General features: G+C 70.6%; 104 protein-coding genes, 2 tRNA genes and 2 pseudogenes (2 of these 108 running past the window's edge). 46 read left to right on the forward strand and 62 right to left on the reverse strand.

Translation table 11 applies throughout. The annotated features are described in order from the left end of the window. Positions 1 to 203, reverse strand: partial view of a metallophosphoesterase family protein gene (locus AC0VYD_RS24515; protein WP_475480362.1) — the 5' portion only. The gene continues 1,348 nt to the left of window position 1, outside the view; 203 of the gene's 1,551 nt are visible here — the first part of the coding sequence; it begins with the start codon at positions 201 to 203; the stop codon falls past the left edge of the window. Between the two features lie 96 nt (positions 204 to 299). Between AC0VYD_RS24515 and AC0VYD_RS24520 the strand changes: the two genes are divergently transcribed. Together AC0VYD_RS24520 and AC0VYD_RS24525 are read left to right on the forward strand one after the other, a co-directional pair. Next, positions 300 to 650, forward strand: coding sequence for a metallopeptidase family protein (locus AC0VYD_RS24520; RefSeq protein ID WP_191267484.1), 351 nt, complete (start codon positions 300 to 302; stop codon positions 648 to 650). Between the two features lie 450 nt (positions 651 to 1,100). Next, positions 1,101 to 2,417, forward strand: coding sequence for an MFS transporter (locus AC0VYD_RS24525; RefSeq protein ID WP_475477674.1), 1,317 nt, complete (start codon positions 1,101 to 1,103; stop codon positions 2,415 to 2,417). 228 nt (positions 2,418 to 2,645) lie between these two features. On the opposite strand, the gene AC0VYD_RS24530 is transcribed toward AC0VYD_RS24525, so the two are convergent. From AC0VYD_RS24530 to AC0VYD_RS24555, 6 genes are all read right to left on the reverse strand, one after another. Then, entirely contained in the window at positions 2,646 to 2,906 is a 261-nt protein-coding gene (locus AC0VYD_RS24530; RefSeq protein WP_191267488.1) for a PspC domain-containing protein, read from the reverse strand. Between the two features lie 229 nt (positions 2,907 to 3,135). Continuing rightward, positions 3,136 to 3,747 (reverse strand): TetR/AcrR family transcriptional regulator, encoded by a 612-nt coding sequence (locus AC0VYD_RS24535; RefSeq protein WP_475477675.1) that lies wholly within the window; start codon positions 3,745 to 3,747, stop codon positions 3,136 to 3,138. Positions 3,748 to 4,002: 255 nt separating this feature from the next. Beyond that, positions 4,003 to 4,644: a response regulator gene (locus AC0VYD_RS24540; protein ID WP_475477676.1), complete on the reverse strand. Its 642-nt coding sequence runs from the start codon at positions 4,642 to 4,644 to the stop codon at positions 4,003 to 4,005. Continuing rightward, positions 4,607 to 6,004: a sensor histidine kinase gene (locus AC0VYD_RS24545; RefSeq protein ID WP_475477677.1), complete on the reverse strand. Its 1,398-nt coding sequence runs from the start codon at positions 6,002 to 6,004 to the stop codon at positions 4,607 to 4,609. Before AC0VYD_RS24545 ends, AC0VYD_RS24540 begins: the two co-directional genes overlap by 38 nt. A gap of 2 nt (positions 6,005 to 6,006) precedes the next feature. Beyond that, positions 6,007 to 6,708 carry an ABC transporter permease gene (locus AC0VYD_RS24550; protein ID WP_475477678.1) on the reverse strand — a complete coding sequence of 234 codons (702 nt, stop codon included), beginning with the start codon at positions 6,706 to 6,708 and terminating at the stop codon, positions 6,007 to 6,009. A 47-nt stretch (positions 6,709 to 6,755) separates the two neighbouring features. Next, positions 6,756 to 7,673 (reverse strand): ABC transporter ATP-binding protein, encoded by a 918-nt coding sequence (locus tag AC0VYD_RS24555; RefSeq protein ID WP_475477679.1) that lies wholly within the window; start codon positions 7,671 to 7,673, stop codon positions 6,756 to 6,758. 176 nt (positions 7,674 to 7,849) lie between these two features. On the opposite strand from AC0VYD_RS24555, the gene AC0VYD_RS24560 reads away from it, so the two are divergent. Further along, positions 7,850 to 7,922: transfer RNA gene (locus AC0VYD_RS24560), tRNA-Lys, on the forward strand. Between the two features lie 156 nt (positions 7,923 to 8,078). On the opposite strand, the gene AC0VYD_RS24565 is transcribed toward AC0VYD_RS24560, so the two are convergent. The 5 genes from AC0VYD_RS24565 to AC0VYD_RS24585 all read right to left on the reverse strand — a co-directional run bounded on the left by AC0VYD_RS24565 (position 8,079) and on the right by AC0VYD_RS24585 (position 11,148). Further along, the gene (locus tag AC0VYD_RS24565; protein ID WP_475477680.1) at positions 8,079 to 8,705 is read right to left on the reverse strand and encodes a transposase; all 627 of its coding nucleotides are present in this window, start codon (positions 8,703 to 8,705) and stop codon (positions 8,079 to 8,081) included. Further along, positions 8,626 to 8,967 (reverse strand): helix-turn-helix domain-containing protein, encoded by a 342-nt coding sequence (locus tag AC0VYD_RS24570; RefSeq protein WP_475480363.1) that lies wholly within the window; start codon positions 8,965 to 8,967, stop codon positions 8,626 to 8,628. The genes AC0VYD_RS24565 and AC0VYD_RS24570 overlap by 80 nt, the downstream gene beginning before the upstream one ends. Before the next feature lie 184 nt (positions 8,968 to 9,151). Next, on the reverse strand, positions 9,152 to 9,625 hold the full coding sequence (locus tag AC0VYD_RS24575) for a hypothetical protein (protein WP_475477681.1): 474 nt from the start codon (positions 9,623 to 9,625) through the stop codon (positions 9,152 to 9,154). An 11-nt stretch (positions 9,626 to 9,636) separates the two neighbouring features. After that, a complete protein-coding gene (locus tag AC0VYD_RS24580) occupies positions 9,637 to 9,867 on the reverse strand; it encodes a hypothetical protein (protein ID WP_475477682.1) in 231 nt (76 codons plus the stop codon). A gap of 960 nt (positions 9,868 to 10,827) precedes the next feature. Then, positions 10,828 to 11,148, reverse strand: a complete 321-nt coding sequence (locus AC0VYD_RS24585; protein WP_475477683.1) for a MerR family transcriptional regulator — start codon at positions 11,146 to 11,148, stop codon at positions 10,828 to 10,830. 887 nt (positions 11,149 to 12,035) lie between these two features. Between AC0VYD_RS24585 and AC0VYD_RS24590 the strand changes: the two genes are divergently transcribed. Further along, a complete protein-coding gene (locus AC0VYD_RS24590; RefSeq protein ID WP_475477684.1) occupies positions 12,036 to 12,326 on the forward strand; it encodes a LapA family protein in 291 nt (96 codons plus the stop codon). Between the two features lie 206 nt (positions 12,327 to 12,532). Continuing rightward, a complete protein-coding gene (locus AC0VYD_RS24595; protein ID WP_475477685.1) occupies positions 12,533 to 14,431 on the forward strand; it encodes an alkyl/aryl-sulfatase in 1,899 nt (632 codons plus the stop codon). Between the two features lie 88 nt (positions 14,432 to 14,519). Here AC0VYD_RS24595 and AC0VYD_RS24600 read toward each other — a convergent pair whose 3' ends face one another. Then, a complete protein-coding gene (locus AC0VYD_RS24600) occupies positions 14,520 to 15,521 on the reverse strand; it encodes a DUF389 domain-containing protein (protein WP_475477686.1) in 1,002 nt (333 codons plus the stop codon). Between the two features lie 136 nt (positions 15,522 to 15,657). Between AC0VYD_RS24600 and AC0VYD_RS24605 the strand changes: the two genes are divergently transcribed. Continuing rightward, the gene (locus AC0VYD_RS24605) at positions 15,658 to 15,906 is read left to right on the forward strand and encodes a hypothetical protein (protein WP_475477687.1); all 249 of its coding nucleotides are present in this window, start codon (positions 15,658 to 15,660) and stop codon (positions 15,904 to 15,906) included. On the opposite strand, the gene AC0VYD_RS24610 is transcribed toward AC0VYD_RS24605, so the two are convergent. Together AC0VYD_RS24610 and AC0VYD_RS24615 are read right to left on the reverse strand one after the other, a co-directional pair. After that, a complete protein-coding gene (locus tag AC0VYD_RS24610) occupies positions 15,890 to 17,083 on the reverse strand; it encodes an AlbA family DNA-binding domain-containing protein (protein WP_475477688.1) in 1,194 nt (397 codons plus the stop codon). The two genes, AC0VYD_RS24605 and AC0VYD_RS24610, sit on opposite strands and share 17 nt — an antisense overlap. Positions 17,084 to 17,181: 98 nt before the next feature. Then, a complete protein-coding gene (locus AC0VYD_RS24615; protein WP_475477689.1) occupies positions 17,182 to 18,180 on the reverse strand; it encodes a GlxA family transcriptional regulator in 999 nt (332 codons plus the stop codon). A gap of 70 nt (positions 18,181 to 18,250) precedes the next feature. On the opposite strand from AC0VYD_RS24615, the gene AC0VYD_RS24620 reads away from it, so the two are divergent. The 4 genes from AC0VYD_RS24620 (at position 18,251) to AC0VYD_RS24635 (ending at position 22,666) form a co-directional block, all read left to right on the forward strand. Beyond that, positions 18,251 to 19,666 (forward strand): MFS transporter, encoded by a 1,416-nt coding sequence (locus AC0VYD_RS24620; protein WP_475477690.1) that lies wholly within the window; start codon positions 18,251 to 18,253, stop codon positions 19,664 to 19,666. Positions 19,667 to 19,671: 5 nt separating this feature from the next. Continuing rightward, on the forward strand, positions 19,672 to 20,223 hold the full coding sequence (locus tag AC0VYD_RS24625) for a hypothetical protein (RefSeq protein ID WP_475477691.1): 552 nt from the start codon (positions 19,672 to 19,674) through the stop codon (positions 20,221 to 20,223). A 69-nt stretch (positions 20,224 to 20,292) separates the two neighbouring features. Beyond that, complete coding sequence (locus AC0VYD_RS24630) at positions 20,293 to 21,396, forward strand: sugar diacid recognition domain-containing protein (protein ID WP_475477692.1); 1,104 nt, start codon at positions 20,293 to 20,295, stop codon at positions 21,394 to 21,396. A gap of 64 nt (positions 21,397 to 21,460) precedes the next feature. Continuing rightward, positions 21,461 to 22,666: a glycerate kinase gene (locus AC0VYD_RS24635; RefSeq protein ID WP_475477693.1), complete on the forward strand. Its 1,206-nt coding sequence runs from the start codon at positions 21,461 to 21,463 to the stop codon at positions 22,664 to 22,666. Positions 22,667 to 22,742: 76 nt separating this feature from the next. On the opposite strand, the gene AC0VYD_RS24640 is transcribed toward AC0VYD_RS24635, so the two are convergent. The 5 genes from AC0VYD_RS24640 to AC0VYD_RS24660 form a co-directional block, all read right to left on the reverse strand. Next, the gene (locus tag AC0VYD_RS24640; protein ID WP_475477694.1) at positions 22,743 to 23,723 is read right to left on the reverse strand and encodes a permease prefix domain 1-containing protein; all 981 of its coding nucleotides are present in this window, start codon (positions 23,721 to 23,723) and stop codon (positions 22,743 to 22,745) included. Beyond that, positions 23,716 to 24,060: a PadR family transcriptional regulator gene (locus AC0VYD_RS24645; protein ID WP_191267587.1), complete on the reverse strand. Its 345-nt coding sequence runs from the start codon at positions 24,058 to 24,060 to the stop codon at positions 23,716 to 23,718. The genes AC0VYD_RS24640 and AC0VYD_RS24645 overlap by 8 nt, the downstream gene beginning before the upstream one ends. Positions 24,061 to 24,219: 159 nt before the next feature. Further along, the gene (locus AC0VYD_RS24650) at positions 24,220 to 24,750 is read right to left on the reverse strand and encodes an SRPBCC domain-containing protein (RefSeq protein WP_475477695.1); all 531 of its coding nucleotides are present in this window, start codon (positions 24,748 to 24,750) and stop codon (positions 24,220 to 24,222) included. After that, positions 24,747 to 25,043 carry an ArsR/SmtB family transcription factor gene (locus AC0VYD_RS24655; protein WP_475477696.1) on the reverse strand — a complete coding sequence of 99 codons (297 nt, stop codon included), beginning with the start codon at positions 25,041 to 25,043 and terminating at the stop codon, positions 24,747 to 24,749. Before AC0VYD_RS24655 ends, AC0VYD_RS24650 begins: the two co-directional genes overlap by 4 nt. 41 nt (positions 25,044 to 25,084) lie before the next feature. Continuing rightward, a complete protein-coding gene (locus tag AC0VYD_RS24660; protein WP_475477697.1) occupies positions 25,085 to 26,725 on the reverse strand; it encodes an MFS transporter in 1,641 nt (546 codons plus the stop codon). Positions 26,726 to 26,951: 226 nt separating this feature from the next. Between AC0VYD_RS24660 and AC0VYD_RS24665 the strand changes: the two genes are divergently transcribed. The 3 genes from AC0VYD_RS24665 (at position 26,952) to AC0VYD_RS24675 (ending at position 29,128) form a co-directional block, all read left to right on the forward strand. Continuing rightward, positions 26,952 to 27,392 (forward strand): hypothetical protein, encoded by a 441-nt coding sequence (locus AC0VYD_RS24665; protein ID WP_475477698.1) that lies wholly within the window; start codon positions 26,952 to 26,954, stop codon positions 27,390 to 27,392. Between the two features lie 230 nt (positions 27,393 to 27,622). Then, positions 27,623 to 28,729, forward strand: coding sequence for an ABC transporter substrate-binding protein (locus tag AC0VYD_RS24670; protein ID WP_475477699.1), 1,107 nt, complete (start codon positions 27,623 to 27,625; stop codon positions 28,727 to 28,729). Between the two features lie 150 nt (positions 28,730 to 28,879). Beyond that, entirely contained in the window at positions 28,880 to 29,128 is a 249-nt protein-coding gene (locus tag AC0VYD_RS24675; protein ID WP_475477700.1) for a DUF2795 domain-containing protein, read from the forward strand. Positions 29,129 to 29,182: 54 nt separating this feature from the next. Here AC0VYD_RS24675 and AC0VYD_RS24680 read toward each other — a convergent pair whose 3' ends face one another. The 5 genes from AC0VYD_RS24680 to AC0VYD_RS24700 all read right to left on the reverse strand — a co-directional run bounded on the left by AC0VYD_RS24680 (position 29,183) and on the right by AC0VYD_RS24700 (position 34,203). Next, positions 29,183 to 30,133, reverse strand: coding sequence for a fatty acid desaturase family protein (locus AC0VYD_RS24680; RefSeq protein WP_475480364.1), 951 nt, complete (start codon positions 30,131 to 30,133; stop codon positions 29,183 to 29,185). Between the two features lie 323 nt (positions 30,134 to 30,456). Continuing rightward, entirely contained in the window at positions 30,457 to 31,215 is a 759-nt protein-coding gene (locus AC0VYD_RS24685; protein WP_475477701.1) for an iron ABC transporter ATP-binding protein, read from the reverse strand. Beyond that, positions 31,212 to 32,237, reverse strand: a complete 1,026-nt coding sequence (locus tag AC0VYD_RS24690) for an iron chelate uptake ABC transporter family permease subunit (RefSeq protein WP_475477702.1) — start codon at positions 32,235 to 32,237, stop codon at positions 31,212 to 31,214. The genes AC0VYD_RS24685 and AC0VYD_RS24690 overlap by 4 nt, the downstream gene beginning before the upstream one ends. Further along, positions 32,227 to 33,246, reverse strand: a complete 1,020-nt coding sequence (locus AC0VYD_RS24695; RefSeq protein ID WP_475477703.1) for an ABC transporter permease — start codon at positions 33,244 to 33,246, stop codon at positions 32,227 to 32,229. The genes AC0VYD_RS24690 and AC0VYD_RS24695 overlap by 11 nt, the downstream gene beginning before the upstream one ends. A 3-nt stretch (positions 33,247 to 33,249) precedes the next feature. Further along, positions 33,250 to 34,203, reverse strand: a complete 954-nt coding sequence (locus AC0VYD_RS24700; protein WP_475477704.1) for a siderophore ABC transporter substrate-binding protein — start codon at positions 34,201 to 34,203, stop codon at positions 33,250 to 33,252. Positions 34,204 to 34,434: 231 nt separating this feature from the next. On the opposite strand from AC0VYD_RS24700, the gene AC0VYD_RS24705 reads away from it, so the two are divergent. Then, a complete protein-coding gene (locus AC0VYD_RS24705) occupies positions 34,435 to 35,334 on the forward strand; it encodes an aminoglycoside phosphotransferase family protein (protein WP_475477705.1) in 900 nt (299 codons plus the stop codon). Between the two features lie 188 nt (positions 35,335 to 35,522). After that, on the forward strand, positions 35,523 to 35,789 hold the full coding sequence (locus AC0VYD_RS24710) for a DUF397 domain-containing protein (protein WP_475477706.1): 267 nt from the start codon (positions 35,523 to 35,525) through the stop codon (positions 35,787 to 35,789). A 109-nt stretch (positions 35,790 to 35,898) separates the two neighbouring features. On the opposite strand, the gene AC0VYD_RS24715 is transcribed toward AC0VYD_RS24710, so the two are convergent. Together AC0VYD_RS24715 and AC0VYD_RS24720 are read right to left on the reverse strand one after the other, a co-directional pair. After that, positions 35,899 to 36,156 carry a type II toxin-antitoxin system RelE family toxin gene (locus AC0VYD_RS24715; protein ID WP_475477707.1) on the reverse strand — a complete coding sequence of 86 codons (258 nt, stop codon included), beginning with the start codon at positions 36,154 to 36,156 and terminating at the stop codon, positions 35,899 to 35,901. Then, complete coding sequence (locus tag AC0VYD_RS24720; RefSeq protein WP_475477708.1) at positions 36,153 to 36,419, reverse strand: type II toxin-antitoxin system Phd/YefM family antitoxin; 267 nt, start codon at positions 36,417 to 36,419, stop codon at positions 36,153 to 36,155. The genes AC0VYD_RS24715 and AC0VYD_RS24720 overlap by 4 nt, the downstream gene beginning before the upstream one ends. Before the next feature lie 86 nt (positions 36,420 to 36,505). Between AC0VYD_RS24720 and AC0VYD_RS24725 the strand changes: the two genes are divergently transcribed. Continuing rightward, the gene (locus tag AC0VYD_RS24725; protein WP_475477709.1) at positions 36,506 to 36,913 is read left to right on the forward strand and encodes an NUDIX hydrolase; all 408 of its coding nucleotides are present in this window, start codon (positions 36,506 to 36,508) and stop codon (positions 36,911 to 36,913) included. Positions 36,914 to 36,982: 69 nt separating this feature from the next. Then, positions 36,983 to 37,279 carry a DUF4287 domain-containing protein gene (locus tag AC0VYD_RS24730; protein ID WP_475477710.1) on the forward strand — a complete coding sequence of 99 codons (297 nt, stop codon included), beginning with the start codon at positions 36,983 to 36,985 and terminating at the stop codon, positions 37,277 to 37,279. A gap of 6 nt (positions 37,280 to 37,285) precedes the next feature. Here the strand turns inward: AC0VYD_RS24730 and AC0VYD_RS24735 are convergent, their stop codons facing one another. Beyond that, the gene (locus AC0VYD_RS24735) at positions 37,286 to 38,164 is read right to left on the reverse strand and encodes an alpha/beta fold hydrolase (protein WP_475477711.1); all 879 of its coding nucleotides are present in this window, start codon (positions 38,162 to 38,164) and stop codon (positions 37,286 to 37,288) included. 680 nt (positions 38,165 to 38,844) lie between these two features. On the opposite strand from AC0VYD_RS24735, the gene AC0VYD_RS24740 reads away from it, so the two are divergent. The 8 genes from AC0VYD_RS24740 (at position 38,845) to AC0VYD_RS24775 (ending at position 46,797) form a co-directional block, all read left to right on the forward strand. After that, complete coding sequence (locus AC0VYD_RS24740) at positions 38,845 to 41,718, forward strand: DUF4040 family protein (protein ID WP_475477712.1); 2,874 nt, start codon at positions 38,845 to 38,847, stop codon at positions 41,716 to 41,718. Then, entirely contained in the window at positions 41,715 to 42,023 is a 309-nt protein-coding gene (locus AC0VYD_RS24745; RefSeq protein ID WP_475477713.1) for a sodium:proton antiporter, read from the forward strand. Before AC0VYD_RS24740 ends, AC0VYD_RS24745 begins: the two co-directional genes overlap by 4 nt. Continuing rightward, complete coding sequence (locus AC0VYD_RS24750; RefSeq protein WP_475477714.1) at positions 42,020 to 43,540, forward strand: monovalent cation/H+ antiporter subunit D family protein; 1,521 nt, start codon at positions 42,020 to 42,022, stop codon at positions 43,538 to 43,540. The genes AC0VYD_RS24745 and AC0VYD_RS24750 overlap by 4 nt, the downstream gene beginning before the upstream one ends. Further along, on the forward strand, positions 43,537 to 43,914 hold the full coding sequence (locus tag AC0VYD_RS24755; RefSeq protein ID WP_475477715.1) for a Na+/H+ antiporter subunit E: 378 nt from the start codon (positions 43,537 to 43,539) through the stop codon (positions 43,912 to 43,914). Before AC0VYD_RS24750 ends, AC0VYD_RS24755 begins: the two co-directional genes overlap by 4 nt. Continuing rightward, a complete protein-coding gene (locus AC0VYD_RS24760; RefSeq protein WP_473037727.1) occupies positions 43,914 to 44,171 on the forward strand; it encodes a monovalent cation/H+ antiporter complex subunit F in 258 nt (85 codons plus the stop codon). The genes AC0VYD_RS24755 and AC0VYD_RS24760 overlap by 1 nt, the downstream gene beginning before the upstream one ends. Beyond that, positions 44,168 to 44,506: a monovalent cation/H(+) antiporter subunit G gene (mnhG, locus tag AC0VYD_RS24765; RefSeq protein WP_475477716.1), complete on the forward strand. Its 339-nt coding sequence runs from the start codon at positions 44,168 to 44,170 to the stop codon at positions 44,504 to 44,506. Before AC0VYD_RS24760 ends, mnhG begins: the two co-directional genes overlap by 4 nt. 310 nt (positions 44,507 to 44,816) lie before the next feature. Continuing rightward, entirely contained in the window at positions 44,817 to 45,020 is a 204-nt protein-coding gene (locus tag AC0VYD_RS24770) for a cold-shock protein (protein WP_191267677.1), read from the forward strand. A 253-nt stretch (positions 45,021 to 45,273) separates the two neighbouring features. Beyond that, positions 45,274 to 46,797, forward strand: coding sequence for a DEAD/DEAH box helicase (locus tag AC0VYD_RS24775; protein WP_475477717.1), 1,524 nt, complete (start codon positions 45,274 to 45,276; stop codon positions 46,795 to 46,797). A 74-nt stretch (positions 46,798 to 46,871) separates the two neighbouring features. On the opposite strand, the gene AC0VYD_RS24780 is transcribed toward AC0VYD_RS24775, so the two are convergent. From AC0VYD_RS24780 to AC0VYD_RS24795, 4 genes are all read right to left on the reverse strand, one after another. Further along, positions 46,872 to 48,053: a M20/M25/M40 family metallo-hydrolase gene (locus AC0VYD_RS24780; RefSeq protein ID WP_475477718.1), complete on the reverse strand. Its 1,182-nt coding sequence runs from the start codon at positions 48,051 to 48,053 to the stop codon at positions 46,872 to 46,874. A gap of 49 nt (positions 48,054 to 48,102) precedes the next feature. Then, on the reverse strand, positions 48,103 to 49,047 hold the full coding sequence (locus tag AC0VYD_RS24785; RefSeq protein ID WP_475477719.1) for a DMT family transporter: 945 nt from the start codon (positions 49,045 to 49,047) through the stop codon (positions 48,103 to 48,105). A gap of 102 nt (positions 49,048 to 49,149) precedes the next feature. After that, positions 49,150 to 49,320 (reverse strand): hypothetical protein, encoded by a 171-nt coding sequence (locus AC0VYD_RS24790; RefSeq protein ID WP_475477720.1) that lies wholly within the window; start codon positions 49,318 to 49,320, stop codon positions 49,150 to 49,152. A gap of 132 nt (positions 49,321 to 49,452) precedes the next feature. Beyond that, a complete protein-coding gene (locus tag AC0VYD_RS24795) occupies positions 49,453 to 50,454 on the reverse strand; it encodes a helix-turn-helix transcriptional regulator (RefSeq protein WP_475477721.1) in 1,002 nt (333 codons plus the stop codon). Positions 50,455 to 50,588: 134 nt separating this feature from the next. Here AC0VYD_RS24795 and AC0VYD_RS24800 point away from each other — a divergent pair, with 134 nt between their 5' ends. Next, positions 50,589 to 50,843 carry a hypothetical protein gene (locus AC0VYD_RS24800; RefSeq protein WP_475477722.1) on the forward strand — a complete coding sequence of 85 codons (255 nt, stop codon included), beginning with the start codon at positions 50,589 to 50,591 and terminating at the stop codon, positions 50,841 to 50,843. Positions 50,844 to 50,848: 5 nt separating this feature from the next. Here AC0VYD_RS24800 and atzF read toward each other — a convergent pair whose 3' ends face one another. The 3 genes from atzF to AC0VYD_RS24815 form a co-directional block, all read right to left on the reverse strand. After that, positions 50,849 to 52,552: an allophanate hydrolase gene (gene atzF / locus AC0VYD_RS24805; RefSeq protein WP_475477723.1), complete on the reverse strand. Its 1,704-nt coding sequence runs from the start codon at positions 52,550 to 52,552 to the stop codon at positions 50,849 to 50,851. After that, complete coding sequence (gene uca, locus AC0VYD_RS24810) at positions 52,552 to 56,208, reverse strand: urea carboxylase (protein ID WP_475477724.1); 3,657 nt, start codon at positions 56,206 to 56,208, stop codon at positions 52,552 to 52,554. The genes atzF and uca overlap by 1 nt, the downstream gene beginning before the upstream one ends. 64 nt (positions 56,209 to 56,272) lie before the next feature. Continuing rightward, positions 56,273 to 57,001, reverse strand: coding sequence for a GntR family transcriptional regulator (locus AC0VYD_RS24815; protein ID WP_475477725.1), 729 nt, complete (start codon positions 56,999 to 57,001; stop codon positions 56,273 to 56,275). Positions 57,002 to 57,366: 365 nt separating this feature from the next. On the opposite strand from AC0VYD_RS24815, the gene AC0VYD_RS24820 reads away from it, so the two are divergent. Beyond that, positions 57,367 to 57,996: a hypothetical protein gene (locus tag AC0VYD_RS24820; RefSeq protein WP_475477726.1), complete on the forward strand. Its 630-nt coding sequence runs from the start codon at positions 57,367 to 57,369 to the stop codon at positions 57,994 to 57,996. A 308-nt stretch (positions 57,997 to 58,304) separates the two neighbouring features. On the opposite strand, the gene AC0VYD_RS24825 is transcribed toward AC0VYD_RS24820, so the two are convergent. Further along, positions 58,305 to 59,867 (reverse strand): SLC13 family permease, encoded by a 1,563-nt coding sequence (locus AC0VYD_RS24825; RefSeq protein ID WP_475477727.1) that lies wholly within the window; start codon positions 59,865 to 59,867, stop codon positions 58,305 to 58,307. A 256-nt stretch (positions 59,868 to 60,123) separates the two neighbouring features. Here AC0VYD_RS24825 and AC0VYD_RS24830 point away from each other — a divergent pair, with 256 nt between their 5' ends. Beyond that, complete coding sequence (locus AC0VYD_RS24830; protein ID WP_475477728.1) at positions 60,124 to 61,122, forward strand: TAXI family TRAP transporter solute-binding subunit; 999 nt, start codon at positions 60,124 to 60,126, stop codon at positions 61,120 to 61,122. Positions 61,123 to 61,125: 3 nt separating this feature from the next. Here AC0VYD_RS24830 and AC0VYD_RS24835 read toward each other — a convergent pair whose 3' ends face one another. The 4 genes from AC0VYD_RS24835 to AC0VYD_RS24850 form a co-directional block, all read right to left on the reverse strand. Further along, positions 61,126 to 62,601 (reverse strand): sensor histidine kinase, encoded by a 1,476-nt coding sequence (locus AC0VYD_RS24835; protein ID WP_475477729.1) that lies wholly within the window; start codon positions 62,599 to 62,601, stop codon positions 61,126 to 61,128. 2 nt (positions 62,602 to 62,603) lie between these two features. Continuing rightward, a complete protein-coding gene (locus AC0VYD_RS24840) occupies positions 62,604 to 63,272 on the reverse strand; it encodes a response regulator transcription factor (RefSeq protein WP_475477730.1) in 669 nt (222 codons plus the stop codon). A 63-nt stretch (positions 63,273 to 63,335) separates the two neighbouring features. Further along, positions 63,336 to 67,079: an HD domain-containing protein gene (locus AC0VYD_RS24845; RefSeq protein WP_475477731.1), complete on the reverse strand. Its 3,744-nt coding sequence runs from the start codon at positions 67,077 to 67,079 to the stop codon at positions 63,336 to 63,338. 122 nt (positions 67,080 to 67,201) lie between these two features. Beyond that, positions 67,202 to 67,516, reverse strand: coding sequence for a CU044_2847 family protein (locus AC0VYD_RS24850; protein ID WP_475477732.1), 315 nt, complete (start codon positions 67,514 to 67,516; stop codon positions 67,202 to 67,204). A 228-nt stretch (positions 67,517 to 67,744) separates the two neighbouring features. Here AC0VYD_RS24850 and AC0VYD_RS24855 point away from each other — a divergent pair, with 228 nt between their 5' ends. Beyond that, positions 67,745 to 67,948 (forward strand): DUF397 domain-containing protein, encoded by a 204-nt coding sequence (locus tag AC0VYD_RS24855; RefSeq protein WP_475477733.1) that lies wholly within the window; start codon positions 67,745 to 67,747, stop codon positions 67,946 to 67,948. Positions 67,949 to 68,008: 60 nt separating this feature from the next. Here AC0VYD_RS24855 and fxsT read toward each other — a convergent pair whose 3' ends face one another. The 6 genes from fxsT to AC0VYD_RS24885 form a co-directional block, all read right to left on the reverse strand. Further along, positions 68,009 to 72,565, reverse strand: coding sequence for an FxSxx-COOH system tetratricopeptide repeat protein (gene fxsT, locus AC0VYD_RS24860; RefSeq protein WP_475477734.1), 4,557 nt, complete (start codon positions 72,563 to 72,565; stop codon positions 68,009 to 68,011). Then, positions 72,562 to 73,722, reverse strand: coding sequence for an AAA family ATPase (locus AC0VYD_RS24865; RefSeq protein ID WP_475477735.1), 1,161 nt, complete (start codon positions 73,720 to 73,722; stop codon positions 72,562 to 72,564). Before AC0VYD_RS24865 ends, fxsT begins: the two co-directional genes overlap by 4 nt. A 31-nt stretch (positions 73,723 to 73,753) precedes the next feature. Then, complete coding sequence (locus AC0VYD_RS24870) at positions 73,754 to 75,259, reverse strand: hypothetical protein (RefSeq protein ID WP_475477736.1); 1,506 nt, start codon at positions 75,257 to 75,259, stop codon at positions 73,754 to 73,756. Further along, complete coding sequence (locus tag AC0VYD_RS24875) at positions 75,256 to 76,200, reverse strand: trypsin-like peptidase domain-containing protein (protein ID WP_475477737.1); 945 nt, start codon at positions 76,198 to 76,200, stop codon at positions 75,256 to 75,258. The genes AC0VYD_RS24870 and AC0VYD_RS24875 overlap by 4 nt, the downstream gene beginning before the upstream one ends. Before the next feature lie 325 nt (positions 76,201 to 76,525). Continuing rightward, positions 76,526 to 76,969, reverse strand: a complete 444-nt coding sequence (locus tag AC0VYD_RS24880) for a DoxX family protein (RefSeq protein ID WP_475477738.1) — start codon at positions 76,967 to 76,969, stop codon at positions 76,526 to 76,528. 190 nt (positions 76,970 to 77,159) lie between these two features. Further along, positions 77,160 to 77,666 (reverse strand): MarR family winged helix-turn-helix transcriptional regulator, encoded by a 507-nt coding sequence (locus tag AC0VYD_RS24885; RefSeq protein WP_475477739.1) that lies wholly within the window; start codon positions 77,664 to 77,666, stop codon positions 77,160 to 77,162. Positions 77,667 to 77,750: 84 nt separating this feature from the next. On the opposite strand from AC0VYD_RS24885, the gene AC0VYD_RS24890 reads away from it, so the two are divergent. From AC0VYD_RS24890 to AC0VYD_RS24910, 5 genes are all read left to right on the forward strand, one after another. Next, positions 77,751 to 78,530 carry a dioxygenase family protein gene (locus AC0VYD_RS24890; protein WP_475477740.1) on the forward strand — a complete coding sequence of 260 codons (780 nt, stop codon included), beginning with the start codon at positions 77,751 to 77,753 and terminating at the stop codon, positions 78,528 to 78,530. Positions 78,531 to 78,572: 42 nt separating this feature from the next. Next, a complete protein-coding gene (locus tag AC0VYD_RS24895; protein ID WP_475477741.1) occupies positions 78,573 to 79,160 on the forward strand; it encodes an NADAR family protein in 588 nt (195 codons plus the stop codon). A 349-nt stretch (positions 79,161 to 79,509) separates the two neighbouring features. Next, on the forward strand, positions 79,510 to 79,752 hold the full coding sequence (locus AC0VYD_RS24900; protein WP_475477742.1) for a hypothetical protein: 243 nt from the start codon (positions 79,510 to 79,512) through the stop codon (positions 79,750 to 79,752). 160 nt (positions 79,753 to 79,912) lie between these two features. Beyond that, positions 79,913 to 80,626 carry an MmyB family transcriptional regulator gene (locus tag AC0VYD_RS24905; protein ID WP_475477743.1) on the forward strand — a complete coding sequence of 238 codons (714 nt, stop codon included), beginning with the start codon at positions 79,913 to 79,915 and terminating at the stop codon, positions 80,624 to 80,626. Between the two features lie 236 nt (positions 80,627 to 80,862). Continuing rightward, positions 80,863 to 81,546: a TetR/AcrR family transcriptional regulator gene (locus AC0VYD_RS24910; protein ID WP_475477744.1), complete on the forward strand. Its 684-nt coding sequence runs from the start codon at positions 80,863 to 80,865 to the stop codon at positions 81,544 to 81,546. 99 nt (positions 81,547 to 81,645) lie between these two features. On the opposite strand, the gene AC0VYD_RS24915 is transcribed toward AC0VYD_RS24910, so the two are convergent. Beyond that, positions 81,646 to 82,953, reverse strand: a complete 1,308-nt coding sequence (locus AC0VYD_RS24915; protein ID WP_475477745.1) for a L,D-transpeptidase — start codon at positions 82,951 to 82,953, stop codon at positions 81,646 to 81,648. Positions 82,954 to 83,270: 317 nt separating this feature from the next. Between AC0VYD_RS24915 and AC0VYD_RS24920 the strand changes: the two genes are divergently transcribed. After that, positions 83,271 to 83,594 (forward strand): DMT family transporter, encoded by a 324-nt coding sequence (locus AC0VYD_RS24920; protein ID WP_475477746.1) that lies wholly within the window; start codon positions 83,271 to 83,273, stop codon positions 83,592 to 83,594. A 128-nt stretch (positions 83,595 to 83,722) separates the two neighbouring features. After that, positions 83,723 to 84,220, forward strand: coding sequence for a TetR/AcrR family transcriptional regulator (locus AC0VYD_RS24925; RefSeq protein ID WP_475480365.1), 498 nt, complete (start codon positions 83,723 to 83,725; stop codon positions 84,218 to 84,220). A gap of 20 nt (positions 84,221 to 84,240) precedes the next feature. Here the strand turns inward: AC0VYD_RS24925 and AC0VYD_RS24930 are convergent, their stop codons facing one another. The 6 genes from AC0VYD_RS24930 to AC0VYD_RS24955 form a co-directional block, all read right to left on the reverse strand. Then, complete coding sequence (locus AC0VYD_RS24930) at positions 84,241 to 86,262, reverse strand: ABC1 kinase family protein (RefSeq protein ID WP_475477747.1); 2,022 nt, start codon at positions 86,260 to 86,262, stop codon at positions 84,241 to 84,243. Positions 86,263 to 86,484: 222 nt separating this feature from the next. Continuing rightward, positions 86,485 to 88,143 (reverse strand): D-alanyl-D-alanine carboxypeptidase/D-alanyl-D-alanine endopeptidase, encoded by a 1,659-nt coding sequence (gene dacB, locus AC0VYD_RS24935; protein WP_475477748.1) that lies wholly within the window; start codon positions 88,141 to 88,143, stop codon positions 86,485 to 86,487. Positions 88,144 to 88,305: 162 nt separating this feature from the next. Beyond that, positions 88,306 to 90,504: an ABC transporter ATP-binding protein gene (locus tag AC0VYD_RS24940; protein ID WP_475477749.1), complete on the reverse strand. Its 2,199-nt coding sequence runs from the start codon at positions 90,502 to 90,504 to the stop codon at positions 88,306 to 88,308. A 2-nt stretch (positions 90,505 to 90,506) separates the two neighbouring features. Next, entirely contained in the window at positions 90,507 to 91,433 is a 927-nt protein-coding gene (locus AC0VYD_RS24945; protein ID WP_475477750.1) for an ABC transporter permease, read from the reverse strand. After that, the gene (locus AC0VYD_RS24950) at positions 91,426 to 92,436 is read right to left on the reverse strand and encodes an ABC transporter permease (protein WP_475477751.1); all 1,011 of its coding nucleotides are present in this window, start codon (positions 92,434 to 92,436) and stop codon (positions 91,426 to 91,428) included. The genes AC0VYD_RS24945 and AC0VYD_RS24950 overlap by 8 nt, the downstream gene beginning before the upstream one ends. A gap of 213 nt (positions 92,437 to 92,649) precedes the next feature. After that, entirely contained in the window at positions 92,650 to 94,341 is a 1,692-nt protein-coding gene (locus AC0VYD_RS24955; RefSeq protein WP_475477752.1) for an ABC transporter family substrate-binding protein, read from the reverse strand. A gap of 662 nt (positions 94,342 to 95,003) precedes the next feature. Between AC0VYD_RS24955 and AC0VYD_RS24960 the strand changes: the two genes are divergently transcribed. Together AC0VYD_RS24960 and AC0VYD_RS24965 are read left to right on the forward strand one after the other, a co-directional pair. Next, complete coding sequence (locus AC0VYD_RS24960) at positions 95,004 to 95,477, forward strand: hypothetical protein (protein WP_475477753.1); 474 nt, start codon at positions 95,004 to 95,006, stop codon at positions 95,475 to 95,477. A gap of 186 nt (positions 95,478 to 95,663) precedes the next feature. Further along, positions 95,664 to 96,275 carry a rhomboid family intramembrane serine protease gene (locus AC0VYD_RS24965; protein ID WP_475477754.1) on the forward strand — a complete coding sequence of 204 codons (612 nt, stop codon included), beginning with the start codon at positions 95,664 to 95,666 and terminating at the stop codon, positions 96,273 to 96,275. A 99-nt stretch (positions 96,276 to 96,374) separates the two neighbouring features. Here AC0VYD_RS24965 and AC0VYD_RS24970 read toward each other — a convergent pair whose 3' ends face one another. The 5 genes from AC0VYD_RS24970 to dcd form a co-directional block, all read right to left on the reverse strand. Further along, entirely contained in the window at positions 96,375 to 97,304 is a 930-nt protein-coding gene (locus AC0VYD_RS24970) for a glycine betaine ABC transporter substrate-binding protein (protein ID WP_475480366.1), read from the reverse strand. Positions 97,305 to 97,496: 192 nt separating this feature from the next. After that, entirely contained in the window at positions 97,497 to 98,426 is a 930-nt protein-coding gene (locus tag AC0VYD_RS24975; RefSeq protein ID WP_475477755.1) for a glycine betaine ABC transporter substrate-binding protein, read from the reverse strand. Between the two features lie 42 nt (positions 98,427 to 98,468). Next, the gene (locus tag AC0VYD_RS24980; RefSeq protein WP_475477756.1) at positions 98,469 to 99,695 is read right to left on the reverse strand and encodes an ABC transporter permease; all 1,227 of its coding nucleotides are present in this window, start codon (positions 99,693 to 99,695) and stop codon (positions 98,469 to 98,471) included. Further along, positions 99,692 to 100,723 carry a quaternary amine ABC transporter ATP-binding protein gene (locus tag AC0VYD_RS24985; RefSeq protein WP_475477757.1) on the reverse strand — a complete coding sequence of 344 codons (1,032 nt, stop codon included), beginning with the start codon at positions 100,721 to 100,723 and terminating at the stop codon, positions 99,692 to 99,694. Before AC0VYD_RS24985 ends, AC0VYD_RS24980 begins: the two co-directional genes overlap by 4 nt. Before the next feature lie 405 nt (positions 100,724 to 101,128). Next, complete coding sequence (dcd, locus tag AC0VYD_RS24990) at positions 101,129 to 101,719, reverse strand: dCTP deaminase (protein ID WP_473037681.1); 591 nt, start codon at positions 101,717 to 101,719, stop codon at positions 101,129 to 101,131. Positions 101,720 to 101,852: 133 nt separating this feature from the next. Between dcd and AC0VYD_RS24995 the strand changes: the two genes are divergently transcribed. Next, a tRNA-Gly gene (locus AC0VYD_RS24995) sits at positions 101,853 to 101,926 on the forward strand. 98 nt (positions 101,927 to 102,024) lie between these two features. Here AC0VYD_RS24995 and AC0VYD_RS25000 read toward each other — a convergent pair. Continuing rightward, positions 102,025 to 102,645: pseudogene (locus tag AC0VYD_RS25000) on the reverse strand (tyrosine-type recombinase/integrase); the annotation flags it as partial. A 730-nt stretch (positions 102,646 to 103,375) separates the two neighbouring features. Continuing rightward, positions 103,376 to 104,289 (reverse strand): annotated as a pseudogene (locus AC0VYD_RS25005) (type IV secretory system conjugative DNA transfer family protein); the annotation flags it as partial. Positions 104,290 to 105,062: 773 nt separating this feature from the next. Here AC0VYD_RS25005 and AC0VYD_RS25010 point away from each other — a divergent pair. The 7 genes from AC0VYD_RS25010 (at position 105,063) to AC0VYD_RS25040 (ending at position 110,953) form a co-directional block, all read left to right on the forward strand. Next, positions 105,063 to 105,356: a lactococcin 972 family bacteriocin gene (locus AC0VYD_RS25010; RefSeq protein WP_475477758.1), complete on the forward strand. Its 294-nt coding sequence runs from the start codon at positions 105,063 to 105,065 to the stop codon at positions 105,354 to 105,356. 12 nt (positions 105,357 to 105,368) lie between these two features. After that, positions 105,369 to 105,671 carry a lactococcin 972 family bacteriocin gene (locus AC0VYD_RS25015; RefSeq protein ID WP_475477759.1) on the forward strand — a complete coding sequence of 101 codons (303 nt, stop codon included), beginning with the start codon at positions 105,369 to 105,371 and terminating at the stop codon, positions 105,669 to 105,671. 15 nt (positions 105,672 to 105,686) lie between these two features. Continuing rightward, positions 105,687 to 105,989 (forward strand): lactococcin 972 family bacteriocin, encoded by a 303-nt coding sequence (locus tag AC0VYD_RS25020; protein ID WP_475477760.1) that lies wholly within the window; start codon positions 105,687 to 105,689, stop codon positions 105,987 to 105,989. A gap of 75 nt (positions 105,990 to 106,064) precedes the next feature. Next, positions 106,065 to 108,134: a bacteriocin-associated integral membrane family protein gene (locus AC0VYD_RS25025; RefSeq protein ID WP_475477761.1), complete on the forward strand. Its 2,070-nt coding sequence runs from the start codon at positions 106,065 to 106,067 to the stop codon at positions 108,132 to 108,134. A 47-nt stretch (positions 108,135 to 108,181) separates the two neighbouring features. Next, positions 108,182 to 108,835 carry an ATP-binding cassette domain-containing protein gene (locus tag AC0VYD_RS25030; protein ID WP_475477763.1) on the forward strand — a complete coding sequence of 218 codons (654 nt, stop codon included), beginning with the start codon at positions 108,182 to 108,184 and terminating at the stop codon, positions 108,833 to 108,835. Between the two features lie 22 nt (positions 108,836 to 108,857). After that, positions 108,858 to 110,111, forward strand: a complete 1,254-nt coding sequence (locus AC0VYD_RS25035; protein ID WP_475477764.1) for an amidase — start codon at positions 108,858 to 108,860, stop codon at positions 110,109 to 110,111. A 92-nt stretch (positions 110,112 to 110,203) separates the two neighbouring features. Continuing rightward, entirely contained in the window at positions 110,204 to 110,953 is a 750-nt protein-coding gene (locus AC0VYD_RS25040; protein WP_475477765.1) for a hypothetical protein, read from the forward strand. Positions 110,954 to 111,086: 133 nt separating this feature from the next. Here AC0VYD_RS25040 and AC0VYD_RS25045 read toward each other — a convergent pair whose 3' ends face one another. Then, positions 111,087 to 112,043: a DUF11 domain-containing protein gene (locus AC0VYD_RS25045; RefSeq protein WP_475477766.1), complete on the reverse strand. Its 957-nt coding sequence runs from the start codon at positions 112,041 to 112,043 to the stop codon at positions 111,087 to 111,089. 190 nt (positions 112,044 to 112,233) lie between these two features. Continuing rightward, a protein-coding gene (locus tag AC0VYD_RS25050) for a PQQ-dependent sugar dehydrogenase (RefSeq protein WP_475477767.1) crosses the window boundary here: on the reverse strand, positions 112,234 to 112,544 show its 3' end. 829 nt of this gene lie beyond the right edge of the window; only the last 311 of its 1,140 coding nucleotides appear in the window; the start codon falls outside the window, past its right edge; the stop codon is at positions 112,234 to 112,236.

Genomic DNA, 112,544 nt, shown 5'->3' on the forward strand with positions numbered 1-112,544 from the left:
CTCAGGGCGAAGGTGACGTCGGCGGGGCCGATCGGCGTGACCACCTGGCCGCCGAGGGCCAGCCCGAGCCAGCCCCCGACCAGACCCGCGAAGAGGACGCAGCTCCAACGCCAGACACGCCCGGCACGCCATCGGCGGAGGACCCCCCGGAACCGGCCGAAGGCTCCACGGTAGTCGTAGGCACGAATCTCTCCCCAAGACAACACAACCCCATCATGCCGTTGACTGAAGCTGTTCCCAATGTTTCCTCCCATCCAGAGTGTTATGTCTCTTCCTCGACGCTCCGAGGAGGCAGCACAATGGCAGGTGTGGTTGAACTGACACGCGGGGACTTCGAGGAACTGGTGGCCGACGCCCTGGACCAGATCCCACCGGAACTGGCCCAGCTCATGGACAACGTGGTGATCACGGTCGAGGACGAGTCCCAGGAGGGCCTGCTCGGCCTGTACGAGGGGATCCCCCTGACCGAGCGGGGCGACTCCTACTTCGGGGTGCTCCCGGACCAGATCTTCATCTACCGTCGCAACATCTGCGCGATCTGCCGGTCCCCGGAGCAGGTGGTCGACGAGGTGCTCGTGACCGTCGTGCACGAGATCGCCCACCACTTCGGGATCGACGACTCCCGGCTCACCGAACTCGGCTGGGGCTGAGCCGACGGCGCCCCGAACCACCGGCCCCGGGTTCCGTTCGGTTCCGCCTCGCACCCGGCTAACGAACCGGTACGGGCGCGCCCGCTGACCCCTCCGTGTTCACCCAGGGCGACATTCGCCCACAATTCATCCGCTGATCCCATAAAAATGGCCCCCTGGGACTGGGTTCCGCTTTGGCGACACCGTGTCTGCGTGTAACGACGCATCTCAACCGCCCGGCACACCAGGCGCCCGAAAAATTCCCCCCTCCGCCCGGAACCACCTGGGAAAACAATCCGAATGCCGAAACCCGCGGGCCCGGGGAAGCATGAAGGGAAGCATTACTGGGAGCAACGAATCAGACACGAATTAGCCCAACCGGCTTGTCATCGAAGCCCACTTCCGGAACCGTTGGTCATGGGAACACGACACAGCGTGATTCCACCCCCTGTGAAAGTAAGGGAGTGCCGGGTGGGCAATCCGAGCCTCGACAAAGCCCCTGACAACGGAGACCACGAATCTTCCGCGGCGCAGGACAACAAATGGCGCAGTAGCTACCGCGACGTCATGGCGATCGGTGAGTTCCGCTCCATGTGGCTGGCCCACGCCCTGTCGATGATCGGCACCAACCTGCTGAACATCACGGCCAGTGTCCTGGTCTACCAGCTGACGGATTCGGCCTTCGCCGCGGGAATCACGCTGGCCGTGACGTTCCTGCCCCCGATACTCGCCGGCCCCCTGTTCTCGGGGCTCGCCGACATCCTGCCCCGGCGCCGGGTCATGGTCGCCTGCGACGTGATCCGGGCGGTCGTCATCGCCAGCGTGGGGATCCCCGGCATACCGGTCTGGCTGGTGTGGATCCTGCTGTTCCTGTCGATCCTGCCGTCGATCCCGTTCGCCTCCGCCAGGGCGGCCCTGCTGAGTCAGATCGTCCAGGGCGAGCGCTACGTGGCGAGCACCGCGATCCTCCACCTGACCACACAGGTCGGGATGCTCCTCGGGCTGATCGCGGGCGGGGTGATCGTCACGTTCGTCGGCCCCAACACCACCCTGATGTCGACGGGCATGCTCTTCGTCCTGTCCGCGCTGATCCTGCGGTTCGGGGTCAGGGCCCGGCCCACCCCGCTCAGGGAGCAGACCGGAGAGAAACGGCCCGGGCTCGTGGCGATGACCACCGGCGGCGCCAAGCTCGTCTTCGGTGATCCCAGGCTGCGCACCCTCGCCCTGCTCGCCTGGCTCGCGGGCCTGTACTCGGTTCCCTACGGGCTGGCCAACCCCATGGCCGCCGAAGCGGGTGCCGGTCCCGCGGCGGCCGGGTTCATCATGGCCGGTCAGGCGATCGGTGCACTCGTCGGCGGGCTGACGCTGACCCGGCTGGTCCCACCGCCGACCAGGATCAGGCTGCTCGGCCCGCTCGCGGTCCTGACCTGTGTGCCGCTGCTGCTCTGGGTCTTCCAGATGCCGTTGTGGATGATGATCACCGCGCTGGCCCTGTGCGGGGCCGCGGGCTCCTACCAGTTCGTGGCCAACGCGGCCTTCGTCCTGTGTGTCCCCAAGGAGGGCCGCGGTCTGGCCTTCGGCCTGGTCGCCTCGGGGCTCCAGGCCGCGCAGGGCGTCGGCATCCTGCTGTCCAGCTACTTCGTGGAGATCACTGACACGAGCACGGTCATCGTCGGGGCGGGCCTGCTCGCCCTGCTCTCCGCGATCGCCCTCGCCGTCCCGTGGTCCCGGATGTCCGGGGAGGTCTCCGCGCGCATGGAGGAGACCGAGTCGGAGTCGGCCTCCTAGGCGGCCGGACCGATCCTGCAGTTCCTGCAGTCGGCGGGCCGGGCCCGTCCAGCCCTCGTCCGGGCCCGGCCCCCGCCGCTGCCCGTCGCGCCCTGCCGGACCTCTCGTCCGGTCAGCACTCGACGCCGTGTTCCACGTGCTGCTCGCGAGGCTCCTCGGCCTCGTGTTCCTCCCGCTGGGCGCGCAGCTCGCGCCGCTCCCAGTCCGGGTGTGCTCGCAGGCTCCACATCAGTTCTCGCTCCCCTTTCCCTGGAAGTTGCGGATGATCTGCTCCAGCAGCGAACGCCGCTCGCTCTCGGCGGGCATCAGCAGCCAGGCCAGGATGTAGATCGGGATCCCGGAGAAGCCCAGCAGGGTCAGGACGACGAAGACGATCCGGATGATGGTGGAGTCCAGGCCCGTGTAGGCGGCGATACCCCCGCAGACACCGGTCAGGAAGCGGTCGGATTCACTGCGCTGGAGTCGCTTGCTTCCGAATTTCTCGTTCATACCTCCACCTTGCCCGCAGCCGACGACGATTCCCATCGGGGACAGCCCTGGGCGGCCCCTGACTTCCTTCCCCGATTCCCCGGGGAGGCCGGGCACGGGGTCGCGGAACCCCGTAGGGGGTCTGACGGTTCACGGGCCGACGGCGTTCCTGAGGCGTGCGGCACACCTTGTGGCGGGTGCGGATCGGGAGGTTCGGCCTCCCGCCGTTCCCGCGGGTGAGGGGTCGGGGTCAGGCGTCCGTCTCGGGCGCGAAGACCTCGCCCAGCATCCGCAGCGACGCACTGAGCTGACCGTGCAGCTCGTCGATCCCAGCACCGCTCCCGTAGGGGACTCGCTTGATGGCGTGGCGTACGGCGGACATCGCGGCCGCCGCGGCCAGCTCGGAACGCGCGTCGTCGGCGGGGGCGCCCGAACGTTCGGCGATCGCCCCGGCCAGGCCCTGTTCCAGGTTGTGGAAGCGGGCGAGCAGGCCGGGCAGGAGCTGGGGTTCGCGGTCCATGAGCTGTTTGCGCAACGCGGTGTCGGCACGCTGGGTGGCGAGGTCGCCTGAGGTGACCAGGGAGGCCACCAGCAGGATGACGAGGTCCTCCGCGAACACACCGGTGGGACCGTCAGCCACGAACTCCCCGCGCGCCTCCTCGTGCGGGGCGTCCGGGACGTCCCCGAGGAGTGCGTCCTCCTTGGTCGCGAAGTAGTTGAAGAAGGTCCTGGCGGAGACGTCGGCAGCGGCCGCGATCGCCTCCACCGTCACGTTCTCCAGGCCGTGATCCAGAGTCAGCCGTACCGCCGCGCCCTGCAGTGCGCGGCGCGTGGCCAGTTTCTTGCGTTCCCTCAGCCCCATGGGTCCTCCCGTTACACGAACAATAATTTCATGCTGTGCAATATTTCTCAACGTGTATTTTTTCATGGCGCAGCGGAAGGAACCCGCTTCACCGGGACGGGCCGTCATCCCGGGCGTGTCGTCCAACCGGCCGGGACCTCCGGTCGGGTCTCCTCCCGGAGATGGAGAGCGGGTGATCGGGGAAAGGGAGAACAGGACACAGATGACCCGGCTCAGCAGGGCGCCCTGTTGGCCCCGGCGGCCGAGCACTGTGGGTCACTCCTCGCCCGACCGCAACAGTCCCCGCCGGAACCCCGCCGCGACCGCGGCCGCCCGGTCGTTGACGTCCAGCTTGCCGTAGATGTGCAGGACGTGGGTCTTGACCGTGGCCTCGCTGATGAACAGGCGGGCCGCCGCCTCCCGGTTGGTGGACCCTTCCGCGATGAGCCGGAGGATCTCCAACTCACGTTCGCTGAGGGCAGCCACCGGCTCGCGGACCCGGCCGACCAGACGGGTCGCCACTGCGGGGGAGAGCACGGTCTCGCCGCGCGCGGCCAGGCGGACGGCACGGACCAGCTCATCGGGGTGCGCGTCCTTGAGCAGGTACCCCGTCGCACCGGCCTCGATGGCCGGGCCGACGTCGCTGTCGGTGGTGTAGGTGGTCAGTACCAGGACCCGAAGCGGGAGGCCCGATCCCGTGAGCTCCCGGATGGCCGCCACCCCTGCCGTCCCCGGCATACGCAGGTCCATGAGGACCACGTCGGGCTCCAGGGCCCGCGCGAGTTCCACGGCACGGGCACCGTCGGCGGCCTCCCCCACCACCTCGAACCCCGGCTCCGACTCGAGCATGCCGCGGATACCGTCACGGACCACGGGGTGGTCATCGGTGACCAGGACGCGGACGGGGACTTCGCTCACCGGGGTCCTCCTTCAGGAAGGCGGGGACGGTCACGGAGACCGCGGTTCCGGCACCGGGCTCGGACTCGATCTCCAGTGTGCCCGCCAGGCGGGACACACGCTGCCGCATCGATGTCAGGCCGAACCCGCCGTTCGGTCCGTCGACGCAGGCAGAGGCCGTGGATTCGGGTTCGCCAGCGGGTTCGCCGGGCGGCTCGGAGACCGACGCCCCCCATCCGGGCCCCGTCTCGAACCCCGCGCCGTCGTCACGCACGTCCAGGGCCACCAGATCCTCCATGTAGGACAGCGTCACCCCAACCCGGGCGGCCCGGGCGTGCCTCGACACGTTGGTCAGGGACTCCTGGAGGGTCCGGAGCAGAGCCGCCTCGACCTCGCCGTGCAGGGGGCGGGCCGGACCGGTCGCGGTGAACTCGGCGCGTACCCCGTGGAGCCGCGACCACTCGGCCGTGAGGTCGGCCAGGGCGTCGGGCAGCGGAGCCGCCGCCAGGGGCGCCGGGCCCAGGGCGTGCACGGACCTGCGCGCCTCGGCCAGGTTCTCCCGGGCCAGGCGGGTGGCGTTGGCGACCCTCAGCCGCCACTCGGCACGGTCCCCGTCGACGGCTTCCCCGGCCCCGGCTCGGCTCTCCTCACCAGGCCGGGCCTCAGCCCGCTGGGCCGCCTGGAGCTGGGTGATGATGCCGACGAACCCCTGGGCCAGGGTGTCGTGGATCTCCCGGGCCAAGCGCTCGCGTTCGTCGTGTACCCCGGCCTCCCGGGCCTGGACCAGCAGCTGGGCGTGCAGGCCCTCGTTCTCCCGAATGGTCTCCCGCAGCCGCTCCACCATCCGCCTGCGCTCGTCACTGCGCTCCTCGGTGATCTCGCCGAGCTGGCTGAAAACCACGACCAGGACGACCACGGCGGCGGCGAAGAACAGGTGGAGGAGGACCGAGGAGGGGGTGGGGTCGGGGGGCCCACCCATATAGGCGGTGATGGTGACGGCAGCTGTCGCGGTCACCCCCAGGAGCCGCCACGGGCCCCGGAGGAACTGCCAGGAGTAGATGTAGCCGGTGAAACCGAAGAATCCCGCGAACCAGACGCTCCGGGTACTGAGTACGGCGATCATCACCACCAGGGCGGCCACGAAGGCGGGCATCAGCCCCGGCCGGGAGGCCCACCTCGGCTTCAGGCCGGTCATCGTCCACATGAGAGCCGCCGCGACGACGGCGAGGCCGAGGGTCTCCGCGTGCCGCGGCCAGAGAGGGCCGTGGGTGGCCAGGGTCAGACCGGTGGAGACCGCCAGGAGGGCGTAGGGAACGGAGGCGGTGAGACGGCGCAGCCGTTCCTCCCGCAGGCCCAGGTCGTGCTCCGGCACCGTCCCCATACTCACTCCCAGCGGAAGAACCTGGCTGCGACGAGGCTGATGACCACTGCGTACACGGCCATGGTGAGCAGGGGCAGCGGTGTGGGGCCCGCGCCGCTCCAGACGTTGTGGAGGCTCTGCCGGAGGGCGCCCATCGGCGTGTACCCACCGGCGAGCGCAAGGATATCGGGCATGTGCTCGACGGGCTGCATGAGTCCGCCCAGGTAGGCCAACGGGAAGAAGAGGAGTGCACCGAAGCCGTTGGCGGACCGCCCGTTGGGGGCGAGCGCCGCGATGAGAAGGCCGACGGAGAACATCGCGGCGGTGCCGAACAGACAGGTCATCAGGAAGTGCGGAGCCCGGGGCGTGTGGGCGCCGAGGAAACCGACCCCGACCGCGAGCAGCACGGAGACCGCGGTGACGGTGAGGACCAGTTGGAGCAGGAGTTGCACGGTGAGCAGGTTGCCCGGGCTTACCGGAGTCACCGAGAGCCTGCGCAGGATGCCCCGTTCCCGATAGGTCGCCAGGGTGGTGGGGAGTAGGTAGAGGCCGACCATACTGACCGCCAGCGTCACCGCGATCGGTAGGAGGACGGTGTCGCCCTCCGTTATCGAACCGCCGAAGACGACGAGGATGAAGAGGGGAATGAGAAGGGAGAACACGGCTCCGGGTTCGCGAACGAGCAGCTTGGTCTCGACGGTGGTGAGTTTGGTGAGCGTCTTCACGGCGGTTCCTCATGATTCTCGGATCGGCAGTCGCGACCGTTGCGGGGTCAGGCCTGAAGGGAGCGTCCGGTCAGGGCGATGAAGGCGTCGTCCAGGGTGCGCTTGTCGATGCGCAGATCGGAAACGAGAACACGCTCGCGGGCCAGGCAGGCGGTGACGGCGGTCGCGAAGTCACCCCGCCCGGACACGACGACCAGATCGCCGGTGCGGGACACCGAGGCCACCTCGTCGAGGTTCCCCAGAAGGTCGCCCGGATCGGACCCGTTCGCGTCCATGAGCCGGAAGGTCATCCGGTACTCGGTGTCGACACCGTCGATCAGTCCGGCCGGACTGTCGACGGCGACGATGCGGCCCCGGTCGAGGACCGCGACCCGGTCGCACAGTTCCTCGGCCTCGTCCATGAAGTGACTGACCAGGACCACGGTCACACCCTCGGCGCGGATCCGCTTGACCAGTTCCCAGGTGGCACGGCGGGCCTGGGGGTCGAGCCCGGCGGTGAGCTCGTCGAGAAACGTGACCTTCGGGTTCCCGACCAGGGCCAGCGCGATGAACAGGCGCTGTTTCTGCCCCCCGGAGAGTTTCGCGAACCGCGTGTTCCGCTTGTCCGCGAGGTCCCACTGCTCCAGCAACGCCCGCCAGTCGCGGGGGCTGTCGTAGAACGAGGCGTAGAGGTCGAGAGCCTCCCAGACCTTGATGGTCTCGGGGAGCTGGGTGTGCTGGAGCTGGACGCCGATGTGCTCGCGCAGTTCCGTCCCCTGTCGGAACGGGTCGAGCCCGAGCACCCGGACCGTCCCAGAGTCGGGCCTGCGCAGACCCTCCACGCACTCGACGGCGGTGGTCTTGCCCGCCCCGTTGGGGCCGAGGATCCCGAAAACCTCGCCCTCCGCCACGGAGAAGGAGATCCGGTCCAGGACCGTGTGGCCGTCGTATCCCTTGCCGAGCTCGTGCACCTCGATGATCGCCATGCCCACAAGCCTGGTCGTCCGACCTGTGGAGCGAATCGCCCGTCAGGCCCCGATTCGCCAAGGATCCGGCCGATCCCGGCATCCACCGAACAGTGGACCCCTCCCGGCCCGTCCAGCCGACCAGAGCCCGTACGGCTGCGGTAGAGTTGTCCCGGCGACGAGCCCAGAGCCGTCGTGGGGCCTTAGCTCAACTGGCAGAGCAGCGGACTTTTAATCCGCGGGTTCGGGGTTCGATCCCCCGGGGCCCTACCGGGGAGAACCCCAGGTCAGAGCGTGTTTCCATCCGCTCTGACCTGGGGTTTTTGTGTGTCCGGAGGCCGGGTTTCGCTCCATGTGCGCTCCCCGGTCTCGCCTATGCCTCCACCTCGCCGAGGATCTGGCTCCGCAAGCCTCATTGAGGTTCGATTATTGGGTTCGGAGTTGGAGCCCGGTATGGGTCAGGAAGGCGGACAGCGGGTCCGGGCGGCGCTGGATCCGCCGGAGCCCGCCCCGCACCGCAGCGGCCAACTCGCTGAAGGACGGAGCCGCCACATCGGCCAGAGCAGTGGCACGCAGGTGCGCCCACGCGCCCTCGGTCGGGTTCGGCTCGGGCGCGTAAGCGGGCAGGTACCCCACCTCCAACCAGGTGCGGGAGGCGATGGCCCTGCGCATCCGCCGACTGCGGTGCCCGGACAGGTTGTCCCGGACCAGGATGATCGGGGCCGCCAGTTGCTGGTGGACCTGGTCCAGCAGCGCGATCAGCTCGTGGTCGTGGTACCAGCCCGGTCGGGTCCTGTAGAGCATCCGCGGCCGGACCCCTGCCCGGTAGCAGCACAGTGCGGCTACCGACAGCTTGGCCTGGGTCCCTTTGACCACGGGCAGGACCGGGGTCTGCCCGGCCGGGGCCCAGGTGCGCTCCACCGCGCCGGTCAGCGAGGTCCCCGATTCGTCCTCGAAACAGATCCACGCCCCCTCACGGTCCCCCTTTTTCGATCTCGGGCCAGGTGCGTGCGACCCACTCGGCGATGGCGTCCTCGTCGCGTTCCAGAGCACGGCGGACGGGCAGCTGGTTGGTCCAGCCCATCCGGTGCAGCAGGCGCCACACCCCTGACAGGTCGGCGTAGAGCACACCGAAGGTTTCGTGGAGCGCCCGTCGGATGCGGGCCAGGGGCCAGCCGTGGGCGGTGAACCCGTAGTCCTTGGCTCCACGGCGCAGGATCTGGCGTAGTTCGTGCTGTTGATCCTGGGTGAGCAGGCGGTGGGGTCCTTGCTGATCAGCGCGACCGTGCCTTCCTGGTGCCAGGCGTGGTGCCAGTGGTTGACCGCGCGGGTGCTCGCGCCGAGCATCTGGGCGATCTGGCTGCGCGGAGTCGGCTCTGCTCGAGCAGGGCGGCGGCGGTCATCCGGCGGTGCTGTTTGTCGGTGGCGTCCATGGTGGCCTCCCGAAACCCCTGGTCACAGGATTCCTAACCACCTCGAAGAGAACCATCAAAACTCAATCAGTACTGGTTCAGCCGACGCAGCTTCGGACGCGTGCGCAAGACGATGTATACAGCGGTCCACACCACGGCCACGATCAACCCGATAAGGGCGCCCTGCCCGAATGCATGGAACGACGCCGCCTGCGCCTCCTCATTGGCCATGGTCGAGTAGTCGACGCTCACGAACTTCCTGGTAGAGACGAAGAAGAACACCACGAAAAACGCCATGGGGAAGTGGAGCACCGCCTGCATGATGTAGCGGAACCGCCGATCGCGTACCATTCTAACCCCGAAACCGACACCACCGGCAGCAATGCCTCCGGTGGTTCGTACAGCACCTGCAAGGGCGTCGCCTGGGGCGTCGATCATACGTCCAGTGATGCGGCTCATATCTTGGTCGAACTGGGCGTTCGCTCTTGCTTTGGCAATGTCGTCCTCCAGCCCAGTAACCCGGTACCCGCCGTGGAAGTTATCTCTGCTGATACGTGCCATGATCGGTCTTCCTATTCCTTCGAGTAGATCTCGCCATTCCAGCGGTGCTGGTCGGGGATGGAGATGCTTCCGTCGTCGCCGACGGACACGGTGCGGGAGCCGTGGCGGCTGGCACCGATGCGGGTCAGCTCGGCACCGGACAGCGACCACGAGCAGTATCCGTCGATCTCGAGTTGCACACCCTCGCCCTCGTCGTAGTCCTCGGTGTAAGCGCATTCGCCGCCGGGCTCAAAGATGAGCACGGTATTTCCGGCAGTGCCGAAGTAGGTGCCCTCGATGGAATTGCCGCCAGAGCACCCAGCCAGCGTAAGGGCGATGATGGCAGCAGCAACCGCGGCTGCGGGTCTGTTCAGTGGTTTCGTATGTGCTCGCGTATGACGACGGCAGCGCGTTCCTCTCCGGGTCGCGGTTGTCCTGGTACACGAGTCAAATCTACAGGAAGTTATCAGGTTCTTGTAGAAGCGATCGGCACCCGGCACTCCCTGTATCCACTCCCCAGCATTGAAAGGCCCGCGTTCCGCGTAATTCATCTGCCCAGAGTGCGGAATCTTGGCCCTGATCTGGGAGAACACAGGGTTTTCGCCCGGAGGATGTTTCTCCAGGTGGTGGCACCTTTGCTGGTCAGCGGGGTATGGGCTGAAGGGCGAGGGCCTACTTGGGGCGGGGGACGCCGAGCTTGGCCAGCAAGTCGATCTGCGCCTTGGTCAGACCGGTGAACGGCAAGAACGCGCCGACAGGGCCAATGAGCCTTTTTCATCTTGAAGGTGCATGTCACAGCCCCGTGCCGGTCTCCCCTGAACCCCTTCCGGACAGCAAGAAGCCCCTGGTGGACGGTTTTTCGACCAAGAACCCCCGCCCCACCAAGGGCTCCGCATGCTGTTGCTGGTCCACCCGTACAAGGGCGAGCCGTTCGCTCAGGTCGCAGCCGGATTCGAGGTCGGCACCGCAACCGCTTGGCGCTACGTGCGCGAGACCACCGTCCTGTTGGCCGAACAAGCGCCCACCCTGGAACAGGGACTGCGCCACACCCGCCGCAGGGGGTGGGGGTACGTGCCTGACCGGGGCGGTTTTTCACACCGGCCACGGAGCCCAGGACGGGTTCAACTGGGCGTTGCAACACCCCATCTCTGAAGGGGTGACGGGGCGACTGGTAAGACTCAGAACAAGGCTCGGGCGGGCGCCCGGTTCCGGGTGGTGCGCTCTCAGTCGGGCGGGTCGGCGGCGCGCAGTTCCTCGTTCATGCGCTTGGCCTCCTCCAGCTGGTCCTCCAGGATGATGATCCTGCACGCGGCCTCGATCTGGGTGCCCTCGTCCACGAGTTCACGCGCCCGGGCGGCGATCCTGAGCTGGTAGCGGGAGTAACGGCGGTGTCCGCCCTCCGAGCGCAGCGGCTCGATCAGCCGGGCCTGGCCCAGGGCGCGCAGGAACGCCGGCGTGGTGCCGAGCATCTCCGCGGCGTTGCCCACCGTGTAGGCGGGGTAGTCGTCATCGTCGAACCGGTCACCGATATCGGCACGGGACAAATGCGTGTCTTCCTTCTCCTGACCGCACGTCGAGGGCCCCAGCGCCAAACGGCGCTGGGGCCCGAGAGTTCATTACCACCTACCGGCCGCTGCCGGTCTTCCGCTTCCCGAGGTCAAGCTGGGACGGGATAGCGGGGATCGCGGTTGTGTGACCGTGGACCACCTTCTTCCGAACCGGGGCCTGCGGTACCCGAGCGGAACAACCCACGCTCAGGCGATCCTGATGGCAACTACTCCTCTCGATCTCAATTCGTGCAGTGCTGTCTGCTGTCCTACCGGCCCCCGGCGCCTTGAAGCACGTGCGCGCCGTCGAGCCGTCCTGCTTCCTGCTTCCTGCTACGGCATCCCCTGTACGAGCGGGACGCCGGTACTGCGTTACTGCTTTACCTCAGTACTGCTGTCCTACCGGCCCCCAGCGTCTTGAAGCACGTGCACGCCGGTCGAGCCGTCCTGCTCTCTTCCTTGTTGCACGGCCTTCCCCGTGCGGGCGGAAAGCCGCTTCCTGCGGTACTGCGGTCCTGCTCTCCACCGGTGTATCCGGTGGCCCATCCGTGTAGCTCTGTGGCTACGACAGGAAATTTAGCAGCACGATCATCGAATGTCTACTCCAGCCACTACAGATTTCCATGTGTGGCGCAATCAGGTTCCTGAGGCCCACGGCGGGCGGCACCTGTCCCATCCGGGGGAAGAGTTGGTACTCCCCTGGCCTCGGCGGGCCGCGTCCCGGGAATGCCGTACACGCAGGAGGTCCGGCATGGATCCATGAAGGACGGGGATCCGTCGCCGGACCGGGCATTCCCACCGAGCGGGTTCCGCGTCCCCGGTCCGGGCCGGTTCTCCCAGCCCCGGCGACGACGGCACCGCTCCAGAACACAGGGGGCGATTCGATGACCGCTTCTACACCCTCGGACGGCGCGGCGAGCGGGGACGGCTCCTCCGGGAGGGGACTCTCCGCGGGTTCGGTCCCGACCCGGGTATGGGTCGCCCTGGCCCTGCTCGTCATCACGCTCGTCTTCATGCTGCAGAACCGGGACTCCACCGAGATCCAGGTCCTGTTCTTCTCCCTGGTGGCCCCGCTGTGGGCCACCCTCGCCGTCGCCGTGGGCGTCGGCGTGCTCATCGGCCTCCTCCTGCGCCCCTCCGAACGCAGGAAACGGAAGGCGGCGAAGAGGGGGTGACCGCAGGCGCTCCGACAGGGGTTCCGCGCAACCGCACGGACCGCTTGCCCGGGCCGCCCACCCGGCCCCGGAGCGGTGCGTACCTGGCAAGGGGGAGGTTGACCGCCCCTTTGCCCTAACCCGGGCGTGCCCCGGGTAGGACCGGGCCGCGACTTCCAGGGCCGCCGGAGAGCGTCCGGACCGACAACACACCCCAGGAGGGGTTCATGGCGCGTGCCACCGAGACCGGAGGCAGGACCGCGGGCGTCCCCCGGCCGAGCAGGCCGGGGGACGCCCGTGCGGGGGCGGGCGGGCCCTCCCCGGACGACACGACCGACTTCGACAACGCCAACCGGGGCCTCATCGCCACCGCCCCGCAGCATGTCACCGACGAACAGGGCAAGTCCGTCTGGGACCTGCGCGACTTCTCCTTCCTCCTCGACGGCACCGAAACCGCCCCCGGGACCGTCCACCCCCACCTGTGGCGGCAGGGCAGGCTGACCGCGATCAACGGTCTGTTCGAGGTCGTCGAGGGCGTCTACCAGATCCGCGGCATGGACCTGTCCAACATGACCCTCGTCGAGGGGCGCGAGGGCGTCATCGTCGTCGACCCGCTGGTGTCCGAGGAGGTCGCCGCCGCCGGCCTGGCGCTGTACCGCGAGCACCGCTCCGACCGGCCGGTCACCGCCGTCATCTACACCCACCCGCACCTGGACCACTTCGGCGGAGTGCTCGGGGTCGTGGACGAGGCCGACGTCACCTCCGGCAGGGTCCCGGTCGTGGCGCCGGAGGACTTCATGGAACACGCGGTGTCGGAGAACGTCTACGCCGGTACCGCGATGATCCGCCGGGGCATGTACTTCGCCGCGTTCGGCCTCGGAGCCGGACCGGAGGGCCGAGTGGGCATGGGGCTGGGCATCGGCACCTCCCAGGGCAGGGTGGGGCTCGTCCCCCCGACACTGGAGATCACCCGCACCGGCCAGGAGGAGGTGCTCGACGGGGTCCGGTTCGTCTTCCAGATGACCCCCGGGACCGAGGCCCCGGCGGAGATGAACTTCCACCTCCCCGAGAGCCGGGCGCTGTGCACCGCCGAGAACGCCTGCCACACCCTGCACAACCTGCTCACCCTGCGCGGCGCACAGGTCCGTGACGCCCGCATGTGGTCGCGCTACGTCAACGAGACCATCGAACTGTTCGCCGACGACTCCGACGTCGTCTTCGCCTCCCACCACTGGCCCGTCTGGGGGCGTGAGGAGATCCGGGGGTTCCTCTCCGAGCAGCGCGACATCTACGCCTACCTGCACGACCAGACGCTCCGGATGATGAACAAGGGGTCGACCGGCATCGAGATCGCCGAGGAGCTGCCGATGCCGCCCGGCCTGGAACAGGCCTGGAGCACCCGCGGCTACTACGGTTCGATCTCGCACAACATCAAGGCCGTCTACCAGCGTTACATGGGCTGGTTCGACGGCAACCCCGCACACCTGTGGCAGCACCCGCCGCAGGCCCAGGGGGAGCGTTACGCCCGCGCCATGGGCGGCGTGGACGCCCTCATGGCCCGGGCCCGCTCCTTCGCCGACGAGGGCGACCTGCGCTTCGCCGCCGAACTGGCCTCGCACGCGGTCTTCGCCGCCCCCGACCGGGACGACGCCAAGGGGCTACTGGCGGAGGTCCTCACCCGGCTCGGCCACGGGGCGGAGTGCGCCACGTGGCGGAACTTCTTCCTGGTCGGGGCCATGGAGTTGCGGGAGGGTGTGCCTCCCACGGCCATCGCCCTGGCCGAGAGCCTGGCCTCCGCGCTCAGCGTCACCCAGATCCTCGACTCGGTGGCCATCCGGGTGGACGGCCCTCGCGCCTGGCAGGAGGAGCTGTCCCTGGACCTGAGCATGGCCGACAGCGGTGAGCGGTACCGGGCGATGCTCTCCAACGGTGTGCTCATCCACTACCCCGACCCGAAGAACGGGGACGCGGACCTGGCCCTGACCCTGACCAAGGAGCAGTTGCTCGGGCTCCTGACCACGGGCGACCTGGACGGGGTGGAGCACCGAGGGGACGCGGGGGCGCTCCGGCGGCTGATGTCCGTCCTGGACGAACCCCGCCCCGACTTCCCGATCGTCACCCCCTGAACCGGGCCGTCCGCGGACCGTCGGCCGGGAGCGGCGGATGCGCTCCCGGCCGATACCGCCCGGTTACGGGGCGGCCAGTCGGAGGCACTCACCCGCCCACGGAACCGGCCTCGACGCGTTCACCGCGGGTCGTCTCCACCACGACCCTGAACTGGTCGGGCACCCGGCCGCGCAGATCCGCGAGCAGGGCGTCGACCGGCGGCGGCTCCTCCTGCACGCGGACCTCCACGTGCAGCGTCCGCGAGGCCGTGTACACGCTCGTCACCGAGGCGTTCGGCTGCTCCGACACCCAGCGTTCGGCGGCCTGCCCGGCCCGGTGCGTCCACACCTCGACCAGGAGGGTGGCGGTCGTGTTGGCGGCCAGGAGGACGAACACGAAGGAGAACAGCAGCCCCAGCACCAGGCGTGCCCGGCTCCCCGACCGGGTGTCGCGGGCCTCGCGCGGGAGGCCGTGGCCGGAGGCCGCGAAGACGACCATGCCCGCGAAGACCAGTGCGAGCAGGTTGGACAGGAACAGCACGGCCGCCCCCGCCGCCAGCCACAGCGCTCCCTTGCCCAGGCACACGCCCACCACCACCAGGGGCGGGACCAGGGAGATGGCGATGGCCACGCCCGGCAGGACGGCGGCGACGTCGCGTCGGGAGAGGCCGACCGCCCCGGCCGCGCCGGTCGCCAGGGCGGCGACCAGGTCCAGCAGGCCCGGTGAGGTCCGCCCGGCGATCTGATCGTTCTTCATCAGGTCGTACCCCGCCGGGACGACCACCGAGAACACCACGCCGACACCGATCACCAGCAGGCAGCCCAGGACGACCGTCCGGACCGCCCCGGTCTGGTTCTGCCGGACGATCCCGAGGGCGATCCCCATGATGGGCGTGGACAGCGGCGCGATGATCATCGCGCCGATCACCGTGGCAGTCGAGTCGGTCAACACACCGCCCGCGGCGATGACCGCCGACAGGGTCAGCATGCTCCAGAACGCCGATCTCTTGGCCCGGCTGTCGCCCGCCGACAGGTCCAGGTCCTGTACCAGGTTGTCCGAGGTGCGCAGTTGCGAGGCGGGCAGGACGCGTTCGAGGATTCCGCTGAGCATGGGTCGAGTATCGCGACGTCACCTCGGAAAACTCCGAAGGCGCGACCTGGTCGGCACGGGGCCGGCCGGAGGCCGCGGGGCCCGGCCGGGGAAAAGGAGTACCCCCGGGCGTCCGCGGCCGGTACTGCCCGCGGTCATGAGCACACCGACACCCCCGGACTGGCGTGAGGCGAACCGGGCCCTCTGGGACGAGCGGGTCCCGCTGCACGTGGCGGGCGACTTCTACGACCTGGACGGCTTCCGGGCCGGTGGCGAGGCGCTGCGCGACTCCGAGCGCACCGAGGTCGGTGACGTCACCGGGAGGTCACTGCTGCACCTACAGTGCCACATCGGGCTGGACACCCTGTCCTGGGCGCGGCTCGCCCCGCTCACTCGGGGTCGGTGAGCAGGTCGGAGTGGGCGGAGGCGTTGCCCAGGGAACGCAGCAGCTCGCCGACGAGGCGGTCGGTGGCGCCGCCCGGCCGCTCCAGCTCCGTCTGGGGTACCCGGGTGGCCTGCTCGTAGCGTTCGGCGTCGTACTCCGCGCCCGGGGCGGACCGGCGGTCCCCGCTCCAGGAGGAAACCCCGTGCGTGTTGGTGACCGCCACGCCCACGTCCCAGCTGCCCCCGTACCCGGCGTCCTCGGACAGGCCGGCGAGCAGGTCGAGGAAGGCCCGTACCCGGAAGGCCAGGGCTCCGTCGAAGAACAGGTAGCGGTCGGCGTACCGCGCGGCGGCCCGGCCGCAGTACAGGGACACCTCCCCGCGTTCCCGGACGACGAAGCGCAGGTCCCCCTCCTCCCGCGCGTCCGCCGAGGACTGGCTGGCGATGCCCACCCCGCCCGCGGTGCGGAACCCGGACACGAGGTCGCCGAGGACCGGCGACACCCGGGCGGCCTCGCCGCCGAGTTCCCGGGTCCGCTGCGAGACCCCGTCGCGGACCAGGTCGAACAGCAGCGGTTGCGCGTTCTCCGCGGCCGTCCAGGCCTTGAACATCCCGGGGATGCGCCGAGAGGGCAGCGCGAGCAGGTGCAGGTGCGCCAGCTCCCCGGCGGGGAAGGGGTCCTTGTCCACCTGTGCGCGCAGTGCGGTGCGCACCACGTCCAGCGAGGCGTCCCTGGCCCGGATGAGCCGCTCCACCTCGGCGTCGGACAGGCGCCGCTTCTCCCGGTCGCCGCGCCCGTAGTACGCGCCGCCCGCCATGTGCGGGGCCAGCGGTGAGGCGGGCACCTCGATGAGCAGGTAGCCGCGTCCAGGAACCTCGCTGTCGAGCCAGTCCACCGAGACCTGGAGCGGCGGATCGCAGGAGGAGGCCGCGATCCTGGCGGGGCTCTCCAGGATCTGGTCGGCCCACTCGACCGGGGCCAGCTCGAACCGGCCCTCGGCCTTGACCTCCCGTACCCCGACCACGATCAGGCCGCCGTCGATCGCGAACGACGCCATGTCCTTGGCCTGGTCCTTCGAGCTGCGGAGCTGCTGTTTGGCCTCGCGTTTGGGGGTTTCGGTGAACGCACCCTCGTTCAGGGCGGCTTCGAGTTCGGTTTCGCTGGAGGGACGCCATGTCGGAGGGAGGACTCGATCCATGTCCGCATCATGCCCACTCTCACCGGGAACCCCGCAGGGCTGACCGAATCCGGGCGGACGGGGTTTCCGGGGGGCCGGAGTCTCCGTGCGGCCGGGGTTCAGGATCCGGCGTCCGGGGTCCCCCGGAAGGTGCGGCGGTAGGCGCTGGGGGACACCCCGAGTTCGGCGTGCACGTGCTGGCGCAGCGACACCGCGGTGCCGAAGCCCGCCTCGTACGCGATCCGGTCCACCGACAGGTCCGACTCCTCCAGCAACTGCCGGGCCCGGTCCAGTTTCTGCTCGTTGATCCACCGGCCCGGCGACATCCCGGTCTCCTCCCGGAACCGGCGGGTGAAGGTGCGCACGCTCATCGCCTCCCGCTCCGCCATGTCGGCCAGGCCCGGCCGGAGGTGGAGGTGGTCCAGTGCCCAGGAGCGGGCGCGGGCGGTGGCGGAGCGCTCCGGGGCGGGCACGGGGCGGCGGATGTACTGGGCCTGGCCGCCGTCCCGGTGCGGCGGCACCACGGTGTTGCGGGCCACCTCGTTGGCGACGGAGGCGCCGTGGTCGGTCCGGATCATGTGCAGGCTGAGGTCGATCCCGGAGGCGACCCCGGCGGCGGTCAGCACCCGCCCGTTGTCGGTGTAGAGCACGTCCGGGTCCAGGTCGATGTGCGGGTACATCGCACGGAAGTACCCGGCGGACAGCCAGTGCGTGGTCACGCGGCAGCCGTCGAGGAACCCGGCGGCGGCGAGCACGAACGCCCCCGTGCAGATGGAGGCCACCCGTGCGTGTGAGGGGATCCGGTCGAGGGCGGCGGCCAGTTCGGGGGCGAGCGGGTCGTGCGGCCGCTCGACGTAGTCCTCCTCGGCGGCGGGCAGGACGACCGTCTGCGCCTCCGCCAGGGCCTCGGGGCCGTGCCGGACGTTCAGGGTGAGGTCGGTGTCGGTGGTGACCACCCCCGGTTCCAGGGCGCAGGTGAGGACCTCGTAGAGCGGTTGGTCGTCGGCGTCGCGGACCCGGCCGAACATGCGGTGGACGATCCCGGTCTCGATGGGCAGGACGCCGTGCCGGACGAACACGGCCACCCGGTGGAGTCCGGGCCCGGTGAAAGCACTCATGGCCGGATTCTTTCGTATGTTGGCTTTCGAGTCACTGTCGGCGGTGGGTCCCGAACGCGAGTCTGGACCCATGTCTTCCAGGACCGTTCCCCAGAACCCCGACCCCGGCGCCGCCGGAGGCGCCTGCCCGGACACCGCCGGGGCTGCTCCACCGGCCTCGGACCGGGGCCGTCGCCCCGCCGCGGGGATCCACCGCGCGTGGGCCGTCGCCCTGGTCGCGGGCATGACCATCGTGGCCGCGGCGGCCTTCGCCGCGATGCCCGGGCTGCTCGTCGACCCCCTGCACACCGAGTACCGGTGGACACGCGGCTCGATCGGTGCGGCCGCCTCGGTCAACATGGTCGTCTACGGCCTGGTCGCCCCGTTCGCGGCGGCGCTGATGGACCGGTTCGGCATCCGCCGGATCGCCCTGGCGGCGCTGACGGCCATCGTCGTCGGGGCCGCCCTGACCACGGTGATGACCGCCTCCTGGCAGCTGACCCTGTACTGGGGGCTGCTCATCGGCGCCGGCACCGGATCGCTGGCGATGACCTTCGCCGCGACCGTCGCGAACAACTGGTTCGTGGAGCGCCGCGGGCTGGTCATCGGCGCGCTGACCGGGGCGAGCGCCTTCGGGCAGATGGTCTTCCTGCCCGCCCTGGCGTGGATCATCGACCACCAGGGGTGGCGTCCGGCCATCGTGACGCTGGCCCTGACCGCCGCCACGATGGCCGTCCTGGTCGCCCTCGTGCTGCGCGACCACCCCGCCGACGCGGGGCTGCGCCCCTACGGCGCGAGGACGGACGTGCCCAGGCCGAGTGTGGAGCCGGGCGCGGCGCGGCGCACGGTCAGGGTGCTGGTCGCCTCGGTGCGCGACCGCCGGTTCTGGGTGATCGGCGGGACCTTCGCGGTGTGCGGGGCGACCACCAACGGGATCATCTGGACCCACTTCGTGCCCGCCGCCCAGGACCAGGGGATGGCCGTGACCACCGCGGCCGCGCTGGTGTCGGTGATCGGGGTGTTCTCCCTGGCCGGGACCGTCCTGTCGGGCTGGCTCACCGACCGCTTCGATCCGCGCCGCCTGCTGGTCGCCTACTACGTGGGCAGGGCCCTGCTGCTGGCCGCGCTGCCCGCCCTGCTCGGCCCGGACGCCGGGGTCGCGATGGTGGTCTTCGTGGTGGTGTTCGGCCTGCTGGACGTGGCGACCGTGCCGCCCACGGTCCTGCTGTGCCGCCGGGTCTTCGGCGCGGACGGCGCCATCGTCTTCGGGTGGGTCAACGCCCTGCACCAGGTGGGCGCGGGCGCCATGGCGGTCTTCGGCGGTTTCACCCGCGACATGGCCGGGGGTTACGGCCCGGTGTGGCTGATCGCGGCGGTGCTGTGCGGGTTCGCGGCGGCGCTGGCCCTGCGGATCGCCCGTCCCGACGAGGTCCCGGACGGCCCGGAGGGCTCCGGGAGCCCGGACCCGCAGGCGGATTCCGCGGACGACCGGACGGCGGAGGCCTGATCACCGTGACCGGAAACGACACCGGGCGCACCGCGGGCGCGGCCGCCGAGGGCGCCACGCGCCGGGAGAGGAACGGCGCCCGTGCGGGGAAGGCGCCCGGCCGCCCCTCCCTCCCCTTCTCCGCGGTGCTGCTGCTCCTGGCCGCGGCCGTGGCCCACGTCGGGCTGTCCGGGTTCGACCAGAGCCTGCGCGCGGCCCGAGGCGAGGGGGAGCCGGGGGTGTTCACCGCTGTCAGCCTCAGCTGCGTACAGCACCCCGGGCACGAGTCGTGCACCTGCAACGGCACCTTCCTCCCGGAGGCCTCCGGGGACCCGGGTGAGGGTGGACAGGCGCGGAGCGTCTACCTGCACGCCGCCGGCCGGGACACCTGCCGGGAGGGCGGGACGGTCCCCGCGGTCGACGCGGGCGCGGCGAACCGGGTCTACGGGCCGGACGGCTCCAGGGAGTGGCTGTTCTCCCTGTTCCTGGTCGCGGGGCCGCTGGCCGTCGCCGGGGGCGTCGCCCTGGTGTGGGCGCGGTGGGCCCTGTACCGGACCCGGCACGGGTCGGCCCGGTGAGGGAACTCAGGGAGGGAAACGAAGACGGAGCAGCCAGGACGCCGGGGTAAGCGTCACTATCCTGGCAGCATGCCCGAAGACCGTCGACGGACCCCGCTGAGCAGCGAGACCGCCCAGCGGGTGGTCGACCTCATCGCCCCGACGATCAGCCACAACATCAACGTGATGGACGAGCACGGCACGATCATCGCCTGCCTGGACCCCGCCCGGGTCGGCACCCTGCACCACGGGGCCCAGCGGGTCATCGCCGAACGCCGCGCCGTGCTCGTGACCGAGCCCGGGCCGGGCACCTCGGACCGGCCCGGCGCCAACGAGCCGCTGCTGATCGACGGTGAACTGCGCGGGGTCGTCGGGGTCACCGGCGAGCCCCGGCAGGTCGAGGACCTCGCCAGGGTCGTCGCGCTGACCGTCCAACTCCTCATCACCCAGGAACACGAACAGGACGCGGTCAGCAGGCGGCACACCGAGGCCCGAGACCTGATCGCCGCACTGGGCGCGGGGACCACGCGGCCCGGCGACGCTCGGGCCCGGCTGGCCGCCGCGGGTCTGCGGCCCCCGTGGTCCCTGGCCCTGTGGACGGCGCGGGCGCCCCGGCCCGGCGGCTCGGCGGCCCCTCCCCCCGCGGCGGAGTCCGCCGCCGCCAGGGTGAACGGCGACGGCGGGCGGCGGGCGGCGGTCCTGCACGGCGCCCTCTGGCTCCTCGGTTCCGGCCGGGTCCCCGGTACGGAGGCCCTGGGCCTGCCTGCGGGGTGCCGGCACACCAGCACCCCGGGGACCGAGGACGTGGAAACACTGATGGCCCACGCGGAGGAGTCGCGGGCCCTGTGCCGTTACCCGGGGCTGCTCCCCGGTGCCGGGGACCCGGGGCCGTGGTCCCGGGAGGTCGCCGTGGCCGTGGCCCACCTCCCGCGCCGGACCCTCGACCGGATGGCGGCCCGGACCGCACCGCTCAGTACGGCCCAACGGCGGACCGTGACCGCGATGGCCTCGGCCGGTTCCATGCGCGAGGCCGCCGACACCGTCTTCGTGCACCGCAACACCCTGCTCCAGCGCGTGGACCGGATCCGGGTCGTGACCGGGCTGGACATCCGGCGCCCGGACCACCTGACCACGGTGCACATGTGTCTGTACGCCGAAGCCGCCCTGGGCTTTTCGCACATATCCCCGGAGTGAAACCGCAGGAAGACTGGGCAGCACACCGTCGAAACGCACCGGTCCGGGTTCTATGCTCTCGCCCATGTCCAACGTTTCGCAGGAACACACCGGGGCCCCCGGCGGCCCTCCGCCCGTCCGTGTCGCGGTGATCCCGGACTCGTTCAAGGGGAGCGCGTCCGCGGTCGAGGTCGCGGAGGCGATGGCCCGCGGTGTCCGTGAGGCCTACGGCGAGCGGGGGGTCCCCGTGTCCGTCCGCACCCTGCCGTTCGCCGACGGCGGCGAGGGCACCCTGGACGCCCTGCTCGGCGCCTGGGGGACGGAACCGCTCACGGTGGAGACCACCGACGCCCTCGGCCGCCCTACCCGAGCCCGGTTCGGGGTGTCCCCCGACGGCCGCACCGGTGTCATCGAGGCCGCCGAGGCCAACGGGCTGCCCGCCGTCGCCGACGTCCCGCTCCAGCCGCGCGCCGCGAGCAGCCGGGGTGTGGGCCCTCTCGTGACCGAACTCCTCGACGCGGGGGTCGAGGAGATCCTGCTCTGCATCGGGGGGTCCGCCTCCACCGACGGCGGCACCGGCGTGCTGAGCGCGCTCGGTGCGCGCTTCCTCGACGCCGACGGGACCGAACTCCCCGACGGGGGCGGGCGCCTGCGCGAGCTGGCCGCCCTCGACCTGGAAGCCCTCGACCCGCGTGCCCGTGCCGTCCGCTGGCGGGTGGCCTGCGACGTCACCAACCCGCTGGTCGGCCCCGAGGGCGCCGCCGCCGTCTTCGGCCCGCAGAAGGGCGCGGACCCCGAGGACGTGCGCGTCCTGGACCAGGGGCTGGACAGGCTGGCCGACGTCCTGGCCGAGACCACCGGCGACGACCTGCGGAGCGTTCCCGGTATGGGTGCGGCCGGCGGCATGCCCGTCACCCTGACCGCCCTCCTCGGCGCGGAGGTGCTCCCCGGGTCGCGCATGGTGGCCGACGTCCTGGGCGCCGGGGAGCTCCTGACCGGATCCGACCTCGTCCTCACCGGCGAGGGCAGCTTCGACAGCCAGTCCCTGGGCGGGAAGGTCGTCGACGCGGTGCGCCGCCTCACCCCCGCGCACGTGCCCGTCGTCGTGATCGCCGGAAGCGTGTCGGTGGGCTCCGAGGACCTCCGCCGCTCGGGGGTCACCGCGGCGTTCTCGATCGCCCGGGGCCCCCGGACCCTGGAGCAGATGCAGGAGGAGGCCGTCCCCGCCATCACCTGGACCGCGGCCAACTGCTGCCGCCTCCTCGCGCAGCGGGGGACCCCGGCGGGCTGAGGCGCCCCGGACGGGGGACCGGCGTCGGTGCCGTGCCCGGCGGACGGGGGCGACACCGACGGATACGGGCCCCGGGTCAGGGCCTGCGTGCGGCCTGGCGGGTCCGGCGGAGGCAGTCGACGGCGTCCCACACGGCCACGGCGATCACCACCGCCGCGAGCGGGGCGGCGGGCGCCGACCAGTCGGCGGGGACGCCGAACACCGCACCGAGCCGTTCGGGGAGGTCGGGGGCGAGCAGTTCGTCCCCGAGCAGCAGCCACACGGCGGCGGTCGCCCACGTGGCGCTGGCGAGCACGTTGACCGCCGCGAGCCGCGGGGTCCAGCGGCCGGCGCGCCAGACCGCGACCAGTACGGCGATCTCGGCCGCGAGCACACCGACGAGGAGCGCCTTCCAGGACGGGGCGAGGCCGGGGTCGAGGACCTGGACCTGGGTGGCGGGGTCGGTGACCCCGGCGAACTGCCAGACCAGCACGGCGATCACCAGGGCGATGAGGAACACCTGGACGAGGGTCCCCGCAAGGTTGACCTGGCGCCACGGGGCCTCGGCGGGCAGCTGGTCGGTGCGCCAGGCGGTCAGCGGCCGGTCCCGTTCGGCGGCGGGTCGGGTGCGTTCGACGATCGCGAACACCAGAGTCACCCAGAAGGCGACGTGCACCGTGACCCCGAGCAGGACGCCCACCGCCTCCAGCGCGATGTCGCCGAAGCCCTCGGCCCCGGACACGAGGCCCTCCGCCAGCACCAGGCCGAGGGCGACCGGAACCAGGACAGCCAGGAGGGTCCTGAGCATGCGGACGTACTCGGGGTACAGGGCCGGACCGACCAGGTGGCCGGGGCGCTCCCCGTACTGGCGGGCGAGGACCTCGGGGTCGCCGAGCTCGGTCAGCGCCTCCTCCTCGGCCCGGGCCGGGTCCGCCCCGGCCTCCACCTTGGCGTCGACCGTGTCCTGGATGGAGCCACGCAGTTCACGGGCGATGTCGGGGCCCGTGTCCGCGCCCAGGTGTCGGGTGACGGACCAGACGTACCGGTCGATCAGCGTGGAATCTTTTCTCTCAGCCATCGGCTTCGCCTTCCGTGAGGGCGCGGATCGAGCCGTCGAGGGCGCGCCACTCCCCCGTGAGTCCGTCGAGTAGTTCCGTACCGGCGGCGCTGACCCTGTAGAACTTGCGCGGTCTCGCCTCCTCGGTGTTCCACTCGCTGGTCAGCAGGCCCTGTTTCTCCAGGCGCCGCAGGAGTGGGTAGAGCGTGTTTCCGTCGACCGAGAACCCGGCGCCGTCCAGCGTCTGGAGCAGCGCGTAGCCGTAGTGGGGGCGCCGCAGGATGGCCAGGCAGGCCAGCACGACGGTGCCGCGCCTCAGTTCCTGGAGGTGTCCGGCCAGGAGCCCGTCTTCCTTCATGACTCACACGTTAGTGTGTCTCACACACTATAGTCAAAGACACACCCTGACCTGCCGCGCGTTCTGGAGACCGCCCCGGAGCGGCCGGAGACAGGGCGCGGCCCGGGCCCCCGAGTCGGAGCCCGGGCCGAAACCCTCCGGGGGTCGCCGTCAGCACCCTCAGCCGCCGGAGGGAGCCCCCTCGGCGTCCGCGGAGGGTGCGTAGAGTCCCGCGACCTCTCCCACGGCGCCCCAGGCGTCCTCGGGAGACCCGCCGTCCGCGGCCAGGGCCAGGGCGTCGAGCATCACGTGCCAGCCGGTGGCGAACTCGGCGGCGAGTTCGGGGAGGAGTTCGCCGTGCACGAGCACGAGCCGGGTGCCCCCGGGCACCCCCTCCAGCGTCCAGCGGACGGCCGAGTCGGGCACACCCGGCCAACGCCAGCTGTGCACGAGGACCCCTTCCGCCCCCGGCGGAACGACCTCGCCGACCACCCCGGTGGCGGTGCCCTCGTCACCGAAGTCGAATCTGACCGGACCCCCGACCCGGGGATCGATCGCACAGCCGGGGAGCCACCGCTCCAGCTTCTCGCGCTCCGTGATCCACGCCCACACGCGTTGGGGGGAGTGCGCGAGGACACGCTCGAAGCGGATCCGGAACTCCCCGTCCGAGCCGACGCCGAGCGTGCCGCGCAGGGGGTGCGGGTTCGTCATGACTCTCCTTCGTCCATCGCCTGTTCCAGTGCGTCGAGCGCACTGCTCCACCGCCCGCGCTGGGCTTCGAGCCAGTCGCCCACCTCGTCCAACGCGGCCGGGTCGACCGAGTAGAGCCGCTGGCGGCCCTCGCTGCGCACCCGCAGCACCCCGGCCTCGACGAGGACCCGCAGGTGCTGCGAGACCGCGGGGCGGCTGATGTCGAACCCGGCCGCGATCCCGCCGGCGGAGAGCTCCCCCGCCGCGAGGACCTCGACCACGCGCCGACGGTTCGGCTCTCCGATCGCCTCCATGACATCCACGAAAATATGTAAGCATTCACTTACACATTAGGTCAAGGGGCGCCCGCGCACCGGGGTTGCCGACGGGGCTCCGACCGATGGGGACCGGCCTCTTCGGCGGGGCCCTCCCCTGCGCTCTCCTCTACGGGACCCTCGTCCGTGGCGTCCAGACGGGTGCGGCGCAGCAGCCAGATCACGGCCAGGCCCACCGGGGCCAGCACGGCCGCACCGAAGCCGTACCCGGCCTGCACCGCCGTGGTGAAGGCCGCGAAGGCGGCGTCCACAAGCTGCTCGCCCTGGGCGGCGGGGAGACCTTCGGCCACCCCGACCGCTCCGCCGACGCTCTCCCCCGCCGCCTCCAGAGCGGGTTCGGAAAGGCCCTCGGTCCCGGCTCCGCCGAGACCCCTCCGGTAGACGACCGCGGTCATGCTGCCCAGGAAGGCCATGCTCAGCGCGGCCCCGAAGCCCCCCGCCACGTCGGACATCGCCGCGGCGGCCCCGGCCCTGCGGACCGGGGCGCTGACCACGATGAGGTTGACGCCGAGGGTGAAGAGCGGCCCCAGCGCCGCGGCCATCACCGTCGCCGCCGCGATCAGGGCCGGGGCGCCGACCTTCCCCAGCATGAGGGCGAGGGCGGCGGCCCCCGCCGAGGCCACGAGCATCCCGCCGCCCATGGTGACGGAGGGCCGGACCCAGCGGGTCAGCACGGGCGCGGCCATCCCGCCGACGATGGAGGCGAGCGCGGGGACGATCATCAGCATGCCCGTCTCGGCGGGCGAGAGCCCGAGGTCGGTCTGGAGGTACTGGACGAGCAGCATGTCCGCGGCACCGTAGGCCAGGAGCATCAGCAGCATGGCGGTGAGGGACACGGAGAAGGCCGGGAGGGCGAACAACCGCATGTCCATGAGGGGGTCGGCCAGCCGGAGCTGCCTGCGGACGAACGCCGCGCCGAGCAGCAGGCCGACGGCGACCGGGGCCAGGTAGGGCCACATCGGACCGCCGGAGGCGGTGGCCCCGCGGTCGGCGATCTCCTGGAGGCCGAAGATCACGGTGATGATCGCCGCCATGGACAGCAGGACGCTGGGCAGGTCCACGCTCCCGTCGGTCTCCTCGCGGTGTCCCGGCAGGAGCGGCGCACTGAACAGGAGGAGCGCGGCGACGGGGACGTTGATCAGGAAGACGCCGCCCCACCAGAAGTGCTCCAGGACGAACCCGCCCAGGGGCGGCCCCAGGGCCATCCCCGCGGAAAAGGCGCTCATGACCACCGCGACGGCCAGGGAGAACTGGCGGGAGTCGGCGAAGACGACCCGGAGCAGCCCCAGGATGCTCGGGGTCATCGAGGCGGCGGCCATCCCCATGAGGGCCCGCATGGCGATGAGGAACTCGGGGGCGGTGGCGAAGGCGGCGGCCAGCGAGGCGAGCCCGTAGACGGCCACCCCGGCCATGAGCAGGCGGCGGCGCCCGATCCTGGAGCCCAGCCAACCCATGGTGAGCACCAGGCTGACCGCGAGGAACTCCCCCACGTGCAGGATCCACAGCATCTGGGTGCTGCCCGGGGCGAGGTCCGCGGTGATCGTGGGCAGGGCCATGAACAGTACGGTCATGTCCGTGGCGGTCATCAACAGGGGCAGTGTCATGACGGCGAGGGCCAACCACTCCCGCCAGGTGGCGCGTCGGGGAGCTCGGGTGCTCACGGCTTCCTCCAGGGTCGGTGTCGTCCGGACGACCGTAAGACCTAAACCAATGTTGAGATCAACCCCGGAGGCTCCGACTCACACCGCGCCGCCCCCTCACGGGCCCGGCCGACCGCCCCTCCGACTGGGGCGCGGAGCCCGCCCGGGAGCGGGCGGGACCGAAGGCGGCTCCGGAAGCCGCAATCCCCGCGCCACAAGGGGTTCCCGGTGCGTTATCGTCCCCGTCATGGGACACTCAGCGACCGCCCCACCCACCCCGGTCACCCCGGCGGGATCATCCCAGGTGGAGACCGCCCTGCTCGTCAGAACCCTCTCCGCACACCTGGCGGTGCCGCTCGCACCGCACGCCTTCAACCTCCCCGACGGGATCAGGGTGGGCGTGGACGGGGCCGACGGGGAACCGCCCCGCATCCTCGTGCAGTGCTCGCCGCTCCAGGGAAGGCTTCGCTCCTCCCACCGGAACAAGCTCATCGCCGACGCCTTCAAACTCTCCTGGCTGCGCGACGCGCACTTCCCGGAGGCGCACACGCTCCTGGCGCTCAGCCCCGGCTTCTCCCCGCTGCTGAACAGGGGCGCCTGGCTGCCCGCCGCGCTGGAGCAGTGCCGTATCTCCGTCGCGCTCGTCCCGGAGGACGGCGCGACGAGCGTGCTCGACACCCCTACGTAGCCCCCGGTTCACCTCCGGGCAACCGCCCCTCCCTAGGCTTGACGGGTCATCGACCCCGCGGGCCGTCAAGGCTCCCCCGCTTCCGCCCGCTCTACGCCGACGTCCCTGGTGTCCCCTACCCCGGAACCGGTGGCCGGAGAGCGCGTGGACCGCGGACCAGCCCCCTCCCCTCACCTCCTACTGAAGCGCTCTTCGTAACGGTGGCCCCACCCTTCACCGGAAGAGCTCTCATGCCCCATGCACACAGATCCCCGCGCCGCCTCCTCGGCGCCTGCGCCTCCCTCACCGCCCTGGCACTGGCGATGAGTGCCTGCGGAACCCGGCAGGAGGAGGACGCGGCCGCAGCGCCCGCGGAGGTGATCGACGCGGAGCGCTGCGCCGCCAACCGGGCGGCCGGAACACTCACCTACATCACCGGCTACGAGTACCAGGCGTCGGTGAGCATCCTGGAGGCGATCGCCGCCGACGCGCTCGGCTACTTCGACGAGGTCTGCCTGGACGTGGAGATCCAGCCCGGGACCGGCGAGACCATGGCCAACTCCGCCCTCGTCTCCTCGGGCCAGGCCCAGTTCACCTCCCTGGGCAACGAGGCGGAGGTGCTCCAGGCCGGGGCGCGCGGCCACGACATCCTGGGCCTGGCCACCTACGGGCACGTGCCCATCGCCACCCTGCTCACCGCCCCCGAGGTGGAGGATCTGAGTGACCTGGAGGGCGCGGTCCTGGGGCACAAGGGCATGCTGCCCGCCCCGCTGGAGGCGATGCTGGTCGCCGAAGGCGTGGACGTCTCGACCCTCCAGCAGGTACAGGTCGGCTACGACCCGAGCGTCCTGCCCGACGGGGAGGTGGACGCCCTGACCGGGTTCCGGTCCAACGAGCCGTACCAACTCGACGGCATGGGGGCTCCGTTCAACCAGTGGCTGCCCGAGGAGTACGGGGTGACCGGTTCCTTCGGGGTGATGGCCACCAGCCCCGGGTTCGCCGAGGAGCACCCCACTGTCGTCGAGGACTACCTCCGGGCCCTCTCGCACGCCTTCGACCACTGCCGGGAGAACGGCGCCGAGTGCGTCGGCTACGCGGCCGAACTGGCAGGCGAGGGGTACGACACCGACCACAACCTGAGGGTGTGGAACACGGAACGGCAACTGGTCACCTCGTTCACCCCTGAGGGCGCGCCCCCGGGCTACATCGACCTGGGCATGACCGAGGCGGAGGGAACGACCCTGGTGGACAACGGGGAGCTCGACTCCCTGCCCGAACTGGAGCCCCTCTTCGACCCGGCCTACCTGGACGCGGTCCACCTCGCCGGCGAGGTGGCGTGGCTCCCGGTGGAGGAGTAGGGGTGCGGAACCGGCCGGGGGCGTTGCCCGGGCAGCGGTTGAGCCCGCCCCCGGCCGGGTAGTGCCAGGTGTGTCCGCGCAGGTCCGGGCGGGTGTTTGCCCCTCGGGGGCCGCCGACGGCCGGGCATGCCACTACCGGGAGGACGAGCGATGGGCGTCAAACGTGGCCGTAGCGGGCTCCGACAGGTCCTGGCCGGGATGGATTTCCCCCAGCCCCGGGACGCGGTCGTGACCGCGGCCCTGGAGGCGGGCGCCGACGAGGAGATCGTGAGCGCCCTGCGGTCAATTCCTGACGCGGAGTACAACGAGGCCAACGAGATCCTGGGCTCGGTGCCGCTGCCCGAGTACGAACCGGGTTCGCACACGGAGTCGGCACAGGCCCGGGAACGGGACCAGTAGGTCCGGAAGAGCCGGCAGCCCGGAGGAGGGCCTCCGGGGCCGGCACGGACCGGGTCAGGCGGGTGTCCTCGCGCGCAGCGGGGCACCCGTCCGGTGCATGTGGGTGAGGGCCTCGGCGTGCGAGCGGACGAAACCCGTCTCGTGGTACGGGACCCCGATCTCCGCGCAGTAGTCGCGCACGATCGGTTGGGCCAGCGCCAGGTGGGGGCTGGGCATGCTCGGGAACAGGTGGTGCTCGATCTGGTAGTTGAGCCCGCCGAGCGCCAGGTCGGTGAAACCGCCGCCGCGGACGTTGCGCGAGGTCAGCACCTGTTTGCGGAGGAAGTCGAGCTTCTCGCCCTTCTTCAGCGTCGGCATGCCCTTGTGGTTGGGCGCGAAGATGCAGCCCAGGTAGACCCCGAACAGGCCCTGTTGGACCGCGATGAACACGACGGCCAGCAGCGGGTCGAGGACGGTGAGGACCGCCCCGAGGTAGAGCACGAAGTGGGCGGCCAGAAGCGCGCCCTCCAGGACCCGGTGCTTGGTGGTGGGCTTGAAGAGTGCCCGCACGCTCCCGTAGTGCAGGTTCAAACCCTCCAACAGGAGGACCGGGTAGAAGAGGAAGGCCTGGTACTTGCCGAAGAACGCCGGTATCCCCCGTGCGGTCCCGGCCTGGCCCTCGGACCACACGAACAGGTCGGCGTTGACGTCCGGGTCGTGCTCCTCGTGGTTGGGGTTGGCGTGGTGGCGGGTGTGCTTGTCCTGCCACCAGCCGTAGCCCAGACCGATACCAAGGTTGCCGACCCCTCGGCCGATGGCCTCGCTGATTCTGCGGCCGTCGAAGATCTGCCGGTGTGCGAGCTCGTGGGAGACCAGCCCCACCTGACCGAAGACGGCGGCCATGAAGACGGCGGTGACGATCTGCCACCACGAGTTCCCGATGAGGAAGAACGCCGCCCACGAACCGGCGAAGGCCAGAGCGATGAGGCTCAGGCGTACGGCGAAGTAGGCGGGAGTGCGTTCCATGAGTCCTGCTGCCTGGATCCGCTGGGACAGCCGGGCGAAGTCGCTGCCCCTTCTGGTTCCCAGGGTCTCGGTGGTGTTGTCGGGCATTACTGCTGCCCCTCCCCGAAGTTGGTGGGGCCCCGAGTCCGGTGGCACCCGTCTCAAGGCTAGGTCCGTCCCGAGGCGGGGACCATGGCGTCCGCACGCCGTGGAACAGGGGTGCCTGCACCCGTGCTTATCGGCGCTCCATGCTTTGCTACCTGCCGGTACCCGGCCCCGCCGCCCGCGAAACGCCGACCCCCGGCAGCCCGCCCCGGCCTGTCCGAGCCCCGGGCCCGGTCGGATCAGCGGTAGTAGACGCCGATCCGGGCACCGCCGACCTCCTCGACCCGTACCTCCAGGTCGAACACGTCCAGGAGCACCTCGGAGGTCATGATCTCCGCGGGTGTGCCCGAGTGCGCGACCCTGCCGTCGCGCATGGCGATGATCCGGTCCGAGTAGGCCGAGGCGAAGTTGATGTCGTGGATGACGACCACCACCGTCTTGCCGAGGCTGTCCGCGGCCAGGCGGATCTGCCGCATCATCGACACCGCGTGCTTCATGTCCAGGTTGTTCAGCGGTTCGTCGAGCAGCACGTAGTCGGTGTCCTGGCACAGCACCATCGCCACGTACGCCCGCTGGCGCTGGCCGCCGGAGAGCTCGTCGAGGAACCGGCCGGCCAGCGGCACCAGGTCGAGGAAGTTCAGGGCCGCCTCCACCTGAGCGTGGTCCTGAGCTGTCAGCCGTCCCCGCGAGTGCGGGTAGCGGCCGAACCGGACCAGGTCGCGTACGGTCAGCCGGGTCGTGAACTGGTTCTCCTGGCGCAGGATGGACAGCCGTTTGGCGAACTCCCGGCCCGGGGCCCGGTCCACGTCCATGCCGTCGACGGTCACCCGGCCGCCGTCGGAGGCGAGCAGCCGCCCGATGATGGTCAGCATCGTCGACTTGCCCGCGCCGTTGGGCCCGATGATCGAGGTCACCCCGCCGCGTTCGATGCGCAGCGACACCCCGTCCAGAACCGTCGAGGACCCGTACGTCTTGGTGAGCTCGGTCAGTTCGATCAACGTGCGGCCTTTCGCAGCAGGAAGTACAGGAAGAGCGCTCCGCCGGTGAACTCGATGACCACGCTCAGCGTGCCCGCGTGCCCGAGGACGTGCTCCAGGACGAACTGGCCGCCCACCAGGGTGCAAAGGCCCACCAGGAAGGCGGTCGGCAGCACGTAGCGGTGCTCGTGCCGACCGGCGACCTGGTAGGCGAGGGTCGCGGCCATGAAGCCGAAGAAGGTCATCGGGCCGACCAGGGCGGTGGACACCGAGACGAGCAGCGCGACGGCCATCAGCATCCGCACGGCCACGCTCCGGTGGTCCACGCCCAGGTTGACGGCGGTCTCCCGGCCCAGGGAGACGACGTCGAGGATCCGGTGCCTGCGCCACACGTAGACCCCCACGAGGACCACCGCGACCGCCACCCAGGGGAGCAGGTCGGCGTCGGCGCGGGTGAGCCGGGCGAAGAGCCTGCCCTGGAGCGCGTCGTACTCGTTGGGGTCCAGCAGTCGCTGCATGAGCCGCGACAGGCTGTTGAACAGCACCCCGAAGACGATCCCGACCAGCAGCGTCAGGTGGAGGCTGCCGATCCCGCCGGTGAACATGCGCCGGAACAGCAATAGCGCGAACACCACCATCAGGGCTGTCTGGGACAGGAACGCCGCCACCGGCGGCAGCGCGGACAGGCCCACGGTCCCGAACACGAACACCAGGCAGGTCTGCACCAGGACGAACAGCGCCTCCATCCCCATGATGGACGGGGTGAGGATGCGGTTGTCGGTGACCGTGTGGAACAGGACCGTGGAGACCGCGCCGGCGAACGCCACCACGAGCATCGTGAGGACGACGGTGGTCCGCCGTTCCACCACGTAGGCGACGTTTCCACTGACCCCGTAGGTCAGGTAGAGGGCGGTGCAGAGCACGGCGAGGGCGGCCAGAACCGCGATCCGGGCCCCGGCGGGGACCGTCCGCGGCCGCGGGCGACGCCGGCCGCGGCCCCGTTCCCCGCCCTGTTCCGGGCGCAGGTCCTGTTCAGCCGACATTACGCCTCCGGAGCAGCATCACCAGGAACACGGCGGCGCCCACGACGCCGAGGACGGTACCGACGGGGATCTCGAAGGGCTGGCGGATGACCCGGGAGACGATGTCGCAGAGCACGAGGATGCCGCCGCCGAGCAGACAGACCCAGGGCACGCCCCTTCGCACGTGGTCGCCGACGACCATGCTCACCAGGTTCGGCACGATCAGCCCTAGGAAGGGCAGCGTGCCGACCACGGACACGACCACGCCGCTGACCATCGCGACGATGCCCACCCCGAGCGCCACCACGGCCCGGTGGTTGAGGCCGATGCTGACCGCGATGTCGCGGCCCAGCCCGGCAACGGTGAGGCGGTCGGCGACGAGGTAGGCGGTCAGCGCCATGATCCCCACCAGCCACAGTTGTTCGTAGCGGCCCCGCATGACACCGGAGAAGTCACCCGACTCCCAGGTACCGAGGGTCTGGAGCAGGCCGTAGCGCAGCGCGAAGAAGGTGGTGACGGCACTGATGACGGCGCCGAGCATGATGCCGACCAGGGGGACGATCAGCGAGGACTTCAGGGCGACCCGGCGCAGCACCCCCAGGAAGAGGAGGGTGCCCAACAGGGCGGCCGCGCACGCGGCGGTCATCTTCACCGGCAGGGGCGCACCCGGGAAGAGGACGGTCACCAGCAGGATGCCCAGCGAGGCCGACTGCACGGTGCCCGCCGTGGACGGTTCGACGAACCGGTTCTGGGTGAGCATCTGCATGATGAGGCCCGCGACGCTCATGGCGGCGCCGGCGAGCAGCAGGGCGAGGGTGCGGGGGACCCGGCTGAGGAGGAAGAGTTCCCGGGCGTCGGGGTCCCCGACCAGCCTCGCCGGGGTGATGTCGCTGGCCCCGACGAAGAGGCTGACCGCGGACAGGGCCAGGACGGCGGCCACGGCGGCGGCCACGGTGAGGTGGCCGCGGACGCCCGGGCCCCGGTCCTGCTGCCGGGTTCCGGGCGCCGTGGCGGGGGTTGTCGCTGCCACTGCCTAGGACAGGGCGTCTTCGATGACGTCCAGGGTGTTCAGGTGCGCCTGGATACCGCCGACGAGGTAGATCTCCTCGGAGTTGAGGTGGATGATCTGGTCCTCCCGGGCCGCGGTGGTGCGGTCGACGAGGTCGTTGTCCAGGACCTGCTCGGCGGGGTCCGCGCCCTCCTCGCCGATGGCGCCGTCGCGGTCGATCACGTACAGCCAGTCGGGGTCGGCGTCGGCCAGGGCCTCGAAGGACAGGACCTCGCCGTGGCTGGCCTCCTCGCTGGTCACGTCGATGGCGGGCGTCAGGCCGAGGGCGTCGTAGAAGAAGCCGTAGCGGGAGCCGGGACCGTAGGCGCTGATCTCGCCCGCGGAGGTGATGATGACCAGGCCGTCCCCGGCGGCGGCGACCTGCTCGCCGACCTCGGCGATGCGGGAGTCGAACTCGGCGTTGAGTTCCTCGGCCTCGGTCTGCCTGTCGAAGATCTCGCCGTAGGCCAGGGCGCGGTCCTTCATGTCGCCCACCGTGTCACCGCCGAAGACGGTCATGTCGAGGGTGGGGGCGATCTCCTCCAGTTCGGGGATCGCGTCGGAGCTGCGGCCGCCCGCGATGATGAGGTCGGGTTCCATGCCCGCGACCGCCTCGAAGTCCGGTTCGAAGAGGGAGCCGACGTTCTCGACGTCGGGATCCTCGACGTAGTCGGAGAAGAAGGAGGGATAGGTCTCGGCGGAGGGGATGCCCGCGACCTCGACGCCGAGGGCGTCCAGGATGTCCAGCTGGGTGTTGTCGAAGACGACCACGGTCTCGGGGTTCCTGGCGACCTCGATGTCGCCGTTGAGGGCCTCGACGGTGACGGTCTCCGCGGCCGCGTCCGCGCCCGCCCCGTCCGTGTCCTGCGCGGAGCAGCCCGCGAGGACCAGGGCAGAGACCGGCAGCAGCGAGAACAGGGCGGCGGAACGTGGGGACACGGGGCACTCCAGGGGTCAGGAAGTGGGGTAATACTTCGGCAAGGCTTGCCTAAGTAAGGCAAGGCTAAACTTACACAATCACCCGGAGCCCCACAACGCCGCCCCCAGCGGCCGCATCGCCACCCAGGTCACGGACACACCGAAAACCCGCACGCCACGGGGGTTCACTCACCCACCAGCGAATGTCCGACGTGACCCGGATCACCCTTGCGGGCCGCCGATACTGGGATCATGCGCACGCCTCCGGCCGAAGTGGCCCCCACCCCCGAGCTCGTCCACCGGCTCCTGCGCGACCAGCACCCCGATCTCGCGGAACTGCCCGTCGCTCCCCTCGCCAACGGGTGGGACAACGTGCTGTTCGGCCTCGGCGAGCACCTGTGCGTCCGGATGCCCCGGCGCTCGGCCGCCGCCCGGCTCGTGCTGAACGAACAGCGATGGCTGCCCGGCGTCGCCGAACGCGTGGGCATCCCCGTCCCCGTGCCGGTGCGCACCGGACGCCCCGGCCACGGCTACCCCTGGCACTGGTCGGTCAACCCGTGGTTCGGGGGCCGTGCCGCCGCCGAGGTCCCGCCAGCCGACCGGGGACCCCTGGTGGAGCCGCTCGCCCTGTTCCTGTCCCGGCTGCACGTGCCCGCACCCCGGGACGCCCCCGAGAACCCGGTGCGGGGCGTGCCCCTGCGCCAGCGCGACGGGCGGGTGCGCGAACGGCTCGCCGGCCTCGACTCCCCACACGCGGCCCCGCTCCTGGCCCGGTGGGAGGAGCTGGTCGACACACCCGGCTGGGCCGGACCGCCGCTCTGGCTGCACGGCGACCTGCACCCCGCGAACATCCTGGTGGGGACCGGGCCGGACGGGCGGGCCGACCTGGCCGCCGTGATCGACTTCGGCGACCTGACCTCGGGTGATCCGGCCACCGACCTCGCCCTCGCCTGGCTGCTGTTCGAGGCGGGGGACCGGGCCCGGCTGCGCGCCCGCCTCGACCGGCTGTCCGGGGTCGACGGGGACACCTGGAAGCGGGCCCGAGCCTGGGCGGTCAGCTTCGCCTCGGTACTCGCCACCAGCACCGACGACCACCCCGTACTCGCCGCCGTCGGTGAGCACACCATCGGCCAACTCCTGGCGGAGGGGTGAGCGCGGGGCGCTCCCGCACCCGTCTCCGCGGTGCGTGCCCTTCGCCGGGCGCGGCGCCGAGAGCACGGGTACCCCGCCCTTCCGGAGTACCGCGCGGTCAGGGCTATTGGTCACTCTTAAGCGCTGACGCGAGCGGGTACCCCGTTCCGTACCCGGGGTACCCCCTTCCCTTCCCGAGGAGGCAGCGCGTGCGGTGGTTCGAGTCCAGCTACAGCGGCAGCGGCGGCGACTGCGCCGGAGTGACCTGGCGTAAGAGCAGCTATTCCAACAGCACCGGTGGCGAGTGCGTCGAGGTCGGCTGGCACAGGCCCGGCTACGGCAGTGGCCAGGGCAACTGCGCCGGGGTATCGGAAGGGCCGGGCATCCTTGTTCGGGACACCCGCAACCGGCCGCTCGGGCACCTCTCCTTCGGCCCCTCCTCCTGGCAGCACCTCCTGCGGGCCCTCGCCCGCTGAGCGCCGCGGGCGGGTTCGGCCCTTCTTTTCGCGGGTTTGGGGTGCCACAGGCAAGGAGGCGGCTGAAGTCCAGGGCAGTGGACCCGGTGCCCCGTACACAGACGAGGAGTCATTCGTACACGCTCGACCGGTGACCGACGTGGACCACCCAGATGATCAGCTCGCCGTCCTCCACCGTGTAGATGACCCTGTAGTCCCCCACGCGGAGGCGCCGGACCTCCGGGGTACCGACCAAGGCGGTGGTGCCGAAGCCCAGGGGGTCGCTCTCCAGCTCGGTGAGCTTACGGAAGACCGCCATGGCCACATTTTTCGGCAACTTGCGGAGTTCAGAGCGAGCCTCAGGCCGGAAGATGGTTCGGTAGCTCACTCCGGCCCTTCCAGGATCTCCGCCATCACCTGCTCCATGGGAATCCCAGGCTCAGGATTGCTCATGCGCTCCTTCACCATGCGCATGATCTCCTGCTCCTCGAACTCCTGGTAACGACGCAGGAGCTCGATCGGGACAACCGCAGCCACCTCTCTGCCCCGTCTCGTGATGACGGTGGGGGAATCCTCTCTGTCCGCACGGTCAACGACGTCGGCGATGTGATCGCGCACCCGCCGGATGGACTCCACCTGCATCTCACTCATGGAACCAATGGTACACATGGATCCTTTGGCACACATGAATTTGGTTCTCTCCACGCCCGGGCCCGGGCGCTGCCTACCCTGGACGGATGGACACCGAGCAGCCGCGTGGCGCCGTCGCAGTCATCACCAATCTCCGCGGGGAACTCCTCCTCCACCTGCGGGACGACATCCCCCGGATCTCCTGGCCCGGGCACTGGTCGCTGCTCGGCGGAGCCTGCGACCCCGGGGAGCGCCCTCGGGAGACCATCGTCCGCGAACTCGACGAGGAGGCCGGACTCGCGGTCGACGACCTGGCCGAACTCTTCGAGACCACCGACGCGCAGGGGTCCGGCCAGCTCCTCACCGTCTTCACCGCCACCTGGGACGGCGACGCCCGGGCCCTGCCCCTGACCGAGGGGGTCAAGCTCGACTGGGTCTCCCCCGCACAGGCGGGAACCCTTCCGCTGACCCCGTTCGCGCGGGAGGCCGTCCGGCGGCACCTCGGCGGAGCCTGACCCCGCACCCTCCTCGGAGTGTCTCAGGCGGGTGCGAGGATCAGGCTCCACCCCTACCGAGGAGGTCCCATGTCGTTCCAGGCGTATCTGGACACCATCGAGGAAAGGACCGGCCTGGTGCCCCGCGCACTGGTCGACCTCGCCAGGGAGAAGGGCTACGACGCCCCCTCGGTGAAAGCGGGCACCATCATCCGGTGGCTGGCCGAAGACCACGGGCTGGGGCGCGGCCACGCGATGGCCCTGGTCCACGTCATCAAGAAGGGGCCCGGGATCGACGCCAGACACGTGGGCACCTCCGGCAGCCACCGGGACGCCTCCGCCGAACTCTGGCTCGACGGCAGGGCGACCGACCCGAACAGGAGCTGAGTCCGCTCAGCCGTCCGCTTCGGTCACCAGCGCCCGGACCTTCTCCGCGAACTCGTAGAGGGACAGGTGCCCGGCGCCCTCCAGGACCCGCAGTTCGGAACCGAGGAACCTGCGCACCGGGGCCTGCAGCCGGGACGGGGGAAAGAAGACGTCGTCCGAACCCGTCGCCGCCAGGACGTTCCCGCCCTGCCAGCGCAGCAGGGTCTCCAGGACCAGCGGGCCCGGAGCGAGACTGGTCCGGCAGTTCCGGCCGACCATCGTCATCCAGGCGGCGAACGGGTGGACGGGGCGCCGGAAGGCGGGGCCGCTCATGAAGTTGAGCAGCCTGGTGCTCTTGTCCTCGCGCGGGTTGATCATCCACGGCAGGGTGACGCGCATCAGCTCGGGGGAGGTCGCGACACCGGTCAGACCGGCCGGGTTGACCAGCACCAACCCCTTGACCAGGTCGGACGGTTGCGAGGCGAGGGCGACGGCACCCCCGAGGGAGTGGCCCAGGACGATCGCCGGGCGGTCCACCAGCTCCGGCAGCACCTCGTCGAGCCACCTCCCGTACGCCTGCGCACGGTTCCCCTTCGGGCGCAGCCCGCAGCTGAGTCCCGGCTGCCCCGGGAGGTCGACCAGGACGACGTCGCGGTCCTCGGTCATGTCGGAGGCGGGCGAGGCGCTGAGCGCGCTGTTGAAGTTGGTTCCGCTGAGCACCACCACCGGGGCCCCGGGACCGCCCGACATCCGGAAGGCCCGGGTCGGCCCGAGGGAGGTGGAGATCTCGGCCACAGAACCCAGATCCGGGTACTCGTCGAGCCGGTCCCGACACCAGCCGCGGACGATCCTCTCCGCGGACTCGGATCGGTAGACACGCGCACCTTGGAGTGCGGTCTCCGGCATGGGGCACCTGGTTTCGCGTAGGGACGGACACCTTCGCCGACCAGTCTTCCCCGCCCACCGGTCAGGGATGTGCGTCCGGGACCGGCTTCGGGCCGGTTACGGGCGTCCCGCACGCGCGGCCTGTCGGCGACAGGTCATAGTAGCTGTTCAGGGACTATATTGGACAGAACTTTCGTGTGTCGGCGCCGGTCCGTTCCCCAGCGGGTCCGGTTGGCCGAAACTGGACAGAACTGCCCCCATCGACGAATATGGGCGCGGCGCGTCACCGTACGCGCCAACTGCCCTTACAGACGAATACGGGCGCGGCGCGTCACCGCACGCGCCGACAGGTGTGCCGGGAAGACTGGTCGGCGTCCCTACGACCCGTACCCCGGAGCCCACCACATGACCTGGAACCATACACCGCCCCCAGGTGCGCTGCGCCGAAGCCGTTTCTCGGAGCGGCACAGGCTCCCGGTCGGAAACCGCCGCCCGCTCGGCACCAACGGCTACACCACCGCCTGGGGCACCAACGCCCACGGCGAACTCAGCTCCTGTCCCCCGGGACCCGGTTGACCGCGCCCACGTCGGCGCCGTCCCGAAACCGTTCCTACCCGTGTCGCCGCGCGAACCGCATCGGACGCCCCTAGCGGGCGCCGTGACACCGTCCGCGCGGCGCCAGGCTGTGAAAGGACAGTGGCGTGGTGCTGCTGATTCTCCTCCTCGTGCTCGCCGTGACCGTGGCGAGCACGCCCTTACTGGACAGACTGTTGGGCCGAAACGCCGGCTGGCCGATCGCCGCGGTGTTCCTCGGCCTGACCCTGCTGGTGTCCGCGCAGGCCCCCCAGGTGCTGGGAGCCGGGGAACCCCTGGAGTTCTCCCGGCCGTGGATGCCGCAGATCGGGGTCGGACTCCACCTGCGGATGGACGGGCTCGGCTGGCTGTTCACCATGCTGGTCACCGGGATCGGCGCGCTGATCATGGCGTACTCGACCCGGTACTTCCCGCCCAGGAGCAGGTTCGGCTTCTACTTCCTGATGACCCTCTTCGCCACGGCGATGTCGGGTCTGGTCCTGGCCGACGACGTCGTGCTGCTCTTCGTGTTCTGGGAGCTCACGACGATCGCGTCGTTCTACCTGATCGGCCTGTCGGGGCCCTCGGCCAGCCGTCCGGCGATCCGTACCTTCCTGCTCACCGCCATGGGCGGGCTCGCGCTGCTCGCGGCGGCCGTGCTGCTCATCGTGCGCACCGGGACCTCCCAGCTCAGCGTGATCCTGGCGGACACCTCGTGGACCGAGGACACCGGGTTCGTCTCGCTGGTGGCGGTGCTCGTCGCCGTCGCGGTGTTCACCAAGTCGGCCCAGTTCCCGTTCCACTACTGGCTGCCCGACGCCATGGCGGCGAGCACACCGGTCAGCGCCTACCTGCACGCCGCGGCGATGGTCAAGGCCGGGATCTACCTGGCCATGCGGTTCACCCCGGCCTTCGGCGACCTGCTGCTGTGGAACACCCTGCTCATCGTCCTCGGTCTGACCACGGCGGTGGTCGGGGCGGTCTTCGCGCTGCAACAGCACGACCTGAAACGGCTCGCCGCCTTCTCCACCGTGAGCCAGTTGGGCTTCCTCGTCGCGGTCATCGGCGTGGGCACCCCCGAGGCCCTGGTCGCCGCGGCCGTGCACACCGTCGCGCACGCCCTGTTCAAGTCGGCGCTGTTCATGTCGGTCGGCCTGGTGGACATCCAGGCCGGGACCCGCGACCTGCGCCAGCTCGGCGGCCTGCGCAGGCGGATGCCGGTCACCGCGGCCCTCGCCGCGCTGTCCGCGCTGTCCATGGCGGGCATCCCGCCGCTGCTCGGCTTCATCAGCAAGGAGAACCTGTTCGAGGCGTTCCTGCACGCGCCCGGCCCGGCCTGGTTCGGCCCGGTGGCGGGTGCCGCCGCGGTCGGTGCCGCTGCCTTCACCTTCGCCTACTCGTTCCGGTTCGTGTACGGGGCGTTCTGGGGCGAGCCCAGGGGCGACACGGAGGAACGCACCGCCTCGGAGGCACGGCCCAGCTTCTGGCTCCCCGCCATGACCGCCTCCCTCGGCGGTGTGCTGCTCGGTCTGACCGTTCCGGTCCTGGACACGATGGTCAACGAGGTCGCCCTGAACGCCACCCACGAGGCCGCCGACGCGCACCTGCTGCTGTGGCACGGCTTCAACGCCGCCCTGGGCATGTCCGCCGCGGCGGTCGGCCTCGGTGCGCTGCTGGCCTGGCGGAGCCGCTCCGGCGACGCCCTGGCCGGACTCGACCTCGTACCGGTCACCGGTGTGCGGATCTTCGAGGCCCTGCACGAGGGGATCGTCCGGGTGGGCAGGCGGACCGGTGACCTCACCAGGACCGACGCCCCCGCGTTCCACCTGGGGGCACCGGTCGTCCTCATCATCGCGCTGGCCTCGGTCCTCGCGGTGGTCGGCCTGGACCTCCCGCCGGTGGCCGGGCAGACCGCCATGGGTCTGGACTGGCTCCTGGTGGGTCTGATGGCCGTGGCCGTCGGTGCGGCCGTGGTCACCCGCTCCCGGATGGCGGGGCTGGCGCTGGTCGGCGTCGCCGGGTTCACCGTCGCCCTGTGGCTGTTCTTCCTGGGCGCCTTCGACGTCGCCCTCACCCAGCTCCTGGTGGAGATCCTGACCGTGGTCGTCGCCGTGCTGGTACTGCGGCGCCTGCCCAAGAAGTTCCACCGGGTGAAGCGGAGCCGCACCGCGCTGACCGCCGTCATCGCGATCGGCGCCGGGATCACCGCGGCCGTGGGCGCCTACGCCCTGACCGGCCGCCGGGAGATATCCGCCGCGGGCGAGTACTTCCTGGGCAACGCCCCGGAGGACACCGGCGGAACCAACGTGGTCAACACCATCCTGGTGGACTACCGTGCGCTCGACACCTTCGGCGAACTGGTGGTGCTGGGCGTCGCCGGGCTGATCATCATCGCGGTGCTGCACTCCAGCGGCCTGCTGCCGGTGCACAGCTCCCGCCGGGTGGTGGTGGACGAGAGCAACGCCGCCTACCCGCCGGTGGACAACACCGTGCTGATGCGCACGATCGGCCGCTTCCTGATGCCGCTCCTGGTCCTGTGGTCCGTGTACCTGCTGTTCCGCGGACACAACGAGCCGGGCGGCGGCTTCATCGCCGGGCTCGTGGGCGGTTCGGGATTCGCCCTGCTGTACCTGGCCGCCCCGAGCGACGACAGGGCGCGCATCCGGCTCGCCTACCCCGCGATCATCGGGGCGGGCGTCCTGGTGGCCGCGTTCTCCGGGTTCCTCGGCTACGCGGACGGGTCGTTCCTCAAGCCGCTGCACGCCGAGATCCCGCTGGCCTGGGGCGGATACTTCCACTTCACCACCGCGCTCGTCTTCGACGTCGGCGTCTACCTGGCGGTGGTGGGCGTACTGCTCACGGCGCTCAACGAGCTCGGCCTCGAACGGGGTGAGGGCTCGGTCCGGGAACCCGAGGGGTTCCGGACGGACCGGCCCTCGGCCCAGGCGTCCGGCGACGACGCATCCGCCCTGGACGGCTCCACCACCGGAGGTAACCGATGACCCTCGCCATCACCATCGGCATCATGGTCGCCGGGGGCGTCTACCTGATGCTCCAGCGCGGCATGGTGCGCATCGTGCTCGGCCTCGTCCTGCTGGGGCACGCCGTCAACCTGCTGATCATGTCGGCGGGCGGCGTGTTCCGCCGGGACCTTCCCCTGCTCCAGTTCGGTACCGCGCTCACCGCGGGCGACCCGCTCCCGCAGGCGTTCGTGCTGACCGCGATCGTGATCGCCTTCTCGATCGCGATCTACATGCTCACGCTCGCCGCCTCCGGTAGCGACGACGACACCGAGGACGCCTCATGAACACCTCGTTGCTTCCTCTCTTCGTCGCGGTCCCACTGGTGTCCGCGGGGCTGCTGATCGTGCTGGGCGGCCCCCTGTGGCTGCGCCGGACCCTGCTGCTCGCACCGAGCTCGGCGGCCCTGCTGGCCAGTACCGGGCTGATCTGGCTCACCCGGGACGGGGCCGTGTTCGCCCACAACGTGGGCCTGTGGCAGGACGGGATCGCGATCCCGTTCGTCGCGGACGTCCTCAGCGCCCTGATGCTGTGGACCACCTCGCTCCTGGCCCTGGTGTGCTCGGCCTTCGCGATCGCCACCGGGGACGACCGGCGCCCCTTCTTCGCCACGCTGGTCCTGGTGCTGACAGCGGGTGTGTCCGGTGCGCTGCTCACCGGCGACATCTTCAACATGTTCGTGTTCATCGAGGTCATGCTGCTGCCCTCGTACGGGCTGCTGGCGATGCTCGGCGTCCTGGGGCGGCTGCGGGCCGGACGGATCTACGTCACCGTCAACCTGCTGACGTCCACGATCTTCCTCGCGGGGGTCGCGCTGGTCTACGCCTCCGCCGGGACCGTGCACCTGGGCGAGCTCGCCGGAGCCGCCAAGGAGGACCCGACGGTCGCGGTCGGCGCGGGCGTGGTCATCCTCGCCCTGTCGATCAAGGCCGCGGTGGTCCCGGTGCACGGCTGGCTGGCCCGCACCTACCCGGCCGCCTCCCCCGCCGTCACCGCCCTGTTCTCCGGTCTGCACACCAAGGTGGCGATCTACGCGATCTACCGCCTGTACGCGATGATCTTCGACGGGGACGCGAAGTTCCTCTGGATCGGGGTGGTCGCCTTCACCCTGACCATGGTCATCGGGGTGCTGGGCGCGGTCGGCGAGGACACGACCCGCTCGATCCTGGTGTTCCACATGATCAGCCAGATCGGTTACATCCTGCTCGGCGTGGCCCTGTTCACCGAGCTGGGGCTCATGGCGGGCATCTTCTACCTGATCCACCACATGATCGTGAAGGCGTCCCTCTTCCTGTCGACCGGGGCGATCGAGCACACCTACGGGACCGGGGCGCTGGACCGGCTGGGCGGTATCGCCCAGCGGGAGCCGCTGCTGGCCCTGGTGTTCATGGGTGCGGCGCTCTCCCTGGCGGGGCTGCCGCCGTTCTCCGGGTTCGTCGCCAAGCTCACCCTGGTCACGGCGGCGGTCGACGACGCGCAGTGGACCGCCGTGGCCGTGATGATCGCGGTCAGCCTCATCACGCTGATGTCCATGCTGAAGATCTGGGGCGGCGTGTTCTGGGGCCGGGAACCGAAGGCCAAGGAGCTACCGACCCCCGAGGCCGCGGACGCCGACGGCTCCGTCGCCACCCGAGCGGCCGCGCCCGTGAAGATCAGGCCCGCACTGATCGCTCCGGGCCTGGTCCTGACAGCCACGACCCTGTGCATCGGTCTCGGCGCCCAGGTCCTGCTCGACCTGAGCGCGCAGGCCGCCGCGGGGCTCATGGACACCTCCGGATACGTCGAGGCGGTGCTGGGACGATGACCCATCTGATGTGGGCGCTGCGAGTGCTCCGGTTCCCCTTCTACGCGGGCTGGGAGATCATCAGGACCTCCTTCGAGGTGATGTGGGACATCGTCACCCCGGGGAGCGCCTCGACCCCGGCCTTCGTCGAGGTACCGATCCGCTGCGGAAGCGACCTGGAAACCACCATGCTGGCCAACCTGATCTCCCTGACCCCGGGGACGGTGACCGTGGCCGTGCGCCGTGAACCCGCCACCCTGTGGGTGCACGGGCTGTACGTGAAGGACCGGGAGTCCTTCCGGGAGGGGATCCGCGAGATGGAGGACCACATCCTCGGGGCCACCCGGCTGACGGGGCCGCCGGAGAGCACCCCGGCCGAGGGGGGACGGAACTGATGCACTACATCGACATCGGCCTGGCCGCGATCGTGCTGGCGATGGCCATCGCCACGTACCGGATCCTGACCGGCCCCTCGGCCGCGGACCGGGGCGCCGCCTCCGACGTGGTCTTCTTCGGTTTCGTGGGGCTGGTCGCCATGCTCGGCTACCGTCTGGGCACCGAACTGGTCGTGGACATCGTCCTGGTGAGCGCACTGGTCGGTTTCCTGGCCGCCCTGTCCCTGGCCCGTCTGATCACCGGAGGTAAGCGATGAACGCGTTGGACGTGGCCGGGATCGTCTGCATGACCGCGGGCGCCCTGGTGTTCCTGGTGGGCTCGGTCGGCCTGCTCCGGCTCCAGGACTTCTACGCCCGGCTGAGCGGGGTCAGCATCGCCGGCGCGCTGGGCACGGCCCTGCTCCTGCTCGGCCTCCTGCTGCACTACCCGACCGTGGACAACGCGATCAAGATCGGCCTGGCCCTGCTCATCCAGTTGGCCACCGCCGCGGTGGGCGGCAACGCCATCGCCCGCGCCGGTTACCTGGTCGGGGTGAAACCCACCGAGAAAACGAAGTTCGACGACCTCGCCGCCACGGAGAAGGACGGCTAGACACTCCGGCGGGCAGCGGTGGGCCCCGTCGTGTCCGAGCAGGCGCGACGGGGCCCTTCCGCGTCCGGAAACCCGGCCCACCTGGGAAAACCTGAGTGAACACCCCGGGGACCCCGATCGTTACCACGTTCGGCGGTGCCTTGTGACACACCCCGATTATCCGCGGGATCGGAAACCCTGTGCTAGGTTGAATGAAGTTGCAGTCGTGATACCCGTTTGGATTTACATCGTTTTCGGGTGATCACCGCGGTGACGGGAAAATCGTCAGACCGCGGTTTTCTTAACATGCTCCCGAGCGAGAGGTACATCCATGGCTACTGGCAAAGTCAAGTGGTTCAACGGCGACAAGGGCTTCGGCTTCATCGAGCAGGACGGCGGCGGCGCTGACGTCTTCGCCCACTACTCGGCGATTCAGGCCAACGGCTACCGCGAGCTCGCGGAAGGCCAGGCCGTCGAGTTCGACGTCACCCAGGGCGCCAAGGGTCTCCAGGCTGACAACATCACCCTGATCTGACCGAACACGCCCTAAGGCTGTTCAGACGGCAGGGGCCCGCCCTCAGGGCGCAGGGCCCCTGTCCGTTTTACTGTTTCCAGGACCGGATTTCTGGCCGTCGTTCTCCGACTGGCACCGGTTCAACCGCCACGACCCCGGGATTTCCGTGCGGGCCGTGGATCTCTATGCATTTCCTCCGGCGCACACCCGGTGCCACAGGCCGAAGCCCCCAGGGGTTTCCCGCCCGGCAAGCGCCGTCGGCGAAAGGTCTTACATGAACCATCCTCGCGCCAACACGCGTCACGGCCGTCCCTCCGGCGGTCCCGGCGGTTTCAACCGTCAGCGCCCCCGCCGCTCCTTCGACGGCCCCCGCGGCGGCTACCAGGGCCGTTCCGGCGGCGGCCGCTCCGGCGGTGAGTTCGCGCTCCCCGTCACCGTCAACCCCGGGCTCGACCCGGTGGACGACTTCCAGAACCTGGAGATGCCCGCGCCGCTGAAGTCGACGCTGACCCGCCAGGGCCTGACCACCCCGTCCGCGATCCAGGCGGCCACCCTGCCGAACTCGCTGGCCGGACGCGACGTCCTGGGCCGCAGCCAGACCGGTTCGGGCAAGACGCTCGCCTTCGGCCTGGCCCTCCTGGCCCGGCTCGACGGCCGCAGCGCGAACGAGCACCGCCCCATGGCCGTGGTCCTCGCGCCGACCCGCGAGCTCGCCCAGCAGGTCACCGACTCCCTCACCCCCTACGCCCGTTCGGTGCGGGTGCGCATGGCCACCGTGGTGGGCGGCATGCCCATCCACCGCCAGGCACGCGCCCTGCGCCAGGGTGTCGAGCTGCTCGTGGCCACCCCGGGCCGCCTGCGCGACCTGATGGAGCGCGGCGACTGCGTCCTGGACGAGGTCGAGGCCGTCGTCCTGGACGAGGCCGACCAGATGACCGACATGGGCTTCATGCCGCAGGTCACCGCGATCCTGGAGCAGGTGCCGGCCGACGGCCAGCGCATGCTCTTCTCGGCCACCCTGGACCGGAACGTGGACCAGCTGGTCCGCCGATTCCTCAACGACCCGGTGGTCCACTCGGTCGACCCGTCCGAGGGCGCCGTCTCCACCATGGAGCACCACGTCCTGCACGTGGCGCACGCGGACAAGATGTCCACCGCCACCCACATCGCGGCGCGCGAGGGCCAGGTCCTGATGTTCCTGGACACCAAGCACGCGGTGGACCGGATGGCCCAGCACCTGCTGGACAGCGGCGTCCGGGCGGCTCCGCTGCACGGCGGCCGGTCCCAGCCCCAGCGCACCCGCACCCTCAAGCAGTTCAAGGAGGGCACGGTCACCGCGCTGATCGCCACGAACGTCGCCGCCCGCGGCATCCACGTGGACGGTCTGGACCTGGTCGTGAACATCGACCCGCCCACGGACCACAAGGACTACCTGCACCGCGGCGGCCGTACCGCCCGCGCCGGCGAGTCCGGCAACGTGGTCACCCTCGTGACGCCCAACCAGCGCCGCGAGATGACCCGCCTGATGCACCGCGCCCGGATCGAGGCGCAGACCGCCCAGGTGAACGCCGACGACCCGGAGCTGGCCCGCGTGACCGGGGCCCGCGCCCCGTCCGGTGTGCCGGTGTCCCTGCCGAGCGAGCCCCGCCGGGAGAACCGTCAGCGCGGCCCGCGCGGCGGCTACGGCGGCTCCCGCGGTGGCGGCTACGGCGGCTCGCGCGGCGGCTTCGGCGGCGGCGGTTCCCGTGGGGGCTCGTCCTCCCGCGGACGCCGTCCCCGTCCGGCCGCGCAGGCCTAGCCGACGGCGACAGCAGTCACGGAGCCCCGTCACCCCTTCGCGGGTGGCGGGGCTCCGTCGTGTCCGGGGGCGTCTCACACCGCGGCGAGTTCGGCCCCGCGCAGGCCGGGCAGCTTCGCCTCGCCCAACCGCACCACCGCGTCCAGCAGCGCCTGCGCGCCCAGCACGAGCTGCCGGTCCGGGGTGTGCTCACGGTTGGAGTGCGAGAAACCCCCGGTGGAGGGGACGAACAGCATCGCGGTGGGGACACCGGTGGAGATGACCGAGGCGTCGTGGCCGGCGTAGGACAGCATCGGACGGCACCTGTCGGTGTGCTCACGACACGCCTCCTCCACGACACCGAGGACCTGGGCGTCGAACTCGGCCGCGGCCTTGGCGCTGGTGCGGTCCAGGCCCGCCGTGCACCCCTCCTCCGCGCTCGCGGCGGCCAGGAAGTCGGTGAGGTCCCCTTCGATGCCGTCGAGGACCTCGTCGCGTCCGGCCCGGATCTCCAGCTCCACGTGCGCGGTGCCGGGGACGACGTTGGCCGCGGCCGGACCGAACGTGACCACCCCGGCGTTGCCGACCGCGTCCGGATCCCTGTCCTGGCAGAGGGACCTCAGCCGCAGGGCGACCCGGGAGGCCACCCGCCCGGCGTCCTGCCTCAGCTCGAACGGGGTCGTTCCGGCGTGGTTGGCCTGTCCGCCGACGGTGACGGTGTAGCGGCGCACCCCCACGATGCCGGTGACCGGGGCCAGGTCGATCCCCTCCCGCTCCATCCGCGGCCCCTGTTCGACGTGGAGTTCGAGGTAGCCGACCAGTTCCCGGGCGTGGGGACTGTTGACGAGGGCGGTGGAGCCGGTCAGGCCTCCCCTGCTCCCCTCCATGACGCCCTCCTCGTCGAACCAGGACACGGTCTCGGTGTGGTCGGCCATGGGGTGGTCGTTCTCGTGCAGGGTGCGCAGGACCTCCATGGCGGCGACGACCCCGTAGGCGCCGTCCAGGTGGCCCGCGGCGGGGACCGTGTCGGAGTGGGATCCGATGAGCAGCCAGGGCCCGGAGCTGTCACCGCGTCTGGAGAGGACGTTGCCCGTGGCGTCGTAGCGGGAGTGGAGCCCCGCCACACGCATGGTCTTGTCGATCCAGTCCCTGGCGGCCATGTCCGCCTCGTTGCCGGCGATGCGCCAGATCGCGCCGTCCTGCCCGGCTCCGATCTGGGCGAGCCGCCGGATGTCCTTCAGGAGTCGTGCTTCGTTGATCCGCGGAACGGGGGGCATGCGGTTCTCCTTCGTCTGTGGGTCGGGGGTGCCTGCGTCGGGGTCCGGGTCACCTGCGGGAGGAGGCCAGGGCCACGCCCGCCAGGACCAGGACCGTGCAGACGACCTGGGCTCCGGTGACGGGTTCGGCGATGGTCAGGTAGGCCAGGACGGCGACGCAGACCGGCTGCAGGTAGTAGACGACGCCGGCCCGGGTGGCGCCGATCAGCTCCACCGCCTTGTTCCAGAGGAAGAAGGCCAGGGCGGAGGAGGCCGCACCGATGTAGAGCAGGGCCGACAGGTTGCCCGTGGTGGGGGTGAACCCGCCCTCCAGCACCAGGGAGACGGCCAGCGCGGGCAGCAGCATGACCAGGCCGAACAGGACCGTCGCCGCGAGGAACACCACCGCGGGCACCTGCTTGGGCTTGCGTTTGAGCAGGGCGGAGTACCCGGCGAAGGTGAGCATGGCGGCGATCATCCACAGGTCTCCGGGGGCGAAGTCCATCCGGAGGAGCACACCGGCGTCGCCCTTGGTGATCAGGGCGACCACGGCGGCGAGGGCGGTGAGCATGCCCGCGACGCGCACGGCCGGGAGCCGTTCGCCGCCGATGACCGCGAACACCGCGATCGCGACCGGGGACACCGCGGCGATGAGGGCGAGGTTGGTCGCCGAGGTGGTCTGTCCGGCGACGTAGATGAGGGTGTTGAAGAGCGTGACCCCGAGCAGGCTGACGAGCGCGATGTAGCGGGCGTGTTCCCGAATCGTGCGCCGGTGCTCCCACAGGCCGCGGGCGGCGAACGGTGCCAGGACGACCAGGGCGATGGCCCACCGCCAGAAGGCCGTCTGGACCGGCGGGATCTCCCCCGAGACGGCACGGGCGATGACGAAGTTCCCGGACCAGATGAGGGTGGCCGCCGCTGCGAGGAGCGGGCCGAGCCACACCGCCCAGCTCAGGACGCGGGCGGCGGACGGCCTTTCGGCCTCGGGGTCGGCGGGGGTGTCTGTGGCGGTCACGTCGGTTGACCCTCCTTCGGATCATCGGATGGATGGTGGCCGGTCCTGGCCGTTGGCAGGTAGCGGTCGGCGGCGGGTGACGGGTGCGGGCAGCGGTGCCGGTCAGCTCCAACCCGCGCTGTCGTCGTTCGAGGGGACGGCGCCGGCGGCCGTGGCGGCGTTCGGCGCACCGGCGGTGGCGGGCCCGGTCGGCAGGACCGGGCCGGCGAGGACGGCGGCGAGGGCAGTGGCGAGGGCAGCGGCTGCGGTGCGGGCGGCGAGCTTGCGGAACACGGGCGTACTCCTCCACGGCTGGGGGTTCGAGGGGTGTGCCCGCACCGTTTCCGGAACCGGGCAGGCACCACGATGCCGTCCGCGAGGTGGACCGGGAAGGGTTTCGGGGTGGCAGCAAGCGCCCCGGCAGGCTCATGCCCGGGGGAGCCAGCCCCGCCTCTGCGCGATGACCCCCGCCTCGAACCGGGAACGCGCGCCCAGGCGCCGCATGAGCGAGGCCATCATGCGGCGTGCGGTGCGTACACCGATGCCCAGGTGGCGGGCGGCCACCTCGTCGGTCATCCCCTGGGACAGGAGTCTGAGCATCTGCCGTTCCTGGCCGTCGGGGGCGTCCCCGCCGTCCGCACGCCCCTCCCGGTCGGCCGTGGCGCCGAAGGGGTTCGCCTGCTCCCACACCGCCGTGTGCAGCTCCGCCAGCGCGGTGATGACACCGGGGCCGGAAAGCTGGACCGCTCCGGCGCCCGTGTCCTCGGGGTCCAGGGGGAGCAGCGCCGCGGAGCGGTCGAACAGCACCATGCGGACGGGGAGCACCGGCACGGTCCGCACCGCGGCCCCGTTCTCCGTCAGCCACCGCGCGTATCCGAGGGTGCCGTGGTCGTTGCGGACGGAGTCCTGGTAGAGCGTGCGCATGTCCACGCCGCGTTCGAGCAGCATCTCGTCCAGGGGCCGGGAGGCCTCCAGCTGGGCGTGCGGCTGCGCGCCTCCCGGGTGGAAGGACCAGATCCGTTCGGCGCAGGCGTGGGTGAGCCGTTCCAGGCGGTCCTGCACCTGTTCGATCGAGCACATCTCCTCGCCCGGGCGTCCGCCCCCGGGGCGCGCGGCCCCGGTCTCCAGGGCCTCCAGGGCGGCTGCGCGGCCGGCGGCCAGACGCTCCTGGGCGCGGTGGACCTCTCCTTCGCGACGGGCCAGGAGGATCTGCACGGCGACGTCCAGCCCGACCGGCCGCAGGACCGAGGAGTCGGCGAACTTCGGCCGCAGCAGGCGGAGTTCGGTGAGGTGGTCCAGCGCGGTGTGGACCCGGGTCTCGGACAGGACCAGATGGGAGGCGATCTGCGCCACCCCCCATCCGGGGTGGTCGACCATGGCCCGGTAGACGGACTCGGTGGTGGCGTCGATTCCGAGTGCGGACAGCACACAACCCCCCATGAGGTGAACGGTGTGCGGCCGGAGGTGATTCTCGCACAGGTCCCGGGCGTGTTGCTGCCGGGCCGCTTCCTGTCAGGGCGCGGGCCTGTCGCGCGGGTTCCGTTGTCACCAGGCTGGCGGACATGCTCATTCTGGCCGTGACCATCGTCGGAGACAGCGACCGCAGCCCGCCGCCGGGACTGGTGGACATCCTGTGGGCGATGGCCGGGCCCGCGGAGCGGGTCGAACACATCCACGTCGCCCCGGGGGCGGGGTCGGCCGTCATCACCTACTTCGTGGGGGCCACGGACGACCTGGCCGCCCTGCGCTCGGTCCGGGAGCTGACGGTGCGTGCGCTGGCCCGCGCGCCCGCGCTGCGGGGCTGGCTGCCCGGCTGAGGCGGTCAGCCCCGCAGGGACTCCCGGTAGGCCGGCCAACCGCCGTGGCGGGTGATGTCCTCGGCGCCCTCGGCCGCGGCCGGTTCGCAGCCGAAACCGACCACGGTCCGCCCGTCGGCGAGGGTGACGGCGCCGAGCGACATCGGGGCGGGGAGCGCGGCGAGGAAGGCGCCCAGTCCGGCCGGGGAGATCGACCACACCTCGCAGCGCAGCGCCGAACCCCCGCCGTTGACCCGCAGCAGCCCGGGTTTGGGCGGCGTCGTCGCGAGAGCCACCATCCGGTAGTCCCCGCTGGTCGCGGTCGCCTCCACGAACCTGGCGCCCAGCTCGGTGAGCTGGTGGTTGAGCGGCTGTCCGCGCAGGTGCGCGCCGAACACCGCCAACTCCACCCCGGTGCCGGGCAGAGCCCGACCGGGTTCCTCGCCGGTGATCAGCCCGGCCAGGTCCAGGGCCGCCTGGTCCTCGAAGGCGCGGGTGACCACGGTGACCCCGAACGCGTGGCCGTCGGCGGTTCCGGCGGGGACGGCGACCGCCGCCAGGTCGAGCAGGTTGACGAAGTTGGTGTAGGTGCCCAGGCGCGAGTTCTCACCCACCGGGTCGGCCGCCACCTCGGCCAGCGTCGGGTGGCCCACGGTGGTCGGCACCAGCAGCCCGTCGAACCCGTCCAGCAGCTCCCGGGCCAGGGCCCGGTACCCGGCCAGCCGGTGCTGGTCGGCGGCGAGCCGGGTGGCGGGCAGATCGGCGGCGGCCAGGATGATCCCGGCGACGGTGGGGTCGGTGTCCGGGCAGTCGCGGTGCTCCGCCAGGAACGCGCCCACCGCCGCGTGCCGCTCGGCGACCAGGGCACCGTCGTAGAGCAGCCGGGCCGCCTCCAGCAGCGGGGCGACGTCCACCTCCTCGACCTGGACCCCCGCACCGGTCAGGGCGGCCACCGCCGTCCGGAAGGCCTCCCGTTCCCCGTCGCTGAGCGGGGCCAGCCCGGCCGCGTCCGGGACCGCCGTCCGTGCCGGGTTCCGGGGTGCCAGGCGCACGTCGGCGGGCCAGTCGCGGCTGGCCGGGTCGCGGGGGTCGGGGCCGGTCATCACCTTCAGGACCCGCTGACCGGAGGCCAGGTCCCGGGCGAACACGGTCACGCAGTCGTACGGTTCGGCGGCGGGCACGACCCCGGTCTTGGGCACCAGGCCCAGGGTGGGTTTGAGACCGACGAGGCCGTGCAGGGCGGCGGGTACCCGTCCGGATCCGGCGGTGTCGGTTCCCAGGGCGACGTCGGCGATGCCAAGGGCCACCGCCACGGCCGAGCCCGAGCTGGAACCCCCGGAGATCCGGGTGGGGTCGAGGGCGTTGCGGACCGCGCCGTAGGGGCTGCGGGTCCCCACGAGCCCGGTGGCGAACTGGTCCAGGTTGGTCTTGCCGAGCACCAGTGCCCCGGCGTCCACCAGGCGTCGCACCGCGGTCGCGCTCGCCTCGGGGGTGTACGCGAAACCCGGGTGCCCGGCGGTGGTGGGCAGGCCCGCGACGTCGATGTTGTCCTTGACCGCCACCAGGGTGCCCGCCAGCGGCAGCCCCTCCCCCGAGGCCAGGCGCTCCTCCAGCGCCTCGGCCTCCGCCGACAGCTCCTGTTCGGGGCGCAGCGCGATCCAGACCTCCGGCCGGTCGGCCTCGGTGATCCGGCGGTAGGCGGCGCGGACCCTTTCGGTGGGTGCGGGCATCAGGCGGTCCCTCCTTCGGTGATGACGGCCAGGGCGTGCCCCGGGTCCAGGTGCTGTCCAGGGCTGACGAGGACCTCGGCGACGGTTCCGGCCGCGGGGGCCCGGACCACCACCTCCAGCTTCATGGCCTCCAGCCGGACGACGGGCTGCCCCTCCCGGACAGTCTCGCCCGGCTCCACGTCCACCTTCCAGACACTCGCGGACAGCGGTGCCTCCACCAGGCAGGCGCCGGGCGGCAGGTCCGGTCCCCCGACGGGTGCGGTCGGCTCGGGTTCGGGCCTGTCCTCGAACTCGCCCGCCTCCTCCCAGCGCCGCCGTTCGGCGTCGAAGGCGGTGGCCCGGCGACTCTCGAACTCCGCGATGGAGTCGGCGTTCTCGGCCAGGAAGCGCTCGTGGTCGGCGAGGACGAACTCGCCCTCGGCGACCTCCGGTTCGTGGCGCCCGGCGAGCAGGTCGGCGCGGATGTCCAACAGTTCCTGATGCCCGACCGGGTACCAGGTGATCCGGTCGAAGAACCGCAGCAGCCAGGGGGTTCCGGGCTCGAACCGCCCGTACTGGCGCAGCCCGGACCAGATCGGCACGGTGCGGCCGATGAGCTGGTAGCCGCCCGGGCTCTCCATCCCGTACACGCACAGGTAGGCGCCGCCGATGCCCACACCGGCCTCGGGGGTCCAGGTGCGCGCGGGGCTGTACTTGGTGGTGACCAGCCGGTGCCGGGGGTCCAGCGGGGTGGCGGCGGGCGCGCCCAGGTACACGTCGCCCAGGCCCAGCACCAGGTAGGAGGCGTCGAAGACGATGTCGCGGACCTGGTCGACGCTGTCGAGGCCGTTGATGCGGCGGATGAACTCGATGTTGTCGGGGTTCCAGGGGGCGTCGTCGCGCACCCCGGTCCCGTAACGGGCGATGGCCTCGTGGATGGAGGGGTCGTCGAAGGACATCGGCAGGTGCAGGGTGCGGCTGGGCACCCGCAGCCGGGAGGTCGGCGGCAGCTGCGCCTCGATCTCCTGGAGCAGGCCCAGGAGCGTGCGCAGCGGCAGGACCTCGGGGTCGGTGTGCAGGTGCAGGGAGCGCACACCCGGGGTGGTGTCCACGACGCCCCGGGGCGCGGCCCGGTCCAGGGCCGCCATCAGCGCGTGGACGCGCATGCGCAGGCCCAGGTCCAGGACCATCGGCCCGTACTCGACGAGGAGGTTGTCGTGTCCGCCGCGCCGGTAGGTGACCTCCGGGGTGTCCTCGCCCGCGGGGACGCGGGCCAGCACGCCGTCGTCGCCGTCGGATCCGCTGCCGCGCAGCAGGGCCGCGGCCGCGGGTTCGGTGTGCAGCCGTTCGGCGGCGGCCTCGGTGACCGGGTGGAACCGGACGGTGTCGCCGGGGCGGAGCTGGCCGATCTTCCACCGGGCGCCGGTGACCACGGTGACCGGGCAGACGAACCCGCCGAGGCTGGGACCGTCGGGGCCCAGGATCACGGGGGTGTCGCCGGAGAGGTTGACCGCGCCGACGGAGTAGGCGGTGTCGTGCACGTTGGAGGGGTGCAGCCCGGCCTGGCCGCCGTCGGGGCGGGCCCAGGTCTGTTTGGGTCCGGACAGGCGGACGCCGTTGCGGGCGGACTGCGGATGGACCCGCCAGGCGGTGGCGTAGAAGTCGGCGAGGCCGTCGCGGGTGAGGAACTCGGGGGCCGCGTGCGGGCCCTCGGAGACCTCGATGTCCCAGTGGGCGCCGTCGCCCGTCCCGGCCCCGCCGCCCCGGCCGGGCGCGGGGAAGGCGGGGCGGTCGGCCTCGGGGACCGGGCGCGGTTCCGCGGTGCCCTCCGGGGAGCCGGAGGCCGGTCGGCCGGTACCGTTCACCGCCGGGCGGAGCACGTCGCCCGGGCGCAGGGCGCGGCCCGCGTGCCCGCCGTACTCCCCGGCGGTGAACGTGGAGGCGCTGCCCAGGTACTCGGGGACGTCCAGGCCGCCGCGGAACAGGACATAGGTGCGCATTCCCGGTCCGGTGGCGGGGCCGACGTCGAGCAGCGCGCCCGCGGGCACCCGCACCGGCTCCCACTGCGGCACCGGGCCGCCGTCCACGGTGACGTCGGCGGGGGCGCCGGTCACGCACACGGTGGCGGCGTGCGTGAAGCGCAGGGCCGGGCCCTCCATCGTGCACTCCAGGCCCGCCGTCCCCTCGGGGTTGCCCAGGGCGGTGTTGCCCAGGCGCAGCGACAGGTCGTCCACGGCACCCGACGGGGGCACGCCGACCTGCCAGTACCCGGTACGGCCCGGGAAGTCCTGGACGGTGGTGAGGGTGCCCGCGCGCTCCACCTCGACGCGCGGTTCGGGGTCGCCGACCCTCGCGCAGGTGGCGGTGGTGTGGGTGGCCGCACGGACCTGCGGGTGGGCGGCCAGGGCGCGCAGCAGGCCCAGGTTGGTCTGCACCCCGTCGACCCGTACCCGGGCCAGGGCGCGGCCGAGCCGGTCCAGCGCGTCCGCGCGGTCCTCGCCGCGCACGATCACCTTGGCGAGCATGGGGTCGTAGTCGCTGGTCACCCGCTGGCCGGTCTCCACCCAGCCGTCCACCCGGACGTCGGCGGGGACCTCCACCCGGGTGAGCAGGCCGGAGCTGGGACGGAAGTCGTGGGCGGGGTCCTCGGCGTACACGCGTGCCTCGACGGCGTGGCCGGTGCGGTCCGGGCCCCGGGGCGGGACGCCGGAGAGCACGTCCTCGCCGCGGGCCAGGCGCAGCATCCAGGCGACCAGGTCGATCCCGGCGATCTCCTCGGTGACCGGGTGTTCGACCTGGAGCCGGGTGTTGACCTCCAGGAAGGAGGCCTCCCCGCGTTCGACGTCGTAGACGAACTCCACCGTTCCGGCGCTGCGGTAGGACACCCCGGCGCACAGTTCACGGGCGGTGCGGTGGAGCTCGGCGCGCAGGGCGTCGGGCAGGTCGGGGGCGGGGGCCTCCTCCACGACCTTCTGGTTGCGGCGCTGGAGCGAGCAGTCGCGGTCCCCGAGGGTCACCACGTTGCCGTGGCCGTCACCGAAGACCTGCACCTCGATGTGCCGGGCCTCGGACACGAAACGTTCCACGAACACCCCGCCGTCACCGAAGTGCGTCCGCGCCATCCGGCTGACCTGGTCGAAGGCGGAGCGCAGGGAGTCCTCGTCGAAGCAGGGGCGCAGACCGATCCCGCCTCCGCCCGAGGTGGACTTGAGGATCACCGGGTAGCCGATGCGCTCGGCGGCCAGCACCGCCTGCCCGACGTCGGGGAGGGTCTCGCTGCCCGCGACCATGGGCAGTCCGGCCGCGGCCGCGGCCTTGCGGGCGGTGTGCTTGTCGCCGAACTCCTCCAGGTGGCGGGGCTCGGGTCCGACGAACACGAGTCCGGCGGCCTCCACGGCGTGCGCGAACTCCGCGCTCTCGGACAGGAACCCGTACCCCGGGTGAACGGCCCCGGCCCCGGTCGCGGCGGCCGCGGCGAGGACGCGTTCGATGTCGAGGTAGCTCTGGGCGGCGGGCGCCGGGCCGAGGCGGACGGCCTCGTCGGCCATCCGGGTGTGCGGTGCTCCCGCGTCGGCGTCGGAGTAGACGGCGACGGTGCGCAGGCCCGTCTCCCGGGCGGAACGGATGATGCGGCAGGCGATCTCGCCGCGGTTGGCGACGAGCACGGAGTCGAACACGGGGCTCTCCCTCGGATCGGGGACTGGGTCGGCGGTCGGGAACGCGGGAGGTGCGGCGAGGGGTTCAGAGGCGGTCGGTGTGCAGGGCCGTCCGGGTCAGGGCCCCTCGGGCCCGTTCGAGCACGACCTCCATGGAGGCGCCCACGTGTTCGTGCAGGGCCCGGTAGGCGGAGTCGAGTTCGCCGGCGCGCAGGTGCTCGACGATCCGGACGTGCTCGGTGATGGTCGAGGTGATCCGGTCCTCGGTGAGGAAGTCGTACATGCGCACGCGGCGGATCCGCTGGTTGACCGAGACCAGCGCCCCGGTGAGGGCGGCGTTTCCGGAGGCCCGGGACAGGGCGGCGTGGAACTCCTCGTCGAGGAGGACGAAGGAGGGGTCTGGCGCGGGCGGGTCGGAGCGCAGCTTCTCCCAGCGCTCCAGTTCCCCGGCGAGGATCCGCGGGTCGTGCCGGATGGTGCGGTCCTCCACGGCGCGGGCGATACCGCGGAGTTCGAGGGTGACCCGGAGCTCGTAGAGGTCGCGCAGCTCGGCGAGGTCGGGGACGGTGACGTAGAAGCCGTTGTCGCGGCGTTCGACCAGGCCGTCGGAGTGGAGCCGGGCCAGGGCCTCGCGGACGGGGGTGCGGGAGACCCCGAAGCGTTCGGCGAGCCGGACCTCGCCCAGGCGGGTGTAGGGCGTGACTCGGCCGCTCAGCACCTCCTCGCGCATGAGGGCGTGGACCCGGTCACGGCGGGAGACGGCGGTGTTCCCGGTTCCGGCCGGGTCGGGCCGCGTATACAGCGGTGTGTCCATGGGCCCAGACGCTAGGAAGCGCTTGTTTCACCGGCCCTGTCGCCGGGTGAAGCCTGGGTTTCCCCGTGTTTCGTCGCTTCGCGGCGTGTTCCGGCGTGTTTCGCGCCCGGCCGTACCGGTTGTCCGGTCGGGGGCCCGGTCCCGGGTACGGACGTCTCAGGACGCACGTGAGGGCGCGGGGCACTCCGGACGAGGACCCCGGATGTCGTCACTCACTGAATCTGTCAGTTGAGCAGGATGCCTGCCAGGGAAACTGTCAGTTCTCCAGCGGCATGACAGGAACTCTGCGAAGCAGGCAACGCGGCGTTTCCGTGCGTCGGGCATGAGGTCCGAGGCTGAACGGATCTTGATGTGATGCTTGGTCTATGACCGAAGAAAAGCACGCATACGATGCATCGCACATCGAGGTGTTGGAGTTCGATGCCAGTGTGCGTATGAGGCCGGGCATGTACTTCGGGGTTGGGCTTAAGACCCCGCAACTGCCGGCCAGGGTGCTGTGCGCCGTGGCGGGACATACCCTCCATCCGGCGCGTGTCACGGCTGACGTGCACACGCTGCGCTCCGTCATCGAGATCACCGGCGATCTCGACTTCACGATGGTCGTGGACCAGCAGCACGACTGGGGTCCCTCAGGTTTGCCCAGGTCCGGCTACTTCGGGTCGCTGCTGGGGCCCGAGTGGTGGCTGCTGGCGGCCGTGGCGGCGCTGTCGGAGCGCGCGAACGTGCAGATGTGGTGCGCGGGACGCGGCCTGAGCCAGGAACACGACGGTATCCGCCCCCGCACCGCCCCCCAAGAGTTCGATCCGCCCCCGGACAGCGGGACGATGGTGTCCTTCGCCCTGGACCCGGCGTACTTCGGCCGTGGCCATGCCCTGTCCGCAGAGCTGGAAGGCTTTGGCCTGCACCATCCGTCCTGCCCTCCGCCCGGGCCGGGCCACGTCCTGATTCGGGACCTGCGCGGCAACCAGGCCGGACGCCAGGTCTGCTACCGATGAACTCCGCTCGCGATCCACGGGTCCGAGACCGGCAGAAGTTCTTGGTCGGAACCTGACAACTTGATGGCGCAGAACGCATCTCCGTCGCAGCACTCGAATCTGTCAGTTTCCAGGTGAGAGTTCTGCATGGCCGACAACTTCGATGAGTACCGACCCCGGAGTACGGGACCGGATCAGGCGGCCCGGAACACGGCGAAGGGCGCCCCGGCCGGTTCCGCTGGACGGGAGCGGAATCCGGGCGGGGCGCCCGTGGGAGTGCCGGGGCGGCCTCCGAAGAGGAGGCGCCGCCCCGGGGTGGGGCCCGAAGGTTAGAGGGAGACCCCGAGAGCCCAGGTGACCAGGCCGTACATGGTGGCGAGGGTGAGGAACAGGGCGATCAGGTTGAGCCAGAGCCCGCCCTTGAGCATCTGGGTGATGTTCACGTAGCCCGAACCGAAGGCGATCGCGTTCGGCGGGGTGGCCACCGGAAGCATGAACGCCATGGTGGCGGCCAGGACCGCCGGGATGATGAGGACGAGGACGTCGACCTGCATGCCGACGGCGACGCCGCCGAGGATCGGCAGGAAGGTGGCGGCGGTGGCGGTGTTGCTCGTGAGCTCGGTCAGGATCAGCACCAGCGCGGCGACCGCCGTGATCAGGATCCAGGTCGGCACCCCGGCCAGCCCGGAGACCTGGCCGCCGATCCAGGAGCTCAGCCCGGAGTCGGTGAACTGCGTGGAGACGGCGAGGCCGCCGCCGAAGAGGAGCAGGATGCCCCAGGGGAGCTTGACCGCGGTGTCCCAGTCCATGAGCGGGGTCCGGCGGTCCACCGGGATGAGAAAGAGCAGGACCGCGACGGTCATCGCGATACCGGCGTCACTGATGCTGCCCAGCCACGGGGCGGCCTCGGCCACGGCCCCGATGTCGGCGATGATCGGGACGAAGATCCAGGAGAACGCGGCGAAGGCGAAGAGGGCGAGCACCAGCTTCTCGCCGCGGGACATCGGGCCCATCTCGGCGAGTTCGGTGCGGATGAGCTCCTGGGCGCCCTCGACCTTCTTGATCTGCGGCGGGAAGACCCTGAGCAGCACGAACCAGGCCAGCAGGAGGAAGACGGCGGCCAGCGGCAGGCCGACCATCATCCACTCGCCGAAACCGAGGTGGATGTCGTGGTTCTCGGCGAGGTAGGCGACCATCAGGACGTTGGGCGGCGTGCCGATCAGGGTGGATACCGAGCCGATGGAGGCGGCGTAGGCGATGCCGAGCATCAGCGCGGTGGCGAAGTTCGCGTCGGTCCTGCCGTTGCGGAACTGGGCGATCAGCGCGACGACCGAGAGGCCGACCGGGAGCATCATCACGGCGGTGGCGGTGTTCGACACCCACATGGAGATGAAACCGGTGGCGATCATGAAGCCGCCGATGAGCCCGGCGGTGTTGGAGCCGACCCTGGAGACGATCGTCAGGGCGATGCGCTTGTGCAGGTTCCACTTCTGCATGGCCAGGGCGAGCATGAAGCCGCCCATGAACAGGAAGATCGTGGCCGAACCGTAGGAGGTGGCCACGTCGCCGACGGCCGTCCCCTCCACCATCAGCGGGAAGAGCACCAGCGGCAGGAGCGAGGTCACCGGGATCGGGAGGGCCTCGGTCGCCCACCACACGGCGATCCAGGCCGTGATGGCGGCGACGGCCGCTCCGTTGACGGACATGACCGTCTCGGTCTCGCCCTCACCGAGCGGCAGTGCCATCTCCGGCATCGCGAGGTAGACCGCGAGGCCGAGCAGGGGCCCGAGAACGAGGCCGATGACGCGGCTGCGGGTCAACCCCTGCGAGGACTTCTCCTCGCGCTTGACCGGCGCCTTGTCGGGGGTATCGACGCCCTTCTGGGTCGCCATGGAGTCCTCCTTCACTGGGCGCCGGAGCCTGCCCCGCGCCCGTCTTCGCAGGCCTGAACCGCGCGTTGCCACGGGGTTACCTGCGAATTACGTCCTGACCCAACAGATGGTGAGTTCACAGGGGTGTGTGTGCAAAGTAACTCCGGCATTCTTGGGATTCCTCTGACATAGAGCGACATACGGTGCACGTTCGGAAACGACGGGTGATGCGGGATGGTCCGCTCACCCCACTCCGCGCACTGTCTAAGCTGCGGGTATGGGATCCACGGGACCGACCAGACGAGCCGCCCTCCTGGGAGCCGCGGGGGCGATCGCGATCGGCGCCGTGGGCGGTTGCACCCGCAACCCCGCCCCCGGCCTGCCCCGGATCGTGATCGCGACCGGACCCCGGGGGGCCGTCTACCGGGAGATCGGCGGAGCCGTCGCCGCACTCCTCGACGACCGCCTCCCCGAGAGCGAGGTGGTCACCGTCGAAACCGGGGCCTCACACGACAACCTGATCCTGCTGGAGGACGGCCAGGCCCACCTCGGGCTGGCCAACCTGGACTCGGTGCTGGAGTTCGGCGCCGAGAGGTCGCTGATCAGCGCGGTGGGCAGGCTCTACGACAGCTTCGTCCACCTGGTCGTCACCGCGGACTCCCCGGTGTGGCGGCTCGCCGACCTCGAAGGGCTGCGGGTCTCGGTCGGCACGGTCAACTCCGGTACCGAGTTCACCGCCGAGCAGCTCCTCGACGTGACCGGGGTGGCCCCGGAGGTGGTCCGGCTCAACCAGGCCGACTCCGCGGCGGCGTTGGCGGCGGGCGGGATCGACGCGATGTTCTCCCTGACCGGCCTGCCCACCCCGGCCATCACCGACCTCGCCGTGGAGAACGACCTGAGACTGGTGGACCTGGGCGAGGCCGCCGACCTCATGGCGGCCGTCCACCCGGAGGCGTACTTCCCGGCCACCATCCCGGCCACCACCTACACGGGTGTCCCGGCCTGCCCGACGATGTCCATTCCGAACCTGCTGCTGTGCCGGGACGACCTGCCGGAGGACCTCGTCTACCTGGTGGCCGACACGGTGTACACGGGGGCGGCCCGGATGGCCGAGCAGCGCCCCGAGGCGGCCCAGATCAACGTGCGCACCGGCATCTCCACCGGTGTCACGCCACTGCACCCGGGGGCGGAGCGCTGGTACCGGGAGAACAAACCCGCATCGGAGGGACCGGGGCCAGCGGAAGACGGACCGGCCGCCCCGGCGCACTCGGAGTGAGGTTCAGTCCCGCGGGGCCGATGGAGCCGGTGGGTCCGGTGGGTCCGGCGGGTCGGCCGGTGGGACCGGTGGGTCGGTCGACGGCGCGGACGGCTCGGCGGGAGGCAGGATGATCACCACACCGAACCCGCGCCGCTCCCCGTCCGCCAGGCCCTCGCCCAGGGTGAGCCGCCCGCCCGCCTCCCGGACCAGGTCGGCGGCGATCGCCAGCCCCAGACCGGTGCCCTCGGTGTTCTGGTGGCCGGGGGAACGCCAGAACCGTTCCAGGGCGGCCTCGCGCTCCTCCTCCGGCAGCCCCGTGCCGTTGTCGAGCACCCCGATCCGCACCTGCTCCCCGTCCTCGGCCCGCACCTCGATCCGGGTGCCCCCGGACAGCCGCAGCGCGTTGCTGACCAGCTCGTCGAGGATGCTCCCCAGACCGCCCGCGGGAGCGTGCGCCCACACCCGCTCGGGCAGGTCAGTGCTCACCTCGATGCCCCGGGCCCGGCCCAGGGCGTTCCAGCGCGCCACCCGGGTCTCGACCAGCCCGGTGACCTCCACCGCCTCGGTGCCGGTGACGCTCTCCAGCCGGGTCGCGGCCAGGAGCGAGTTCAGCATGCGGTGCATGACCGTGGTCTCCTCGATCGCGACCGCGTGCGCCTGGCGCGCCTCCTCCCCCCGCAGGTAGGGCGCGAGGTTCTCCACCGACAGCCGCAGGCTGGCCAGGGGGTTGCGGAGCTGGTGCGAGGCCTCGGAGACGAAGGAGCGCTGCCGTTCCAGGGCCCGGCGCACCACGTCCACCATGGTGTTGAAGGACTCCGTGAGGCGGCGCAGCTCCGGCGGTCCGCGTTCGGCGTCCACCCGCACGTCCAGGTCGCCCGAGGTCACCGCGGTGGTGGCGGCGTCCAACCGGCGGACGGGCCGCAGGACCCACCGGGACAGCGGCATCGACGCCGCCACCAGCAGGGCCAGCGGGAGGGTGCTGAACAGGGCCATCCACCCCCAGGTTCCCAGGATGGCCTCCCCCAGTTCCTCGGTGGGCGCGACCAGCACCACCGCCCCGGCGACCTCGCTGTCCCGGCCGATGGGTTCGGCGACCACCAGGGGGTCCGGGTTCCACGGCCACACGGTCACCGGCGGCGCCGGGCGCTCCCCCGCCAGGGCCGCGATGATCCCGCCGCCCGTGGCGGCCTCCTCGGCGACGGCCCGCATCCGCGGGGGGTCGCCGGAGCCCGCGACCACCCGACCGTCGGGGGCCACCACGACCACGGGGATGCCGTAGAGCTGTTCGTACCGGGACATCTCCTGGGTGAGGGCGTTGCGCCGGTCGGTCTCCAGGGCGGTCCTGGCCAACGCGGCGAACCGGCCCGCGTCCCCCAGCCGGTCGACGTAGACCTCCTGGGTGCGCTGTTGGGCGATGACCGCGCCCAGCGGGGTGACGACCGCTCCGACCAGTACGAAGGCGACCGGAAGCAGGATGGTCAGGAGCCGGCGGAGCACGGTCAGTCCTCGTCGAGCACGTAGCCGACCCCGCGCACCGTGCGGATGCGCGGCGTGGGCCCGACCTTGGCGCGCAGCGAGGCGATGTGGGTGTCCAGGGTCCGGGAGGAGGCCTCCCAGGCGGCGCCCCACACCTGGTCGAGGATCTGGTCCCGCGCCACCACCCGCGGGGAGCGCTCCGCCAGCAGGCGCAGCAGGTCGAACTCCTTGCGCGTCAACGGGAGGGGTTCGTCCCCGGCCCGCGCCTCCCGGGAGTTGAGGTCGAGGGTGAGCCGCCCGGCCCGCAGCGGCGGGTCCTCCCGTTCGGGTTCGGCCCGCGCCGTCCGGGTCCGCCGGAGCACGGCGTCGATCCTCGCGAGCAGTTCCGCGACCCCGAAGGGTTTGACCACGTAGTCGTCGGCGCCCGCCCGCAGCCCGCGCACCCGGTCCCGCTCCTCGCTGCGGGCGGTCACCGCGATGATCGCCGTCTGCGGCCGTTCCCGGAGCCTGCGCAGGAGGTCGATCCCGTCCGCGTCGGGCAACCCGAGGTCGAGCAGGACCACGTCGGCGGGGGGCGCGGAGAGCGCCCGCTCCGCGGTGGCCACCCGCTGTACGTCGAAGGAGGCCGCGCGCAGGGCGGTCACCAGCCCGCGAGCCACCCGGTCATCGTCCTCGACCACGAGAATACGCATGGCTAGTCATAGTAGGCAGAGTTCGGGGCGCCCGCTCCGCAGGCCACACGCTCAGCCCGCCGACTACTCCCGGAGGGGGATGTAGGGAGCGGCCTCCCGCAGCATCTGTGCGAGGTCGGGCACCTCGTAACCCAGTCCCCGGAACCACTCGGCGGTCTGCTCCAGGGAGGCGTCCACCCTGTACGAACCGGCAATGATGACAGCGAGGGAGAGGGGGCTCCTGTCGCCGAGGAAGCGCCGGTATCCCTGATTCGGCTGATGGAAGATCAGTTGGAGGGCACTCAGCCGGTCCAGACCTGTGGGCAGGTCTCGGCGTGTGAAGGTGATCCCGTGTTCCTCAAGCTCCCCAAGCAGGTGGTCGAGTTCCGGAGCGAGTCCCTGAGAGGCGGCGAGTGCGAGGGCGAAGGGCAGCGGTTCCCCCAGGGGTCGTATCTGCCAGGGGGGCAGGCTCGGGAATCCATCCAGCAGTTCCGGGAGCCGTTGCAACGCCTCCTGGGACGGCAGGTTCGGCAGGTCCACCCCGCACGTCCTCAACCGTTCCCCCTTCTCCCAACCCGACAGACCGTCCTCGTGCGGCGAGGTGAGGAAGAAGGCCAGAGAGAAGTCAGCTTCGTTGACGAAACGTCCGATCCCCGCCTCCTCCCGGAGGAACTCCTCGGTGGAGAGTTGCCTGCGGGAGCAGAGCCGCCGAAGCTCGGTGGCGAAAACCTTCTGAGCGAGGTCACGAACGCCCGAAGCAAATAGATAGTCACCCATTTCCTCGGGTGAGAAGCCTGCCTCCCGGCACAGGTACCTCAACGAGTACTCCTCGGCCCGGTTTCGGAGGGAACCGCCTGATGTGTTCTCCCAGCGAGCAAGTGCTCCCCGGATCGCTTCAGCCTCGGATGCGGTGGCCAGAGACCGCACACCGTCCGGCACCGGGGCCCCGTGGCTGTCCAGGAAGTCCACCGCCGTCGCAGGTGCAACCTTGAGCCGTTGCGCCACCGCTGCGACCATGTCGTAATCCGGCGTCCCCTCCAACGTGACCTGCTCCTCGGACAGCATGCGGAGCAGAGCGTCGTTCGCGTTGGCGACCTCGGTCACCGACACTCTCAACTCCGAACCGAGAAGACCGATCTCCTTCCACCGTTCCACCACCGTGTGAGGGGTCAGTCCGTAGAAGGCTCCCTGCTCAAACGAGTCTCGGAAGTTCCATACAGCCAGGTCAAAAACCCCCAGGAGTAGAGCCTGGTCGGTGGGCAGAGCCGAACGCAACGCCGTTTTCGGAGGAAGTGCGGAGCACAGGCCGTACAGCTGCGCCACGACCGCCTCCGGGGCCGACGCCAGCGCACGCCACAGACAGAAGCGGTCCGCCACCCGACCGGACCACCCAGCGAAACCATCTGGATGGGAGAAACCCAGGTACGGCCCGTTTGGAGTATTCAGCGCGGACCTACCCAACCACCCGTCCATGGCCGTATGGCCGATCTCGGCGATCCTCCCGGAACCGGTCTTGACGTCTCCTGGCCAGGTCGGCCCCGCGACGGCCGCAACCACGATGTCACCGAGCTCCGGAGCCCTCTCCCCCAACGAGGCCAACCACTTGTCGTTCAGAAACTCGCAGCCCCCGCTGCGAAGCACGCTGACCGCGCCTTCCAACAGGGGGCGCACATATTCGATGACCTCGTCGAGGACCTGGGTGCGGTCGACGGAGAGCCGCACCGGGGCGTAGGGGCCGCAGAGATTGATCATGACCCCGAAGGGCGGAGCCGGGGATGACGACTGAACCCGCACCGCCCGGCCGAACGGTGAGTGCACCAGCAGCCCGTCCACCAGCAGGGCTCCTTCCTCAGCGCACCACGCCACGTCCGTGTCCTCGGGCGAACCGTCCCAACCCACAGTCCGCTCCGTTGACCGGGAACGATAGCCGTTCCCCAATCTGGAGATGTTCGGCTTCCCCGCCGTCCATGCCGTTGTCTCCGCACCGTCATCGGCGACGGTGTCGAACTCCGCCACCCCCAGGACCGCCCCCAGGGCCCTGACACAGGACCACGGGCTCCCCGTCCCGTCGCCCTCGCCCCTGAGGACCTGTTCCTTCAGGTACAGGCGCACCGTCGTCCCGGGGGCCCTCCCCTCCCGACCGGTACGAACGACCCGGAAGAGGTGCCCGGGGCCGTGGATCACGGCCTCCAGCTCCGGCCCCAGAGCCCCGTCCGCCCCCATCCGCCGGGTGGTCACCCGAATCTCGTCGGCCAGCATGAAGTAGCTCAACACCCCGATCCCGAACCGGCTGTTGGGGTACAGCCGGATCGGCGGATCCTGCCGTCCCCACCTCTCGCGCTCCTGGAGGTAGTCCGGCTGCTCGGCGAACCGGGAACCGGCGTGGGAGAAGACCCCTCGGAGCTCGGCCTCGCCCATGCCGACGCCGTTGTCCACACAGTCCGCGTAGGCGCGCCCGTCCTCGTCCACCCCCTGGGTGAACTCGATCCGGCCCTCGTACGCATAGCTGGCCAGCGAGGTGCGGTCCAGGTACTCGGTGCGGGCACGGCGGTAGCGGCAGGCGTCCAGGGCGTTCTGGTACAGCTCCCGGACCGCCAGGTCCCTGTCCTTGTACAACTGCTCTCCGGTGAGCAGCTCCCGGGCCCGGCGCTCGTCGATCCGGAACCTCGCCCAGCCCTCGAAGGCGCCCTCCACCGGTTCCACCCGGTCCGAGGACAGCCGGGACGGCAGGTTGGCCATGTGCGCCCGCAGGACCCGGTGGACGCCGTGCAGCAGTTCGTCCACCCGGTGCACGTGTTCGCGCAGCCCCTCGATGACCGCCTCGTGGTGGCACTCGGCGTGCAGGGTGAGCAGGTGCCGGTCGCTCCCCCAGAAGGCGCTCTCCACCGTCCGCCCCAGTTCCGCCGGGTCGACGGGGTGCGGGATGGCCAGGTGCTCGACGACGGTGTCCGGGAGTGAGCGCGTCTCCAGGGCCATCCCGAACCCCAGCGCCAGCAGCAGCGCCAGCCTGCGTTCCCGGAGCTGCTGCTGCCCCTCGGCCGGGAGGTACTCGTCCTGGCGCAACCCGGCGAGGTGTTCGGGGTTGCACACCCCCGGGCCGAGGCGCAGCCCGTGCAGGACGTGCCGGATCCGGTCGGGTTTCCACAGCCTGTGCAGGAGTTCGGGGGCCAGCTCCCAGAGGTCCTCGACCCCGGAACTGTTCTCGGCCTTCAGCAACCACCGGTGGTACAGCCACCAGCCGACGGCCGCCTCGTCCTGCCCTCGCCGGAGCACCCTCTCCGTCAGCCCCCGGTACTCCGCGGCGAAGGCCTCGAAGGACACCCGTCCCGGCGAGGGGGACCCGGCGTCGGCCAGGGTGGCCGGGTCGAGGGCGGCCCGGTCGAGGGCCCGGCCCAGCTCGTACACCCGGAACAGGAACGGGGTCAGGACCAGCAGCGCCGCCTCGGCCGGGTACAGGTCCAGGTCCTCGCTCTGCCCCGGAGAACCCAGCAGCTCGGCCAACCGCCGGTGGAAGCGCAGCGGCGTCCCCGGATCGAGCCAGGGGTCCGCCGCCATCCGGGCCTCGGCCTCGTCCCTGCGGGGCAGGAGGGCGGTGACGAACTCGACCACGGCCCGCCGGAAGGGCCCGGTGTCGCGGCCCTCCGGCACGTGGCACCACAGGGGCGAGTCGACGACGGCCGCCAGCCACGGATCCCGTTCGGCGGGCACCCCTGCGGCAGGGCCCGTCCCGTGGAAGTGCTGGCTGACCTGGCCGATGCTGCCCGCCTGGATCAGGGCGGCCCCGTCACCGACGTCCCGCACCGAATTCTCCGTCTGCTGGCGCTCCACCGCGCTCCCCTCTCCGACTCCACCGACAGGCTAGAAGAGAGCCCCGAGAGAAGGTACGGATGTGACAGAAGTGCAGTGGCAGAACGGAAACATATCGATCCGGAGACGCAACCGGTGAGTCGTTATTGGTTTCGTTTCCACTCCATCTCCACCTGGAGATTCCCCTCCACCGAAGACTTGGCGATGACCGCCCCGGCCTCGGCGGTGAGTTTCACGCCGAAGGTCACTTTGATCGTCTCGGGCTGCAGCGTGTTTCCGAGTTCGTCGAGCGTCACCGAAACCGCCTTGCGCACCGACGACAGTTTCGACGTCAGGGTCTCGGCGGCGTCGACGACGGAATCCCCGGCACCCACCTCGTAGGATCCCTCGCCACCGGGGTCGACCTCGACGATGACGGAGTCCTCCGAGTCAACCTTGAATCGCACCAGCCGCGCCACTTTATGCCCTCTTCCCTGAGACGGACCGGATGCGGACGACATGAACAACACCCCCGTGGGGATGTACAAGCCGGACCCGGCCTCTTCACAATACATAAGTGGGACGACGCCGACCCGAACATATTTCGAGGACCACGGGAAACAGGAGCATCAATGGTGGCACCGGAAGAATCGAGGCTGACTCGTGTGCAACGGTGAACTGGGAAGACGAGCCAGACGGGGGTACCGGTGAGGGGGCTCGGAAACGGTCTCGGCCAGTGGCGGAAGTCGAGTCACAGCAGCAACGAGAGCTCCTGTGTCGAGGCGGCGCTGCGGGCCCGGGACGAGGACGGCGAGGTCGGCGTCAGGGACTCCACCCATCCGGGGGGCACCGCCCTGGGGTTTCCCGCGTGCCAGTGGGCCGCCCTGCTCGGGCGGGTCCGCGCCCGGTGACCGACGGAGGGCGCGGTCCGGGTGATCCCCGGACCGCGCGACCGTCCGGCCGGACCGTGCCTAGACCAGGCTGACGTAGATGTCGGCGTCCCCGCGCACCTCGTCGTCCAGGGTGAGGGTGGCCGGGTGCTGGGGGCCCATGATGTCCCGATACCGCTCCCTGACGGCCTCGTACTCCTCGGCCACGTCCTCCCCCAGCCCCTTGCGGCTGAGCAGGAGGTTGCGCTCGGCCAGCAGGGTCAGCGGGTGGTCCGCGCCCAGCTTGGTCCGGCACATGGCCAGTGCCTGTTCGTCGACTTCCCTGGCGGTCCCCGTCTCCCCCAGCAGGAAGTGGTTGTTGGCCAGGTTAACGCGGCAGGCCAGGGTGTTCGGGTGGTCGTTGCCGAGGGCCGCCGACATCAGCTCCAGGGCGGAACCGTCCAGGGACAGCGCCTCCGTGGGCCGGTTGAGCCGACGCAGGATGACCGCCCGGTTGACGTTGGCGGCCGCCACGTACGGATGGTTCTCCCCCAGGAGCCGCGCGTAGGGAGCGGCTGCCTCCTCGGCCAGTTTGAGGGCCTCGTCGAAGCGGTCGATGGTCCGCAACGAGCGGGCGTGCACCATGGCGATGTAGAGGCTGCTGTTGCTGTTACGCCCCTGGAGCGCCACGATACGCTCCCAGGCGTGCCGGGACTGCTCGTAGGCCTCCTGGTGGTGGCCGGCCCGGCGCAGCATGACGGACCAGGCGGCGAGGTTGACGAAGAGTTCCATGTCGTCCTCGGCCCACACACCCTGTGCGCGCGCCAGCAGGTCCGACTGGACCCGCTCGGCCTCCTGGTAGCGCCCCTGCTCCATGAGGGCCTCGGCGTAGCCGTTGGCGGCGCCCAGGGTCCTGAGGTGCTCGTGCCCCAGGACGATCTCGAAACGGTCCAGCGCCTCGCGGTACCGCTGGGAGGCGCGCTCGGGGAAACCGGTGAGCTGCTCGTTGAAGGCCACGACCCGGGCCATCATCAGGGTCTGCGGGTCGTCCTCGCCGAACAGCCGGATCCGGCGGTCGAGGCTGGCCGTGGCCTCGACCAGCCCGTCGTGGAAGGCGCCCGCCAGCCACAGGTTGCGGATGTGCTCGCGCTCGGCCTCCAGGGTCTCGGGGTCGTCCTCCCCCATCACCTCGCGCATGGTCTCCAGGGTGGCCGAACACAGGTCCCGCGCCTGTGACAACCGCCCCAGGGCCTGGTGCGCCCGGGCGACCTGGAGCGCCATCGCGAGGGTGTCCGGGTGCTGTTCCCCGAGCGTCCGCCGCCAGGTGTCGTGGCTGACCTGGCACAGGTTGATGATCTCCTGGGCCTGCCCCCGGACCACACCGATCCAGCACAGGGTGATGATGACGCGGCGTACCCACGGGTCCTTGCAGTCCCAGGCTTCGGAGGCCCACACGTGCGGGAGCAGGTCGGCGTAGCGCGGGCTGCCCTCGGACACCCCGCTCCGGGGTCCGCTGCGGCCCAGCAGCTGGTGGGCGCAGTGCTGGAGCGCCACCCTCTCCTCGGGGCTCATCGGCGTCCGGACCGCCATCTGCACCAGCCGGTGCAGGGAGATGCTGTTCTGCTGGTGGTCGATGTGCGCGAGGCTGTTGCGGCCGATCGCCCGGATGGCGACGTTCAGCTTGGTGGGGTCCTCCAGCACCTCGACGAGTTCCGGCGGCCCGTCGATCCCCCGGGCGAACTCGAAGACGTACTTGGGGATGGGAGCCGCGGCCAGGAAGGAGCACAGCTGGAGCAGCCGCAGCGCTCCCGGGTTGGTCACCGCCAGCCGGTCCAGGGAGACGTTCCAGGCCGCCGCCACCGGGACCTGGTACCCCGGGTCCTCGGGTTCGAGGAGGCGCAGCATCTCCTCCTTCTTCCGGGCGAACTGCTCCAGGTACTCGGCGGCCGGCATCCCGCTCTCATGCAGCCAGACCGCCGCCTGGTTGAGTGCCAGGGGGAGGTCGCCCAGTTCCTCCGACAGCCGTTCGGCCTCCGCGTCGGTGAGCGACCGCGGTCCGCGCCGCCTCAGCAGCTGGATGCTCTCCTCCCGGTCGAACTCCCGGATCGACATGGAGCCGTAGCCCCCGGGAAGCTCCCAGCTTCCGTCCCGAGAAGTGATGATCACGTGCCCCTCGCCCCCGACAGGAAGAAACCTTTGCAGTTCTGCCCGGGACTGCGCGTTGTCATAGACCAGAAGCCATTTCCGGAAACGGTCGCCCCTGCGGAGTGCCTCCAGCACTTCGCTCACGACGTACTCGTTGTCCGCCCCCGTGCTGCCGATACCGAAGTTCGTGGCTATCTGCGCGAAGGAGTTGCGCACCTGGTTGATATGCCGGGACGGTATCCAACAGATCAGATCGTACTCGTCGGCGTTCCGGTAGAGGTATTCCTTGGCCATCTCGGTCTTACCGACGCCCGACATTCCGCGAAGAGCGGTGATGACCTGTTGCTGATCTCTGAGGAGCTGGTCCCGGAGCGAGGACAGCAGTACTTCCCGCCCTACGAAGGAGGCGTTGCGGTGGGGGACCTGGACCCATGTCGTGGCCCGCGACCGCCCTCCGGTCCCGGCCCGCCCGAGACGGTCGGTGGGCACCGAGGATGATGCGAGAGAATCTGTCATGTTTTCCCCACTAGACGGGATCTCGGGCTTTTCCGGACTTCCTCCCATGTTCCCCTGGGCCGGTCTGGGATACACCCTCACGAGAGCGTCCAAGGAATCCTCACGCGCAGACCCGGACGCCTGTGATTCTAGACCAAACCCGTGGAACGTCGTCCTCTTGGCCGTAGCGCGGGAAGGGGGGTGTTCAGGTTGTTGGCGACCATGGAAGCGGTCCGTGTGGAAATCGATGGATTCGTTGTGTCCTGCTACCACCGAGATGGATTCGAGAGCCGGAAAAACAGAATTCATCCAGTGGCGCGACATGTCGGTCCTGCGCGGGTTCTCAGGTCTGTGCCCGGCCAACAGCAGGGGCAGTTCCTCGAACCACGGGTCCACCTCGCGCAGCTGCTGGGCGGCCAGGCGCAGCATCCGGCGGATCTCCGGGACGCGTCCGCCCAGGAGCAGGAGTTCCCGCCGGACACCGTCGCGGAACTCCCACCACGCCTCCCCCTCCGCCCCCTCCGGACCCTCGTCCACCAGCCGGACCAGGCCGCTGAAGAACACCTCGGTGAGCTCCGAGGGGGAGGATCCGCCCAGGACGTCCTCACAGACGGCCTCCACCATGCGCGGATGGAGCGGGACGGCGGCCAGCGCGACCGCCAGCTCGAAGGCCTCGGGGCTGACGCTGTGCTGGAAGCGGCGCACCTCCTCGGCCCTGCTGGGCTCCGCGGGGCCGTTGGGGGCGGCGTCGTCCTCGTCCGGTTCGTCGGGGCGCTCCCTGGCCGGGAACTCCGCGGTGTGCACCCACAGCCGGGAGCGGCTCCGGAACATCACGAAGGAGGCCCAGTCGTGCAGGGCCCCGGGCCATAACGGCAGCACCGGGATGAGGACGCCGTACGGTGAGTCCTCCTCACCGACCTCGGTGATCGCGCGCTCGCGCAGGTAGCCGCTGTTCGGTGCGCCCGGTTCGGCCGGCCAGGACATCCGGATCTCGGTGGGAACGGTGCGGATCGTGCCGCGCCGCCACACCTGCGGCTGCAACAGGTGCAGGACCGCGACCGCGTTCCGGGTCCCGACCTCCGCGAGCCAGGTCTGGAACTCGCGGTCCCGCCAGGCGGCCCCGAGCCCGCCGGTCAGGACCAGGACGATCCGCGGTCCGGCCTCCTCCGGCCCCGGGAGCCGCCCCGGGTTCCCCCGGGGGTCCACCAGCCTGGGCTCTCCCGCCCGCTCGGAGTCGAAGCGCAGTTCACCCACCCGGCGGAAGACCCCGCTGTCCCGGAGCATCCGGGTGAGGGCCCGGGCCACGCCCTGCTGGAAGAGCATGGACACGCCGTCGTCCACGAGCACGGTCAGCCTTACCGCCCGCAGACGGCGGCGGCGCGTGGCGGGTGTGACGGGGACCCCGGCGGCCCGCCTCTCGCCCTCGTCCCACTGGAGGCTCTCCAGCAGGGCGCGGGCATAGTTGCGGGCGGTGCCCTCCGGGTCGACCAGGTTCTCGGGGCCCTGCGGGGTCCTGAGGTTGAAGGGGCTGAGGGCGGCGAGGAGGCGCTGCCGGTCCTCCAGCGCGGGCTGGGTGAAGGCGGGGTCCAGGCCGACGGGGGTCCGTGTGCTCTCCGGGCCCTGTGTCCGTCCTCCCGCCTCGGCGGCCTCCCCGGCGCCCACCGGGTCGGAGCCGGGCCCGGCTCCGGGTGCGGCGCCCCCGGGCGGACCGGCTGCTCCGGGGCCCGCCTCCGCCGGTCTCCGGCCCCCGCCGTCCGGGTCCCCGGTACCGACGGCACCACCGCCCGCGCGCGACGGCCGCAGCGGCCCGTCCTCCTCGGGGAGGGGTTCGGTGTCGGGGGCGTGGGTCCGGCTGGTGTACCGGGGAGGAGCCCCCTCCGTGCTCCGCTTCATCACGGCGGCGAGGTGCAGGGCGTCGGCCAGGTCGGTCGCGGACAGACCGAGCGCACCGAACGGGATGCCCGTTCGGTGCTCGTCCGCCCGGCCTCCCGGAGGCGCCGGGGAGCCCCTGCCGCTCATCCAGGGGCTTCCGTCAACCGGTGCCAGAGGAGTTCGGCCAGGTGGTCGATCTGTTCCCTGGTCGGCCCGGCTTCCTGCCGACCCGTCTCGGCGAGCAGGTAGACCGCGTTGAGTAGTTGGTCGAGGGCGAGCCGGTCGCCGTGCCTGCCCGCTTCGAGGAACCTGGTGACCAGGTCGCGGGTGCCGACAGGCAGGTTCCCGTCGAAGTGTCCGGCGACCGCGGCCAGCAGTTCGGACTCCTCCGGCATACCCATCCGAACCGGGATGCACCGCCGCAGGAAGGCCGGCGGCAGGTCCCGGTCGGTGTTGCAGGTCAGCACGATGATGGGGAAGGCCGAGCAGAGCACCTCACCGTTGTCGATCCCGACTCTGCGGCCCGGGTCGTCGGTGCCGGCCTCGATCCGCTCGGCCACGCTGGACAGGCGGGCCAGTTCGGGGATCCGGTAGCCGCCGTTCTCGAACAGGTCGAGGAGGTCACCGGACAGGTCGAAGTCACCGAGGTCGAAGTCGTCGACCAGGAGCACCCGCGGCAGTTTCCCCGGCAGGAAGGCGGTGCCCAGCGGCCCCAGGGCCAGGTAGCGCCCGATCGACTTCGCGCTGCTGCTCAGATGGGCCTCGGACTCCGCCCCGGACCGGGCCGCCTCGGGAGCGTACCGGCGGTCGCTGGCCCCCCACATCCTGTTGCGCGTGTTCTCCAGGTTGAGGTCGTGGATCTGGGTGAGCGGATCGTAGGTGTACAGGCCCTCGCCGACGCTGGAGCGGCTGGTCACCGACCAGCGCAACAACCTGCCGAGCCCCAGCTCCCGGGCGATCTGGTGGGCCAGGCTCGACTTGCCGACCCCTGGAGGGCCCACGAGCAGCAGCGGCCTCCTCAGGTGGATCGCGGCGTTCACCCTGTCCAGCAACGCCCGGCGCTCGGGGCCGAGCGGGACCGCGAACCCCAGGGTCCGGGCCGGGCCGAGGTAGCGCCCGCTGTCATCGTCGGGGGGCGGGGGCGTCGGGTCGGGTGTGCCGGCGTAGGTGCGCCAGGGGGGCGGAGGGGGGAGTTGGGCGGCCAGGTCGAGGTGGGCGCGCGGCTGGCCGGTCCCGTGGAAGATCCACCACGCCGGCACCTCCCGCGCGGAGTCCTGCGCCCCTGGTTCGGCTGGTGTGGTCATGCTGTGTCCCTCTCACCGCGCCCAACGGCGGCTAACGGATGCTGGCAGGGGAGATGCGGGGCAGGTGCGGGGGGAGCACCGGGAGGAGGTCGTGGTACATCATCGCGACCTCGTAACCGTCCTCGATACGGACACCGCCCTCGGGTGAGGCGGCCCCGACCCGTGATCCGAGAAGAGCCGCTGGTAGCCCGTGTACCTGGTCCGCCGTCAAGGTCACCTCCCGTCCCAGCCGTTCCGGATTCAGCCAGTCACAGATTGATCGTTCTCGCGTTCCGCGATGCCAAACGACAACGGGCACCCCAACACCGAGCGCATGGGAAACACGCATAAACGGTCGTTCCAACCCACCGGGAACAGAAAGGCAGATAATCTGGTCATTACCCAAACGTCTGTGGAGTAGTCTCTCATTCATGTCCCCCTCGTGGAAGAGGTCGAGCGCCAGCGCTTTCCTTTCCCGTTCGAGGGACTTCCACCGTTCACCCGCGAGCTCCTGGGCCTTCCTGGCCGCGCCCACCCGCCGGTCCACCACCTCCGCCGCCCGGTAGACCACCTCCGCCCTGGCACCGAGCGGCTGTCGCCCCACCGCCTCCTGGCTCTGCCAGAGCTCCGCCTCCAGATCGGCCATCAGGTCCAGGGAGGTGATCAGCTCGACCCGCAGCCCGGGATGGTTGGCCGAACGCGAGTCCGCGACGACGAGGTCGAGCAGGTCCCCCGCCCGCACGGCGATCTCGTCCGCGCCGACGTCCCGGTCCACCCAGCGTTCCAGGAAGTCCGGCGGCTCCCCCCTGCGCTGGCTAAGCACCGACCAGCTGTCCAGGTCGAACAGGTCGCGCCTGGAACCGGGGACGACCCACACCACCAGGCGGGCCGGGGTCGACACGGGCGGGGCGAGCGACATCAGTTCCCAGCGGGACGCGCTCCCCCAGTCCGCCAGCAGATCGGCGCAGGCCAGCTCGGGGTACCGGCGGGCCAGCAGTATGCACAGGAGCCGCATCGGCGACCGGCCGCCCACGGCGGTGAACTCGGCGAGGTTGACCAGGGCGTCCCACACGGTGACCGGAGGGGGCAGCGCCCCCCGGCCCCGGGCGGTCCCCCTGGCCAGTTCGTAGTCCTGGCGGACCTCCTCCTCGCAGCCGATCAGGGCCAGCTCCCCGCGTACGGCTTCGAGATCGGCGGCCGCGGTCCCCGGGAGCAGCGAGGCGAGCAGTTCGCCCTCCTCCCGCGCGGCGAAGGAACGCGCCCTGTCCGCGACGGCCACCGCCGGCCTGGCGCCGTCCTCCCTGCGGACCAGCCAGCGGCTGAGCTGGAGGAAGGCGAAGTGGTCCGCGCAGTAGTCGACGACCCCCTCCGCGAAGACGTCGGGAGGGCCGGTCTGCGCGTACCTGCGCGCCCTGGTCGGGAAGTACTTCAGGAAGCTCCGCTGCCGCACCTCCACCTGGACGCAGTCGACCTCGCACAGGGCCTCCACGAGTGCGTCCCGGTCCTCCGGGGACAGCTGGTGGCGGCCTCCGTCGAGGTCCTGGGAGCCGACGCTCATCCCCTACCCCCCAGCAGGGGGCCCGCGGCGGCCCAGACCTCCTCCATGCCGGCGCTGCCCTCCTCCCGCAGGTCGAGCTGGTCCAGGACCGCGCGCAGGATCCGGTAGTCCTCGTGGGCCCGCCGGACCAACTCCTCCGCGTAGTGGCGGGGCGCGAGGCCGGAGGCGATCCGGTTGCGCAGGCGGCGGTCGAGGGCCCGGTGGAAGGGGGCGCGCGCCTCGGGGGCGTCGACGGTCTCCAGGTCGGCCACGGCCAGCGCCAGCCGGTGAACCAGCTCGGCGCGGTCGGCCGGCGCCGCAGCCGGCCCCCCGGCGGGGAGTGCGGGCGCGGCCCACGGGGGCCGTCCGGGATCCTCGGCCTCCTCCCACACGGGAGGGACCGCCGCCAGGGGGATCAGCCAGCCGGCCCGCCCGTCGGCGGCAGCCTCGCAGACCAGGCCCAGAAGGTCCCCGCTCTCCTCCTCGACGACCCCTCCCCCGCTGAAGCCCCGCAGGAGCTGGAAGGCGCTCGCGGGTTCGACGTCGAACTGGACGTACTCGCGCCGTGAGCCCCCGGCGCCCCGCAGGCGGGCGCTGACCCACCGCCCGTACCGGGCGTGCGGGAAGCCCGCGACGCTGACCCCCAGCCCGCCGCAACCGGTCCTCCCCGCGCGCGCCAGGCGTGCGGGGAGGACCTCCGGGGCGGGTTCGAGGCGTAGGACGGCCACGTCCCAGGGCGCCCCGTCCTTCCACCACCAGCCGCCCTCGACCACGGTTCCGGACAGGGCCGACCCGTCCTGACCGGGGCGCTGGAGGTACACGGTGCTACCGGGCCCGGCGGCGGACCCTCCTGCGGCGAGCACGGTGTTGCGGACCACGTGCGCGCAGGTGACCGCGTGGCTCGGGGAGACCACGACCGCAGCCCCGCGCAGGTTCCGGCCGTCCCCGTCGACAATCCTCAACTGCCAGTCTGTGGACACAGTGCTCCCGTTCGGCGGACGGGGGCCGGAACACGGGGGGACGGTCCCGGTAAAACACAGCCCCACTGTCAACTCGACTGTTCGTTTCACCCGCATTCTACCGTTCACCCCCGAAAAACAGACTGGCCGGAACCCCCTTCCTGCACCCAGTACAGAAAGCCGCTTCGACACGAGGGCGGCGGCCAGGAATTCACTTTTTGATCAACAAAGATCCCGAAAGCAACAACAGAAACAACAGCACCACAGAAATCACGAACGGCCGCCCACCGTCACCGGTGGGCGGCCGTTCCGGCGCATCGGGGCCGCCTCAGGCGGAGGGCACGGTCTCCGCACCCTCGTTTCGCCCGCGGGCGCGGCCCCAGGGCAGCAGGCTGTCGACCGAGTAGCGGCCGCCGGAGAGACCGAGGGCCAGCGCCGCCGCGCCCAGGACCAGGGGCAGCTCGAAGCCGCCGACCAGGGGGTCGCCGACGTGGGCGAAGAAGTACGCGGAGCCCATCATGAGGGCGAGGAGCAGGCCCGCGACGGGCAGGGCGAAGCCGACGAGGAGGGCCGCGCCGGCCCCCACCTCGACGGCCGCGCCGAGGAGGGCGGCGAACTGCGGGAGGGGGACGCCCATCGCCTCGAAGCCCTGGGCGGTGCCGCCGGGGTCCGTCATCTTGGGCAGCCCGTGGGCGATGAAGACGATCCCGAGGACGATCCTGGCCAGCAGGGCCGCGGCGTCGCCGAGCCTGGATCTGAGCGTTGCGGTCATGGTGGTTCCTGTTCTGTGAGCGGGTATCCCGGAACCGGTGGGCCCCAACGCGTGACTATGACACTTGAGACCACAACCTTTTCCTGGAAAAGAGATACTAGTACGCATCCGGCCGAACACATAGCGTGGGCGGGGACGGGTTGGAAACGTCACGCGGCCGCCCTGGTCAGGGCGGAGAACAGAACACGGTTCAGTCCTGGGACCGGACCCCGTCCGGGTCGGGGTACCTGGGCGCCTCGCCCTGGGGGTCGAGCGCGGACAGCATCGACTCGGAGATCTCCCGCAACTGACCCACCTGCTCGGGGCTGAGCGTGTCGAACAGGACCCGCCGCACCTCGTGCACGTGGCCCGGGGCCGCGGCCTCCAGGGCCTTCATCCCCTCGGGCGTGATCTCGACGATCGTGGTGCGCCGGTCACCCGGCCTCTTGAACCGGCGGATCATCCCCTCGCCCTCCAACCGCGCGGCCGCGTGCGAGAGTCTGCTCGGGGAGGAGCGCAACAGCCGGGCCAGCCGGGTCATCGTCAGCTCCCGGCCCGGGGCCTCGGAGAGCATCGCCAGGATCTGGTAGTACGCGTGCGGCAGCCCGGAGTCGTGCCTGAGCTGGCGGTCCAGTGCACCGTTGAGCAGGTTGACGGCGGTCAGGAAGGCACGCCAAGTCTGCTGCTCGCCGTCGTCGAGCCAGCGCGTCTCGCCCATCTGACCTGTGCCCCCAGAAATACTTGAGCGTTCAATTGTGTTGTTGCCGCACACGGAACCGAATCCCCGCACCCGGAGGCCGACATGGCGACACGCATGCCCACGCTGTACCTGAGCCACGGAGCCCCACCGCTGGCCGACGACCCCGTGTGGACCCGCCAGCTCGCCGACTGGTCTGGTGGCCTCGACCGCCCGACGGCGATCCTGGTCGTCTCCGCGCACTGGGAGGACGCACCGCTCACCGTCGGCGCCACTGCGGACGGCACCCCGCTGACCTACGACTTCTGGGGTTTCCCGCAACGCTACTACGACGTGGCCTATACCGCCCCGGGAGCTCCCGCGCTCGCCGAACGCGTCCGCGAGCTCGCCACTGGTCCAGGCGGGAGCATCCATCAGGACCCCGCCCGGGGGCTCGACCACGGCGCCTACGTCCCCCTCCGGGAGATGTACCCGGAGGCCGACGTCCCGGTGCTCCAGGTGTCCATGCCGACCCTCGACCCGGCCGGACTCCTCGAACTCGGCCGAAGGCTCGCCCCGCTGCGCGAGGAGGGCGTCCTCATCATGGGCAGCGGGTTCACCACCCACAACCTGCGGGAGATGTCCCGGCAGGCCCACGGCGAGGCCCCCTCCTGGTCGGTCGAGTTCGACGACTGGACCCGCCGGGCCGTACTCGACCACGACGTCGACACACTGCTGGACTTCGCGCACAAGGCGCCGGCGGCCGCACTGGCCCACCCGCGCAGCGACCACTTCGCCCCGCTGTTCGTCGCCCTCGGAGCGGGGCTGGACGGCCACCGGAGCTCCACCTCAACGGTGGACGGCTTCTGGCACGGCCTGGCCAAACGGTCCTTCCAGTTCGACTGAGGGGCTACCGGAGCGTCCTCGGGGTCTGCAAAACTCCCGTGCATGACAGGCACACGCAACCCTGCCGACGCGAGGACCGTGGAGGATCTGCTCCGGATCGACGGGCGGATCAAGTACCTGCACTTCTGGGGGCACCAGCCACCGCCCGAGGGGGTGTCGGCGAGCTGTTTGTCCCAGTGGTGGCCGGCCGACTTCACCGTCGACGGAACCACCTACCCCACCGCCGAACACTTCATGATGGCCGGGAAGGCACGGCTGTTCGGCGACACCGGGGCCGCCGAACGGATCGTGGCGGCGGGCCACCCCCGGGACGCCAAGGTGATCGGCCGCGAGGTCCGCGGGTTCGACCAACAGGTCTGGGAGCGGGAGCGCTTCGAGATCGTCGTCCGCGGCAACGTCGCCAAGTTCGACCAGAACCGGGACCTGCGCGCCTTCCTGCTCGGCACCGGCCGGCGGGTGCTGGTCGAGGCCAGCCCCCGCGACCGGGTGTGGGGGATCGGAATGGGCAGGGAGAACGAGAACGCCGAGCAGCCCCGTTTCTGGCGCGGACGCAACCTGCTCGGCTTCGCCCTGATGGAGGCCAGAGCCCGGCTCGCCGCACAGGACGCGGAGTCAGTGGAGACCGCATAGCGGCCTCACCGGCAGCACCGGGACGGAACGGGACCCGGACGGAGCACGCTCCGGCCGGGTTCCGCCCGGCCCCGCGTACACAGCCGTTCTCCCCGATTTCACTTCGGATTCTCACGTTCACCCTCCGTGTCCGCACCGGCGGGAGTAGAGTCCCAACACGCGGACAGCACGGTGCCCCGGCACCCGCGCCTGTTTCCCGCACTCGGCCTCAGGCACTCCACGCCACCGAACCCGCGGCCCGACCCCGAGGTCCCGCCGCGCCCGGGAGACAGACCTTCCAGCTTCGTCGAACGCGCGTGTTCCGGACTCCACCGTCCTCGCTTTCCAGGACGACACTCAGGGGATTCCCATGGCCTACTACCGCATCCAGTTGAACGACGGCTCCTCCCGCACCCTCCAGGCGGTGCGGATGCGAACCGACGCGCGCAGCCTCTACCTGGAGGAGCGCGCGGCGGGCGACTGGCGCGAAGTGTTCAGCAACCCGATCGACGGCGTCGAACGCGTCCAGCGCCGCTTCACCGAGAACGACGGCACCTGGACCTGGCTCCAGGAGCGGCTGCCCGCCCCGGTCGGCGGGGTCCGCGCCTGGTGAGGGCGGTCGGCGCGGAGCACAGCGGCCCCGCGCCGACCGGAGGACCGTGCCCGGTGCCGCCCGGTCACCAGGGCAGGACGCCGTAGCTCTCCGGATCGTCCTCGGCCGCCAGATGGCCCCACAGGACACCGCTGGGCCCGTCGTCGGGCAGGGTCGCCAGGTGCAGGCTCACCCGGGCGCCCTGCTCGGCGGTGCGGTCTCCCGGGCCCTCATGCTCTCCGCGGACGAGCGCGCGTACCTGTTCCGGGCCGCCGGGGAGGAGCCGCAACCGGTCCGGGGCCCCGACCGGCGGGTGTCGCGTGCGATCCGCCACCTCCTGGACAGCCTCACCGCCACCCCCGCCTACGTGTTGGACGCCAAGTACGACGTGCTCGCCTGGAACACGCTGGCCGCCCACTTCATCGGGGACATGTCCGCGGTCGAGGACTCCGAGCGCAACATCATCACGCGGATGTTCCGCCTCCCCGACGACGATCCGCGCGTGACCGGACGGGCCGACACCGAGTGCATGGAGCGCCACTCGGTGGCGGATCTGCGCGCCGCCTACGCCCGCTACCCCGGTGATCCCGGCATCGGCCGGATGGTGACAACGCTCCTGGGCTCCTCTCCCCGGTTCGCGCGGCCGTGGGAGGAGCGCGACGTCCAGGAGCGCCGCGGGTTCCACAAGCGGGTGGAGCACCCGCTCGTCGGTCCGCTGGAGTTCGGGTGCCAGGTGCTGCACGTACCCGAGAGCGACCAGCGGGTGATGCTGTACTGCGCCGAACCCGGCTCCCCCAGCGAGGAGGGCATGCGCCGACTGGCCGCAGACCACGCCCCGCCCGGGGCCGGCGACTTCCCCGGCGGTGCCCACAACGCCCGGCTGACCCGCCCGTAGGCCGGAGCTGCTGCTGGGGCACACCCGGGTCACCTGCGACGAACCGCTGTGCGGTCTTCCCTCGGCATAACGGCCCTGCCGCCCGGCCGCCGTGCCGTCCATGCCCGGCGGCGTCGGCGGACCGTGCGCATCTCGGTAGCGTGAACGGTGTCCCGGGCAGGGAGTCGGCGGCCACCGGGCCGGGGCACCGCCCCCGGTACGAGACCGCCCCCGGTACGAGGAAGTGGAGAGCAGGAATGAGTGAGACGCCCCCCGCGAGGACCGGCTCCCCCGGGGGGCGGCCCCCCGAACGCGCCCCGCGCAGACGGGTGAACCGGCGCGAGCAGATCCTGCGCACCGCGGCCGACGCGTTCGCGGCCCAGGGCTTCAACAACACCTCGCTGGCCGACATCGCCGCGATGCTCGGCATCACCCCGGCGGGCGTCCTGCACCATTTCGGCTCCAAGACCGACCTGCTCACCGCGGTGCTGGAGCTGCGTGACAGCAACGACCCCGCGCCCTCGGGCAGCGGCATGCTCGACCACCTGGTCACCACCGCCGAACGCAACGCCGAGCGTCCGGGAACCACGCAGTTGTACGCCGTGCTCTCAGCCGAGAGCGCCACCGCCGGGCACCCCGCACAGGAGTGGTTCCGCGAGCGCTACACGGTGCTGCGGCAGGAGGTCGAGGAGGCGGTCCTGGACCGGATCGGCCCCGAGCACCGGGAGGCGGCCAGCGCCCCGGGGCCGAGCGGCCACTCCCCCGCCCGGTCCGCGGCCTCGGCGGTCCTGGCCACCATGGACGGCCTCCAGGTGCAGTGGTTGCTGGATCCGGAGGCCGTGGACATGGCCGCCGTCACCGCTCTGGTCGTGGACGCCGTCGTGGCCGGGCTGAAGAGCCCGCCCGCCGCGGAGGACGCCTCCGGGGGCGCCGGGTCCTAGGGACCACCGGGCCCGGGTACGCGGAAGGGGCGCCGCGGTGCTCGCGCACCGTGACGCCCCTCGGGTCCGTCGGCCTCCGGGCCCGCCGTCAGCCGTGTGTCACAGGTCCTCGCCGTGCACGGAGCCGGGCGTGCCGTCGGTGGTCATCTGCGGCTCGCCGGTCTCGCTGCCCTCGAGCCACTCGTCCCAGGACTTCTGCCAGTAACCCCAGCCGTTGTCGAACTCGAACTCGCGGTCGGTTCCGGTGGTGTCCAGGATGTCGCCCATCAGGGTGTTCTCGAAGAACCACCTGGCGTCGTCCATCCGCAGGTTGGTGCAGCCGTTGGAGGTGTTGGCCGAACCGATGTTGGTGTTGTAGGACGCCTCGTGCACGAACTCGCCGCTGTTGGAGGTGCGCACCGCGTACTGCACGTCCACCAGGTAGGAGCCCGGGTCGTCCTCGGGGATGCCCACGGTCGCGGAGTCCATGGTCAGCTGCTCGTAGCGCTCCATCAGGACGTGCGTACCGGTGCTGGTGGTGTCGAAGCGGCGGTTGGCCGCGCCGTTGCTCACCTCGATGACGCGTTCCTGCTCACCGTCGACCTCGATGACCATCTCGTGGTCGGGCACGTGCATGGTCGCGATGAGCTCACGGCCGATCTCGAAGTCGATCTGGTAGTTGGTCACGCCGTAGACGCCCTCGGACGCCTCGACGCCGGCCAGGTTCAGGTTGACGGTGACGTTCTGGTACGGCTCCCAGTACTCCTCCGGCCGGAACACCGCCATCTGGTCGGTGATCCAGTTCCAGGCGCCGGCGGTCTCCTGTTCGGCGACGACGTTCATGGAGTTCTCGACCTGCGCCTTGTTGGTGACGGGCAGGTCGAAGTTGATCACCACGGGCATACCGACGCCGACGGTGTCACCGGAGCTGGGGAAGTTGGAGACGAGTTCGAGGCGCTGGCCGGGGACCGCGTCGAGGGTGGTGAACTCGGTGGTGAACTCGGTCTCCTCACCGGCCTCGTTCTCGGCGGTCGCGGTCACGACGACCTCCGCGCCGGGGCGCAGGTTCCAGTCGCTGATCCACTCACTGCCGTCCTCGTTGAGGGTGCCGGTCATGGCGTAGAGGTCGCCGTCGTCGCCCTCGCCCTCTCCCCCTGCAGCGGCCTCGGTGACCACGGTCTGGTCGACCTGGACGTCGGTGATGGATCCGTGCTCGGCGCTGACCCGGATGGGGGTGTTCGGGGCGATCTCCTCGCCGCCGGTCTCCGGTGTGATGCTCAGTTCGGCCGCTTCCGCTTCCGTCCCGGCGGGGTCAGCACTGCTCTGCGTCTCGGCGTCACCGGACGTACAGGCCGTGGCGACGAGCGCGAGCGCCACCAGCCCGATACCGAACCGACGCGTCACCGCCGAGTGGGTCTTGCCCGTCACGTCTGGACCTCCATAGATGAAACTCGAACCCGTCTTACCCTGCCACCGGTTGGACGCTGGCATACGGGAAAAGGTTCTGAACTTCCGCGCATCGGTACGGAGCGGTTATCTGGGGCGCAACCGCCGTGCCCGGAACCGCCGAGGATACACCTCGGGGGTACGCACCCGATCCACCAGGGGACGGATTTCCGGACGCCCGAAAGTCCGGTGCTTGCCCTGCCATCATGCCTGACATAGAATCTTGTTCAGTTGATCAGGTTTCATGCGGAGAAAAAGCTGTTCATTTGCTCAGGTTTCAACGGGCGAGGAGACGTGACATGGCGTGGATCTGGCTGGCCGGGGCGATCGCCCTGGAGGTGCTCGCCACCACCTCCCTGAAGTTCTCCGAGGGCTTCACCAGGCTCCTGCCCTCGGTGTTCGTCGTCGCCGGTTACGCCGGGGCCTTCTTCATGCTCTCCCAGGCCCTCGTCCGGGGCATGCCGCTCGGAGTGGCATACGGGGTGTGGGCAGCGATCGGGATCGCACTGCTCGCCGCCATCGGCGCCCTCTTCCTCGGGGAGTCCCTGACCTGGGTCCAGGTGGGCGGCATCGCTCTGGTCATCGCCGGGGTCATGGCCCTGGAGACGGGTGGTCAGCACTGACCGGTGACGGCCGTCCGGCAGGATGGGGCAGCGTGAGCAGCATCCGGCCGGGCGAGGCCCCGGAGAACATCAGCGACGGCCGTCGGCGCAAGGGCGAGCAGCGGCGGCGACTACTCCTGGACGCCACCATGCGCGTCATCGAAAGGGACGGGGTCACCGCCGTCAGCCAGCGCCGGGTGGCCGCCGAGGCAAAGGTCCCGCCCAGTACGGTCACCTACTACTACGCGACCGTCGACGACCTCCTCGTCGACGCCCTCACCAGAGTCAACGATGCCTACGTCGCCCTCGTCGACGCCCTGCCCGAGGACCCGGACGAGGCGCTGCGCGGCTTCGCCGCCCTCATCGCGGAGGGGGCGGTGGCCGACCGGGCACACGCCCTGGCCGAGATGGAACTGTTCCTCATCTCGGCCCGACGGCCCTCACTGCGCTCGCAGACCGAACGCTGGTCCGCCGCCGTGGACGCCTTCCTCACGCCCTACCTCCCCGACCCCGCCGCCCGGGCCGGGGTCGCCGCGGCCTCGGACGGCTACTTCCTGCGCTGCTGCACCATGGACCCGCCGCCCAGCGCCGAAGAGGTCCACCGGGCCCTGCGCCGCCTCATCGACCGCGAGCGCCCCACCCGCTGACCTCCCCGGTCCGGACCGGGTCACCGACGCGGGCGGTCCCCGCCGTCCCGGACCATGTCCACCAGCAGGCGCAGCACGAACATCGCCGTGGTCGCCAGCAGCAGCCAGGCCAGCAGGTTGAGCGCCTGGGTGTGGGTGGGCAGGTCGGGCCAGGCCACCCCGGTCCGTTCCGTGACGTTGAACAGCCCCACCGACATGAACCCGGTGACCACCGCCAGCACGGTCATGACCGCGCGCCGCACCACCGAGCGCAGAAGCCTTCTGTCCTCGGGGTGGGCGAACATCCGGACCTGCACGGTGAAACGGCCCTTGTGCAGTTGGTCGGTGATCCGGTCCAGTCGGCGCGGCAGGCGACGCAGCGTGGGCAGCAGGGCGATCAACTCCGCCGAGGCCATCTCCCTCAGGTTGCCGCTGCCCAGCTGTTCGGACATCCGCGCCCCGGCGTACCGTTTGGCCTCGGCCACCGTGTCGAACCCGGGCGAGAGGTGCACCAGGGTCCCCTCCAGGGTGGCCAGTGCCCGGAAGACCGCCGCCAGCTCGGCGGGCAGGACCAGCCCGAACCGGGTGACCAGCATCAGCAGCTCGGTGAACATCCGCATGCTGGCCGTGGTGCCGCTGTGCAGGTAGCGCGCCATGAACTGGCCGAGCGACCGGCGCAGCCGCTCGGCGTCGATCTCCCCCGGGTCGTCGACCACGTCGAGCAGGGTGTCGGTGAGCAGGACCGCGTCACCCCGGTCGATGGCCAGCAGCATCATCTGCAGGGCCTCCCGGGTGTGGGCGTCCAGCCGGCCCACCGACCCGTAGTCCAACAACCCCACGCCGCCCCCGTCGAGCAGCAGGATGTTGCCCGGGTGGGGGTCGGCGTGGAAGATTCCGCTGGACAGCACCTGTTCGAGCAGGCAGTCCAGGAGGGTCCGGGCGACCTGCTCCCCCTCCTCCGCGGACAGCCCGTGCCCGCTCACCTGGGTTCCGTACAGGCGCTCCATGACCAGGACGCGACGGCTGGTGTAGGCCTCGTACACCTGGGGGATGCGCACCTGCGAACCGCTGGCCGCGTCGGCGACGGCGGCGATGTTGGCCGCCTCCACCTTGAAGTCCAGCTCCTCCAGCAGCGCCTCGGCGAACCCCTCCGCCAGTTCGAGCACCCCGATCGCGGGCCCCCAGTCGGTGTGCTCCTCGAAGCGCCTGGCGAGCCTGCGGATGATGTCGAGGTCGCGCCGGACCACCGGGGCGATCCCGGGCCGCTGCACCTTGACCACGACCTCCTCCCCGCCGTGCAGGCGGGCCAGGTGGGCCTGGGCGATGGAGGCGGCGGCCAGGGGCTCGGGGCCGAACTCGGCGAAGACCTCGCCCGCCCCACGGCCCAGTTCGCCCTCCACGCAGTCGCGGATCCGTTCGTAGGGGACCCGTGCCACCTCGCTGTGCAGGCGTCCCAGCTCCTCCACGAACACCGGCGGCAGCAGGTCGCGACGGGTGGCCAGCACCTGCCCGAGCTTCACGAACACCACCCCGGCCTCCTCCATGGAGCGGACCAGGGAGCGGGCCAGGCGGCGTTGGGCCGACGTGTCCTCCACCCCCTCCCGACGGCCGACGACGTAGCCGCCCAGCCCGTGCCGGGCCAGGATCCACAGGATCCGCCGGTAGCGGCCCAACCGGCCGAACCAGCCCCTGGCCTCACGGACCACGGCGACCGGCCGGAACCGGGTGCCCCGAGGCAGGAGCAGTTCCAGGGCGACGAAGGCGAGCATCGCGCCCACCGCCATGGCGAAGAGCATGAGCGCCATGAACCCCGGTTGGTCCATCTCGGCCGTGTCGGCGGAGTTGAGCGCGTCGAAGGTGCCGTAGTAGGCCAGGACCGCGCCCACCGCCCCAGTCGGGGCCCCGAACAGCGCCGCCAGCGCCAGCCTCGGCAGGTTGAACGGCACGTCCATGAGCCGGCTGGCGAGTTTGCCCAGCCCCAACAGGACCAGGATCAGCACGACCAGTGACAGGACCTGGCCGAGGACCATGCCGAACACCGAGGTGAGGGTCAGCGTTTCCATGAACATCCTTCTGGGACCGCCCCCCGAGCAGGCGGGGAGCGGAGGGGCGACGGAGGGCGCGGGAGGACAGGAACAACAGTGCCAGCTCCGGGCCGTGGACGACAGCCGTCACCCACAGCCTGTGGACAGACCTCGGCCGCGCGTCCGCACCCGGACACGCGGCCGTCCCGCGACACACCGGGACCCGTGGGAGCGCGGCTCCCCGCCCCCCGGATCAGCAGGTCAGCAGGTCAGCTCCCAGGAACACTCCAGTTCACCGCCGCCCGCCACTGCCCCGTGCCGGGAGAGCGCCGCCTGCTCGGGGACCCGGTTGCCCAGGTACTCGGCCAACCGGACCGCGATCGCGTCCTGCACCCGGGTGGGCGCGTAACCGGAGTGGCCGTTGTTGACCACGCTGAAGTACAGCTCGCCGCCGGGGCCCCGCACGTAGCCCGAGAGCGCGCTCACCCCGGTCATGGTGCCGGTCTTGGCCCGGACGGCCCCCGCCGCGGGGGTGCCGCCCATCCGCCGGGCCAGGGTGCCGCCGACGAACGGGTCGCTGTCTCCGGCCACCGGCAGCGAGTGGTGCCAGACCTCGTACCAGGGGGCCTCCTGAGCGCGGGCGAGCAGGTCGACGACGGTGTCGGCGGTGACCCGGTTGCCCCGGGACAGTCCCGAGCCGTCGGTCAGGACCAGATCGGAGGTGTCCACGCCCAGATCCCGGAGCGCGGCCTCCTGGGCGGCCAGGCCCGCGTCCCACGACCCCTCCCCGGAGACCTCCCGGCCGATGCTCTTGACCAGCATCTCGGCGTGGCCGTTGTTGCTGAACTTCGTCAACGGGACCACGAGCTCGGCCAGGGGCGGGGACGTGTGCTCGGCGACCACCCTCGGACGGTGCCACTCACCCGGCACCTCGGCCCGCGCGACCTCACCGCTGACGGTCACGCCGTGTTCCTCCAGCGCCTGCGCGAACAGGTGCCCGGCCAGCCCGGCGGGCTCGTCCACGGTGCGCAGCACCACCCGCGGGCCGGCGTCCGCGGGCAGCGAGCCGGTGACCTCGATGGTGTTGGTGCCCACCGGACGGTCGACCACCAGGGTGTCCTCTCCCCCGGCAGCCCCGGTGACGGCCCGGTTGTCGAGCTCGACGTAACCGGCGGCGGCCCCCGGGTCCACGCTCACGGGCTCGCCCTCCCCGGTCGCGGTCACGGTCACCTCCGTCACCCCGGTGTCGTGGCGGTCGCCGTGGGCAACGGTGAGAGCCGAGATCTGCGCCGAGTAGGCGTAGGGCTCGTCCTCGGGCCACCAGTCGTCCACGAGCCGCTCGTCGTCGAACCAGGAGTCGTCGGCGTACAGGTCGCCGACCGAGGTGACGCCGGAGGCGGCCACGTCGGCGGCCATGGCGTCCAGATCATCGCCGTCGAGTGCCGGGTCGCCGCCGCCGACCAGGTAGAGCTCGTCGACGTCACCCCGGCCCGGGCGGCGCTCCACCACGGCCTCGGTACCGAAGGTGTGGTCGGCCCCCAGCACCCGGAGTGCGGCGGCCGTCGTGAAGGGCTTCATGTTGGAGGCGGGCAGCAGCCGGGTGTCGGCCTCGTCCGAGTAGAGCACCTCTCCGGTGCCGGAGTCGGTCACCACCACCCCGGAGGTCGCGCCCTCCAGCACCGGGTCCGCCAGGATCGCGTCGATGTCCGCGCGCAGCCCGTCGGCGCGCTCGGCCTGGTAGGGGTCGGTCTGGCGGGGGTCGGCCGGGGCCACCGTGACAGCAGGGGCCACCGTGGCGGCCGCCGCTGGCTCGGCGACGGCCGGAACGAGCCAGACCAGCGGGGCGGTGACGAGGGCCGCGGCGGCCCGTCGTCCGGGTCCGCGCCGCGGCTGCTGTCCGCGGGGGGTCGTGGGGGTCATGGGCAATCTCCTCCGGGGTCAGCCGATCGGGAGCACGCCAGGAGAAAATAACCGAAGGTGCCCCCGCGGCGCCATACCGTGACCGGTGGTTCGCGCACGGCCCCGGGCGGTCGCACGCGAAGGGGCGGGCCGGGAGAACCCCGGCCCGCCCCGTGCCCGGACTCAGAAGAGCTCGACCACCTGCGAGTAGTGGCAGGCGTCCTCGTGCCCGGCGCCCCGGTCCAGCAGCTCCGGCGGCTGTTCCACGCACAGGGTGCGCTCGGCGTCCGAAAGCCCGTCGGCGAACTTCGGGCAGCGGGTCCGGAACCGGCAGCCCGACGGCGGGTCGGCCGGGCTGGGGATGTCACCGGTGACGGTGATCCGCTCCCGGGTCCGCTCCTTGGCCGGGTCCGGCAGCGGGATCGCCGAGATCAGCGCCTGCGTGTACGGGTGCGCGGGCGCCCGGAACAACTGCTCCGTCGTGGCCGTCTCCACGATCTTCCCGAGGTACATCACGGCCACCCGGTCGGCGATGTGCCTGACCACCGACAGGTCGTGCGAGACGAACAGGTACGACAGGCCGAGCTCGTCCTGGAGGTCCTCCAGCAGGTTGATCACACCCGCCTGGATGGACACGTCCAGGGCCGACACCGGTTCGTCCAGGATCAGCACCTTGGGTTTGAGCGACAGGGCCCTGGCCACGCCGATCCGCTGGCGCTGACCGCCCGAGAACTCGTGCGGGTAGCGCGAACCGTGCTCCGGGTTGAGCCCCACGAGTTCCAGGAGTTCCCTGACCCGCCGCTTCGCGGAGCCGTTCCCCTCGCGGTGGATCCGCAGCGGTTCGGCGATGATGTCCGACACCGTCATGCGGGGGTCCAGGGAGGCGAACGGGTCCTGGAACACCAGCTGCAGGTCCCGGCGCAGCGGCCGCATCTGCTTGTCCGACAGGTCCTGGATCGGCTGACCCATGTAGTGGACCTCGCCCGAGGTCAGCCTGATCAGGTTCAGCAGCAGACGTGCCGTGGTCGACTTCCCGCAGCCGGACTCGCCCACGAGCGCGAGGGTCTCGTGCTCCCTGAGCTCAAGGGAGACCCCGGAGACCGCCTGCACCTCACCGATCCTGCGCTTGAGGATGCCCTTGGAGAGGATCGGGAAGTGTTTGACGAGTTCGTCCGCCCGCAGGAGGACCTCACGGCCCTCCGTTTCCGATTCCCGGTCCTCCGCCTCTTCCGGCCCCGGGCCTGCCTCCGGGGCGGGAGCGTCCCCGGGCGGTTCCTCCGGCACACCGGTCTTCCCGGCTTCGGAGCCGAAGAGGTCCTCGGGCGTGGCCGAGACCAGGTCCTCGCTGAAGTGGCAGGCGGCCCGGTGCCGGCTCACCGGGTCCTCGTTCCGCTCCCCCTCCGCGACGGCGGCCTCCAGCAGTTCGGGGTCCTCGGCGCGGCAGACGTCCCGCGCCATCGGACACCGCGGGGCGAACGTGCACCCCACCGGAAGGTTGAGGAGCGACGGCGGCGCCCCCGTGATGGGAGTGAGCCGGTGGTCGCGGTCCCCGTCCAGACGGGGCAGCGAACCCAGCAGTCCCAGCGCGTAGGGCATCCGCGGCCGGTAGAAGACGTCCTCCACCGTCCCGGTCTCCACCAGGCGGCCCGCGTACATCACGGCCACCCGGTCCACGTGACCCGCGACGACGCCCAGGTCGTGGGTGATCAGCACCAGAGCGGCACCGGTCTCCTGCCGGGCCGCCTCCAACGCCTCCAGCACCTGTGCCTGGACGGTGACGTCCAGCGCGGTGGTGGGTTCGTCGGCGATGATCACGTCGGGTTCGTTGGCCATCGCGATGGCGATCACCACGCGCTGGCGCATACCGCCGGACAGCTCGTGCGGGTACTGGTCCACCCGCTGCTCCGGGTTGGGGATCCCGACCTTGTCGAGCAGGTGGACGGACTTCTCGCGGGCCTGGGCCCTGCTCACCTTCCGGTGGGTCAGGATCGCCTCGGAGATCTGCGCACCGATGGTGTGGACGGGGTTCAGCGAGGTGAGCGGGTCCTGGAAGATCATCGCGATCCTCTGTCCCCGCACCTTGCTGAACTGTGCGTCGTTGAGCCCGATGACCTCCTGGCCCAGGACCCGGGCCGACCCGGTGACCTTCGCGGTCCTGGGCAGCAGCCCCATGATCGCCATCGAGGTCACCGACTTGCCCGAGCCGGACTCACCGACGATGCCCAGGGCCTCGCCCCGGCGCACCTGGTAGCTGACCCCGCGCACCGCGTGCAGGGGGCCGTCCTCCGAGGAGAAGGTGACGTTGAGGTCGTCGACGTCCAGGACGACGTCCTCGTGGTTGTGGTTCTTCACGTGCGCGCCCCCAGCTTCGTGCTCTGTCATGCTCACCGCCGCGAGATCGTCTGTCGCGGGTCGAGCGCGTCCCGCAGCCCGTCACCGATGAAGTTGATCGCCAGGCAGATCGCCACGATGATCAGGCCCGGCGGGTAGAACAGCCACGGCCGGGTGAACACCGCCGTCCGGGCGCCCTCGACCATCTTCCCCAGTGAGATGTCCGGGGGCTGGATGCCGAAGCCCAGGAAGGACAGCGCCGCCTCGACCTGTACAGCGATCGCGATCAGCAGGGTGGCCGCGACGATGATCGGCCCGGCCGCGTTGGGCAGCAGGTGGCGGAGGATGATCCAGGAGGCCGACGCCCCGGAGGCCCTGGCCGCCTCGATGTACTCCTGCTCGCGCAGGGAGAGCACGCTTCCGCGTACCAGGCGGGCGATGCTGGCCCAGGAGAACAGGCCGATGATGAGCGCGACCGCGTACCAGGTGGTGCCGCCGGTGAGGTTGCCGCCGAGGGCGGCCACGGCGACCAGCAGCGGGATGATCAGGAAGATCTCGGTGACCCGCATCATGGCCGCGTCGATGCGGCCGCGGTGGTAGCCCGCGATCGCGCCCCACAGGGCCCCGAACACGGTCGCCATCACCGACACGGTGAGCGCGACCTTGAGGGACTGCTGGGCTCCGCGCATGGTCTGCGCGAACACGTCCTGGCCCTGGTTGGTGGTGCCGAAGGGATGCTGCCAGCTCGGTGACTGGTTTCCGGCGATCTCCCGGTACACACCGTGGTCGTAGGGCCACACCAGCGGGAGGGCGAAGGCGAACAGGATGAGCGCGACCAGCACGACCAGGCTGACCATCGCGGCCCGGTGGCGCCGGAAGCGCCGCCAGACCAGTTGCAACTGGGTGAGTTGCTGGCCCTTGTCGACGCTCTCCCCGGCCGAGCCAGCGCCGTTCGAAACGTCGCTCTTGATGTCACTCATAACGGATCCTCGGGTCGAGAACGCCGTACAGCAGGTCGGCGATGAGGGTGCAGATGATCACGAAGAAACCGCTGAGCATGAGCCAGGCCATGATCGCGAAGGAGTCCTTGTGGGTGAGCGCCTCGATGAAGAAGTAGCCGAGGCCGCGCCACTGGAAGACGGTCTCGATGATCACGACCCCGTCGATGATCCCCGCGACCGCGACCGTGGTGACCGACACCAGCGGGATGAGGGCGGTCCGGAGGGCGTGCCTGCGCACCACCGTCCGGTAGCGCACCCCCTTGGAGCGGGCCAGGCGCACGTAGTCGCTGTTGAGCACCTCCAGCATGGAGGTGCGCTGGTACCTGCTCCAGGAGGCGTAACTGGTGAGCATCAGTGTCAGCGTCGGGAGGATCAGGTGGCCGGAGGAGTCCAGGAAGTACTGCCAGCCGGTCATGTTGTCCACCCGGGCCGAGTTGGCGCCGATGGTGTAGAAGAACGTCGATTCGGTGGCCCGGTTGACCCAGAGGCCGCCCTCTCGGATCAGGGCGCCCAGCCAGAAGGTGGGCATGGCCAGGGCGAGGAAACCGACGAAGGTCAGCGTGTAGTCGAGCTTGGAGTACTGCCGCATCGCGCTGATGACGCCGGAGATGATCGCCAGCCCGAGGGCCAGCAGGACGGCGGCCGACACCAGGCGGACGGAGACGTAGAGGCCGGCCCAGAGCTCTGCCCCGATGACGTAGTTGCCGCCCCGTACCGAGGGGCCGAACTGCCCCTGGAGGATCCCGATGTCACCGTTTCCTCCGAGGCCGGTGAGCCACAGCCAGTACCGCTCCGGGATCGACCGGTCCAGGTAGAGCCGTTCCTCCGCCGCGGCGATCGTGGCCGGATCCGGCGCGGGCTGCATCGCCCTCAGGTCCGCCAGCGGGTCGCCGATGATGTCCACCATCAGGAACACGAGAACCGACGCCGCCACAAGCGTTGGGATCGCCACTGCGATGCGACGCGCGGTGTATACGAGCATGGAAAGGTCCTTCGTTAGCGCTCCCGCCGCGTGAGGGCGGGCCGCGCGGTTGGGGGGTACCCGCGCGGCCCGGTCCGGTCCCCGGCCCGGTGGTGTTCCGGGTGCCGGGTGCGTCCGGTCACGGCCCCGGCGCCCGCAGGCGGGCCTACGCGCGCCGGGACGGGACCGGACCGCTCTGCCCTCGGGCGGGAGTGGAGTGGTCCGGGAAAACCGCTAGTTGACCGCGGTCCACTCGTGCTGGTTCCACAGGGCACGGCGCGACTGGGCGTTGTTGTCCTCGACGTTGCCCACGTAGTTGGTGTCCACGAAGTAGAACGTCGGGGTGTCCACCAGGGGCAGCACGTAGGCCTCCTCGGCCACGAGGCGGGCGGCCTCGTTGGCGTGCTCGGCGGCCTCCTCGGGGGTGCTCGTGTTCTGCGCGTTGACGGCCACCTCGTCGATCTCCTCCACGTCGAGGTGACCGAAGTTGCTGCCGCTCTCGCTGTGCCAGTACTGCTCGGGGGAGCTCGCGAAGTCCGGCGTGGTGCTCCAGCCGTAGAGCATGATGTCGAAGTCGCCCTCGGACAGGGTGCCGCCGAGGTCGTTGGTGGTGTCGATCTCCAGGCTGATGCCGATCTCGGCCAGGTCGGCCTGGGCGAGCTCGGCGATGATCTCGCGGGCGACGTGGCCGGCCGTGTAGCCGATCCGGATCGGCGGGACGGCCTCCCCGTCCAGGGTCAGGCTGTCGCCGTCGAGCTCGTAGCCGGCGTCCTCGAGGATCTCGACGGCGGCGTCGATGTCGCCGGAGCCGTGGCCCAGCTCGGTGATGACGTCCTCGTGGAAGGGGTTGCTCTCGGAGAAGACGTGGTTGGTCCGGGGGGTGATGTCCGGGAAGTTGTCACCGTAGGTACGGGTGGCGATGTTCTCGACGTCGAGCGCGGTGAAGATCGCGTGCCGCAGGGCCTCGTCGGAGAGCCACTCGTGCTCCATGTTGACGTCCATGTGCTCCCAGCTGGCGCCGGGGTTGACGCCGTACTCGACGCCCTCGATACCGTCGAGCTGGTTGATCACGTCGTCGGACCAGGTGGCCGGAGAGGCGCCCTGCACCTCGCCGTTCTGCAGGGCGGGGACCCAGCTGCCCTCCTCGGTGTTGACCTGGAGGATGATCTCCTCGATCTCGGGCTTGTCTCCCCAGTACTCCTCGTTGCGGGTCTTGATGATCCGACCGTCGACCTCGGCGCCCTCCTCCATCACGTAGCGGCTGCCGGAGACGGTGGGCTGGTTCTCGTTGAACCAGTTCGAGGACTCGAGCATGCCCTCGGGGGTGTCCAGGTCGAACTGGTCCGCGACCAGGTGCGAGGGGTACAGGCCGTCCTCACCGAAGACGAACCACTCGGGGAACAGCTCGCCCTCCTTCATGGTGATCGTGACGGTCTTGCCGTCGTCGGAGCCCTCGACGCTCTCGAACTTGGACTCCAGGGTGGTGCCGCGCGAGTTGCAGTTCTCCGCGCACAGGTCCTCGTCGCCGCTGTTCATCTTCCAGGCCCAGATGAAGTCGTCGGCGTCGATCGGCTCGCCGTCGCTCCACGCCGCGTCCGGGTGGATCTCCAGCTCCCAGGACATCGGGTCCTCGCTGAGGAGCTCGGGCTCGTTGACGATCAGGTCCTCGTTCCAGTACCACTCCGAGTCCGGACCCCAGTAACCGGTGTACGGCAGGACGTCGTGGAGGAACTGGATGACGTAGACCGAGCCGCCCTCCGGTGTGTTGTGGTTCCAGCCGTTGCCGGGCTGGTTGACGATCCACGTCACCGAGTTCCCGTCGTCCGAGCCGTCCCCGTCACCGCCGGGGGGCGAACAGGCTCCGAGCACCAGGGAGGCGGAGACACCGAGTCCCACGGCGCCCAGCCATTTCCTACGCTTGTCCATCAGTCACACCCTTGATCACTAATACGGGCCGTCCGCGCGGGTCTCGCGCTTGCCAGGCACATCCCGCCGAACTTAGGCGATTAGTCGCTCAGAAGACCATTAAGCGAAATGTCTGTATAGCCCCAATGCCGAATTCGTGACCCATCCGCAACCGGTTCGCGCCCATGCCCGGGCCGCGGCGGCGCGAACTCCCCATGCGCCCGAAACAACCGGGAAACCTGACATCAACGCAGGTCAGACAGATGGCACTTGAGAGCGGCAACCCACCGGGATTCGGACAAGGAAGAAAAGCATTGCGGATTAATCGAGCCGCCATCCAGCGCCACACAAAGGTAAACGACGTTTAACTACTACCCCGAAGCGTGCGACTACCGAGAGAGAAGCAGACAAAACCCTACAAACAGAGCATCATGCAACACTCATGTAACAAAAGATGGCTTCCATCCCGCTGAACCCAGCCGACAATGCCAACGCCCATTCATAGGACGATCCGGTCATTGAACATAAAAAGCGACAGAAGGCAGGAATCCGACCAGGGCATGTCCTGAACCCCACACACGAGCTGACCGAAACGGAGGTCCTCGCGCCCGCGGAGCGGATAGGGTTCGCTGTGACGCCCTCCGTCAACCTCAACGCCCCGCCCAGCGAGAGAGGCATCCGCCGTGTCCGAACCGGTCCGCCTGGTCTGCCCCGTAGGCCGCAAGTACGTGGAACTGTCGGGCGGTTACGCTCTCGTGGCCCTGGGGGCCGGGGCCGTGGCCCTCGGCCCCGGACACTGGGCGAACATCGTGCTCGGCCTCATCCTCGCCCTCCTCGGCGCCGTCAGCGCGGTGCACGGCCACCTGATCAAGGCGCCGGTCCTGGAGGTCTCCGACGAGGAGTTCCGTTACGAGCGCGGGGACTACGTCGTGCGGATCCCCTTCAACGAGATCGGCTCCTACCACGTGCTCCCCGGACGCATCCGTTCCCTGGGCCTGTGCGACCGCGCGGGTCGCCCCAAGCGCTTCCCCTCGCTGAAGAGCCGCCGGACCTCGCGCACCCACCTGCCGCTGACCGGGATGACCAACCCCGCCAAGGTGGAGTCGTTCATGGCCATGGCCGGGATTCCGCCCCGCAAGCGCTCCCTGACCTCCTGAGCACGGTCCCCTCCGGCTGAGCCCGCGCCCCTTCGGCCCCGGGGCCCGCCGCGCCGCCCCGGAAACCCGAGCGTCTGCGCACCCCTGCCCGTCGGCTCGGCCCCAACTGTGAACACATCGGACTAATCGCCCACACGCGCCCCACGGACATACCGCCCCAAGGCAGTTTGATCTAGTCTCGATGGGGTGAAGCAGTCCAGAATCACCGCCATCCTGACCGCAGCGGGGATGCTCGCGGCCATGTGGGTCCTCGAGATCCTCGACACCCCCCTCGGGGGCAGTCTCGACCGCCAGTTCGGCATCAGGTCCGGAGAGGCCGACGCGCCCTGGGCCGTGCTGACCGCACCGTTCATGCACGGCAACTTCGCCCACCTGATCGGCAACTCACTGCCGTTCCTGGTGCTGGGCTCCCTCGTGGCCTTCAGCGGCCTGGGCCGCTTCCTGCTCACCACCCTGATCGTGGCCCTGGTCAGCGGCGTGGGCGTGTGGCTGTTCACCGCCGACAACACCGTCACCGTGGGAGCCAGCGGACTGGTCTTCGGCTACTTCGGCTACACGGTCCTGCGCGGCATCATCGAGCGCAAGACCATCGACATCGTCATCATGATCTGCGTGGTCATCTTCTACGGAACGATGATCTGGGGGGTCCTGCCCCAACACCCCGGCGTCTCCTGGCAGGCGCACCTGTTCGGCTTCCTCGGCGGACTGCTGGCCGCCTACGTGCTGCCCAGACGCGAGAAGCCGAACCAGGCGAACCAGGGCATCGGCGGCGCCCAGGGCGGCTACTACGCCCCCTGAGCCCCGAGCGTCCCGCACAGGCGGCGGGGGCCGCCTCCCGAATGGGGGCGGCCCCCGCCGCCTGTGCTCCCGGCCATCCCGCGGGAGCGGGCCGGACGCTCAGAACTCGACGCCCTCGGCGTCCTCCTGCAGGGTGCGGTCCAGGAACAGGGGGTTCTCGGCGAGCCACTGCCGGGCTCCCTCCGCCGGGTCGGTGACCCCGGGGCCGACCGTGAGGGTCTCCAGGGAGGCGAGCTCCTCATCGTTCATGGACCAGTTCCGGATCCAGTCGGTCAGCTCGGGGTAGTCCTCGGCGAAGCCCGCACGCCCGATCGAGTGCAGGCCCTCGGTACCGCCCATCGCCCCCTGGGGGTCGTCCAGGTCCTTCAGGTCGTACTGGGCGTAGGCCGGGTGCGGACGCCACAGCGTCACGACGACCGGCTCCTGAGCCAGGACGGCCTCGTCCAGCTCCGCCATCATCTCCGCGCCCGACGACGTCTCCAGCTCGAAGTCCTTCTCCAGGCGGTACCCGGGCATGGCCTGGTCCCGGGTGACCTGGGTCAGGCCGGCGTCCGGTTCGATCCCGACGATGGTGCCGTCCAGGTCGTCGGCGTACTCCGGGAGGTCGTCGATCGAGCGCACGTCCTCCATGTACTCGGGGACCGTGAGGGTCAGGACCGCGTTGTCGTACCAGGAGCCCAGGCTCTCGATCCGGTCCCGGTGCTCCTGCATGTACTCGTGGTGGGTGACCGGAAGCCACATGTCCAGGTACAGGTTGAGATCGCCGTCGGCCACCCCCTGGAAGGCCGGGGCGACGTCGACCTCGGTGACCGTGACGTCGTAGCCCTTCTCCTGAAGGATGACCTCCCACATGTGGGTGACCGCGACGGCCTCCTCCCAGCCGATCAACGCGATGTTGACCTCCTTGGCGTCCTCGCCGCCGTCAGAGCCACCGATCAGGCTCCCGCTCTCCCCGGCACAGGAGGTCAACAGGAGTACACCGCTCATACCGGCGGCGGCCAGAGCCGTCCCGCGCCTGTGGCTGTCCATCATGAAATCGTCTTCCCTCAGTACGTGCTTGCGCGGGGCCGGTCCGCGTGAGGGGGGACCATCGGTACCGGCTCCGGAACTTCGCCCAGACGACGGCCGCCCCCACACGCGGTGGAGGCGGCCGACTTCGTATTTCTACCCGATGATCCGGGCGTTCTGTACGCCCTGTGACCGGGGCGACACGAGGGAGTCCTAGAACTCCAGGCCCTCGGCGTCCTCGCCCAGGGTGCGCTCCAGGAACTCGGGGTTCTCGGAGAGCCACTCGCGGGCGCCCGCCTGCTCGTCCTCGACGTCCTCACCGACCGTGAGGACCTCCAGGGAGGCGAGCTCCTCGTCGGTCATGGTCCAGCCCTCGATCCAACCGCTCAGGTCGGGGTAGTCCTCGCCGAAGCCCTCGCGGCCGACCGCGTGGATCTCCTCGGCCTCGCCCATCGCGCCCTCGGGGTCCTCGAGGTCCTTCAGGTCGTACTGGGCGTAGGCCGGGTGCGGACGCCACAGCGTCACGACGATGGGCTCCTCGTCGGCGATCGCGGAGTCCAGCTCGGCGAGCATGGCCGCGGTGGAGGACTCCATCAGCTCCCAGTCCTCAAGGCCGTAGGCCGGCATGGCCTCTTCCTTGGTGACCCGGGTCAGACCGGCGCCCGGGTCGATCCCCACGATCCGGTCGCCCAGCTCGTCCGCGTGGTCCGGGAGGTCGGCGATGCTGTTGACGTCCTCCATGTACGCGGGGACGGTGATGGTCAGCTTGGCGTTGTCGTACCAGGTCCCGAGGTCCTCCAGCTGGTCCCCGTAGTCCTCCCAGTAGTCCGCGTGGGTGGTGGGGAGCCAGGTGTCCAGGAACAGGTCCACGTCGCCGTTGGCGGCGCCCTGGTACATCGGGGCCACGTCGACGTCGGTGACGGTGACGTCGTAGCCCTTCTCCTCCAGGATGACCTGCCACATGGCGGTGGTGGCGATGGCCTCCTCCCAGGCGATCAGCGCGATGTTGACGTCCTTGGCGTCCTCGCCGCCCTCGTCGGAGCCGCCGGTCAGGTCCTCGCCGCCGCCTCCGCAGGCGGTCAGCAGGAGGATGCCGCTCATACCGGCCGCGGCCAGACCTGTCATTCGCTTACGGCTGTACATCGTGGGATGTCCTTCCCTAGTGCTTCTGTGAACCGACCTGCGTCAGGACGAACCGTTGACGCGGGCCTGCGGGCTGTTCTTGGTGACGGCGGCGGTGAGGCGGTCCAGGAAGATCGCCAGGATGACCACGGCGATGCCCGCCTCGAAGCCGAGCGCGCCGTCGTTGCGGGTGATGCCCTGGTAGACCTGGCTGCCCAGGCCGCCGGCGCCGACCATGCCCGCGATGACGACCATCGACAGGCCCAGCATGATGACCTGGTTGACGCCGGCCATGATCGTCGGCAGGGCCAGGGGGAGCTGGATGCCGGTGAGGATCTTGCTCCGCGGGGCACCGAAGGCCTCACCCGCCTCGACGAGCTCCTTGTCGATACCGCGGATGCCGAGCTCGGTGAGGCGCACGCCGGGCGGCATCGCGAACACGATGGTCGCGACCACGCCGGGGACCGCACCGATGGAGAAGAAGAAGATCGCGGGGATCAGGTAGACGAACGCCGGAAGGGTCTGCATCAGGTCCAGGACCGGCTTGATGATCTTGCTGACCAGGTTGCTGTAGGCGGCCAGGATGCCGATCGGGATCGCGATGACCACGGCGATGAGGCTGGCCACCAGGACCAGGCCCAGCGTGTCCATGGCGTTGAACCACTGGTCCACCGAGGCCACGAGGGTCAGCGCGATCAGCGCGAACAGACCCATGCGCCAACCGGCCACCGTGAAGGCGAGCAGGCTGAGCAGCAGGATCATGATCAGCGACATCGGCGCGGTGACCAGCATCGGCAGGACCAGCCAGCCGAGCAGCACCAGGGCCAGCCAGCCCCCGGCGACGACGGCGGCGCGGACCCGGCTCCGGCTCTCCACGAGTCCGAGTGCGGTGACCGCGATCAGGAACACCAGGGAGATGACGAAGTACGGTTCGACGTTGGTGTCGAACAGGTTCATCGCCCACAGGAAGAGCACCGGAACGCTGTTGATGGCGACGGTCACGAGACCGAACAGCGCCTGGAGGATGTACAGCAGCGAGACGCCGACGACGATCCCCAGCAGGGGCGTGCGGCGGGTGCGCACCAGCGGGACCGCGATGATCACGGCGGCGATGAACGCCAGCTGCCCGGCGCCGGGGTCGACGAAGAACCCGGACAGGACCGCGACAGCCCAGCTGATGAAGTCACCGGTCAGCTCGAAGAACAGGCCGAAGGTGGACTTGAGCCAGGTGTTGAGCGCATCGAAGCCGTCACCGACCGGGATGTTCGGCGGGAAGTCGACGGGTGTCACTTGTTCTCCTCCCCCTGCTCCTCCTCGGTGGTGAGGGAGGCCAGCACGGACTCGCGGGTCACCATGCCGAGCACCTCGCCCTCGTCCGAAACCACCCGGAGGCGGTCCGTGGTGGAGACGGTCGGGTACAGGTCGGCCACCAGGGTGTCCGGACTGACCTGCGGGGCACTGGTGTCGGTGGCGGTGCCGGCGTCGATCACGGCCGAGGCGGTGAGCACGCGGGAGCGGTCGACGTCCTCGACGAAGCGCTCGACGTACTCGTTGGCCGGCTCGCTCAGGATCTCGGCGGCCGCACCGATCTGGGCGACGCGGCCGTCACGGAGCACGCAGATCCGGTCGCCGAGCCGCATGGCCTCGTTGAGGTCGTGCGTGATGAAGATGATCGTCTTGCCCAGGGAGGCCTGGAGTTCCAGGAGCTGCGTCTGCATGTCCCGCCGGATCAGCGGGTCGAGCGCGCTGAAGGCCTCGTCCATGAGGATGATGTCGGTGTCTGCGGCCAGGGCGCGGGCCAGGCCCACACGCTGCTGCATACCGCCGGAGAGCTGCTGGGGGAGCTTGTCCTCCCAGCCGTCCAGGCCCACGAGCCCGAGGGTCTCCCTGGCCTTCGCCTGGCGTTCGGCGCGGGGCATCCCGCGCAGTTCCAGGCCGTAGGCCGCGTTCTCCAGAACCGTGCGGTGCGGAAGCAGGGCGAAGTGCTGGAAGACCATGCTGATCTTCTCGCCCCGCAGGTTCAGGAGGTGCTTCCTGCTCAGTGCGGTGATGTTGACGCCGTCGACCTCCACGGTGCCCGCGGTGGGCTCCAGGAGACCGTTGAGCATGCGGATCAGGGTTGACTTACCCGACCCCGACAGGCCCATGACGACGAAGATCTCGCCCGGTTGGACCTCGAAGGACACGTCGATGACGGCAGCGGTCACGTCGAGGTCGGCGATGGTGTCACGGTGGCTGCCGTCGGAGAGCCGTTCGACGGCTGCCTTCGACTGTCTTCCGAACACCTTGTACAGGTGGTCTGCGCGTACTACTGGCACGGTCTCCTCTATGGGGCTGTCCCGGCCGCGAGGCGCAGTGGGGCTCAAACCCCCGATCCGGCCCGCGGTTTCCGCAGGTAGCCGGTTTGCGCAGAGCCCCCCCGTGCGCACCCTAAGCGGGCGAAACCGCTACCTGGTTCACGTCGGGGCGCCACCTTACCCAGATGTGTACGCACAGTTCAGGCGGTATGTCACTACCAGATAACATGTTTAACCGCCATAAAAACCGTCTGCCGACCTATGGCACGGGATGCCGACACCTCTAAGCGCCCAGATGTGATCTACACCACCGCCAATTTTAGGGCGATGAGGGTCACAATTGCATGACAGGCGCGCCAGGCGACAGAACGTGTCAAAGCATGACCGTACCGTAAGCCCCGGTTGGGTCACCAGAGGGCCCCGGCGTCAGGGCCCCTCCTCCACGACCCGGGTCCGCGAGAAGTTCTGGTGCGACCGGGAGGGGGTCGGCCCGCGCTGCCCCTGGTAGCGGGAACCGCGGGCGGCGGAACCGTAGGGGCGCTCAGCCGGCGAGGTGAGCCGGAACATGCACAGCTGGCCGATCTTCATCCCCGGGTAGAGCTTGATCGGCAGGGTCGCCACGTTGGAGAGCTCCAGGGTGACGTGACCGGAGAAACCGGGGTCGATGAACCCCGCGGTGGAGTGCGTGAGCAACCCCAGGCGGCCCAGGGAGCTCTTGCCCTCGAGACGGCTCGCGATGTCGTCCGGCAGGGCCACCACCTCGTAGGTGGACGCCAGGACGAACTCACCCGGGTGCAGCACGAACGCCTCGTCGCCGTCGGTCTCGACCAGCCGGGTCAGATCCGGCTGTTCCACCGACGGGTCGATGTGCGGGTACTTGTGGTTCTCGAAGACCCGGAAGAAGCGGTCGAGTCGGACGTCGATACTCGACGGCTGGATGAGGGAGGGGTCGAAGGGGTCGATCCGGACCCGTCCGGAGTCGATTTCTGACCTGAGATCGCGATCGGAGAGCAGCACGTTCCGAACCTACCGCCTGCGGGAACAGCCCGGCGGCGCCCGAGCACACCCCCGGGCACCGTGCCGACTTGCCCATGGGGCCCGGAGTTGGGCTAGGATAGCCAGCGTTGGCCGGGAGCCCCGGCCCAGCAGCGCGGATGTAGTTCAATGGTAGAACTTCAGCTTCCCAAGCTGATAACGCGGGTTCGATTCCCGTCATCCGCTCCAGACAACGTTAGGCCAGGTAGATCGGTGAAAACCGAACACCTGGCCTAACGTGTTTCCAGAGGGTCATACGGGCCGCGTGCCCGTTACGTGCCCGATCCTCAGATCGCAGCGCCCGCCAACGGCGGGTCATCGTCCCCGCCCTCCCGGGACTTGCGCAGCTCCTCGGCCGCCCTCTCCCCCAGGCGGTCCGCCAACTCCTGAGCACGTTCGTCCCGCGCGTGGAGGTAGATCATCGCCGCACGGGCACTGAAGTGACCCATCCGGTTCATCAGCTCCCGCAGGGACGCCCCGGCCTCAGCAGCGAAGATGTTCCCCGTGCGCCTCAGGTCATGGAGGTGAACGCCCTCCAGGCCGACCCCGTCACAGGCGTCCGCCCAGTACTTCGTGAAGTTGCTCCGCCGTAGCTGGTTGCCCTTGACCCCGACGAATACGAACCCGTTCGACCCCGGAGCGGCGTAGGTCTGCAGGTGATACCGCAGATCGGCGATGATGAGCGAGGGAAGCCGCACCATACGGGCACCAGCCTTGGACTTGGGCTTGCCCTTCTCCAGGGCGCCGATGTCGTAGACGGTCTCCCGCACAGTCACGGTCCGCTTGTCCAGGTCGAGGTGACGGCGCCGGAGCCCGGCCAACTCGCCCCACCGCAGACTGCCGAACGTCGCCAGCAGCACCAGAGCCCGGTAGCGGGGGTTGATGGCATCAGCCAGCTTGAACACCTCGTTCGTACGTCGAAGGGAAACGGGCCGAATGCACACACCGTGGTCGGCGGCGACCTGTTCGGCCACTTCCCGGGCCAGGGGTTGCGCGAGTCGTTCGGCCCGGGTGGACTTACCGGTAGGAGTCGGCATCAGACCACCCCTTGGTATCCGGACGCGGAGGAGTGAGCTGTTGAACTGGTTGGATTGGCGTCTGTACGCCGGTTTGAGCCAACTGCTTCTCGCAGCGGTGATGGCCTTCCTGAACACACCGGGGGCAGCAATCGGTTACGGAATCCTGTGCGCGTTCCTTCTGACGTGGTGGGTTATCCGCTCTCCGAGACGGCGCACTCATGTCGATGCACCGCCTTCAGAGGAAACATCCTCAGAGATTCGATAGCCAGTCGTCATGGTGGTGATGCTGGGATCCGCAACGAACTCGGACCGGAGGTACACACCGTGATCAGCAGCGACCTGTTCGGCCACTTCCCGGGCCAGGGGTTGCGCGAGTCGTTCGGCCCGGGTGGACTTACCGGTAGGAGTCGGCATCAGACCACCACCTGGAAGGCACGAAAGCCTTGTATATGGACGAACGACACCACCTCCGGCTCACATTCTTTTTGGTACTGCCCCCGATGCTGCTCATGCAGCTCGTCGACTTCCCGGCAAACTGGATCGGAGCCGCACTGTGGTTCGCTCTGGTATGGGCGTGGGCCGAGTGGTATCGGCGTAGGAAGGCACGGGCCAACACCCATCAGGCCACCTCCGAATCGGAGGACGAAGCCGCGCCGTAGATGTTGGCCATGGTGGTGATGTCCGCATCTGAGGCGTAGGCGGCCCGTACCCGGACCGGGGAGGGTGAGGTTTCCAGGCGGACGTAGGCCACCCCGGGCAAGGTCGGATCGATCAGGTGCGCCTGAGCCCCGCGTTCCCGAGCGCCTTCTCCGAGGACCATGTCCACCTGCGATGCCTCATCGAGCCGCAGGGCGATCTTGTCGGGGAACAGGTTGCGCAGGTTCATGACCTCTTTGCGCGGGTCCTGGAGTGCGGATAGGACGCAGAAGCCGACCGAGCGGCCCTGTGAGGTCAGGGTGGCGATGGCGTTCTCCGACCTTTTCCGCACGTCCCGGTCCGGGTGGTAGGCGGTCAGAAAGGCGACCTCGTCCAGGACCACGACCACGAACGGATCAGCCGTGGTCGGAGAGTGTGTACGTTGCTTGCCCGCGTAGCGCTGCGCGCGTTCCTGCATCTGTGCCACGGCGTGTTCGAGCAAGGCCACCGCGGATTCCCCGGTGTCCGCGTACCGGGCGAACAACTCGCGTCCGTAGGCGAGTTCCATGCGTTTGGGGTCGATCCCCACACCTGCGCCGTCCCCTCAGAGATGGCGGGAAGCAGGGCGCGAATGGCTGACCAGAGCACCGAGCCCTTGCCCGCACCGGTGACGCCGACGACTAGGACGTGAGTGCCGTGCAGACGGAGTTTCCAGGCAGTGCCGTCTTCACGCTTGCCGACCGGGAGCGCGGCCAGGTCCGGGCACTCGGGGATCGGAAGTGCGTCGAGGGGCTCAGCGAGGGTGTCGTGTCGGGGGAACTCCAAGGTGATGTCACGTGGCCCGTTCACGGTGACGCGGCAGGAGGGTGCGGCGAACCCGTGCACCAGCTCCACCACCAGCGACGTGTGGGAACTCGGCTCCGGAGAGTTGTGGGTGACAAACGTGGTGGGCTGCCTCGTCCTGTACGCGCCCAACCGGGTTCGCTCCCGTAGACGTCAAGCAAACTCGATCTCCAAAGGCGAGCCTGCCGAGTGGACATCAGCCCTCGTAGGCGGGCAAGGAGAGAGGCCGGCACATACGCAGTAGGCGCCGCCCCCAGCCATGGCTTCTGATCGTTGCTGTCACTTCCGTCTCGTTGACGACAAGCATTCTGCTCTGGGCCGAGGACTCGCTGCGAACGGGGGCCGGATCTGGCCGGCGTTCGTCTGTTCCCTGGTCACCTTGGTGGCGTTCGGGAGCGTCTACGTTGCCGAGTGGGTCGGTTACCGCCGCCAGCACGCCTCTTCTTCCCCGTCGGATGAGACGCCCAGCTCGTAACCGCCCGCCATCGCGGCGGCGTCCACGCCTCGGTCGGGTGATGAGCCCCGAGAGGCCGTGTGAGCGCCCGGGAGCTGGTGGTTCCGGCCGGATCACGCGAGGGGTATTTCCCCTTGCGCATGAATTGCACCGAATTACCCCCACCTCTACCCCAGGGCCGACAGGCCTTCCCCTCTTCTGTCCGCATGTGGCCAAAAAAGAGATCAAGGACAAAGAAGCGAGGTAGTACTTGCCTCAGAAGGACCACAGTGCATGTGCGCCTTCGGGAAAGCATCCCACCCAATTTCTGAACCCTTTTACCCAGCCCTGTCCGGGCGCCTTCGAAAACCGAAAACAAAGGCAGGGGGCCATCATGGGAAAGACCTCGAAACACGGTATCGCCGCTGCTGTCATCGTCGCCGGAATCACCGCAGGAGCAGCGGGGGCGGCCCTGGCCGGAACCCATATCGGAGGCGGGAACTGGTACCACGGCGTCTCGGCCTCCACCGTCTACTCGAACTACCACCACTCCCACAACTGCCACGGGTCCACCGCGGTGGGCACCTACACCGACCGGTCCAGGAACGCCGCCCCCGGCTACACCTCCTATGCCAGCGCGCCCAAGGCCTGGACCAACAACCAGACGTACTACCGCAGCGGCTGCTGAGGAGAGGACACAGTGAATTCCCTGAAGCGCGTTCTCGTGAACGCGGCCTGCATCGCCGCCATAACAACGGCCGCCGCCGGAATCGCCGTGGCCGGGCATTCCTATATCGGGGGCGGGGAGTGGCACTGGGGTATCACCGGGGTCCCCGGGGCGGGAGACACCTTCTCCCGGTACCACCACGGTTCCGCCTGCCACGGAGCCACCGCCGTCGGAACCCGCACCGTCCGTGTCCGGGCACAGGCCGGGGCGTGGGCCGAGGCCTTCGCCCCGCGCGCCAACGGCAACAACCAGTCCTACTGGCGCAACGACTGCTGAGGGAGAGGAACCTCCGTGGAAACCCTGAAACGCGTTTCCGTCACCCTGCTCGTCACCGCCGGGATCGCCGCGGCGACCGCCGGTATCGCCATCGCCGAACGCTCCACGGTCGGGGGCGGGGTGTGGGAGCGCAGCCTCACCGGTGTCCCCGGACAGGGCCTCGTCCGCTCGGACTACCACCACCCGCGGAACTGCCACGGCGCCACCGCCGTGGGCACCCACACCGAACGCGCCCACGCCCCGGCCGGGACCTGGGCCAGGGCCGAAGCCTCGCGGGCCCTGGCCAACAACCAGCAGTACTGGCGTGACGGCTGCTGATCCCGGCCCCGTCCCCCGGACCCGCCGTCGCCCCCGCCCACGGGTCCGCCCCACCCGCCCCGACAGGACCCCCAGGTGCCGAACAGGACACTCTCCTTCGCCTACACGGCGTGCGTCGCGTTCGCCGCGCTCATCGCGTTCCTCCTCTCCGCCACCGCCGAACAGACCCTCTACGTGCTCGACGACTCGGAACTGGTCTGGATCACCGAGAACGACGGCACCCACGACACGGACGAGGTCGCACGAACCGTCCAGGAGGTCGCCGACGACCACGGCACCGCCATCGGCTACGGCGTCCTCGACGTCAACGAACCCTCGTCACGGGCCCACCTGTACCTGGCCGTCTCCGACCCCGACTCCCGGCACTCCCGCTGGCTGAACGACGGCTACCGGACCTTCAGCCGCGGCTTCACCGTCCACACCCACCCCGTCACCGACTTCGGCGAGGTGGGGCCCAACGGCTACTACCTGGTCTTCGGAGCCCCGGAGGCCGCGTCGGCCCTGCGCCAGGCACTCGCCGACCACGGCCTCACCGAGGCCCCCGGCGCCCGGACGACCCGGCTGTGGCACTTCCTCTCCGGGGGGCACCTGCTCCACCTGGCGGCCGTCGCCCTGCTCAGTACCGTCGCCGCCACCGCGGCCGGGGTACTGCTCGCCGCACGCGACCACGCCGTCAGGCGGCTCCAGGGCCACTCCTACGCGAGCGTTCTGGCCGGGGAACTGGTCCGGGTCGCCCTGCTGTGGGCGGTCGTCCTGCCCGGCACGGCCGCGCTCACCCTGGGCCTCCTCAGCGTCTACAACGGATGGAGCCAGCTCGGTTTCTACACACCCCTCGCTCTCGTGTTCCTCGCCGCGCTCACCCTGCCCTGTCTGGCGGTACACGCCGCCGCGCTCGCCCTGGTGCACACCACCGGCATCCTGCCCGCGCTCAGGGGACGCCTTCCGCTGCACAGCACCACCGCCGCCGTCTACCTCGTGCGCGTCCCCGCGCTGGTCCTGGCCCTGGTCATCGTCGGTGGCGTGGCCGCCGCCGCACAGGAGAGCCGGGACAGAAGCGCCGCACTGGAGGTCTTCGCGCAGTACGGCGACACCTCACGCCCCGCGCTCAGCGCCAACTACGGCTGGGCGGACGCGGACGCGGTCGACGAGGAACTCGGGCCGTGGCTCCGTGCGGCCGACACCAGCGGCGACATGGTGCTGGCCCTCCCCCTCGCCCCCGCCGAGATCGTCCCCTCCGACCCGGCGGCCCCGCGCAGGGACCGGTTGACGGACCCCGTCCTCATCGTCAACGACACCTACCTGGCACGGGAGGAAGTCCTGTCCCCGGCCGGAGAACGGTACGGGCCGGGCGGGACCGTGCGCGTCCTCCTGCCCGAATCGTCGGCCGCGCACGCCCGGCCGGTGGCCGAGGGGGTGGCCGGGTGGCTGGAGGTGAACGGCGAACCCGGCCGTGCCCCCGACGTCGAGGTGCTGCCCGCCGCCGACGGCCAGACCGTGTTCACCTACGGCACCCAGGAGCGCCTCGGCCAGGCCCTGCCCCTGCTGCGGGAACCCGTCATCGTCGCCCTGCCGACCGGCGGAGCCCTGTCCGACAACAGCTACGTCAACCACATGTCGGGGCGGCACACCGTCTTCCCCGACCCCGGTGTGGTGGCGGCGCTGCGCGCCGAGAACCCGCAGGCGTCCCGCTACGTCTCCATGGTCGAGACCCTGACCACCGGCGCGTCGAAAGCACACGCCCTCGCCCTGGGCACGCTGCGCGGGGAACTGTTCAACCTGCTCGGGGCGGCTTCCGTGCTGCTGCTGACCGCGGTGGCCGCGTGTGTCGTCCACGTCCGCACCCGTGCGCAGACGATCTTCGCCCGGCACATCAGCGGGTGGAGCTTCCTCGCCACGCACCGACGGCTGCTGACCGTCGAAGCGGTGATCGCGGCGGTGTTCGTCGGATGGGCCGCCTGGGGCGCCGTCACCGCCTCCACCGGGTCGAACGACCCGGTCCGCCCGCTGTCGCCCGGCCCGGCGTCCGCCACCGGGGCCGAACCCCTCCACGCCGCGGGGATCGCGCTGGCCTCGCTCGCGCTGACCCTGGGCGTGCTCGTGCTCTTCCACCACCGCATCGTCCGCGAGGGCCCGTCCCGGGCCTGACCCCGACCCCTGCCCCCGACCGGGGAGCCGAGAAGGCGAGGAACCACGTGATCGTCCTGGAAGAACTCACCAAGTCCTTCGGCCCGCGCACCCTGTGGGAGGGCCTCACCCTGACCGTCGAACCCGGACGGATGCTCGCCCTGGTCGGCGCCAGCGGCTCCGGCAAGACCACCCTGCTCAACTGCATGGGCCTGCTGGACGAACCCAGCAGCGGCCGGATCCTGTTCGAGGGCACCGACCTCGTCCGTCTGGGGCCCGGCGGACGGCGCCGCTTCCGCCGGAAGCACCTCGGCTACCTGTTCCAGGACTACGCCCTCATCGAGAACGCCACCGTCAGGGCCAACCTCGACGTGGCCCGGCGGCGCAGGGCCGGGGCCGACCACGCCGGGGCACTGGCACGGGTCGGGCTGGCCGGTCGGGAGGGAGAGAGGGTGCACCGCCTGTCCGGCGGCGAACAGCAGCGCGTCGCCCTGGCGCGGCTGATGGTCAAACAGCCGTCCCTGGTTCTGGCCGACGAACCGACCGGCGCCCTGGACAGCGGTAACGCCGCCGTGGTCGTGGAGGTGCTGCGCCACATGAGCCGCCAGGGCTGTGCCGTGGTCATCGCCACCCACGACCGCACCGTCCGTGAGGCCTGTGACAGCACCCGGGTCCTGGGGGCCCGGGGCACCGCGCAGACCTCGACGAAGAGCGTGGCCTAGCCTCGGTCGGGTGACGGAAAACGTGACGGACAAGCTGCCGCCGACAGCCGGTGAGACGGCTGAACGGGTGAGACGGGCAGCGGCGAGCGCGGTCGAGACCACCCGTGAGGCGCTGGACGCCGTCAACCGGATCAGGCACCTGCGCGCCTTCGTCGAGGTCTGGTCGGCGTCGGCACTGGATCGCGCGGCGGAGGTGGACACAGAGGTCGCCGACGGCGTCCACCTGCCCCTGGCCGGGGTTCCGTTGGCGGTGAAGGCTTCGGAGGGGACAGGTTCCCATCAGGCTCGACGTCTGATCGCCGCCGGTGCGGTGCCCATCGGTTCCACGTCGGTTCCGGGGACCGGTACCCGGTGGAAGACCTGGGGGCGCACGGACGAAGGGCCCACGCTCAACCCCTGGCGCGCGGACAGGGTTCCGGGCGGTTCCTCGGCCGGCTCCGCCGTCGCTGTGGCCACCGGGGCGGTGCCGCTGGCGACCGCGAGCGACGGCGCCGGGTCCACCCGTATCCCCGCGGCGTGGTGCGGGGTCCTCGGCTACAAGCCGACCACGGGCCTGCTCCCGGCCCGTGACCGGTCCGGTCTGACGGTCGGCGGGCCGATCGCGCGCACGGTCTCGGACATCGAGCTGTACCGGAGTTCCGTACTCGGGGGCGCGCCCGTCGCGGCGCCCGCGCGTGTGCGTGTCGCGTGGTCCCCGACTCTGGGGTACAACCAGCCGGATCCGGAGGTGGTGTCGGTCGCGGAGCGGGCACTGCGGCGTTGGGCCCGGAGCCCCGGCGTGACGGTGTCGGAGGCCGGGGTCGCGCTCACCGATCCCGCGGAGTCCTGGCGCTCCCGGCGAGAACAGAACTCCCCCGGCGGCCGCTCCGCCGTTGAGCAGGACAGCGTGTCCGCGTTGGAGGAGCTCTTCTCCTCCGTGGATCTGCTCGCCACACCCACGACGCCGAACCCGGCCCACCCGCACTCCGGACCGGGAGAGGTGATGAGTGTGGGTTTCACCTGGCTGTTCAACCTCACCGGCCACCCGGCCCTGAGCCTCCCCGCCGGGTTCACCCGAAACGGTCTGCCCGTAGGTCTGCACCTGGTCGCGCGACATCACGAGGACGGCTTCCTCCTGGCTGCGGCCCGGGAGGCCGAACGGGCGTCCCCGCTCTGGCAGTTGCCGCCCAGGTGGTTGCTCTCGCAACAGTCCGGCTGCCCGGAGCCCCACGGGTATCCGACCCCACGGGGAACGGAGCATTCCCCTCGGGACGGGGATCCCGCACCGGAGCTGTAGCATCTGTGGCGGATTCTCCCCTCGTCCGCGTGCTCCCCGGTCCCGGAGAAAGCCGTGCGACGGGGTTGCCCCCAGACACGGAAACGGACGGCATGGACGCTGAAGAGACCCAGGTCATGACCAGGACCGGCCAGTTCACCACGACGCTGAGTTGGGAGACCTCCGTCAGAGGCCGGGTCGCCGCCGCGGTCGACCGGCTCTCCGGTCCCCTGGCCGAACTCGCGGAGCGCGACGCCAACGACGGTGACACCCGCATGCTGGTCGCCGACTTCTTCAGTGTCGGTCTGAACTTCAGCAAGTACCAGGACATGACCACGGAGTACCGCACCAGCGGGGACTCGATCGACTACGCGATCGTCCTGGACGGTGAGCTCTTCGCCCCCGTCGAGGTGCGCAGGATCGGCCAGGAGGACCTGGACCTGCGCAACATCCAGATGGCCCGGCGCCTGGCCGTGGAGGAGGGCGCCGAGTGGGTGTTCCTCACCAACGGCCGGATCTGGCGGGTCTACCACCTGCGCCCCGACGCCGACGGCGGTTCGCCCCAGCCGGTCACCGTCGTGGACGTGGACCTGCTGGACGAGGACGCCTACCAGAGCAACATCGACGGCCTGTTCCACCTCACCCGCGAAGCAGTCGAACACGGCCGGCTGGACGCGCTGCGCCGCTGGCGGGAGACGGCCGAGGCCGCCCCGGTGGCCCGGGCCCTGATCAGCGACGAGGTGGTCGAGGCGGTCCGCGGCCGACTGCGGGAGAGCGCCGAACACCCGGGCCACCTGGGAGAGGACGAGGAGATCCGCCGCGTCCTCACCGAGGAGGTCGTCGCCCGCGGCCTGCTCGACTAGGGCGTGCCCGTGGTTCGGGAGGCTGCCGCCCGGGCCGTGGAAGGCCCCGGGCGGAAGCCGGTGAACCCCCGGGCGGTCGGCGCGGAGCCGAGGGGCGGCGGCCCGGAGCGATGGGCCCGGGTGACGGGCCCCGTCACCCGGCGGGCGGGCCGGGCTCGAAGACGCTGTCCCCGTTGTCCGAGCTGACGTCGGTGTTGTTGCCGGGACCGGACTCCGGGGTGGTCGACGTCGCGGAGGCCACGTTGTCCGGGATCCGGGTGGCGTCGTCGTTGAGCCTGCCGCCCACCACCAGCGTGAGCGCGTCGGCCGTGCCGGGGTCGTGGTCGCCGATCGGGCAGGTGACGCTCAGGCCCGCTGTGTCACAACCGATGGCGGGTTCACGGACGTAGCCGAAGGTGTGGGTGAGTCCGTCGGGCAGCGTGTCGGTCACCTCGACGCCTCGGGCCGTGGACGGTCCCGTGTTGGTCAGGGTGAGTTCCCAGACGATCCACGCGCCCGGCCGGACCACTTCGGTGGCCAGGTCGTTACGCAGGTCCAGGTCGGTCTCCGGCTCCAGGCGCGGGTCCTCGGGTGCGGTGACGGGACCGTTGTCGGCCGGGTCGGGGTCGTGGGTGTCAGCCGTGACCCGGGCCCGGTTGCGGGGGACCTCCAGGACGTCGGGTTCGACGATCCCGGAAACCTCGACCCGGGTCTCCGCCCCCGGGGGCAGCGGGTCCGGAACGGTGCACGTGGCCGCCCCCTCCTCGATGGAGCAGGGGCGGTTGTCGATGACGGCCCTGAGGTGGTCCACCCCGCCGGGTAGTTCGTCGGTGACCACCACGCCCTCGGCGGCGTCGGGGCCGTGGTTGGTGACGGTGATGTTCCAGCGGATCGGACCGCCGGGCGTCACGTACTCCTGCCCGATGGACTTGCTGATCTCCAGGTCCGCTTCCCCGGTCGAGGGTGTGTACCCCACCAGTAGGGAGGTGGAGGCCGCGAAGACGAGCGCCCCCTTCCCGAAGGCCGCCAGCCGTCCCCTGTGCCGTGTCCGCCGTCGCCGCACCGAAACCCCGCTCTCGTCCCCGCCCGGACCGGCCCGGGCTGCCGTCACAGGGCATCCTCGGCACGCGGCGGCGGAACGACCCGGTGCGACCGGCGGCTTTCCCCTTTCTTGGGGACGACTGGACCTCCCCTTCACCCGGCGCGTCCACCGGTGACCTCCTCCCGGAGCACCCACCGGGTCTCTCCGCACGCCGGGCGCCCCTCCCTCCGCCCCGCTCCGGGGTCGGCACGCCAGGGGGCTACTCCAGCGGGACGTTCACGATCCGGTCGTCGCCCTCGGCCGGGGAACCCCAGGAGTCGTGGTTGCTGGTACTCAGCCACAGGGCCTCGCCGTCCGGGGTCGGGACGACGGTGCGCAGCCGGCCGAGCTCGTCCGCGAAGTGCGCTTCGGGTTCGCCCACGGTGCCGTCACCGGTCAGCGGGACCTCCCACAGCCGTGCGCCCCGCAGCGAGGCCACGTACAGGGTGTCGCCGACGATCGCCGCCCCGCTCGGCGAGGCCTCGTCCGGCTCCCAGGTGAGCAGCGGGTCCGTGTACTCGTCACCGCCGC

It is taken from the genome of Nocardiopsis sp. iso_40 (assembly GCF_056173285.1).

Bases quoted from the DNA above. Each gene is read 5' to 3' on its own strand.
- AC0VYD_RS24630 (WP_475477692.1), top strand. From the start codon at position 20,293: ATGCCCGAAGACCGTCGACGGACCCCGCTGAGCAGCGAGACCGCCCAG.
- AC0VYD_RS24885 (WP_475477739.1), bottom strand. From the start codon at position 77,666: ATGGGCGAGACGCGCTGGCTCGACGACGGCGAGCAGCAGACTTGGCGT.
- AC0VYD_RS24975 (WP_475477755.1), bottom strand. From the start codon at position 98,426: ATGTACAGCCGTAAGCGAATGACAGGTCTGGCCGCGGCCGGTATGAGC.
- AC0VYD_RS24940 (WP_475477749.1), bottom strand. From the start codon at position 90,504: ATGACAGAGCACGAAGCTGGGGGCGCGCACGTGAAGAACCACAACCAC.
- AC0VYD_RS24670 (WP_475477699.1), top strand. From the start codon at position 27,623: ATGCCCCATGCACACAGATCCCCGCGCCGCCTCCTCGGCGCCTGCGCC.
- AC0VYD_RS24825 (WP_475477727.1), bottom strand. From the start codon at position 59,867: ATGGCGACCCAGAAGGGCGTCGATACCCCCGACAAGGCGCCGGTCAAG.
- AC0VYD_RS24865 (WP_475477735.1), bottom strand. From the start codon at position 73,722: ATGACCACACCAGCCGAACCAGGGGCGCAGGACTCCGCGCGGGAGGTG.
- AC0VYD_RS24820 (WP_475477726.1), top strand. From the start codon at position 57,367: ATGACCGAAGAAAAGCACGCATACGATGCATCGCACATCGAGGTGTTG.
- AC0VYD_RS24650 (WP_475477695.1), bottom strand. From the start codon at position 24,750: ATGACGAACCCGCACCCCCTGCGCGGCACGCTCGGCGTCGGCTCGGAC.
- AC0VYD_RS24590 (WP_475477684.1), top strand. From the start codon at position 12,036: ATGACCGCTTCTACACCCTCGGACGGCGCGGCGAGCGGGGACGGCTCC.
- AC0VYD_RS24950 (WP_475477751.1), bottom strand. From the start codon at position 92,436: ATGCTCGTATACACCGCGCGTCGCATCGCAGTGGCGATCCCAACGCTT.
- AC0VYD_RS24620 (WP_475477690.1), top strand. From the start codon at position 18,251: ATGTCTTCCAGGACCGTTCCCCAGAACCCCGACCCCGGCGCCGCCGGA.
- AC0VYD_RS24655 (WP_475477696.1), bottom strand. From the start codon at position 25,043: ATGGAGGCGATCGGAGAGCCGAACCGTCGGCGCGTGGTCGAGGTCCTC.
- AC0VYD_RS24575 (WP_475477681.1), bottom strand. From the start codon at position 9,625: ATGGCACGTATCAGCAGAGATAACTTCCACGGCGGGTACCGGGTTACT.
- AC0VYD_RS24675 (WP_475477700.1), top strand. From the start codon at position 28,880: ATGGGCGTCAAACGTGGCCGTAGCGGGCTCCGACAGGTCCTGGCCGGG.
- AC0VYD_RS24635 (WP_475477693.1), top strand. From the start codon at position 21,461: ATGTCCAACGTTTCGCAGGAACACACCGGGGCCCCCGGCGGCCCTCCG.
- AC0VYD_RS24545 (WP_475477677.1), bottom strand. From the start codon at position 6,004: ATGGGGACGGTGCCGGAGCACGACCTGGGCCTGCGGGAGGAACGGCTG.
- AC0VYD_RS24840 (WP_475477730.1), bottom strand. From the start codon at position 63,272: ATGCGTATTCTCGTGGTCGAGGACGATGACCGGGTGGCTCGCGGGCTG.
- AC0VYD_RS24750 (WP_475477714.1), top strand. From the start codon at position 42,020: ATGAACACCTCGTTGCTTCCTCTCTTCGTCGCGGTCCCACTGGTGTCC.
- fxsT (WP_475477734.1), bottom strand. From the start codon at position 72,565: ATGAGCGGCAGGGGCTCCCCGGCGCCTCCGGGAGGCCGGGCGGACGAG.
- AC0VYD_RS24880 (WP_475477738.1), bottom strand. From the start codon at position 76,969: ATGACCGCAACGCTCAGATCCAGGCTCGGCGACGCCGCGGCCCTGCTG.
- AC0VYD_RS24600 (WP_475477686.1), bottom strand. From the start codon at position 15,521: ATGCTCAGCGGAATCCTCGAACGCGTCCTGCCCGCCTCGCAACTGCGC.
- AC0VYD_RS25040 (WP_475477765.1), top strand. From the start codon at position 110,204: ATGGACGCTGAAGAGACCCAGGTCATGACCAGGACCGGCCAGTTCACC.
- AC0VYD_RS24870 (WP_475477736.1), bottom strand. From the start codon at position 75,259: ATGAGCGTCGGCTCCCAGGACCTCGACGGAGGCCGCCACCAGCTGTCC.
- AC0VYD_RS24730 (WP_475477710.1), top strand. From the start codon at position 36,983: ATGTCGTTCCAGGCGTATCTGGACACCATCGAGGAAAGGACCGGCCTG.
- AC0VYD_RS24780 (WP_475477718.1), bottom strand. From the start codon at position 48,053: ATGCCCCCCGTTCCGCGGATCAACGAAGCACGACTCCTGAAGGACATC.
- AC0VYD_RS24745 (WP_475477713.1), top strand. From the start codon at position 41,715: ATGACCCTCGCCATCACCATCGGCATCATGGTCGCCGGGGGCGTCTAC.
- AC0VYD_RS24755 (WP_475477715.1), top strand. From the start codon at position 43,537: ATGACCCATCTGATGTGGGCGCTGCGAGTGCTCCGGTTCCCCTTCTAC.
- AC0VYD_RS24640 (WP_475477694.1), bottom strand. From the start codon at position 23,723: ATGGCTGAGAGAAAAGATTCCACGCTGATCGACCGGTACGTCTGGTCC.
- AC0VYD_RS24770 (WP_191267677.1), top strand. From the start codon at position 44,817: ATGGCTACTGGCAAAGTCAAGTGGTTCAACGGCGACAAGGGCTTCGGC.
- AC0VYD_RS24760 (WP_473037727.1), top strand. From the start codon at position 43,914: ATGCACTACATCGACATCGGCCTGGCCGCGATCGTGCTGGCGATGGCC.
- AC0VYD_RS24615 (WP_475477689.1), bottom strand. From the start codon at position 18,180: ATGAGTGCTTTCACCGGGCCCGGACTCCACCGGGTGGCCGTGTTCGTC.
- AC0VYD_RS24725 (WP_475477709.1), top strand. From the start codon at position 36,506: ATGGACACCGAGCAGCCGCGTGGCGCCGTCGCAGTCATCACCAATCTC.
- AC0VYD_RS24920 (WP_475477746.1), top strand. From the start codon at position 83,271: ATGGCGTGGATCTGGCTGGCCGGGGCGATCGCCCTGGAGGTGCTCGCC.
- AC0VYD_RS24735 (WP_475477711.1), bottom strand. From the start codon at position 38,164: ATGCCGGAGACCGCACTCCAAGGTGCGCGTGTCTACCGATCCGAGTCC.
- AC0VYD_RS24595 (WP_475477685.1), top strand. From the start codon at position 12,533: ATGGCGCGTGCCACCGAGACCGGAGGCAGGACCGCGGGCGTCCCCCGG.
- AC0VYD_RS24520 (WP_191267484.1), top strand. From the start codon at position 300: ATGGCAGGTGTGGTTGAACTGACACGCGGGGACTTCGAGGAACTGGTG.
- AC0VYD_RS24775 (WP_475477717.1), top strand. From the start codon at position 45,274: ATGAACCATCCTCGCGCCAACACGCGTCACGGCCGTCCCTCCGGCGGT.
- AC0VYD_RS24895 (WP_475477741.1), top strand. From the start codon at position 78,573: ATGACAGGCACACGCAACCCTGCCGACGCGAGGACCGTGGAGGATCTG.
- AC0VYD_RS24555 (WP_475477679.1), bottom strand. From the start codon at position 7,673: ATGGCGATCATCGAGGTGCACGAGCTCGGCAAGGGATACGACGGCCAC.
- dacB (WP_475477748.1), bottom strand. From the start codon at position 88,143: ATGACCCCCACGACCCCCCGCGGACAGCAGCCGCGGCGCGGACCCGGA.
- AC0VYD_RS24890 (WP_475477740.1), top strand. From the start codon at position 77,751: ATGGCGACACGCATGCCCACGCTGTACCTGAGCCACGGAGCCCCACCG.
- AC0VYD_RS24830 (WP_475477728.1), top strand. From the start codon at position 60,124: ATGGGATCCACGGGACCGACCAGACGAGCCGCCCTCCTGGGAGCCGCG.
- AC0VYD_RS24900 (WP_475477742.1), top strand. From the start codon at position 79,510: ATGGCCTACTACCGCATCCAGTTGAACGACGGCTCCTCCCGCACCCTC.
- AC0VYD_RS24535 (WP_475477675.1), bottom strand. From the start codon at position 3,747: ATGGGGCTGAGGGAACGCAAGAAACTGGCCACGCGCCGCGCACTGCAG.
- AC0VYD_RS24910 (WP_475477744.1), top strand. From the start codon at position 80,863: ATGAGTGAGACGCCCCCCGCGAGGACCGGCTCCCCCGGGGGGCGGCCC.
- AC0VYD_RS24705 (WP_475477705.1), top strand. From the start codon at position 34,435: ATGCGCACGCCTCCGGCCGAAGTGGCCCCCACCCCCGAGCTCGTCCAC.
- AC0VYD_RS24925 (WP_475480365.1), top strand. From the start codon at position 83,723: ATGCGCGTCATCGAAAGGGACGGGGTCACCGCCGTCAGCCAGCGCCGG.
- AC0VYD_RS24970 (WP_475480366.1), bottom strand. From the start codon at position 97,304: ATGGACAGCCACAGGCGCGGGACGGCTCTGGCCGCCGCCGGTATGAGC.
- mnhG (WP_475477716.1), top strand. From the start codon at position 44,168: ATGAACGCGTTGGACGTGGCCGGGATCGTCTGCATGACCGCGGGCGCC.
- AC0VYD_RS24690 (WP_475477702.1), bottom strand. From the start codon at position 32,237: ATGTCGGCTGAACAGGACCTGCGCCCGGAACAGGGCGGGGAACGGGGC.
- AC0VYD_RS24665 (WP_475477698.1), top strand. From the start codon at position 26,952: ATGGGACACTCAGCGACCGCCCCACCCACCCCGGTCACCCCGGCGGGA.
- AC0VYD_RS24815 (WP_475477725.1), bottom strand. From the start codon at position 57,001: ATGGACACACCGCTGTATACGCGGCCCGACCCGGCCGGAACCGGGAAC.
- AC0VYD_RS24930 (WP_475477747.1), bottom strand. From the start codon at position 86,262: ATGGAAACGCTGACCCTCACCTCGGTGTTCGGCATGGTCCTCGGCCAG.
- atzF (WP_475477723.1), bottom strand. From the start codon at position 52,552: ATGCCCGCACCCACCGAAAGGGTCCGCGCCGCCTACCGCCGGATCACC.
- AC0VYD_RS24530 (WP_191267488.1), bottom strand. From the start codon at position 2,906: ATGAACGAGAAATTCGGAAGCAAGCGACTCCAGCGCAGTGAATCCGAC.
- AC0VYD_RS24945 (WP_475477750.1), bottom strand. From the start codon at position 91,433: ATGAGTGACATCAAGAGCGACGTTTCGAACGGCGCTGGCTCGGCCGGG.
- AC0VYD_RS24680 (WP_475480364.1), bottom strand. From the start codon at position 30,133: ATGGAACGCACTCCCGCCTACTTCGCCGTACGCCTGAGCCTCATCGCT.
- AC0VYD_RS24645 (WP_191267587.1), bottom strand. From the start codon at position 24,060: ATGAAGGAAGACGGGCTCCTGGCCGGACACCTCCAGGAACTGAGGCGC.
- AC0VYD_RS24610 (WP_475477688.1), bottom strand. From the start codon at position 17,083: ATGGATCGAGTCCTCCCTCCGACATGGCGTCCCTCCAGCGAAACCGAA.
- AC0VYD_RS24800 (WP_475477722.1), top strand. From the start codon at position 50,589: ATGCTCATTCTGGCCGTGACCATCGTCGGAGACAGCGACCGCAGCCCG.
- AC0VYD_RS24720 (WP_475477708.1), bottom strand. From the start codon at position 36,419: ATGAGTGAGATGCAGGTGGAGTCCATCCGGCGGGTGCGCGATCACATC.
- AC0VYD_RS24955 (WP_475477752.1), bottom strand. From the start codon at position 94,341: ATGGACAAGCGTAGGAAATGGCTGGGCGCCGTGGGACTCGGTGTCTCC.
- AC0VYD_RS25010 (WP_475477758.1), top strand. From the start codon at position 105,063: ATGGGAAAGACCTCGAAACACGGTATCGCCGCTGCTGTCATCGTCGCC.
- AC0VYD_RS24605 (WP_475477687.1), top strand. From the start codon at position 15,658: ATGAGCACACCGACACCCCCGGACTGGCGTGAGGCGAACCGGGCCCTC.